Consider the following 115,343-nt stretch of genomic DNA (forward strand, 5'->3'; position numbering starts at 1 on the left):
CGCAGGTTTTCGGTGGTCAGTAAGCCCTTACCCGCTGGGGTAAAACTGCGAATGCGCGTTAAATGGAACTGATTGTCCGGCGCTTTACGCACGTCGAACCATTGCGTTAACTGACCGTCCGGCGACTGCACCAGCAGCGATTTCCCCCCAGCCAACAGCGAGAGGGTCAATGGCCCATCGACAGCATGTTTATCCTCCCGCAACGACACCACCTCGCGCAGTGTCAGCTCGGTGCCAAGCGAATAGAGGTACAACTGATTGCCCGATAGCAGATAGAGCAACCGCCCATCTGGGGTCAAAAGCAACTGCTCGACCGATGGCGCATCCGTCAATTCGGTGATTTGCTGCCCCTGCGCACTGAACTCCCCGGCCAGCAAGCGGCCATCTTCGGTCACAGCGGCCAGTGAAAATTGCTCTGGTTGCGGTTCAGCCAGCACTAAGTGGTGTAAGCGCTGGCCTTTCAAATCCATCAGGCGCGGTTGATCACCGAGCGGAAATTGCCAGCGGGGCGGTGTCGCCGAAAAATCAGGCTGTACCAGAAGAAGCCGACCCTTGCTCAGGCCCAATCCATATAGAGGCTGCTCCCCCACCGCGCGGCTGATGGATACGGGCGGTGACGACAATATCTGCTCACTGATTAGGCTGCCTGCGGGAGACTCCCCCTGCGCATTGAGTCGAATAAAGTCGCCTTTGCCCTGATTATCAATGCGATAGGCCACCTGCCCTTGAGTATCAAGGCCGAGTGCGATGGTTGGCGCACTGCGATTGACGGCAAACTGATGAGGCAAACTCATCGTGGCGGGCTTAAATAGGGGGAATACGGCGTACAGTAAATAGACGAAAATCAGCATCAGTGTCAGTAATACCAGCAAGCCGCTGCCTGTCACCACCATACGCACCAGACGATCAATGACAGCTCGGCGCTTATCTCTCCCTGATGGTGTTACTACGCCCACTTGCTGCTGCATCTTTGATTGCCCCATGCCCTTACGCCATTTCCGTCTATTGTTAGTTATCAATCCAATCGGCACTATTTAGCAACCATAGCGCTAGATGACCGAGCATCTTATGTCACTTTTGTGGCATTTGCATGACAATGCTATAGACCCGCCATCTTAAAATCTATTGGATAGAGTGACTAGCGAATAAAGTTAACTCATGATATCTGTTGGACTTTATTATCATTCTTTCGCAATAATGTTAACGGACACTAAATACTCCCACAATCATCTTACTGGAGTTGCAATGGGTCAGGAAAAGCTCTACATCGAGAAAGAACTCAGCTGGTTAGCCTTTAATGAGCGGGTATTGCAAGAAGCAGCGGATAAGAGCAATCCACTCATTGAGCGGATGCGATTCCTCGGCATTTACTCCAACAATTTGGATGAGTTCTATAAAGTCCGTTTCGCCGATCTAAAACGGCGCATTTTAATTAGCGAAGAGCAAGGCTCTGCCGTGACCTCGCGCCATTTGCTGAAAAAAATTCAGAGCAAAGTGGTGAAGGCCGACCAAGAATTTGATGGGCTGTATAATGATCTTTTGCTGGAGATGGCGCGTAATCAGATCTTCCTGATTAATGAGCGGCAAATATCCGAGAATCAGCAAATGTGGCTAAAGCTCTATTTTAAGCAGCATCTACGCCAGCACATCACACCGATTCTGATTAATCATGACACCAATTTGGTGCAGTTTTTAAAAGACGATTATACCTATTTGGCAGTGGAAATTATCCGTGGTCAGGATATTGCTTATGCCCTGCTGGAAATTCCTTCAGATAAAGTACCGCGCTTTGTTAATTTGCCGCCAGAGGCTCCTCGCCGCCGCAAGCCAATGATATTACTTGATAATATATTGCGTTATTGCCTCGATGAGATATTTAAAGGCTTCTTTGATTACGACGCGCTAAATGCTTATTCAATGAAGATGACCCGCGATGCTGAATATGATCTGGTCACGGAGATGGAATCCAGCTTGCTGGAACTGATGTCATCGAGCCTAAAACAACGACTGACGGCAGAACCGGTACGCTTTGTTTATCAACGTGATATGCCCGATGAGATGGTGGAGTTACTGCGCGGCAAGCTGGGCATCTCTAACGATGATTCGGTAATCGCCGGTGGCCGCTATCATAATTTCAAAGACTTTATTAGCTTCCCCAATGTCGGCAAAAGCAATCTGGTGAACAAACTCATGCCGCGCCTGCGCCATGTTTGGTTTGATAAATTCCGCAATGGCTTTGATGCCATTCGTGAACAAGATGTGCTGCTCTATTATCCGTATCACACCTTTGAGCACGTTTTGGAATTACTGCGTCAGGCCTCTTTCGATCCCAGCGTATTGGCCATTAAAATCAATATTTATCGCGTCGCCAAGGATTCACGCATAATCGAATCCATGATCCATGCCGCCCATAATGGGAAGAAAGTGACGGTGGTGGTGGAATTACAGGCGCGTTTCGATGAAGAAGCCAATATTCATTGGGCTAAAAGTCTGACCGCCGCTGGGGTGCACGTTATTTTCTCCGCGCCGGGCTTAAAGATCCATGCCAAGTTATTCCTTATTTCCCGCCTCGAAGGCGATGAAATCGTGCGCTATGCTCATATCGGCACCGGTAACTTTAACGAAAAAACGGCGCGTCTTTATACCGACTACTCATTACTGACGGCAGATGCGCGTATCACCAATGAAGTGCGCCGCGTATTTAACTTTATTGAGAATCCCTATCGCCCGGTGAAATTCGATAATTTGATGGTGTCACCACAAAACTCGCGCATCATGCTCTACCAATTGATTGATCAAGAAATTATTCATGCTCAGGCGGGCGAAAGCGCCGGCATTTCCCTGAAAATAAATAATTTAGTGGATAAAGGGCTGGTAGATAGGTTATATAGCGCCTCCAGTGCAGGGGTGAAAGTCCGGCTATTAGTTCGCGGGATGTGTTCGTTGATCCCGAATATACCGGGGATCAGCGATAATATTCAGGTCACCAGTATTGTTGATCGCTTCTTAGAGCATGATCGGGTGTACGTCTTCGAGAATAAAGGCGACAAACTGGTGTATCTCTCCTCCGCTGACTGGATGACCCGTAATATTGATTACCGCATTGAAGTGGCTGTCTCGTTGCTTGATCCGAAATTAAAGCAGCGGGTGTTGGATATTTTAGAGCTGCTATTCAACGACACGGTAAAAGCCCGTTATATTGATAAAGAACTGAGTAATCGTTATGTACCGCGTGGTAACAGGCGCAAAGTACGTGCACAGATTGCCATCTATGATTATTTAAAAGCGCTGGAACAACCAGAGCAGTAGGGTTAAAACTATGCCGCTAACCAATAACTCGACTAGCACCAAACCGCAGGAAATTGCGGCTATCGACTTGGGATCGAACAGTTTCCATATGGTAATTGCCCGCGTGGTCAATGGCGCGTTGCAGGTTTTAGGCCGCCTAAAGCAGCGTGTGCATCTGGCTGATGGTCTCGATAGCAATAATATGCTCAGCGAAGAGGCCATTGAGCGGGGCTTGGCTTGTTTGGCGCTGTTTGCTGAGCGCTTGCAGGGCTTCTCTCCGGATAACGTCTGTATCGTCGGCACCCACTCACTGCGACAAGCGGCGAATGCGGAAACCTTCCTCAAGCGGGCGGCTGAAGTGATTCCTTACCCCATCGAGATCATCTCCGGTCAGGAAGAGGCGCGTCTGATTTTCATGGGCGTCGAGCACACGCAGCCGGAGAAAGGCCGCAAGTTGGTGATTGATATTGGTGGCGGTTCCACCGAGTTGGTGATTGGCGAAGATTTTGAACCGCTGCTGGTCGAGAGCCGCCGAATGGGCTGTGTCAGTTTTGCCCAACAGTTCTTCCCCCACGGTGAAATCAGCAAAACCAACTTCAAGCGCGCCCGTTTGGCGGCAGCCCAGAAGCTGGAAAATCTGGCGTGGCAGTACCGAATTCAGGGCTGGCAGTATGCGCTGGGCGCATCCGGCACCATTAAAGCCACCTACGAAGTGCTGGTGGAGATGGGCGAGAAAGATGGCTTAATCACCCCTGAGCGCCTCGAAATGCTGGTCGAGCAGGTGCTGCAATTCAAACACTTCTCGGCCCTGAGCTTACCGGGGTTATCAGAAGATCGCCAATCGGTGTTTGTTCCGGGGCTGGCTATCCTGTGTGGGGTTTTCGATGCCTTAGCAGTCAAAGAGTTACGTCTATCCGATGGCGCGCTACGTGAAGGTGTGCTGTATGAGATGGAGGGCCGTTTCCGCCATCAGGATATCCGTCAGCGCACCGCCAAAAGTTTGGCTGAACACTATAATATTGATCGCGAGCAGGCCCGTCGGGTGCTGGAAACCACCGAGCAACTCTATACCCAGTGGCTAGCGCAGAATACCAAGCTGGTGCAACCGCAACTTGAAGCGTTGCTGAAATGGGCCGCGATGCTGCACGAAGTGGGCCTCAGCATTAATCACAGCGGAATGCACCGCCATTCGGCCTATATTCTGCAAAACACCAACTTGCCGGGCTTCAATCAGGAGCAGCAGTTGCTGTTGGCAACCTTGGTCCGTATGCACCGTAAAGCCATTAAGCTGGATGAGCTGCCGCGCTTAAATTTATTCAAGAAAAAGTATTATTTGCCGTTAATTCAATTATTGCGTCTGAGCACCTTGCTGAATAATCAGCGTCAATCGACCACCACACCAGAGAGCTTGCGTCTGATCACTGATGATAGCCACTGGACATTGCGTTTCCCTGCGGGTTATCTGGCACAAAATAATCTGGTGCAACTGGATTTTGAGCGCGAGCAGGCTTACTGGGATGATGTGGTCGGCTGGAAGTTGATCATCGAGGAAGAAGCGCCAGAAGAGGCTGAACCTACCGAGCCGAAGGTCTAATCAGCGCGGCAAACAAGTGAGTCCCGATGAGCTGACTCAAGTCAGTGATTCGGGTAAACGAGTGCAGCTAACACCGCGGCAGCGCCCAGCAGACAGGGCTTGCCCAAAGTCATTGGCGTTGCAGCAAGGCAGCAAACAAGTGCATCCCGATGAGCTGACTCAAGTCAGTGATTCGGGTAAACGAGTGCAGCTAACACCGCGGCAGCGCCAAGGACGAAGGGGAAAAGGGGAAACATGAAGAGACGGCCATCAACACAACTAACAAAAATAATCCTACTGGTGAGCTTCCTCATCCTATTTGGCCGCTTATTGTATGCCGCCATTGCTTCTGTTTCGCATCATCAAGAACGGCGTGAAGCGCAGCGGGTCGAGCAGTCTATTGAGGGCGAATCCCCTGGCCCTCATGAGACTGATCTTACCCCTTAGAGACCAGCGAACACCCCTGAAATTTCAAGTACAAAGGTTAATACTATGCCTGTACCGATAATGCCTGCATCACTCTCTGCCGTTGTCAAAAACAAAACTAAAAACAATGCGAAAAAACTGGCTGAGATACGCAACCGGATACTCTCCCTATTACTGAATAATAAAGCCTTGGTTGACGGTATTCTTGGCCGTCAGGAGGATCGGGAAAAGCTCAGCGATGAGCAGTTGTCAGCACAAACGCTAGAAATCAAAAATCTGCTCGATGACCTACACGCGGCGGACCTTGCCGACCTGCTCGAAGCCCTGCCCAATGACGAACGTTTGGCCTTGTGGCGCTTAGTCAAAAATGAGAAGCGCGGCCAAACCTTGGTTGAGGTCTCTGAGACGGTGTGGGACACCCTGATCAAAGAGATGAGCGACAAAGATCTGCTCAAGGCGATGCGCACTTTGCATGTCGATGAGCAAGCTTATCTGGCCGAATATCTACCACGAAATCTGATGGGCCGTCTGCTCACCTCACTGGACCCCGACCAGCGCGCCCGCGTGCGGGAAGTGATCCAGTATGGCCGTGACACTGTCGGTCAGATGATGGATTTCGAGCTGGTCACCGTGCGCGCAGACGTGACACTGGCGACAGTACAGCGCTATTTGCGCTATCGGAAAAACATTCCCGACGCGACAGATAAAATCTTCGTCATTGACCGCAAGAATACCTTACTCGGCGAATTGCCACTGACCGCGATCCTGCTCAACGCACCGGACACCAAGGTTTTTCAGGTCATGGAGAGCAACCCGACCACCTTCCAACCCGAGCAAAAAGCGGAAGATGCGGCTGGCGCATTTGAACGTTATGACTTAATCAGTGCGGCGGTGATTGATGCCAAAGGCAAACTGATGGGCCGCCTGACCATCGAAGAGATCGTCGATGTGGTCAATGAAGAGAGCGACACCACCTTAAGACGGATGGGGGGCTTAAGCCCGGAAGAGGATGTCTTCTCTCCCGTTGGCCGTGCGGTCCGTACCCGCTGGTCATGGCTAGCGATCAACCTTTGTACCGCGTTTGTGGCCTCACGGGTGATCGGCCTATTCGAAGATACTATTTCGCAACTGGTGGCACTGGCGGCATTAATGCCCATCGTGGCCGGCATTGGCGGTAACACCGGCAATCAAACCATCACCATGATTGTCCGCGCCTTAGCGTTGCATCATATTCAGCAGGGCAATGTGACCTTCCTGATGTTCAGGGAGTTGGGGGTGGCCCTGATCAATGGATTGGTCTGGGGCGGTATCATGGGGGTGGTCACTTATCTGCTCTATGGCGACCCAGCAATGGGTGGCGTCATGACATTGGCCATGATGCTGAATTTGTTAATGGCGGCATTAATGGGGGTCATTATCCCGATGACCATGGCCCGATTAGGCCGTGATCCCGCCATCGGCTCCAGTGTGATGATCACAGCCATCACCGATACTGGCGGCTTTTTCATCTTTCTGGGACTCGCCACCCTATTCTTAGTGTAGTCATTATGATAAAAAACAATTAATTGTCGTTCGACAAAACGCGTCGCAGTCAGCCGTGCTCATCTATACTAAACTTTTGAATATGACCGCATTTTAAATGCGGCCTATTTTTATGTGATGGGGCTTTCCCATCATAAACAGCATAATGGCGAGTAAAATAAGGCGTTCTATGGATCTCAGCGCGGCCGAAAAACCGGCACCTGACAATAAAACCATTCTGCACATCACTATCGTCAGCGTAGTGGTGTTTTTGCTTGCACTCTTTTGTATCCAACTCTCTGAGCAATCAGAAAATCTGGCCCCGCTGTGGTTCCCAACCGCCGTGTTAATGGTGGCCCTGTTCCACCACCCTTCGCGCTACTGGTCGTGGCAATTATTGTCGGCGGGAATCTGTATCGTTGCCGCTAACTTTATTTTATATGGCGTCAGTTGGTTCCCGCTGCCGCTCACCGCGATCAATCTGGCGGAGTCCACCGTCGGGGCATGGTTGCTGCGCAGATTCCTGCAACCCAAAGACCCGCTGAATAATCTGTTTAGTTGGCTCAAGTTCTCGATTTGCACCGTGATTGTCGTGCCGCTGCTGAGCGGGCTGGCAGCAGCTTGGTACTTGTCACCACAAAACGGCAGCTTTACGCAAGTGCTCACCGTGTGGTTTATGTCCGAAGCCATCGGCATGTTAGCGCTTGGGCCTGTGGGGCTGCTCTATCGCCGGGGCTACTTCAATATCGCGACCAAGAGTAAAGCGCTGTTTGACATGATGGGGATGATGATCTTATCGCTGGCTGCTTGCTATATCGGCCTGATTTATCTGCCCTTCCCTTTCACTTTTGTCATTATGGCGTTGATCTGGACCGCCATCCGCTTGCCCCGTTTTGAGACATTTACCGTCTGTTTTCTCGCCACCTTACTGATCGCGATGATGATCAATTTTAATCTATTTACCCTTCAGGGCGATACCACACTGTCGGTTCAGGCGTTCTCCTTTATTCCGTTATTGATGGTGTTAATCCCCCCCCATGCGATGGCGATGGTGATGCACTCTTTCCGCATGGAGAAAGAGCATATTATTGAGAGTGAAAACCGCTTTCGTAATGCTATGGAGTACTCCGCCATCGGCATGGCGCTGGTTTCACCGGAAGGCAAATGGATGCAGGTGAATCAGGCATTGTGCAAGCTGCTGGATTACTCTCAGGAGACCTTACTGACCCTGACTTTCCAGCAAATTACTCATCCAGAAGATCTCTCGGCTGACCTGAAATTACTTGATGACCTGTACCATGACCGCATCCCCAGCTACTCGATGGAGAAGCGCTATATCCGCAGCGATGGCGAGGTGGTGTGGGCGCTGCTGGTGGTTAGTGTGGTGCGAGATCACCAACAACAACCGCTCTACTACATCTCGCAGGTCGAGGACATCAATGATCTGAAAAAGACCGAGATCATTAACCGCCGCCTAATGGAGCGCATTACACTCGCCAACGAAGCGGGCGGTATTGGCATCTGGGAGTTGGACCTGAGAAAACAGCTCATCAGTTGGGATAAGCGGATGTACGAACTTTTCCATGTCCCGCTGCACACCCCAGTTGATGATAATGTTTGGCGGCAATACATTCACCCGGAAGATTTAAACCGGGTCAATCGCGAATACAGCGCGGCCCTCAATCAGCGCCAGCCCTATCGTCTGGAGTTCCGGTTACTGTTGCCGAACGGTGAGATTGTCCATCTGCGCAATCAGGCCAATATGGTCTGTGATAAGAGCGGCAATATTCTGCGGGTGATTGGCACCACGCTGGACATGACCGAGATCAGAAACCTGACGGAAGCCCTGCACGAAGAGAAAGAGCGGCTGCATATCACACTGGACTCCATCGGCGAAGCGGTGGTCTGCACCGATCAGGAGATGAAAATTACCTTTATGAACCCGGTCGCCGAGAAAATGACCGGTTGGGCCAACACCATCGCGCTGGGTCAGCCCGTCAACCATATCATCAAGCTGACCCATGGCGTCGATGGTCCAGAAATTGAGAACCCAATAGAGCATTGTCTCAACCATCGACCTTACTCTTCGCTGAATGAGTCGATAGTATTACATCATCGCGACGGGCAATATTACGACATTCAGGAGTCGGTTGCGCCGCTGAAAACCCTCGAAGGCGGCGTAGTCGGGGCGGTGATGGTGTTCCAGGATGTCGGCGAGTCTCGCGCCATGATGCGCAAACTCAGCCACAGCGCACTGCACGATAATCTGACTAGCCTGCCCAACCGCGCCAATTTTGAAAATAAATTGAAAGCGGCGATTCAGGTTAGTGTCGAGCTTAACCAGCAACATGCGCTGGCCTTCCTCGATTTAGACTATTTTAAAGCCGTCAACGACACAGCAGGGCATCCGGCGGGGGATGCCCTGCTGAAAGAGCTGAGCCAGTTAATGCGCCAGCACTTACGCAACAGCGATTGTGTCGCACGCCTCGGCGGGGATGAGTTTGGTTTGCTGATGCTCAATTGCACCCTGCCCCACGCCAAAGCCATCACCCAAAGTCTGGTCTCGATGATCAATGGCTACCATTTCTACTGGGAAGATAAGCTCTATCGTATTGGTGCCAGCGCGGGTGTGACCCAAATCAGCAGCAGCAACAATCAGCGCAGTGAAATCATGGCGCAGGCCGATATCGCCTGTTATACCGCCAAGCACAGTGGACGCGGTCAGGTGTTCCTCTATCAGCCACGGCAAAAACAGCTATTGGCTCGCCAGCACGAATTGCTGAGCAAAGAGGATGTTGAAAATATCCTCAGTGAGAGCCAACTGACACTACAACTGACCCCGACTGCGCCACCCAAAACGCCGCTGTCCGTCTGTTTTTATCAGGTCAGTTTTGTAGTCACTCGGCCACAAAATATGAATGTCAGCCAAGCCGCATTTCAGGAAGCCGCGCTGCTGTATGGCCTACTGCCGCAAATGGATGGCTGGGTGTGCGAACAATTGTTAGTGGCGCACGCCGAGGCCATTAACCGCAAAGGGCTGGCACTGGCTATCCCGTTATCAGAGATAGCGCTGCTCAAAGAGGATTTCCGCCAATCACTGCTATCACTGGTGCAACAGACCCCGCTGCCCCCGCAAAGTCTCTACTGGATGGTCGATGAATCTACCCTGCTGCAATATCCGTTTGCCATTGGTAATTTCCTCGCCAAGCTGCAAGAGCAGGGGTGCCAGCTCATCGTCAAAGAATTTGGTCATAATCTAAACGATTTTGAGCTATTGGCTGAGCACACCATCAACTACCTGAAATTCAACAGCGATTTAATTGCCCATATCCATATTAATCAAATGGATGAGGTGCTGGTGTCGATCATCAATGGCACGGCGCAGCGGGCCAATATCGCCACACTGGCAGGCCCGGCGGAGTTACCTCCAACCCTCAGCAAGCTGATTGCGATTGGTGTCGATTTAGCCGACGGCGAAACCATTGGCCGCACCCAGCCGCTGTCTGAGGTACTTCACAGCGGCTATTTCGCGGCGAAGTGATTTTCGTGGCAAGTCATTTTCGCGGCGAAATTATTTTCGAGACTACGTCATCCGCCCCCTCTTGCTTCAATCCCCCCCCTCGACAGCGCCTTAGCAGATATTTTTATCCCTTAGGCGCAGTTCTCTGCTGCACGATAAAAAAATCCCTGATTTGGCGATTGCTCCGCTGCCTACTCTGGGGTAAAGTCGGCCCCTTTTATTTGGCCTGGGGGCAATGATGTTCATTGGATTTGACTACGGCACAGCAAACTGCTCAGTTGCCGTGATGCGGGGCGATGATCCCGAATTGCTGACGCTGGAAAATAGTGACGTCTATCTGCCATCCATGCTGTGTGCACCCACACGGGAAGCGGTCAGTGAGTGCCTGCACCGCCATTGGCAAGTGCCGACAGGCAGTGACGAAAACCAGCAACTCTTACGCCGGGCCATGACGTTTAACCGCGAAGAAGATATTCCGGTCACTGCTGATAGCCTGATGTTCGGCCTCTCCGCGCTGGCGCAATATATTGAAGATCCAGAAGAAGTTTACTTTGTAAAATCACCCAAATCCTTCTTGGGGGCCAATGGCCTGAAGCCGCAGCAACTGGCGCTGTTTGAGGATTTGGTCTGCGCCATGATGTTCCATATTAAGCGGCAGGCAGAGTCCGTCTTGGCCGCAGAAATCAACCAAACGGTGATTGGTCGCCCGGTCAACTTTCAGGGTTCCGGTGGCGAAGAGGCCAATCGTCAGGCCGAAGGCATTTTATTGCGCGCTGCACAACGTGCCGGTTTTCGCGATATCGCCTTCCAGTTTGAGCCAGTCGCGGCGGGGCTGGACTTTGAAGCCACACTGACCGAAGAGAAAACCGTGCTGGTGGTGGATATTGGCGGCGGAACCACGGACTGCTCAGTGCTGTTGATGGGGCCGAAATGGCAGGGCGTGGCGGACCGCCAGCAAAGTCTACTGGGCCACAGTGGTTGCCGCGTCGGCGGTAACGATCTGGATATCATGCTCGCGTTTAAGCAACTGATGCCGCTGTTTGGTATGGGGGGCGAAACTGAAAAAGGCATTGCCATGCCGTCGCTGCCCTACTGGAATGCGGTTGCCACCAATGATGTTCCGGCGCAGAGCGACTTCTACAGCATCGCCAATGGCCGCTTCTTACGAGATCTGATCCGCGACGCGGCGAATCCGCAGCAAGTGGAGCGCCTGCTGAAAGTGTATCAACAGCGCCTCAGCTACCGCATCGTGCGGGCCGCCGAAGAGAGCAAAATTGCCCTGTCCGAGCAGGAGCAGGTCGCCGCCGCACTGAGTTTTGTCCAGCCGGAATTGGGCCAGACCATCAGCCAACAGCAGTTAGCCGAGGCCATCTCCCAGCCGCTGCAACGGATTCAGGAGCAAGTCAGCCTCGCGCTCTCCACCAGCCAGATCACCCCAGATGTGATCTATCTGACCGGTGGCAGCGCCCGCTCTCCGTTACTGCGTGCCGCCTTGCAGCAGCAACTGCCGGGTATCCCGTTAGTGGGTGGCAATGACTTTGGCTCAGTCACCGCCGGGTTAGCACGCTGGGCGCAGACACTGTATCGGTAAGCAGAGACTGTATCGGTAAGAAGAAACGCTATCGATAAAAATAGGTTACGCGGGGGGAACCTCCGCGTGATAATTAAAACGGGCATCATGCCCGTTTTTCTTGCCCATTATCTTCACTCGGCAACTTAAATTCTCTTTTGCGCATCAAAAAAAACAATGCAATAAAAACAAAACCACAAGCAGAGAGCGCTCGATTTTTAATCTCTATTTAATTCCTATTCCCCCCTATTCCACACCATTCCAATAACAATAAGGCCAACCCCCGCCCCTGATTATCGACTTTAAGGCCGCTTTCTTATTGATTAAGAGATCACGCCACCTTAGTCAATATCTAGCGCGCCTTATTCGGCATTAATTCCGAAATTGTCATGTTACATTATCAATTCAGGTCACTATATTAGCTCCCAAGATGAAACGGCAACAAACTCCTTTCATTTCACTCTCGGCTTATATAAGCCACACAACTTAACGATAAATAACCACGAATATTTCGGGTTGGAGCTTTATTATGAATATCAATATGAAAAAGAAACTGATTGTGACCTCTTTACTGACAGCTTCTGTATTTGCATCAGCTGCCAATGCAGCGAATGGTTCAATTAATGTTATAGGTAAGATTGTAGCAAGCCCATGCGAGATAGATACAACAAAAACAACTGCCACGGTAGATCTTGGAAACATTAATTTGAACAAAAAAGATACTATCCCAGCCGAAAAAGACATTACTATCAGTCTTAAAAACTGCCCTTTCACGAGCAAAACTGCCACAGTAAAATTTAACGGTACAGCAGATGGTGAGAATTTCAAATTGGAGGGTGGCGCTAAAGGTTATGCATTACAACTGATTGATACTGATGGCACTACACCAATCAAATTTGATAAAAATGCCCTAGCCCTAAATATGACTGGCCAACCGGCTCATGACCTAAAGTATAAGGTTAAATTCCTCAAAACCGGTACTAAAGTTACTGATTTCGAAGCTGCATCCAAGTCAACGGGTGAAGTAACTGCAACGGTAAATTACGAAGTAACTTTTAACTAACATCTCCACACCATAATTAAGTTAGCCGCCCCCCCGGCGGCACCTTTATTAACGGTGTATTAGTTTTGTCTTTACCGCCCCGATATTTTATTTTCCGGGGCAGTTATTTTTATTCTTTATTTCTGCCGCTAAGGCAATACATTAATCTAATCAGAGAGAATGACCATGCCGTGGTTAAAATCGTTACTCTTTATCGCCTGCTTAACCGGCGTGATACATTCAGCTCAGGCCGGGGTATTAGTCGGCGGCACGCGCGTTATTTATGATGGGGCGAAAAAAGAAGCCACCCTGTCGGTGACTAATCAGGATAAAAGCACTCCTTATTTAATTCAAAGCTGGGTCGATAATATCGAGGCCACCAATAATAACAAAGCGCCCTTTATCATCACCCCGCCCCTATTCCGCTTAGATGCCGGGCAAGAGAGTAACCTGCGCATTCTGTTGGCTGGCGGGAGTTTGCCGCAAGACCGCGAATCCGCCTATTGGCTGAATGTCAAAACTATTCCTTCGAGCAAAAAAAGCGACGGCAACCAGCTATTTATCTCGATTAAAAACCGCATCAAATTGTTTTACCGCCCAGCAGGTCTGGTGGGCCAAGCAGCCGATGCCTATAAAGCGCTGAGCTTCTCTCGTCAGGGTCAGCAACTGAAAATCAGCAACCCCACCCCCTACTACGTCTCTTTCCATACCCTGAAAGTGGGTGCCAGTGAGATCAAAGGCCCGCTGATGATTGCCCCCAAAGGCACGCTGACCGCAGACCTACCCGCCAACGCCTCTGGCACGGTGAGCTGGCAGGCGATTACTGATTTTGGCGGCACCTCTGACTCCGCCACTGCCACCTTATAACGGGTAACCACCATGACGCAGCTTCATTTGGCTTTACCGCCCGCCACACGGGCTTTAAGGCTGGCGATTCAGTTAGCGCTGGGGTTAACCGCCCTCTCTTCGCCCACTTGGGCCGAGGATTACTTCAATCCCGGCTCGCTAGAGATTAAAGATGCTAGCTATGCCGCAATTGATTTAACTATTTTTTCCCAATCGGGCGCGCAATTGCCCGGCAGCTACCGGGTGGATATCTATCTTAACGGCCAGCAGATTGAGACGCGGGACGTCAATTTTATTCAGGATAATGGCCAGTTACTGGCCGAAATCACCCCGCAGCAGTTGGCTGACTTGGGGGTGAAAGTAGCCGCCTTCCCCGCGCTGCAACAGCAGCCCGCGGATCTGCCAGTAACCCAACTCGGCCAATTTATCCCCGCCGCCAGCAGCCAGTTTGATTTTAACAAACAGCGACTGGATCTGAGTATTCCACAGGCGGCGCTAAATAGTCAGGCCCGTGGCTATATTGACCCCAAACAGTGGGATCAAGGCATTCCCGCGCTGATGCTCAACTACAATCTGAGTGGAGCCAATAGTAAGCAAAATAGCCAGTCGAGCAGCAGCCACTTCCTCAACCTGCGCAGCGGGTTGAACTGGGGGCCGTGGCGCTTACGCAACAACTCCACCTATAGCCAGAGCAGCAATGGCCAGCGCCAATGGAACATGCTGACCAATACGTTGCAGCGGGATATTCACGCCATCAAGGGTCAGCTCACACTGGGAGACAGCTATACCCCCGGTGATATCCTGACCGGCGTGCCTTTCCGTGGGGTGCAGTTGGCCTCTGATGACAGTATGTTGCCCGACAGCCTGCGCGGCTTTGCGCCCGTGGTGCGCGGCATTGCGGAGAGTAATGCTCAGGTCACCATTCGCCAGAACAGTAATGTGATTTACCAAACCTATGTGCCGCCGGGGGCGTTCGTCATTGACGACCTCTTCCCCACCTCCTCCAGTGGCGATCTGGAGGTGACCATCAAAGAGGCCGATGGTCGCGAGCGCAGCTTTAAGCAGGCGTTTTCTGCCGCGCCTATTATGCAGCGCGAGGGCAGCTTGAAATATGCCTTGAGCGCCGGTCAATATCGGGGCTATGGCAACGGCAGCCCAACGCCGCACTTTGCCCAAACTTCGCTAGCCTACGGGATGCCCTACGGCTTTACCCTGTATAACGGCTTATTGATTTCCGCCGATTATCAAGCGGGCGCACTGGGGGTCGGCATCGGCTTAGGCAGCTTGGGGTCAGTGTCGGCGGATGTGACACAGGCCAAGACCCGCTTTGCGGACGATAGCAGCCGTCAGGGGCAATCTTACCGCCTGCAATATGCCAAAAGCATCACCGCCACCGGCACTAACTTCTCGCTCGGCAGCCACCGCTACTCCACCGAGGGCTTTTACGACTTCAGCGAAGCCAATCAGTTAACGGGCGTGGGCAGCATTAACTCGCTGGGGCGCAACAATAACAAGCGCAGCCGCACCCAAGTGCATATCAGCCAGTCGCTGAGTGATTTTGGCAGCCTTTACCTGTCGGCCTATCAGCAGGATTACTGGCAGCGCAAGGGCTACGAGCGCAGTGCCACTCTGGGCTACAACGTCAATATTCACGGCATCAATTATGGCCTGAACTACAGCTACAGCCAGACCCCCGGCCAGTTGCAAAATGATCAGCGGGTCAGCTTGAGTCTGAATATCCCGCTGAGCCAATGGCTGCCCAATAGCTGGGCCAGCTACAGTGTGAACAGCAATAAAGGCGGGGCAACCAGCCAGCAACTGGGCCTCAGTGGCAGTGCGCTGGAAGAGAATAATCTGAGCTACAACCTGCAACAGAGCCGCACCACGCGCGGCGGCGGCAACAGCGGCAGCCTGAACAGCAGCTATAGCGGGGCTTACGGCCAGTTGAGTGCCGGTTACAGCTATGGCTCTCACAGCCGCCAGTTAAACTATGGCCTGAGCGGCGGTGTGCTGGCTCACCCTTATGGCGTCACTTTGTCCCAATCCCAGAGCGACACCCTAGTGTTGGTGCGCGCCCCCGGAGCCAGCGGTGTTGGCGTCGGCAGTGGTCGCGGGGTGAAAACCGACTGGCGCGGCTATGCGGTGGTGCCTTATGCCACCAGCTATCGTCAGAACACGGTGGCGCTGGATACCCAGAGCATGGGGGAGAGTATTGATATGGATATCACCAGCCAAAATGTGGTGCCGACCCGCGGCGCAGTAGTGCTGGCGAACTTCAAACCGCGTCTCGGTAGTCGCGTGCTGATCAACCTCAGTTATCAGGGCCAGCCAGTGCCTTTCGGCGCGATGGCCAGCTTACAAGATGATGAGGCCGAGAGCGCCAATAGCAGCATCGTCGGTGATGGCGGTCAGGTCTATCTCAGCGGCGTGCCGGATAAAGGTCAGTTGCAGGTGCAGTGGGGTAATCAAGTCAAGCAGCAGTGTCAGGTGAAATTTACCCTACCTGCGGCAGAGCCTGATGCCCATTCGACGGTGCGGATGCTGGATGCAGTGTGCCGGTAAATCAATTTTGGGTCGCGGGTTAATAGATTATTGGCCCGTTGCTAAATTAAATAATTATGTAGGTCATTATGTTTCATGTTAAATCGATAAAAGCCAAAGGGTTCACTCGCCTTAGCCAATTAATATTAATCTGTGGTGGTTTGGTGTTATTGGCTCCGGCTACTGCCATTGCTCAACTTGACTGTAAATTAACTTCAACCTCACCTACTTTTTCTAATTTCAAGGTTGACCGTAACACGCCATCATCTGCATCACTCCATACAGAAACCCATGAGGTGTCTTTTTTTGTTCTGGTGATAATTATTACGGTGGGAATTATTTCTCTTTTAAGATAAATAGCCCTAACGCCACAGAACATACATATACTTTCCCAACAAATCTAAAAGGAATCGGAGTAAAATACACTTTTGACGTCATAAAAAATTGCAGTCCAGGTTACTTTAACGGTATTTACAGAGGTATGCAGTGTAAAAATAGTAATACGGGAACAGACAATATATATAATTTTAAGTATCATGTGAGTTTTATTAAAACAGCTGATAATCATGAGGTTGGTGAAATTAATAATTACCCTAAGATTACATTTGTGTATAGCACTACTAACGGCGCGGATCCAGAACGTTCCATAGATAATGTTATAACTCCAAATAATAACATTCAGGTTTCCAGATATGGCTGCACTCTCGACACCCCAAATCTTAATTTTAATTTAGGGAAGCAGCAGCAAAAAGATTTTACGGGTATAGGGCCAATAGGCAGCGGGCCAACACAACAAATTGCCTTAACCTGCGATCCCAATACCAAATATTCTCTTAAAGTTGATGGTGATGCTGAACCTAACCATCCTGGGGTGCTTAAATTAACCCCAGAATCAGGTGCCGCCACTGGGGTGGGGGTGCAATTACTGACTGGTGTTAATAAAGATCCGGTGGAGTTTGGCAAAGCCAAAGAGATGGGCCACACCGCTGCCAGTGGCACTGATATAAAGGAAAATATTGATATCACTGCCCGCTATTATCAGACGGCCCCCACGATCACTCCCGGTAGTGCTAATGCCAGTGCGACATATACGATGACTTATCAATAGCAGCAGGGGGGATTACGAATTGAGTTGGGAGTGAGTGAGGTTCACTCCCCTATTGATTGATCGGGGCTGTTATTTCTGCCCCGAGACCGCCAATACCCGTGCGGGCAGCAACCTTGCCGCAACCACGGCCGGATATCCCACGGGGAGGGACATTGAATACTCAAGAATATTAAAACAAATCGGAGTGACTCCCCACACGATACAGTTTAATTTCGCTATCGTTACGTTGATAAATTAATAATAAATCTGGCATACCATGACATTCAAGATAGCCAATATAGTTGCCTATCAATGGATGTTCTTTATATTTTTTGGGTAGCGCTTTGCCTGTTTGTAACAGTGAAATAGTGGTTAAAATAGCTTTTTGCGCTTTTTTATTATTGGTATATCGCTTTGCATCTTTCTTAAAACGGCTCTGATAGACAATCGTCAGCATTATTACCAACCAAGATCACGTTTCAGCGCATCAACCGTGTCAACACGGTAGACTTCCACCCCATTTTCTAAATCACGAATAGCCTGCAAGGTTTCCTGATTGGGTTGAAGTAAATCTATGGGGAGTTCTGCGTTAACCGCAAGGCGATTGATCACCATTCGGATCACCGTGGATAAATCAAGGCCAAGTGCTTTGGCATTAGCCATTGCAGCAGCTTTAGATGCGGGTGAAACTCTAGCGCGAACAACAGTGTCAGTCATAGTTACCTCCATTAAGTTATCCTAATTGTAGCTACAATGTAGCTATAGATCAACTCTCCCTGAGGTAGTTTCACGGTTCGGATCAGGTTTCGGTTGATATTCGGTTCAAGTGTTCGGTTCAGGTGTTTGGTTCAAGCGGTCGGTTCGGTTGACATAAGATCGGTGCTTACTTAGCCTCCGATGCCCCAACCGCCAATGGGGTTACAAGCGCGTAACCCCCTTGGAACCCCTGCGCTAGCGCACGTATCGCTTGCCCACTTCGTGGGTTCCCTCCCTCATCGTTTCGGCTGACGGACGGCTTTATTCGCATCCCTGCTCATGACGCCTAAAACGGGCGTCCTACCCGTTTTCCTTGCCTTCTCTCTTCACTCGGCAGCTCAAATGTGCTTTTAACGTCAAAATCTAAAAACAAGGTTTGAATTGGCTTTTGATGTTTAGCGCAATTAGGAATATTGCCGACAAAGGTTGCAGGCCGAATGAGCCGCATGGACGCGGCGAAAGGGGCTGTCGAGCTGGGAGCGAGTCAGCTCCGGTTCGATCAGCCGGCAAGCTGCCGGAGGGAATGGCGTAGCCACAATATTTCGCGCAAAGCGCGGGATTCCACAAGGGGGCCGCTGCCCCCTTTGGCGGTTGGGGCATCGGAGTCAAAGTGAGCACCAATCTCATATCAACCGAAACCCGCTCCGATCTATCTCGAAGGCCAAGTGAGCGGCGATCTCATGTCAACCGAACCGGATCACCGAACCGAAGATTTTGAATCGTCAACACTCCCTGACACTCTTTTCATATTTCCTCCATTTTTATCCGTTAAATCCCCGCTAAACTAGTAACATATCCATACCCTTCATATTTCAAGTTGCAGGTGTGTTGGCGACACTCAAAAACCCGAATCACTGACTTGAGTCAGCTCAGCGGGATTTTCTCGCTTGCCGTCTTCCTGCATCTCGAAATCTATTGGGTATAAATTTTAATTGATTGCACCTGTGTGCAGATAACCAGAACACCAAAAGGAATTCTCCGCCATCATGAAAGCTCAATCTAAACGCACCTCCCGGTTATTGATATTATTGGGAATAGCGGTGGCGATTATTGTTGCTCTATTTGTCTGGCGTCACTTCAGTGCCACCCCTGAAAGTAGCGCCGCAGGGGCGCAACCCACCGCCACCAGCGGGAGTAGCTCTGCCCGCTCCGGCGGTCGTCGAAATGCGACCATGCCCCCGGTGCAAGCCGCCACGGCCACCGAGCAAGCGGTGCCGCGCTATCTCACCGGGTTAGGCACGGTGGTGGCTGCCAATACCGTGACCGTGACCAGCCGTGTCGACGGTGAGTTAATGGCGATTCACTTCACCGAAGGCCAGCAAGTCAAGGCGGGTGAGCTACTCGCAGAGATCGATCCGCGCCCTTACCAAGTGCAACTGACCCAAGCACAGGGCCAATTAGCCAAAGATAAGGCCACACTCGACAATGCCCGCCGTGATCTCGCCCGCTATCAGAAACTGGTCAAAACTGGGGTAATTTCGCAGCAAGAGCTGGATACCCAAGCTTCATTAGTGCGCCAGAGTGAAGGCAGTGTGAAAGCCGATCAAGGCGCTATCGACAGCGCTGAACTGCAACTGACCTACAGCCGCATTACCGCGCCCATCTCCGGAAAAGTGGGGCTGAAACAGGTGGATGTCGGCAATTACATCACCAGCGGCACCGCCACGCCGATTGTGGTGATCACCCAAACACATCCGGTGGATGTGCTCTTTACCCTGCCGGAAAGTGATATTCCCGCCATCATGCAAGCGCAGAAAACGGCGGCCAAAAACAGCACCACAGTGCCGGTTGAGGCGTGGGATCGCACCAATAAGCAGCTATTGGCGCAGGGCTATCTGCTGAGCATTGATAACCAGATTGATACCACCACTGGGACCATCAAGCTGAAAGCGCGCTTCGCCAACGAAGATGACGTGCTGTTCCCCAACCAGTTTGTCAATGCTCGCATCAAGGTCGATCTGCTGCAAAATGCGGTGGTGGTCCCGACCGCTGCCGTGCAGATGGGCAATGAAGGTAGCTTTGTCTGGACACTCAATGACGAGAATAAGGTCAGCAAGCATCTGGTCACCACCGGGATTCAGGACAGCAAACAGGTGGTGATCAGCACGGGCCTGAATGCGGGTCAGCGCGTGGTGACTGATGGCATTGACCGCCTGACGGAGGGCTTGCAGGTGGAGGTGGTGACACCGCGATCCGCCGTCACCGAGAAAGCCGATGCCGAAGCCGCGCCTGCCGCAGAACAAAAAGGCACGCGCACTGGCAGAAAATCGGCCTCTGATGGGCAGGCGAGTAAAACCACTACGGCGGAGAGATCCTGATGCAAGTGATGCCTCCAACACCCGGTGGTGGCCCCTCACGGCTGTTTATTCTGCGCCCCGTCGCCACCACACTCTTTATGGTGGCTATTTTGTTGGCGGGGATTATCGGCTACCGCGCCCTGCCCGTCTCGGCTCTGCCGGAGGTGGACTACCCGACTATTCAGGTAGTGACACTCTACCCCGGTGCTAGCCCGGATGTGGTGACCTCCTCTATTACCGCCCCACTGGAGCGCCAGTTCGGCCAGATGTCCGGCCTGAAACAGATGGCGTCGCAAAGCTCCGGGGGCGCGTCGGTGATCACCCTGCAATTCCAGCTCACCTTGCCGCTGGATGTGGCGGAGCAAGAGGTGCAGGCGGCGATTAACTCCGCCACCAATTTGCTGCCCAGTGATCTGCCCTATCCGCCGATTTACAGCAAAGTGAATCCGGCGGATCCGCCGATTCTGACACTGGCGGTCACCTCCACCGCCATCCCGATGACCCAAGTGGAAGATATGGTGGAGACGCGCATTGCGCAGAAAATCTCCCAAGTCACGGGTGTCGGTCTGGTCACCATTTCGGGCGGCCAGCGCCCCGCCGTGCGCGTCAAGCTGAATGCCCCTGCTGTTGCCGCCTTGGGGCTGGACAGCGAAACCATTCGCACCGCCATCAGCAATGCGAATGTCAACTCCGCCAAAGGGAGTCTGGATGGGCCAACCCGCTCAGTCACTTTGTCGGCTAATGACCAGATGAAATCCGCCGAGGATTACCGTGATCTGATTGTGGCTTACCAAAATGGCGCACCGATCCGCTTGCAGGATGTCGCCACCATTGAGCAGGGCGCAGAGAATAATAAGCTGGCGGCGTGGGCCAATACCCAGCAGGCGATTGTGCTGAATATCCAGCGCCAGCCGGGGGTTAACGTGATCGCCACTGCCGACAGTATCCGCGAGATGCTGCCGGAGCTGATCAAAAGCTTGCCCAAGTCGGTGGATGTCAAAATCCTGACCGACCGCACCACCACCATTCGCGCCTCCGTCAGTGACGTGCAGTTTGAGCTGCTGCTGTCGATTGCCTTGGTGGTGATGGTGATCTACCTATTCCTGCGCAATGCTGCCGCCACCGTGATCCCCAGTATCGCGGTGCCACTGTCACTGATCGGCACCTTTGCGGCGATGTATTTCCTCGGTTTTTCCATCAATAACCTGACCTTGATGGCCCTGACCATCGCCACCGGTTTTGTGGTCGATGACGCCATTGTGGTGATTGAAAATATCTCCCGCTATATCGAGAAAGGCGAGAAACCGCTGGATGCGGCGCTAAAAGGGGCGGGTGAGATTGGCTTTACCATTATCTCACTGACATTCTCATTGATTGCGGTGTTGATCCCGCTGCTGTTTATGGGCGATATCGTCGGCCGCCTGTTCCGCGAGTTTGCCGTCACACTGGCGGTGGCAATCCTGATCTCCGCGGTGGTCTCCCTGACACTCACCCCGATGATGTGTGCGCGGATGCTCAGTTATGAGTCACTACGTAAGCAGAACCGCCTCTCGCGCGCCAGTGAGAAGTTCTTCGACTGGGTGATCGCCCACTATGCCGTGGCGCTGAAAAAAGTGCTTCAGCATCAGTGGATCACCTTGGGTGTGGCGGTGAGCACACTGGTACTGACGGTGCTGCTTTACCTGCTGATGCCCAAAGGCTTCTTCCCGTTGCAGGATAACGGGCTGATTCAGGGCACACTGGAAGCGCCGCAATCTGTTTCGTTCAGCAATATGGCCGAGCGCCAGCAGCAAGTGGCCGCCATCATCCTCAAAGATCCGGCGGTCGAGAGCCTCACTTCCTTTGTCGGCGTCGATGGCACCAATGCCACCCTCAACAATGGCCGATTGCAGATTAACCTTAAGCCGCTGGATGAACGCGCCGATCGCATCCCGCAGGTGATTACCCGCTTGCAGCAGAGTGTCGCCAGCATTCCGGGCGTTAAACTCTATTTGCAGCCGGTACAAGATTTAACCATCGACACCCAATTGAGCCGCACACAGTATCAATTCACCCTGCAAGCGACCTCGCTGGAGGAGCTGAGCACTTGGGTGCCGAAGCTGATTAGCGAGTTGCAGCAGCAAGCGCCCTTCCAGGATGTGACCAGCGACTGGCAGGATCAGGGCTTAGTCGCCTTTGTGAATGTCGACCGCGACAGCGCCAGCCGTCTGGGGATCACCATGGCGGCCATCGACAGTGCGCTGTATAACGCCTTTGGTCAGCGGCTGATCTCCACCATTTATACCCAAGCCAATCAGTATCGGGTGGTGCTGGAGCATGATGTGCAAGCCGCGCCGGGGCTGGCGGCCTTCAATGATATCCGCCTGACGGGTAGCGACGGCAAAGGGGTGCCGCTGAGCAGTATTGCCACCATTGAAGAGCGCTTCGGGCCACTGTCGATCAACCACTTGAATCAGTTCCCGTCCGCCACCATCTCATTCAATCTGGCGCAGGGCTACTCCCTCGGCGAGGCAGTAGAAGCGGTGACGCAAGCGGAGCAGGCGATTCAACTGCCCGCCGATATCACTACCCGTTTCCAAGGTTCGACACTGGCGTTTCAGGCCGCCCTCGGCAGCACATTGTGGCTGATTATCGCCGCCATTGTGGCGATGTATATTGTGCTCGGTGTGTTGTATGAGAGCTTTATTCATCCGGTGACTATTTTGTCCACCTTGCCGACCGCCGGGGTCGGGGCGCTGCTGGCGCTGATGTTGACCGGGCATGAGCTGGATGTGATCGCCATCATCGGGATTATCCTGCTGATCGGCATCGTGAAGAAGAATGCGATCATGATGATTGACTTCGCACTGGCCGCCGAGCGGGATCAGGGCATGAGCCCTTATGACGCTATCTATCAGGCCTGCTTGCTGCGTTTCCGCCCGATTCTCATGACCACACTGGCCGCGCTATTCGGTGCCTTGCCCTTGATGCTCAGCACCGGAGCTGGAGCCGAACTGCGCCAGCCGCTGGGGGTCTGCATGGTCGGCGGGTTGATCGTCAGCCAAATATTGACCCTGTTTACCACGCCAGTGATCTATCTGCTGTTCGATAAACTGGCGCGGAATACGCATCACCACGAGGATATAGATTCACCTGAATTAGCGAATGGACGGGAACAACCGTGAAATTCTTTGCTCTGTTCATCCAGCGCCCGGTGGCGACCACCCTGCTGACACTGGCGATCACCCTCAGCGGCATTATCGGCTTTAGTTTATTGCCGGTCTCCCCGCTGCCACAGGTCGATTACCCAGTGATTGCGGTCAGTGCCTCCATGCCCGGTGCCGATCCGGAAACCATGGCCTCTTCTATCGCCACGCCACTGGAGCGCGCCTTGGGGCGCATTGCGGGGGTCAATGAGATGACCTCGACCAGTTCATTGGGCAGCACGCGGATCATTCTGCAATTTGATCTCAACCGCGATATCAATGGCGCGGCCCGTGATGTGCAGGCGGCGCTGAATGCCGCGCAGAGCCTGCTACCGACCGGAATGCCGAACCGCCCGACCTACCGCAAGATGAATCCGTCGGATGCGCCGATCATGATTATGACGCTGACCTCGGACACCTTCACTCAGGGCCAGCTCTATGATTTCGCCTCCACCAAACTGGCGCAGAAAATCGCCCAAACCGAGGGCGTCAGTGATGTGAGTGTCGGCGGTAGCTCCTTGCCTGCGGTGCGGGTGGAGCTAAACCCCAGCGCCCTATTTAATCAGGGCGTGTCACTTGATGCGGTGCGGCAAGCCATCAGTGCCGCCAACGTCCGCCGCCCACAAGGCTCCGTCGATAGCCCTGAGCAGCACTGGCAAGTACAGGCCAATGATGAGATCAAAACCGCCGAGGGTTATCGCCCGCTGATTGTTCACTACAACAATGGGTCGCCGGTGCGCTTGCAGGATGTCGCCAATGTGGTCGACTCAGTTCAGGATGTGCGCAACGCCGGGATGTCCGACGGCAAATCGGCGGTGCTACTGGTGATCAGCCGCGAGCCGGGGGCCAATATTATCGCCACGGTAGACCGCATTCGGGCGGAGCTCCCCGCCCTGCGGGCCTCAATCCCGGCCTCGATTGAATTAAACATTGCCCAAGATCGCTCCCCGACTATCCGCGCCTCACTGGAAGAGGTGGAGCGCTCACTGCTCATCGCCGTGGCGCTGGTGATTCTGGTGGTGTTCCTGTTCCTGCGCTCCGGCCGCGCCACCCTGATCCCTGCCGTGGCGGTGCCCGTCTCACTGATCGGCACCTTTACCGCCATGTATCTGTGCGGTTTTAGCCTCAATAATCTGTCACTGATGGCGCTGACCATCGCCACTGGTTTTGTAGTCGATGATGCCATTGTGGTGCTGGAGAATATCTCCCGCCATCTGGAGGCGGGGGTGAAACCGATGGTGGCCGCCCTGCGCGGGGTGCGCGAAGTCGGGTTTACCGTGCTGTCGATGAGTATCTCGCTGGTGGCGGTGTTTATCCCGCTACTGCTAATGGAGGGGCTGCCGGGCCGATTGTTCCGCGAGTTCGCCATTACGCTGTCGGTCTCCATCGGCATATCACTGGTCATCTCCCTGACCCTGACGCCGATGATGTGTGCGCACTTACTGCGCGCGCGGCCAGCGGGTCAGCCGCAACCTATTCGCGGCTTTGGTAAAGTGCTGCTCGCCATTCAGCAAGGTTATGGTCGCTCACTCAATTGGGTGTTGGGCCATACACGCTGGGTGATGGTTGTGCTGCTCTCCACTATCGCGCTGAATGTTTGGCTCTATATCAGTATCCCGAAAACCTTCTTCCCTGAGCAGGATACTGGCCGCATGATGGGCTTTATCCAAGCCGACCAGAGCATCTCTTTTCAGGCGATGCAGCAAAAACTGAAAGATTTTATGAAGATCATCAATGATGATCCGGCGGTCGATAATGTGACCGGATTTACGGGCGGCTCGCGCACCAACAGTGGCTCGATGTTTATTTCGCTCAAGCCGCTGAGTGAGCGCAGCGAAAGCGCCCAGCAAATTATCACCCGCCTGCGAGCCAAGTTAGCCAAAGAACCGGGTGCCAGCCTGTTTCTCTCTCCGGTACAAGATATCCGCGTCGGCGGCCGTCAGGCCAATGCCAGCTACCAATTTACTCTGCTGGCCGACGATCTGACCGCGCTGCGCGAGTGGGAGCCGAAGGTGCGAGCGGCACTGGCGAAGCTACCGGAGCTGGCGGATGTTAACTCCGACCAGCAAGACAAAGGTTCCGAAATTGCGCTCACTTATGATCGCGAAACCATGGCTCGGCTGGGGATTGATGTCGCCGATGCCAATGCCCTGCTGAACAACGCCTTTGGTCAGCGGCAGATCTCCACCATTTATCAGCCGTTGAACCAATACAAGGTGGTGATGGAAGTCGCGCCGCAATACACGCAGGATGTGAGTTCGCTGGACAAAATGTTCGTCATTAATAGCAACGGCCAATCTATCCCGCTCTCCTATTTCGCCAAGTGGCGACCCGCTAATGCGCCGCTGGCGGTCAACCATCAGGGGTTATCTGCCGCGTCCACCATCTCGTTTAACTTACCCGATGGCGGCAGTTTATCTGAAGCGACCGCCGCCGTTGAGCGGGCGATGACCGAGCTGGGCGTGCCTTCTACCGTGCGCGGGTCATTTAGCGGGACAGCACAGGTGTTCCAAGAGACGCTGAGATCTCAGCTTTGGCTGATTATGGCGGCCATCGCCACGGTCTATATCGTGCTCGGGATTCTGTATGAGAGCTATGTGCATCCGCTGACCATTCTCTCCACACTGCCCTCTGCGGGCGTGGGCGCGCTGTTGGCACTGGAACTGTTCGATGCGCCCTTTAGTCTTATCGCCCTGATTGGCATTATGCTGTTGATTGGTATCGTGAAAAAGAACGCCATCATGATGGTGGACTTTGCCCTTGAAGCGCAGCGCAATGGCAATCTCAGCGCCCGTGATGCCATTTTCCAAGCCAGTTTACTGCGTTTCAGACCGATTTTGATGACCACACTGGCGGCCTTGTTCGGCGCACTGCCACTGGTGCTGGGCAGTGGCGATGGGGCGGAGTTGCGCCAGCCGCTGGGGATTACCATTGTCGGCGGGTTGGTGGTGAGCCAGTTGCTCACCCTCTACACCACGCCAGTGGTTTACCTCTACTTTGACCGCCTGCGCAGCCGCTTTAACAAACAGCCGCTGATGAAACTGGAGTAGCAGCTATGGCCTACCCCATCGATTTCAAGCGGCGTGCCCTGACCCCGCAACATTAGTAGACCGACAGAGACAGGTGAAAAAATGAGGATCGGCATTACCGGAAAACTGTTTATGGCCATATTTGCCACCTGCATGTTAGTGCTGATCACCATGCATTGGGGGGTGAGGGCCAGCTTCGAGCGCGGTTTTATCGATTATATCAAGCAGAGTAATGAGCAGCGGATCACTATGTTGGGTGATGCACTGGAGGAGCAATACCAGCACTACGGTAACTGGGATTTCTTGCGCAATAATGATCAGCTAATTTATCAGATCATGAAATCGTTCGAGCAGAGTGGTGATAACAGCCGGGGTATGCCCCCCCATGGCTGGCGTGCCCAGTTTTGGGTGGTTGACAGCCAAAACAATCTGTTGGCCGGACGCACTGATCGGGTGCCCAAAGAGGCTAGCCGTCAGGCGATAACCGTCAATAATCAGGTGGTGGGATGGGTGATGTCAACGCCGCCGGAGAAACTGACCCGCAATGCCGATATCAACTTTGATCTGCAACAGCGCCGCACCAGTTGGATGATTGTGGGCCTATCGACCCTACTGGCCGCGGCCGTGACTTGGGTTTTATCGCGCGGCATGTTGGCCCCGGTGAAACGATTGGTCGAGGGGACTCATCGGCTGGCTGCCGGGGATTTCAGTACCCGCGTCACCGTCAGCAGCCGTGATGAATTGGGCCGTCTGGCGCAGGATTTTAACCAGCTCGCCAGTTCGCTGGAGAAAAATGAGCAGATGCGGCGCGACTTCATGGCCGATGTCTCCCATGAGCTACGCACCCCACTGGCAGTATTGCGTGGTGAACTGGAAGCCCTGCAAGATGGCGTGCGCCAGCCGACACCGGAGTCGTTGATGTCACTACAAGCTGAGGTCGGCATACTCACCAAACTGGTCAATGACCTGCATCAGTTGTCACTTTCGGATCACGGCGCACTGGCCTACCGCAAAACTCAGTTGGATGCCGTGCGGCTGTTACAAATCGCTATTGCCAGCTTTCATGGCCGCTTCCAGAGCAAAAATATTACCGTCACAGCCCGCCTGCCGGAACAGGCAGTGATCTTTGGTGACCCTGACCGCTTGAATCAACTGTTCCACAATTTGCTGGAGAACAGTTTGCGTTACACTAATGAGGGCGGGCGGTTAGAGATCAATGCACAACTTGATGACGAGACCTTGACACTGCACTGGCAGGACAGCAAACCGGGTCTGAGTGACGAACAATTGCAGCGTATTTTTGAGCGTTTTTATCGCACCGAAAGCTCGCGTAACCGTGCCAGTGGCGGCTCGGGGTTGGGCTTAGCCATTTGCCACAATATTGTCGAGGCCCACGGGGGCAAAATCAGCGCGACACATTCACCTTTAGGGGGGTTGCGGATTACGGTACTCTTTCCCCTATTCCACTCCATAGGGTAATTGATGGTCATGCACGAGCCACTTCAGTCTGCCAGCCAGTCTGGCACCGTATTGATTGTTGAAGATGAACCTAAACTCGGCCAGTTACTGGTCGATTATCTACAAGCTGCGGGTTACCGCACCCAATGGATCACCAACGGCGTGGAGGTTGTGGCCGCTGTGCGCCAAGCCCCTCCGGCGATTATTTTGTTGGATCTCATGTTGCCGGGCAGTGATGGCATCACCATTTGCCGCGAAATCCGCCGCTTCTCCGATGTTCCCATCATGATGGTCACGGCCAAAACCGAGGAGATTGACCGCTTACTGGGGCTGGAGATCGGGGCCGATGACTACATCTGCAAACCCTACAGCCCACGGGAAGTAGTGGCGCGAGTCAAAACCATTCTGCGCCGCTGCCATCAACAGCGCGAACAGCCGAGCGAAAGTGCGCCGCTGCTGATTGATGAGTCCCGCTTTCAAGCCAGCTATCAGGGGCACTTACTGGAGTTGACCCCTGCCGAGTTTCGTCTGCTAAAGATATTGGCGACCCAGCCGGGCCATGTGTTTAGCCGTGAACAACTGCTCAATAATCTCTATGACGACTATCGTGTGGTGACTGATCGCACTATCGACAGCCATATTAAAAATCTGCGGCGCAAGCTGGAGTCACTCGATGGCGAGAAGCCTTTTATCCGCGCAGTGTATGGGATGGGGTATCGCTGGGAAGCAGAGATCTGTCGTTTACTGTGATTTCAGGGTGATCAAAGACGCATTATGTTGGTAATGCAGGGAGCATTGGCCTCACTTTCGGTCAAGGTTGACTACACTGATTACAGTCACAACCAACAGGAGAAACACTATGGCCACGGGTCACTATGAGATTAAAAAGGCAAAGAATGGGCAGTACCATTTCAATCTGAAAGCCAGCAATGGTGAAATTATTCTCTCCAGTGAGATGTATGCCAGTAAAGCCTCCGCAGAGAACGGCATCGCATCAGTACAAAGTAACTCCCCACTGGAGAGCCAGTACGAGGTTAAGCATAACGCCAAAAACGAGCCTTATTTCGTTTTAAAAGCGAAAAATCATCAAGTTATTGGGGTCAGTGAAGCCTACAGTTCTGAAACTGCCGCCAAAAATGGTATTACCTCCGTGATGAAAAATGGCCCCACCCCCACAATTAAAGATTTGACGCAGTAATTTTTATGACTTGATAGCACTTTTTTTACCTGTGTTTCCTACCCAATCTGTTACTTAACAGTTTGACCTCATAAAAATGCGCGGGAGAGTTACCGCGCATTTCATTTTAGACGTTCATCCTCCTGCAAGGTTGTTTCCCCCTCTTTTTCCAGCATTTTTCTCAAAACTTGCTGATTACGCGGCAACAGTCCTATTTTCAAACCGAAAGGCCGAAAAACACGGCCAAGAACAGATAACGTCTGGCTCCCTTTGTCTGTCTCAATATCAGATAAAGTGCGTCGGCTAATCTTAACCAAAGATGAAAACTCGTCCTGAGTCATATTCAACATCTCTTTCCTCAACTGGCGCAATAACTCACCCGTTGAAATTTGCTCACTGAAAAACTGGCTCAGCAGTTTCAGTAACAGAGCTTCGCGTTCCAAAGGAGAAAGTTTTACTTTCATAGCTGCGCCCATCGTTTTAATTTTTCATCCAGATAATCAAAAGCCATTCCTGGCATATTAAGAATGCTATCCGGGACACCTCGCGTTTTCAGTCGTGGCTTCAGACCTATCAATTTTTGAGCTGTTTGCTGAAATGCTAAAAAAACATGCGTTGGGTCAGCAAGATCAGATAGTTCGGCAATAATAGCCTGCCAATTGAAGTTCCCCCCCTCTTCATACGGTGATCCCCATTGGGTGACTCTGACAATACCTTCTGGATCGGCTTTCATTGGTGCAAAATCATAAATCGGTGAAAGCCAGATACCTTCAGGCCGTTTAATTAATGCGGTATTACGCCCATGATTATCAGAATTACCAAAAGCAACATTCAATAAATCCCGCTGAACCATTTCAATAACGAGCGCTTCTACATTTAAAGGTTGGCCTAACTCCCTGACCCGATATTGAGATACTAATTTCCGTGATAACCTCCGGATGACATCGAAATGATTTAAGTGGCTGCCAGAAGCCGCATTCATGACAGAGTAAATAGACTCCAGTCCATATTGAACGCGTTTATTTTCAATAAAATCAATATCAAACCGAGGTAGCCACAATGAAGGATAATGTTCACCCTCTAGCAATTTCATCTTTTCGGTATTGATTGTATTGATTGTATTGATTGTATTGATTGTATTGATTGTATTGATTGTATTGATGCCAATACTGGCTAACTCCTGATAAAAGTAGTACTCGGCGCGCAAAATATCGCAATCAATAGGAGTACGTTTTCCTCTTGGGAATTTAACCAAATAATGAGTATCTGGGTTATCGATGTCATTTTGAAACGTGTCTATCCAAATTTCATCATGGTTCGAACAGCATAACAGCAACTTTGGAGCCTCTCCCCCCGCGCCTGTTGCACCTCCCGCGGCAGCCCCCATCTGTTGGGCATATTCCAGAAATGAAGAATCACGCTCAATGACATCTTGCAATGTAAAACGGATATTCATTAATTGGCTATCAGGATGCAATTCAGGTAAGGCTTCTTTTATTCGCATATTACCTACAGGTGCAATAGTCCCATTTTTAAGCAGAATATAATCTTGCTCACTGGCAGACATTGATTGCAGCCCCAACTGATTGATCCAATAGCGGCGGCTTGCCCCTGCGGGCATGATGTCATCAAGAAAGGCAAACCACTGCTTAGACGAATAAGTGTAAGCTAATTCAATAGGAAAATTTATACTGCAACTGAACTCATCATCACGATACATCCAGTCAACAGAATAATCACCGTCATAGCCTAATACTGCGGAGCCTTGTCTTCCGCGCTCGGGGTCGGCAAAAACAAGCTCAGCAGCATCATGCCAAAATCCGTCATTAAAAATCTGTATCGTTAACTTTGCCACACATCCCCCTTGAGTAGTATTTTGCTCAAATAAAAGAGAAGAACACTATTATGTGCAAAATATTACTCATTAAAAGTGATTAAGTCAAAATTAGAGCAATATTTTGCTCAAAAAGAGCGTCTCTTCTTGCATCAAAAATGCTTAAAATCCCATAAATTGATCTAAATCATTTAAACCTTACAAAAATTGTGCGATGGCTGATTTTCAGGGTGGTGGAGGTTACAATCCCCGGCTTTTAGCCCCCCTATGGGGGGGTTCTGACTTGAACTCAGACTGAGAGCCAATACTATGTCGCCATCTGCACTATCATCATCCATGCCTTTTACACCGGAACTGCTATCCCCAGCCGGTACACTTAAAAATATGCGCTACGCCTTCGCTTACGGTGCGGATGCGGTCTATGCCGGTCAGCCGCGCTACAGCTTGCGGGTGCGCAATAATGAATTCAATCACGAGAATCTGGCATTAGGTATTCAGGAGGCCCACTCACTGGGTAAGCGCTTCTATGTGGTGGTGAATATTGCCCCCCATAACTCCAAACTGAAAACATTTCTGCGTGATTTAAAACCCGTGATTGATATGGGGCCAGATGCGCTGATTATGTCTGATCCCGGCTTGATTATGCTGGTGCGAGAAGCGTTTCCGCAGATGGATATCCATCTCTCAGTGCAAGCAAATGCCGTCAACTGGGCGACAGTTAAATTCTGGCAGCAGATGGGCTTGACCCGCGTGATCCTCTCCCGTGAGTTATCACTGGAAGAGATTGCGGAAATCCGTGCACAAGTCCCTGAAATGGAACTAGAAGTGTTTGTCCATGGCGCACTGTGCATGGCCTATTCTGGCCGCTGCCTGCTCTCCGGTTATATCAATAAGCGCGATCCAAATCAGGGAACCTGCACCAATGCTTGCCGCTGGGAATATCATGTCCAGGAAGGCAAAGAGGACGATATCGGTAACATCGTCCATATTCACCAGCCCATTGCAGTGAAAAATGTCGAGCCAACACTGGGTATCGGCGCACCCACCGACAAAGTGTTTATGCTTGAAGAGGCGCAGCGTCCGGGCGAGTATATGACGGCCTCAGAAGATGAGCACGGCACTTACATTATGAACTCAAAAGACCTGCGGGCGATCCAGCATGTCGAGCGCCTGACCCAATTGGGTGTGCATTCGCTAAAAATTGAGGGCCGGACCAAATCATTTTACTATTGCGCCCGTACCGCTCAGGTCTACCGCCGCGCCATTGATGATGCTGTCGCGGGTAAACCTTTCGATCCGACCCTGTTGACCACACTGGAAGGTCTGGCCCATCGCGGCTATACCGAAGGTTTCTTACGTCGCCACGTGCATGAAGACCAACAAACTTACGACTACGGCTATTCAGTTTCAGAGCGCCAGCAGTTTGTCGGCGAGTTTACCGGTGTGCGCCGTGATGGTTTAGCCGAAGTGGTGGTCAAAAACAAATTTTCGGTCGGTGATAGTGTTGAGTTGATGACGCCCAACGGCAATATCCAGTTCACCCTTGAGAGTATGCAGGATAAAAAAGGCCAGCCTGCGGATATTGCTCCGGGTAATGGGCATATCATGTATTTGCCTATCCCGGCAGACATTAATGTAGAATATGGCTTGCTAATCCGTAATCTGAACGGAACAAATAGCCGTAATCCCCATGAAAAAGCGTAACGCGAAACAATAAAAATGAATGCCATCGCTAAGGTGGCATTTTTAGCAAATATTAGAATTAGATCACATCAATTATAATGCCGCTGGGGTAGCATAGCTCGAGTACAATCAAGAACTAAAAAAGTTTTAAAACAAGACTAGGAACCACCTCCTTGGCTAGCCCAATCTCCCTTGGGCTGGCCTTTTCTTTTTCACCTCCATCAGATTGATTTTAATCGATTTTTAATTTTTTTATTATTAGTGATTCTTGTTAAGCTATTAAGTAATAATAAAAAATCCCCGTAAAATGAATAACTCCATCTCAAATAATAACTATTTCAGTTAATTTGGGATGATAATAATCCCTATCTTTATTCAACCTAACATTCATTGAACCTTTCAATTATTCTGATATTTCCATAAGAGATAAAAAGGGTCAATAGGCAGCAAGTGAATGAATTCCACTAAATTTGCTTAGCCAAATCGCCGAGGCTAAAGGTGAGGCACTTCAGGTAAGAAGAGAATAGGTAAATTAAGCAAATATGAGTTACTGTTACCGTTATTACAGAAATGATCTGGAGCAAGTTATGACCCCAACGCCGTGTGCCCTTCTGGTTTTAAACGGTAAAGAGTCCGGTAATCTTGAGGTTCGCGATGCCGTCAAAAATCTACGAGAGGAAGGAGTCACACTTCATGTTCGGGTCACTTGGGAACAAGGTGATGCGAAACGTTATGTCGAAGAAGCCGCCATTCTGGGGGTGGATGCCGTCATTGCTGGCGGCGGCGATGGCACGATTAATGAGGTGACAACCGCATTGATGGTCATACCCGCCGAAAGTCGCCCCGATTTGGGTATCTTGCCGCTCGGCACCGCCAACGATTTTGCCACCAGTTGCAACATTCCGCTGCAAATAGAAAACGCACTGCAATTGGCCGTTAAAGGCCGCGCCGTGACCATAGATGTCGCACAAGTGAATGACGAGCACTATTTTATCAATATGGCGACGGGGGGTTTTGGGACTCGGATCACCACAGAGACGCCCCAAAAACTCAAAGCTGTCTTGGGTGGCGCTTCCTACTTTATTCATGGCCTGATGCGCATGGATGCCATTAAAGCCGATAGCTGTGAAATCCATGGGCCTGAGTTCGACTGGGCAGGTGATGCATTGGTGATAGGAATAGGTAATGGTCGGCAAGCCGGTGGCGGGCAACCACTATGCCCCGATGCACTGATTAATGATGGCCTGCTGCAATTGCGTTTATTGACGGCCGAAGAGTTGCTTCCTGCCCTACTGACCAGTGTATTCAGCGGCGAGAAAAATAAAAATGTGGTGGAGGCCACCCTTCCTTGGCTGGAAATTACTGCGCCGCACGAAATCATCTTTAATCTGGATGGTGAACCCTTGTCAGGCAAATATTTCCGCATTGAAATTATTCCCAATGCCATCCAGTGCCGCTTACCCCCAAATTGCGCACTGCTCGGTTAAATCTCAACTCATGGGTTAACTGCGGTTAGCTCATGATTGACTTCTATTTTCACCTCTCTCTACTCCCCCCTAATCCTAATCCTAATCCTAATCCTAATACTGGCAAGGCTTCAGTCATCGTTAGTCTATTTTCAACCCAAAAACTTTCATTTCAATCCAATTTTCTTTTATTTATAACATTCAATTTGAAAGATTTATCTTTCAAATTGTGATCTATATACGATAAATAGATCTAAAAAGTGTTTATGGTAGTTCGCATGGCGATAGACAAGATACTGAGGTTGACTCTACTACCCCAGCATTTTGAAACCATTTTATTATGTGGTATTTAAAATTTCTTTTCATAACAAAACCTTAAAAAAAAGGTTTATAAAAACAGCCATAACTGCGATTACAGGAGAAAAAGAATGATTGAACTTATAACCCATGGAGCCGAGTGGTTTATCGGACTCTTCCAAAAAGGGGGAGAAGTTTTTGTTGGCATGGTCACCGGGATCTTACCTTTATTAATCAGTTTATTAGTCATCATGAATGCCCTGATCAAGTTTGTGGGTCAGGATAGAATCGAAAGATTGGCACAACGTTGCGCGGGTAACCCTGTTTCCCGTTATCTGCTACTGCCATTGATCGGGACTTTTGTATTTTGTAACCCGATGACACTGAGTCTCGGGCGCTTTATGCCAGAAAAATACAAGCCAAGTTATTACGCGGCAGCCTCCTACAGCTGTCACTCAATGAATGGTTTGTTCCCACACATTAACCCCGGCGAGTTGTTCGTCTTCCTCGGCATCGCCAGTGGTTTAACCACTCTGGGCCTGCCACTGGGTCCACTGGCGGTCAGCTACTTCCTGGTTGGGTTGTTCACCAACTTCTTCCGTGGCTGGGTGACTGATCTGACGACCTCCATTTTTGAACGCAAAATGGGTATCCGTCTGGACCGTAACGTACAACTTTAATATGTAAATCATATACATAATGTGTGGAGCAGATCATGAGTGAATTTATCCGGATTGAAAAAGGCGAAGGCGGCTGGGGTGGGCCATTAGTGCTGCCAATCGTCCCCGGTAAAAAAATTGTTTATATCACTGCGGGCACTCGCCCGGCGATTATTGACCGTATTAGCGAACTGACTGGCTGGGAAGCAGTAGATGGCTTTAAAGAGGGTGAGCCGCCAGCGGAAGAGATCGCGGTCGCCATTATTGACTGCGGCGGCACCCTGCGCTGTGGCCTCTATCCCAAACGCCGGATTCCAACGGTCAACATCCATTCAACCGGTCAATCCGGACCGATGGCGCAATACATTCTGGAAGATATTTATGTCTCCGGTGTTCGCGAAAAGAATATCCAGAAAATCAGCGGAACCGAGCAAGCAACCGCCACTGTCGTGCCAACAGAACCACAAGCCGCTGTAGCAGCGAAAGCAGCCGAAAACAGCGCGGCCAAGGGGCGTGATTACGACACCAGCAAGAAAATCACCGAACAGAGTGATGGTTTGTTGGCAAAAGTGGGCATGGGGATGGGGTCCGTCGTGGCGGTCTTCTTCCAGTCAGGCCGCGACACCATTGATACCGTCCTGAAAACTATCCTGCCCTTTATGGCCTTCGTTTCGGCATTAATCGGCATCATCATGGCCTCCGGTTTGGGCGATTTTATTGCTCATGGCTTAACACCACTGGCGAGCAGCCCGATAGGGTTAGTGCTTCTGGCGCTGATCTGCTCCTTCCCGCTGTTGTCACCTTTCTTAGGCCCTGGGGCGGTGATTGCACAAGTTATCGGCGTATTAGTGGGGGTACAAATTGGTTTGGGGAATATCCCACCACAATTAGCCCTGCCAGCACTATTCGCGATAAATGCTCAGGCGGCGTGTGACTTTATCCCTGTGGGTCTCTCTCTGGCTGAAGCGAAGCAAGATACCGTGCGGGTTGGCGTCCCATCCGTGCTGGTTGGCCGCTTCCTGACGGGTGCACCGACAGTATTGATTGCCTGGGCAGTATCGGCCTTTATCTATCAGTAAGAGTTATCGATTAGCTAAAACGTAAAGATTTCTGTAATACATTCAACGGTTAAGGATGTACGTATGAATACTATTTATCAGACAACCATTACCAATATCGGCGACAGCGCCCGCGAGGCGCTGCTTGATGACATGCTCATCACCTTCCGCGAAGGCGCTCCCAAAGATATTGAAGAGTTCTGTTTTATCCACCAGCACAGCACCACTGATGGGGAGTTACAGGCGGGCAACATTATGGAACTGGCGCAACTGCGCTATGTGATCACGGCGGTGGGCGAAGTGGCCACCCAAAACCTGCGGGAGCTGGGCCACGTCACTATCCGATTCAATGGTGATAAGCAGCCCGAGTTCCCCGGTTCCATCCATGTGAATGGCCCGACACCCAGTGATATTCCGGTCGGCAGCGCATTGAAATTTAGTCGTTAATTTATTTATCAATTTATATCCGACGTACTTGGAGTTGCAGCGCTTTTAGTTGCAACTTCAAGTGTGAAGGATATTAGCCAAAGTCATTGGAGTTGCAGCAAGGCAACCAACGAACGAATCCCAATGAGCTGACATCAGTCAGTGATTTGGGTAAGTGAGTGCAGCTAACACCGCTGCAACTTCAAGTACGAAGGATAATGGAGGTGTATATGTCACAACAACAAGTCGCAGTAGTCATTGGTGGTGGACAAACTCTGGGCGCATTCTTGTGCCACGGTCTTGCCGAAGCGGGTTATAAAGTGGCGGTTGCTGATTTAAATTCAGATAACGCACAATTGGTCGCGGATCAGATTAATGCAGAGTATGGCGCAGATATCGCCCGTGGTTTTCAGGTTGATGCCACCAATGAAAGCAGCGTAGAGATGCTGGCAAAAGCAGTCGATCAGCGCTTTCATCAAACAGATTTATTGGTTTACAGTGCCGGTATCGCCAAAGCCGCGCCGATTACAGATTTCCCGTTAGATGATTTTGACCGCTCATTGCAGGTGAATTTGGTGGGCTATTTCTTGTGCGCCCGTGAGTTCTCTCGGTTAATGATTCGTGATGGTAATGGCGGACGCATTATCCAAATCAATTCCAAATCGGGTAAAGTGGGCAGCAAACATAACTCTGGTTACAGTGCAGCGAAGTTTGGCGGTGTCGGCCTGACACAATCACTGGCATTGGATTTGGCGGATTATGGAATTACCGTGCATTCACTGATGTTAGGTAACTTACTTAAATCGCCGATGTTCCAATCACTTTTACCGCAGTACGCCGCTAAGTTAGGCATTAAGCCAGAAGAAGTTGAGAAGTACTATACCGATAAAGTCCCCCTAAAACGGGGTTGTGATTATCAAGATGTGCTGAACACCCTGCTGTTCTACGCCAGTGATAAAGCCGCCTATTGCACCGGCCAATCCATCAATATCACTGGCGGGCAGGTGATGTTTTAAGGCTGTAAACACCCGAATCACTGACTCGCACCAGTGATTCGGGTAATCATGACAGCAAACGAAAGCATCCCGATGAGCTTACATGAGTAAGTGATTCGGGTAAGTGAGTGCAGCTAACGCCGTTTCAGCCCCAAGGGAGAAGAGTCTTACTCAAAGCCATTGGGGTTGCAGCAAGGCAGCAAACGAAAGCATCCCGATGAGCTTACATGAGTAAGTGATTCGGGTGAATGAGTGCAGCTAACGCCGCTGCAGCGCCAAGGGAGAAGAGTAAATGGCCCTCATCAGCATCATTATCATTGCCTGGCTACTGCAAATCGTACTGGGTTGGTGGCAAATTAATCAGTTTAACCGTGCCTTTGACCGCCTGTGTCAACACAGCCAATCGGTGGGGGTGGGCCGCTCTGGTGGACGTTTTAAGCCCAGAGTGGTGATGGCTTTAGCTTTTGATGAGAATATGCGGGTCCGTGACAGCATGATCATGCGTGGAATCAGTGTTTTTGCCCGCCCACGCCCATTAACTCACCTTCATGGGCTGCATCAGCAGGATTTAATCCCAAATGTGATCTTTCCTACGGATACCGCATGTCAAACTGCACTATCATTAGCGATTAAACCGAAATCATGATATTTTCATAATGAAAGTTATTCTTTTTCATGTGAAAGTTGTGCCTGAAAAAGAGGCAATGGAAATACTTGAGCAGGAATCGTTATGAAACCAAAGCAGCGGCAGGTTGCCATACTGGAATATCTCCAGCAACACGGCAAGACGGCAGTCGATGAACTCGCCGACCACTTTTCGACCACCGGCACCACTATTCGTAAGGACTTAACCAGCCTCGAAAAAGAGGGAGCCGTTATCCGCACCTACGGCGGCGTGGTGCTAAATCGCGACGATGTCGAACAACCGATTGACCGCAAAACCCATATTAATACCGACAAAAAAAAGCAGATTGCCCAAGCGGCCAGTAAACTGATCAAAGATGGTGACAGTCTGGTTTTTGATGCGGGGAGTACGGTGCTGCAAATGGTGCCGCACCTGACAAAATTCAACAATATCACGGTGATGACCAACAGCCTGCATATCGTCAATGAGCTGGTTGAGTTGAATAACGATCAAACTATCCTGATGCCGGGGGGCACTTACCGTAAAGGCTCAGCCTCTTTTCATGGCAGTCTGGCGGAATCAGCATTTGATAACTTCAGCTTCGATAAGCTGTTTATCGGCGCAGATGGTGTTGATCTGAAAGCCGGTGTCACCACGTTTAACGAAGTTTATCATGTCAGCACCGCGATGTGCCGTGCCGCCAGCCGCATCATTCTGCTGGTTGACTCGTCCAAATTTGGCCGTAAAAGTCCCAATGTCGTTTGCCCATTAAGCGCCGTCGATACCCTGATTACGGATAAAGGGATTAGCCCAGAATATTTGCAGGCACTGCAAGAAATGGGCATTAACATCATTCTGGTTGATAAAAATGAGTAATCCACTGCTGACCTATGCCCGTGAAACACTGGAAATTGAGCTGACAGAGGCCCATAAGTTGCTGTCACGATTAGATGATAATTTTATTCGAGCCTGCGAACTGCTGCTGGCTTGCACCGGTAAAGCCGTGGTGTCCGGCATCGGCAAATCCGGCCATATCGGCAAAAAGATTGCCGCCTCACTGGCCAGTACTGGCACCCCGGCGTTTTTCGTTCATCCCGCCGAAGCACTGCACGGCGATTTGGGCATGATTGGCCCGCAAGATGTACTGATTTTCATCTCCTACTCTGGCCGAGCCAAAGAGCTGGATCTGATTCTGCCCTTGCTGGCGGACAGTCATATTCCGGTGATTGCCATCACTGGCGGCAAAGAGTCCCCCTTAGCGCTCAATGCGGCCTGTGTGCTGGATATTAGTGTTGAGCAGGAAGCTTGCCCGATGGGACTCGCCCCGACATCCAGCGCGGTGAATACCCTGATGATGGGGGATGCACTGGCAATGGCATTAATGCGCCATCGCGGCTTCAATGCCGAAGATTTTGCCCGCTCACATCCGGGCGGCAGCTTGGGTGCACGCTTGCTCAACCGCGTCCATCATTTGATGCGAACCGGTGATCGCCTGCCAGTGGTGAATGAGTCCGACAGTGTGATGGAGGCAATGTTAGAGCTTAGCCGTACCGGATTGGGCTTGGTGGCCGTGTGCGATCCCGATCAGCGAGTGGTGGGCGTGTTCACTGATGGCGATTTGCGCCGCTGGTTGGTCAAAGGCGGTACGCTGCAACAACCGCTGGCAGGCGCAATAACGCGGCCGGGTTACCGACTACCTGAACAGTGGCGTGCTGGCGAAGCGCTGGAAGCACTGCACCAGCATCATATCAGTGCGGCACCCGTGGTGAATTTGGACGGGAAACTGGTCGGCGCGATTAATCTGCATGACCTGCATCAGGCCGGTATTGCTTAATGATGGTGGAGGAGCAAGGTGATCACCATCCTGCTCCGCATTCATTATTCGTCGCCAAAGATTAACGCCAATTAGGATCTTGCTGTAACTGCTTTTTCAGCATGGCCTGAATAGGCTCATCAGGGCGGCCCAGCCACTGATAGGTGGCAAACTGGCTCGGGTTATCCTGCGCTTGCGGCTTGTCTTCCACCGTGACTCTCATCCCCCAAGCCTGCCAAACTTGCTTCTTATTCTGGCTAAACGCCACCCACATAAAATTATTGCTGCAATCATGGGGCTTACAAATTCGGCCCACTTTATACTGCTGCCCTTCCCACGTGATCACCTCATACGGCGCTGACGTCCCCACCCCTTTGCGCGCCCATGCGGGTAAGTTTTTCTGGCTCTTGGTCATTTTCTGCCAGCTATTTTTATAAACCGGCTGTTGCAGCAAATCCGCCATGGTCGGCAGGAGTTTCGCGGGCGCGGCCTGAGAAGGGGTCGGTACTGAATTAGGGGGTGATGGTGTACTGGTTGATTGCGCGAAGGCCCAGGAGCTGGCACTGAGTATCGCCGCTGCAACAAGACAATGGAGGGTTTGATGACCTTTCATTATCGAAATCCTTATGATCTGATTAATCTATTCGCCGGGGTATTAACCGCGATCCCAGTGCAACTGATTTGCAGGCGTCGTGTTGGTTTGCCTGTCTATGACCATCAACGGTAGAAAAAGTTGATCCATAGCACGAATTTTCATCCTAATTCCAGTTATACCACAATCGGTATGACAGCTTGAGTTAAGCTATGAACCAGATGATGATTGAGAAGGCCACGCCATGTTAACCTATGAGTTACCCGAAGCACCCGAGAAGCTGTATTACTCTGCCGGGGATGCCCATCCACTGGACAAACTTGAGACCGATAAAATCATCCAGATGGTGATCGACTTGGATGTCGCCAACTCAGACAGCGAACACTATGTCACCGGCTGGATGGGACTAAATAGTGTGGTAGTGGTGCGCAACTATCAAAATAAGCGCGGCACAGCTAACGGTTTTGTGGTGAATAAAGGCGATCGCTATCGGCTAAGTATTCAGTCGATTGAATTCCGCATCCCGAAAGCAGTTTTGTGGATGAGCTTTCGCCGCAAGCCGCGCACCATGGAGCTAATTACCTACGAAACGCTGGGTGAACAACCGAGTGGCATGCAGCAATACCGCAATATCCTTGATGAAGATCTGCTACAGCAGTTAGATGCCGATTGGCGCGAACTGAATGATTATCTGGGTGCTGCCTGTTGGCAACTGGAGAACGGCACCCCATTGTGGCAGCAAGCTCAACAGCAGATAACATCAGACGCGATCCGTCAGTTAGCTGATGCAGCCATCTTCCGCACTAAATCTTTGCAAGCCGATGGCGATTACGCTGGTTTCTGGGCTGGCGAGTACTTTTTCGCGGTCAGACAGCCCACAGCGAGCCATCCCCTGCCCGCAATCCAAATCTCTTGGCGCGAAGACGAGAAAGAGATTGGCAGCTATCAATTTGATCTGATCAATGATGAAGCCGGCGAGCCAACACTCTCACTGTGCATCCGCCCCCGTAAAGGTGCGGACAGTTATCTGCTTAACCGTTTTGATGCTCATCATCTGCAACGTGCCATCGCGATGTTTGCCATGATCCAGCGCCATTTGTTGGCGTAACCCCTGTGGCTTCAAGCACGAAGGGCATCCCCAAAGGCATTGGAACCACAGGTAGGCGGCCAGCGAAAGCATCCCGATAAGCTGACACCAGTCAGTGATTCGGGTAATTGAGCGCAGCTAACACCCCTGTGGTTTCAAGGACGAAGGGGATTACCACCATTGGTGGAAATGATGCACCGGCCCCACCCCCAGCCCCACTTCGAGGCTATCGGCCTGCTCCAATGCCCTTTGCAGATAGCCTTTGGCCGCTTCTACGGTATCACCCCAATTCGCGTGCCGTGGGCGCAATGCGGCCAGTGCCGCAGATAAGGTGCAACCAGTGCCGTGGGTATGGCGAGTGTTGACTCTGCGGGTCACAAAACGCTGCTCTCCTTGTGCTGTCAACAGCCAGTCGGGGCTATTTTCGCCAGTCAAGTGGCCCCCTTTCATCAGTACCCCCTGACAGCCTAGCGCCAGCAGCGCCCGCCCCTGCTCACACATCTCCTGTTCATCGCGGGCGAGTGGGCAATTGAGTAACGCCGCCGCTTCCGGCAAATTCGGCGTAATCAGATCAACCTGGGGTAACAGTTGTTGGCGCAGCGCAGCCACCGCCTCCGGTGCCAGTAGCGGATCGCCACTCTTCGCCACCATTACGGTATCCAGCACCACAAAGGCGATCGGATAACGGCGTAGTTGCGCGGCGACGACGGCAATAATGTCAGCATTCGCCAACATGCCTATTTTGGCGCTATCAATGTGTACATCACTCAGCACAGAATCCAGTTGAGCGGCGACAAAAGCGGGTTCGATGGGATAGACCGACTGCACGCCAGTGGTGTTTTGCGCCACCAGCGCAGTGATCACTGTGGTGCCGTAGGCTTGCAGAGCAGAAAAGGTTTTCAGGTCAGCTTGAATACCCGCGCCGCCACTGGGGTCAGTTCCGGCAATCGTGAGTGCATTAATGCGCTTCATGAATATGTCTCCATACTCATATCCGTAAGCGATAGTGCCAATAGCGAGGGTTTCACCGTGGCAACAGCAGAAAAAGCGGCAGGTTGAACGAACATATTCCTCCTAACCGGCGGTCAAGAAGGCGGAACCCTGCGGTGCCGAGACTTCCCTACGCTGGCATAATCCAGATCAGGTAATACGGGTAAAATCTCAGCCAAACCACTTTTAGTGGCGGGCACCCCGAGTCAGAATTGTTATTATCATTGGCAAGTGATAGAAGATCAATGATGCATTCGCAAAACCAATAAGTAAGACAACAATAGCCTCCTGTGCTGGAGAGATAACCGGAGAATGAGTATCGAGATTCGTCTGTATCAAGAGAGTGACCGCCCCTTTCTGCGCACTCTGTATCTGGCATCACGGCGAGCGGCCTTTAGCTGGCTGGATGGGGAGCATTTTCGTTTGGAAGATTTTGATCGTTCCACTATGGGAGAGACCGTTTTGGTCGCCATGGATGGTGATCGACATTTGGGTTTCGCCTCAATTTTTATGGAGGAGAGTTTCCTGCATAACCTGTTTGTTGATCCTACCGCGCAGCATCACGGGGCGGGCAAGGCATTATTACAAGCAGCACAAGCGCTATTTACCACACATGGTTCACTAAAATGTCTGGAAAAAAACCAGCGAGCGCTGACATTTTATCAAAAACAGGGTTGGGTAGTGATTGCGACGGGTAAGAGCAGTGACGGCGATTACGTTTTGATGCATTGGCATAATGAAAAAGTTAAATAAAGCACAGATAAAAAATAAAAAAGGGAGCCTAGCTCGCTCCCTCTGTTGGCTGAAAAAAGAGTGATGCCTTACTCCCCGCGTAGCGTTTTGACCTCATCCACTTTGATATTCAGTGTCGGTTGCCCAAACTGCTGAAGCAGATAATTGCTCAAACTCACCACCTGCTCATCAGTTAATGTCTCGGCAAAACCGGGCATAAATATCTCGCCATCGTTGGTTTTGCGCGACACCCCATGGAGGATCACATTGATCAGGTTATTGGGGGTATTGGCTCCGACCACTGAGTTCTTCATCAGCGAAGGATAGTAGCCGTCTTTCACGCCATCTCCCGTAAAGCTGTGGCACGTCGCGCAGTTCCCCAGATACAAACGCGCCCCGTCAGTCGTGTTATCCGCCTTGAATGGCACACCGCGCAAGGTATTGACGCTGGTTGCCGATTGGCCCCAATCCGAGCGGCTTTGGGTTTCGTCGTCAGGATTGAGCGGTTTCAATGTGCGCAGATACACCGCCATCGCATTGAGATCACCCTCCGTCAAGTGGCGAGTACTGTTTTCAATCACTTCCGCCATTGGGCCAGCCGCCTGCCCCTTGCCGTCGACATGCCCGGTGCGCAGATATTGCACAATTTGCGCCTGACTCCAGCCGCCAATCCCGGCGTGAGGGTCTGAGGTAATATTGAATGCCGTCCAGCCGTCAATTTCAGTGCCGCTATAAGCTTTGCTCTCTTTCATTCCCATAGTGATGTTGCGCGGCGTATGGCATTCACCACAGTGACCCAATGCCTCAACAAAGTAAGCGCCCTGATTCCATTGCGCATCTTTGCTGCTATCAGGCTGGAAGCGCTGCCCTTCAAAGTTCACCAGATTCCAGAACCACAATCCCCAGCGCTGATTGAAGGGGAAAGGCATCTCATTTTCGCGGTTTGGCTGATGGACCGCCGGCAGACTGAACAGATAGGCTTTGATCGCTTTAACGTCATCATTGGTTAGCAAGGTATAGGAGGTGTAAGGGAATGCGGGATAGAGATTCTCCCCGTTTTTGCCTTTCCCCTCATGCAACGCGCGCAGAAACTCCTCATCACTCCAACTGCCAATCCCCGTCTCTTTGTCGGCGGTGATATTGGGCGAATATAAGGTGCCCATGGGCGTTTTAAAAGCCAGTCCACCGGCAAAAGGTTTACCATTTTTAGTGGTATGGCACGCCACGCAGTCGGCGGCTTTGGTCAGGTACTCACCGCGTGCAATCAGGCTCTCGTCCGCACTGGCGTAGCCGCTGATGGCGAATCCCAAGGCGATAAGCAGGGGTTTTACTGAGTGACCCAGGGTTATTTTTTTCATGTCACACCTCGGTCTTCAATGTTTCAGCGATACGCAGGGAGAGTGCCGCGATCGTCAGCGTACAGTTCACTGAGCCGACGGTTGGCATCACACTGCTGCTGGCGATAAACAGGTTTTTATGGTCATGGGTGCGGCAATCGCTATCGACCACCGAATCTTTCGGGTCGTCGCCCATGATAGTGGTACCGGTGATATGGTTATTGTTGGCAAAATTATTATTGAATTTAATTTCAGTGCCGCCCATCAACCGCGCCGCTTCGGCGTAAATCTGTTGGGTGTGTACCGCACTTTTGCGGACGTAATCGTCCATTGCATAGTAGAACTCAGGTTTTGGAATGCCGATCGCATCTTTCTCTGTCGAACTGGGAATAATGCGGTTTTCTACGTGCGGCAGAATCTCGTGGAAGCTGTCGAACTGCACAAAACGCGCGGCTCGATCACGGATTTTGGCTTCAAGCTGTGGTCCAAGTTGCAAATCGCCCTGCTTAAGCAGCTCAATCGTCACTTGGTCAGTGCGCGATAAGTTAGATAAATGAATCTTTTTCGCCGCAAAATCAGCGCGGAAAGCCCCATCACGGAAGCCGACCATCGAGGTCATCTCCTGCGGCCCACGCCCCGGCCAAAGAGGTTCACTGGCCATAAAGGTGACCCCTGTCCCCGGATGATCCATCAGGTTGCGGCCCACCATATCTGAACTGTTACCCACGCCGTGCGGGTTCTTCTCACTGGTGGACATCAGCATCAGTTTCGGTATCTCAATTCCATTGGCGGCCAGCACAAAGAACTTACCCTCAGCCCGGTGCTGATTGCCCTGCGCATCCTTAAACAGTGCGGCGGTGATCTGCTGCTGGTCGTTCACTTCTAGCTTATAGACCACCGCTTGTGGGCGCACGATAGCCCCGGCAAGCTCCGCTTTCTCCACATGGGTGATGCCATTGTACATGGCCCCAATAGGGCAAATGGGCATACAGTTATTGTTGCCACAACAGGTCGGGCGGCCATCATAAGGGCGACTGTTACGCGCTACCGGCTCGGTCACCACATTAAAATGGGCATCGGTAAAGCCGCTCCCCGTAAAGCGGTTGCTGTTCAGCACCGTTTTGATGCGCTGCTCATTCCACGACAGCGGTAAAGGGGCCATCGGGTAAGGCTCACTGCGCGGCGATCCCAACTCTTCATCACTCGGCCCCCAAACACCCAACTCCTGCTCGGCACGTAAATACCATTTTTCCAGTGCGGCATACTCGATCGGCCAGTCGCGGCCAACGCCATACAGGGTTTTTAGCTTGAAATCATTCGGCAGGAAACGCCATGCCGATGCCGCCCAGTGCCAGGTAGTCCCACCAACGGCGCGGATATACTGCACATCATACGGATGTTCGCCCTTTTGAATCAGATAGTTATTATTTGGGTTAGATTCCGGATGAGGCGCATAAGAGGTGGAGGGATAAGGTGCCATATTGTCTGATTTATCCGGCTGGTTGCGGAAATTCTCCACAATTTCCCAGCGCGATAAACGCGGCCCCGCTTCCAAAACCAATACTGATTTACCCGCCATCGCCAGTTGATGTGCTACCAATCCGCCTGCAACGCCCGAGCCAATGACGACGATATCCGCCTTGAGTGTGTCAGCCATAAATGTATTCTCCAAAATTATAGGGCGACATCAGGCTTCGCAGCCCAGTATCCAGGTTTATTCGGGCAATAAGAGCGAATAACCAACACATCGGATACCGCATCGAACATCAACGCATTTTCAAAGCTGATCACCGCCGCGTCGGCTCCCTCGCCAATCACGCCGATATACCAGCCTTGCAAAATCTGCCGGGCAATTTGCTGCTGCAAAGGTGGCCATTGTGCAGGCTCACCGGCGGGCAAAGGTTGCAACAGCGCTAATTTCTGGTCGAAACCGCCGATTTTTCCGAGCAAAATCTGATAGATGCGTTGACCAATCTGCCCATTGAGCTGGCGTTTACCCGTCAAGGCACGAGAGACCAACATGAATCTTTCCAGATTCTGTGGCGAGGTTTGGGTCGATGCTGCGAAAGCATCCAGAGAGAGGGGACTCATCAGGCTGCTGACCAGCCCGACACCGATGTAACCCAGCAGGCGACGGCGTGAGACGCCGCGTACCTGAGGTATCGGAGAGCGATTTACCGACATGTTTTTCTCCACAAAAAAGCATGCGCGCAGTATTCATCTGTTGCATTGATCGACATGTTGTTAATAGGCATGGCGCTAACAGATGCGGGTTACCGCGAGCTAAACTACCGAGCGGTTCACGCCGCAGCAGTGGCAATCTTGACTAATTATGAATGGACTTCTCGCCTTGCTGGCGATGTGAATTAGGGAATGCAGATGTTAAATATTTAGTTGAGATGTAAAGATTCGTCAAGATTATACATCTCTCAATGTGGGGGTAAAGCCAAACGTGACTCAGATCACATTTTGTAACTATAGCGGTGAGTAATGCACCAAGCTGCACAATTCATCAGCGGGATTGACGAGATAAGCCGCACAGAGGCGGCTTAATAAGGTTGATGGACTACAAAGGCCGATAAATCTCTCTGTAGTGAGCTAATCTTTCGCGGAAGAAATCGAGTTCCTCTGGCGAAAGTTTCGCTTCAATTTTATCAATCCTAATTTTCTTTTTTTGGTTTTCCATAAAAGCAATCGTGGATGCCACGAAGTCCAGACTGGTATGGCAATAGGCGGAAACCATCTTCTCAAGTGCTGACATTTTACACCTCCACACAACCCAGCACACGGTTAAAATTAACACAAATAATTATATTAAAACCGTGAAACAGATCAATATTAGAGAGTGAGTCTCACTAAGATAAACCCCCTCCTCGACGTTATCGTTTATTTAAAATGTCGACTGAAGCAGACTATTTTGTCGTGAGTCGATGTTTTTAAATTCATTTTCCGCTATCTTCTTGGGCTGCGTCCCATACCCACAACGGATAACGAGAACAGCGTGAAATTAAGAAAAACAACCCTGATTATGATAGCGCTAGCACTGGCCGTATTTGCTTACACCTATTTTACCGGAGCTTAAGGCACCTAAACTCATGCTAAAAGTTATTGCCCAAGATTTTATAAAACTCGAACATATTGATGATGTTATGCCGCTCTACAGAGAGTTAGTCGCCTGCACAAAATTGGAGCCACTCGGTATATCCTACGATCTATTTATTGACCATAAAGATCCCGGCCACTTTATTTTTATCGAAGAGTGGCCGGATCAAGCGGCTCTGGATATCCATTGCGCAACGGCACATTTCAGACGATTAGTACCGCAGATCAATCAATACCAGAGGAGAGAGTGCATAGTGACTCTGATGCACTCTTTTGATTAATATTTAACAACAGCTCATCACTCCACGAGCTGTTCTTCTTCGTGATATTGATTTTGCCACATGGCTGAGTATCGGCCATTCTTCAGCAATAGTGCCTCATGACGCCCACGCTCGACGATCTCCCCCGCTTCCAACACAATAATTTCATCCGCATCAATGATGGTTGATAAGCGGTGGGCAATCACCAACGTGGTGTGATCGCGGCTAACCTCGCGCAAATGGGCCTGTATTTCACGTTCAGTGTGGGTATCCAAGGCACTGGTCGCTTCATCGAAAACCAATATGGCTGGATTTTTTAGAATAGTACGGGCGATCGCGACCCGCTGTTTTTCGCCGCCGGATAATTTAAGCCCGCGTTCGCCCACTCGCGTATCATAACCATCGGGTAAGCTACTGATAAAATTGTGAATATGGGCAAGTTTTGCCGCGCGCTCTATCTCTTCAAAACTGGCTGAAGTTCTGCCATAAGCAATGTTATAGCGCAGCGTGTCATTAAAAAGCACAGTATCTTGGGGCACGATACCAATGGCCTTGCGCAGGCTCGCCTGAGTGACATTGCGGATATCTTGACCATCAATCAGCACGGCACCCTCAGTCACATCGTAGAAACGGAACAGCAAACGAGAGAGTGTGGACTTGCCCGCCCCAGAAGCCCCGACAACGGCCACCGTTTTACCTGAAGGAATGGTAAAACTCACATTACTCAAAATAGGTCTGCGTGGATCATAACCAAAACTGACAGCCTCAAAGCGCACTTCACCTTGAGTCAACTGTAATCTCGCGGCATCTGGCTTATCCGTAATCTCTTGCTCAACCATCAACAAATTGAGCATATTCTCCATATCAATCAGCGCCTGTCTAATTTCAGAATAAATAAAACCAAAGAAATTAAGCGGCTGATATAGCTGTAATAGATAGGCATTGACCAAGACAAAATCACCAATAGTCATTCGACCTTGCGTAATACCTTTCGCGGCCATCGCCATCATAACCACTAATCCGATTGAGATAATGGCCGTCTGCCCGAGACTTAATGCCGTAAAGCTGAATTGATTTTTAATCGCCGCATGTTCATACAGTTGCCGCGAAGTATTAAAACGTTGAGCTTCAAACTCTTCATTACCGAAATATTTTACGGTCTCATAATTGAGCAAGCTGTCGATAGATTTAGTATTGGCATCCGCATTGGCCTGATTTAATTCGCGGCGAAAACGAGTACGCCAACTCACCGCCATCACAGTAAACAGAATATAACAGGTGACCGTGACCAAGATGGCGACCGCGAACCAACCATCTAACAGATGCCACATGATCAAAGAGACCAGCGTTATTTCAAATAAGATGGGGAAGATGGAGAACAGCAGGCGTGAAAGTACCGTCGCAACAGCTTGTGTTCCGCGCTCGATCGACAACGATAAGCCACCGGTTTGTCGGTCAAGATGAAAGCGCAAACTGAGCTCATGTAACTGTTTGAATACCCGTAATCCCAGTAGCCGAGTCGCATTCTGGCTAATGTGTATAAACATGACGTTGCGCAGTTCTTCAAATAATGAGGCGCTAATTCTCGCGACACCGTAAGCAATAATAAAACCGATGGGAATAGCCAATATCTTCGCGCTTTCACTGCTTAATGTGTCGATCATTGCCTTGTAGGCGAGTGGCACCAGTGTTGTACTGATCTTAGAAACCACCATAAATATAACGGCGGCAATTAAGTAGTAGCGCAGTTTAGGGTTATTCTTCGGCCACAGATAAGGCAGCAGGAATTTGAGTAATCGGGAACGATCCATATTTATGTCTTTGTCATCTCAGGTGAAATAGCTGTCACTGTTTTTTATATTCTGCCACGTATCAAGGTAATGGCCTAATTGGGCAATACTATTTTTGATTCACAGAAACCACGCTCTGCGAGATCTAAATTATAGGTTCAGGGGGGTAGGAACACGCGATATCACAGGGATGAGGCTGTCGGTAAATTAGCAAGTTATCTTTAAATCGAAGGAATTCTTGCCATGTGGCTTCCGAATCACGTCACGACATAGATTTCTGGAAGCCACTATTAATAAAGTTATTATTCGTCGAAGAACCAATAGCCCTGATTAATCAGTTCGGTTAATTCAGCAACAAAAGCGGGGTTCTGTAGTGCCTCACCCAGCTCTTTTTTACTAATACAGGTGTAACGGCATAGCGCATCAGCCGCTTTCGGGTCAACCGTTTCCAGTCGTTCGCTGTTGACGAAGAAGCTGTCACCCACTTGCAGAACCCGCAACCCACTCAGGCGCGACAAGACTTCACCGCCCATCAGGGCATCAACAATCTCATCCTGCTCGAAAGGCGGCTCGGCAGGTGCAATATCCAGCTCATGCCGTGGCGTGGTAGCAAAGCGGCCGAACCACTGTTTGAAATCTTCTGGCTGATTAATCATGTCGACCATCATGCTGCGCAGGCGGTCAAGCTCATACTCTTCAACCTTGCCCGGATGCTCGCGACAGGTTAAATCAGGATCACTGTAGTGCTCGCCGCCGAGGTCATTTTCCAGTGCATAGTCAGCGAAGCTGCTGATTAAGTCCCTGCCGTTTGGCCCACGAAAGCCGACAGAGTAGTTAAATGCCGTTTCGTGGGTGAAGCCATCGTGCGGGAAGCCCGGAGGAATGTATAAAATGTCGCCCGGTTCGAGATCTTCATCAATGATCGGCGTGAATGGCTCAACGTGCAGCAGTGCCGGATGCGGGCAAAATTGTTTCAGCGGCAATTTATCGCCCACACGCCAACGGCGACGGCCCATTCCCTGAATGATAAAGACATCATACTGATCAATATGTGGCCCGACGCCGCCCCCCGGAACGGAAAAGGAGATCATCAAGTCATCTAAGCGCCAGTCCGGCAGCACGCGAAATGGGCGCACCAGCTCGGCGGAGGGGGCGTGCCAGTGGTTAACTGCCTGAGCCAGCAGCGACCAACCGGTTTCACCCAGATGATCAAAATGCTCAAATGGCCCATTACTCGCCTGCCACTGACCGTGGGTATGACTGACCAGACGGCTATCTACTTCTGCTTCCATCGCCAAGCCCGCCAGTTCGTCCGGCGTAATAGGATCGACGAAGTTTGGAAAAGCATTTTTTAATACAACAGGTTGTTTTTGCCAATATTTTTCTAAAAATTCGGGCCAGTTAAGATTCAGTTGATAAGCCATGCTTCATACCAGTGAGGAAAAACGGGCCTGATTATAGAGTGGCTCCCCCCAGCCCGCTTTGTCATGGGTCAAAACAGTGCGTCAGTTAAGTAAAAATATCTCAGCAGGCCAACTAACGCCCCCTTAGCTCAGCTTGATCGGTTTCCACATCATAGGCCCCCTCAACACACAGATCGATAGGATGCGGGTCCCAATGAATCAGCCCCCTAATCTCAAACTGCACAATGCCATTTCTGGCATTGTGCTGCTGACTCACGACCAGAGATTCAGTCATCACCCGGGGTTCAAAACGAATGATAGCTTCACGAATAACTCGCTCAATGGTATTCCAATTATGGGGGGTCGAATGCCTCCCCACCAATGGCGCAATACCAAAGTTTAATACTGATGTGGCGACCCATTTATGGCGCTGCTCATTAAGCCTATCGTCAATATTGGCATTATTTAATATCTCACCAATATTACGCTGCACCAGTTTTCGCATCATACGTGAGTCATAAAAGAACTTATCATGAGGCTCTAACAGCTTTTTAGGCTCATCATCAAGTAAACGCTCTAATAATGCAGGCAAAAACTGTCGTTTCTTTTCCATTAATTAACCTGTTCGTCAAACCTAAATTCTTCAACGTCAAATAACGCGTACTCATTTTGGTCGGTAATAAACATTTTCCGACCAGAGCCAATATAAAGCGAATCTACCGGTTGGCTCCATTCTGTTTTAAGGCCGAGCTGAGTATCATTATCGGCGTCGGCTGCCAGTGGATAACGGGCTGGTACGTAGCCGTACCAAATTTTATCGCTAATTGTCAGCTGTGCCGGTGCCCAGATCAGGTCGGTGATATTTTTCGGTTTGGAAACCGTCAATAACTGCACATCAGCAAACGGAACCCAGCGATAGCCTCCCGAGCTGATAAATTCACACACTGGCCCGATTCGCCCATCACTGTCAGCAATCCAGGAGAATCGCGCCGCAGAACTACTCTCCCCAGCACTTACCGGTGCTTGGGACAGTGCCTGCTCACGTAAATCTTCACTTTTCTGATAATCCCCCTCGTGCAACAGTTGGTTAGCTTGTTGCATCAATGTCACCCACTCAGGCAATGTGTTACCCAAGGTTCCGGGGGCGCGTTTCCCGGCTAATACGGCTTCCCGCAGCATCTCACCCAATACCAGATTTTTATAAAGCTCAGCCCGCTTGGCCATATCAGGTGCAACCTTGACCAAGGTTTCAAGCTGAAACAGCGCTTTTTGCCATAAACCTCCCAGACAATAGAGCTTAAATAATAACTCTCGTGCATCGATATCGGTGGGTTTGGTTTTCAATGTTGAGATGGTTTCTGCTTGTATTTCGCTTAACGAACTGCTTTTCAATAATTCATTTAAATTAGTGGTATTCATTATTCTATTATCTCCCTACTTGAAATTATAAATGACTGTCTAGCCCTAACTTATAGAGCTCCTGAAATACCAATTCAGGAACTCTATTTTTCTCTTTTGTGATAATATGGTCCGGTGCCAGCACTTTTAACAAATCAACTTTCTCTTCGTTACAGGCGGTTTCCAGATAGTCGATAACACTTAATTCTTTGGTGACTTTTTCGATCAGTCCGCCGGAATCTAAAATACATTCAGTCAGCGTTTTATCCTTGACGCACTCTCTGATATTCTCCAAAAAACCGTCATTGGCAGACAATTTTGTCGCCTGCTGCTTATTTTTTTCTGAGAACTCCCGGCCTTGTTCACCCCACATAAGAAACCGCTTGTACTCCAGTTCCAAGCCTTTCAGAACATCCTGCCCCTGATGTTGGTAAGCTTGCACCTCATTTACGTCATCGAAATAGGAGATGTAGTAACCACCATGGGACAGAATATCTTCAATTTCTGGAAGATCAGTCGCATCGTAGACCGTCGGTTGTTCGAGCATCAGTAGATTGTCAGTAAAACTTTTACCCGCCGCTTGTCCTGATGCTTTTTTGGCCGTTATGACAAAATGACCACACTTGATCTCTGCTCCAAATGACAAAGGGTGGTGCTCACCTGGGCTTAACTCTTTGCCATTGATCATGCAAATAAAATCATCGCAATGATTAATCATCATTGGCCCAAGCTTATGCCAGTAAAACCACACTTCGTTCTGTCGGTCTCCCACAGAGTGGGGAGAGAACTCCCCTTTTTCCATGCTGAAACAGATAGCATTTCTCTCTGTCACAGAGTCATTCAGTTGAAACTGTTGCGACATGCGTGGCCAAGTTAAGACTAATAACATCGCTATTATCCGCCGATAAGGACGTTAGGTGATCCACAAACAATGGAGGCACCATCTCCGGCTATATCGCCCAGGCGAGCGGCCGGAAGCCCATTAATAAATACGGTTCCGGAGCCTTTGACGATAATGGTCATGCCGACCAATATAGAGGTGGCCGTGCTTCCAGTCGCAAAAGCGGCGGGAATGCCATTAATAATCACATTAGGTGAACCGCTACATATCACCCCCAGACTGGTGGCATCCCCTATTCTTGCTGCACATACCATATTTCATCTCACTTAACGGTATAACCGTTTAAAAGCTGACTGCCTTAGCCTATCGGCGAGTCATGACGACTCATGTCCACGCCGAAGAGGCTAAGTCCCTTTTCTCTTTCAGAATCAAGGTGGCGGAGTCTGTTCATCCGTCGGCGTTTCGGTCGGCGTCTCGGTCGGCGTCTCGGTTGGCGTCTCCGTCGGCGTCTCGGTCGGCGTCTCGGTCGGCGTCTCCGTCGGCGTCTCGGTTGGCGTTTCGGTTGGCGTCTCCGTCGGCGTCTCGGTCGGCGTTTCCGTTGGCGTCTCCGTCGGCGTCTCGGTCGGCGTTTCCGTTGGCGTTTCCGTTGGCGTTTCCGTTGGCGTTTCCGTTGGCGTCTCGGTTGGCGTCTCCGTTGGCGTCTCGGTTGGCGTCTCCGTTGGCGTTTCCGTTGGCGTCTCGGTCGGCGTTTCCGTTGGCGTTTCCGTTGGCGTCTCGGTTGGCGTCTCCGTCGGCGTTTCGGTTGGCGTCTCCGTCGGCGTCTCGGTCGGCGTCTCGGTCGGCGTCTCGGTTGGCGTCTCGGTCGGCGTCTCCGTTGGCGTTTCCGTTGGCGTCTCCGTTGGCGTTTCCGTTGGCGTCTCGGTCGGCGTTTCCGTTGGCGTCTCGGTCGGCGTCTCGGTCGGCGTTTCCGTTGGCGTCTCGGTCGGCGTCTCGGTTGGCGTTTCCGTTGGCGTCTCGGTTGGCGTCTCGGTCGGCGTCTCGGTCGGCGTCTCGGTCGGCGTCTCGGTCGGCGTCTCGGTCGGCGTCTCGGTCGGCGTCTCGGTCGGCGTCTCGGTCGGCGTCTCGGTCGGCGTCTCGGTCGGCGTCTCGGTCGGCGTTTCCGTTGGCGTCTCGGTCGGCGTCTCCGTTGGCGTCTCGGTCGGCGTCTCCGTTGGCGTTTCCGTTGGCGTTTCGGTCGGTGTCTCCGTTGGCGTCTCGGTCGGTGTCTCGGTTGGCGTCTCGGTCGGTGTCTCGGTCGGCGTCTCGGTCGGTGTCTCGGTCGGTGTCTCCGTTGGCGTCTCGGTCGGCGTCTCCGTTGGCGTCTCGGTCGGCGTCTCCGTCGGTGTCTCCGTTGGCGTCTCGGTCGGTGTCTCCGTTGGCGTCTCGGTCGGTGTCTCGGTCGGTGTCTGAGTCGGCGTTACGGTCGGCGTTACGGTCGGAGTCTCCGTTGGTGTCTCCGTTGGTGTCTCCGTCGGCGTCTCCGTCGGCGTCTCCGTTGGTGTCTCCGTCGGCGTCTCCGTTGGTGTCTCCGTCGGCGTCTCCGTTGGTGTCTCCGTCGGCGTCTCCGTTGGTGTCTCCGTCGGCGTCTCTGTCGGCGTCTCCGTTGGCGGTTGGGTCGGCGTCTCGGTCGGCGGTTGGGTCGGCGGTAGCGTCGGTGGTTCCCACGTCGGTAAAGGAGGTAATGGCAATGGAAGCCCAATGATGCCAAACATCAACGATAGTCCGGCAAGGCTTGAAAGCGCAGCTAAACCACCACCCGCACCACCACCGCCGCCACCACCGCCGCCGCCGCCACAGCCACCTTCAGTGTTGAGGAGAATCTGCCCTCCCTGAATAACGACTTTACTTGAACCTATGATCTTGATAACGCTAGCACTGAGTACCAACTCCCCACCCGCACCAATCGCAATCGCACCACCCGCAACCAGTGAGGCGGCGCCCCCCGCAGCAACCTGATGAGCGCCACCGACGGAAAGGGCATTGTAGCCCCCGACATTCGTCAAGTTGGCCCCACCCACGTTGGTCGCATTAAGACCCCCCACGTTGGTCCCATTAGCACCACCCACGGTGGTCATATTTGCAGCACCCACCGTGGTCGTATTGGCTAAACCCACTGTGGTTGAATTGGCCAAAGCCACACTTAATGAGTGGGTTGCTCCCACCACCACGTCACGCGCAGCCCCCACTTGCAATGAGGAGGTTGAAGCGATGTTTTTAACGGCAGCACCGAGAATTGTTGATGACGAGTTCGCGCCCACAATAATACTGCGGTTAGCACCGATAGTGAGGTCGGCATTGGCCCCGACAATTTGCGTCTCATCATTTTTCGTCAGACGCGCCATATTGCGCTCAGCCTGCTCCCAGTACTGCTCTTGGCCGGGTTTATCCTCAAAACGCACGCCGTTATAGTTGGTTAGCCCGCCACCAATGGTGCGGCTGACCAAGCCACTTTGGGTGGCATTAGCCGGTAAATCCCAAGGTGGACGAGTGACGTTGTTGTAGAGACTACCGCTGACCAGCGGGCGATCTGGATCGCCGTTGATACAGTCAACCAGCACTTCCTGACCAATACGCGGAATATAAATCCCACCAAAACTGTTCCCGGCCCACGCCTGACTAACTCGCAGCCAGCACGAATCTGACTCGGTATTTTTGCCATAGCGGTCCCAGACAAAACGCACTTTTACCCGACCATATTCATCGGTCCAAACCTCTTCACCCGGCGGCCCCACTACGATGGCGTTCTGTGGCCCGCTAGTTTTTGGCTTGGGTGTGAGCTGCGGGTGTCGATAGATTTTGGTGGTGGGCTGAACCAGGAAGGTAGTCTCATAGCGAAACTCATCCCCGTGGGATAGCTGTGCCACTTCGGATACGGACAAACGGCTGGAGATCACCATGTATTCGCGGTTAGCTTTATTAACCGGGAAGCCTTGCAGTTCAAAGTTAGCGCCACACACGATGCCGCGAACCTCACCGGAACCCTCGGCTCGAGAACCCAGTGCACCGCGCTCCTCAATACGTACCCGCGAGAGGTGTTCCCCAATGTCCGGCTGCTCATAATCCCCAGGCCAGTGATAGATCTCCAGCTCGTTAAAACTGGTTTTACGTGGCTTGCTGTCCATGGTCAAAATGTCAGCGCGGGACTTAGTAAAATCGTAGTCGTTGTAGACCCAGCGCCCGGTGGTCAGGGTTTCTTGAGTCTGGAATTGGGTGATGTACTCTTCCCCAGCCTTTGGCTCATCGGAGAGATACTCGATAATATGGTAGGCTTCACTGAAATAGCGCTTGTGAGCGCCGACATGATCCACCAGTATTAATTTTTGTTTATGATCATCATGTTCGAAAAACCAGTAAATACCCCACTCCTCCATTAAACGCTGAAGGAAGTTAAAGTCGGTTTCACCGTATTGCACTTGGAAGTCGAGTAACGGATAAGTCGTCGCCAGCCGTTTTTCAAACGGGAAGTTATAGTCGGCGAGCACTTCATCAATAATATCTACGACATTTTTTTTCTGAAAAATTTTAAAGTCAGAGGTTAAATTCGTCAGATAGAACCACGGTCTCAGAACAATTTCGAACATCGCCTGATTAGCGTCTCGGCCAATAAATCTCGCTTTCTCCACCAGCCCCGAAATTTCACGTGTGCCTTTGCCGACACCTTTCACATAATCAAGGCCATTACCATCCAGTTCCATTTCAATCGTCATCTCTTTACCAATTAAGGCTTTGAGATCGACATTGGAGGCAGTCTGCCAAGGAATGGATGGATTAGCCGGCGTTTTTGCCGTGATGGTATAGGAATACAAAGTCGAAAAGGCTTCCTCTCCTTCCAACTTTGACAGTACCAGCGCAGGCTCACCCAATAAATAGGGCATAGCCGGGCTGCTCAACTTTATTGTCCTTGACATACTAATACCTAATATCTGGTTAATATCGCAAAGTGCTCATTACACTTTTAATTGTCTGTTCATAATAACGAGTGGGGTTATTCCATTAATTTTCCATCCCTGCACTGCCTCCAAAACCATAAACAACTGTCTCTCCGGACGACGCAGCCAGTCAGGCTATGGCATCCATTCCAACATCACCCTGACACCAAGCTCGTTATGCAGAAATTGCCTATTGGGCACATAATTAATGCTTAGGTCAGCGTTAAATTACTGTGAAGTCACCATGTTCTAAGCATGTCATCGCTAGCGGCACTCGGGCATTGGAAACCTTTAAGTAGATCGCCAATACTCTCGTTGCCATAAGTTAAACCGGACACTTCCAGCTCAACGCGATCATCACCGATGGCATAGGTCAGAAGTTGTATACCGCTAGCGTCTTGTCTGACTTCATCAGCCTTATCAGCCCACTTCAGCAATGCCCAAGGGCCACGCAGAAGAATGTCTGGCATCGCCAATGCTTGCTGGTGCTGAGCGGTTAAACTCACCAAAGTCCCTTGGCGGACACCCGGCCATTTAAAGAAAGAGGGCGTCACTGGGCCATGAGAATAGCGCGCAATATTCCCATCAAAATTCATGACTAATTGCGTTATTGAAGGGGCTAAATAACGCACGGATACCGAGAAGTCCAAGGCCACTTTTCGGCCTTCATTGGCATTAAACAGTGCATTTCTGATAACCGCAGCTTGTTCAAAGAACGCCAGACCTTCGCTACTTGCGCTGCCCTTATAGCGCCAAGGGGTCGCCGTGGTATCGACTTTGCTTTCCAGATTCTGCTTAAAGTAACTATCGACTGTGCCACCCGCACCGAAGAAGCGCTCAAAATCATTCAAACTGACCACTTTTTCGCTGTCAGCAAAGGGATAGCGCCCTTGTAGCGTGTTGCGACAAATCTCACCGACGCCCATATCAATGGCTTTCGAGGTGTGAGTAATCACTTTATTTTCAAATTTCTTTGATGAGCCGGTTAATAGCGGCCTAATAATATTGCTGAACGGATCTGGCCACGTTTGTGACTCTATCGCGATGCGCTCCCCACCATTTGAGATCGGCGGAATATCGCCATATTCAAAGGCGCTGTTAAACACCACCAGACGGGTATATTGGTCATTTAACGCGCCGATAACCCGACTCATCTGGGTGCCCTGAATCACGGAAAGGTTGCTGTTGCTCCCCTCATCATTCGCCTCACCAATGACAAAGGTTCGCAAGGTGTCAAAGCGCCTATCAACAAACTCCTGCACCAACTTGTTCTCACGAAATGCGATCTTTTCCTGCACTTTTTTAGCTTGGCTAATGATATTGCCCTGATTTCTTATCGTGATATCGTCAAGCAAGGGTTTCTCTTTTTCCTTCTCTATCAGGGTCGTCTCTTTCACTGCTTGTTTGGCTAAATTGAGTAAAGGTGAGTTTTCTGACACCAACGTTCTCAACAGCGCAATATCCAGAGACAGCCCTTCTGCATACTCTCCACTGTCAGCTTCGACAGGAATCAGGCGCACACTGGAGAGGAAGCGTTGCCAGTAATTTGTATACTCTTTCAAATAGACGGTTAGAACATCCTGCTGAAGCGCCAGTGGATCAAATGAGGAAGAGAGCGGCTGGGCCATCACCCAGCGGTCCTCTTGCTGAAGTTGCATCAGCAGTGGCGTAAGCTTTTTTCTAACCACCTGATGGTAACCGGCGTGGGTATACAACCCCGGAACCCCTTCATGCAGTAGCTCGTCGTCTGATAGGGTAAAAACCTGTGTTGCGTTTTCACCCACCATTCTGCGTAATGTGAGATTAGCCGGGGCTTCCGGCTGCAAACGAGATTGAACGCGGCTCCAGAGTCTGGCGGTGACCGTTTTCTCCGCCAGCATTGCCCGGGCCTGTTTGATCAGTTCGTTATCTGCCGGTTGCCCGTACTGTCGCCACTCTTTCTGAGTAAACAGCATGTTCAAATGAGAGGAAAAAATACCTTTTTCTTCATAGGGTTCGATTTTCCCGCTTTTTTGCCAAGCTTGCGTCACATGGTCAATCACATAATTCCGATCGAAATGATCATCCCCGGTGAGCATCAAATAGAGCTTCAACGCGCTATAGACCGCATCGTAATCCGCAGCATTCATCGCATTATTTAATGCCACTTCCGCCTCACGCTCGATCATCGGGAACAGATATTTTTGCAGGAAGAACTGATACAGGCTGTTCGCCCCATGAGAGACGGTCCCGCCAGTGTATAGACCATAACGCCACTCAAGATCGGGGTTATTGGTATCCAGCGTGCCATAGTCGGGTAACTGTTCAGTGGCGTTCAGTAATGCAGGTAACAGCTGCTCATTGGTGGTTTTAACATAGCGGCTAACCTGCCCTTCTAACTGCTGAAGCTTGGTGCCGACCGCCTGCAAATAGCCCTCGTTATGCTGGAAACTGATTAAAAACGCCCAGACGAGCCAGACCGCCAACCCCATACAGGTAATGTGTCCTACCAGATTTTGGAGACGGTGTTTGGATTGCACCTTGAGGTTATAGCTCACCAAATCGCCATCTTTGGTGATCACGTCACGGAACAGTTGCTTAAGAAAATACTGTTTCCCATACGCCGCTTCACTGATCAGCTGGCCTTCATCATCACTTCGCTGAGAAAGAGAGGCCGGAGAGGTCGGTTTCTGATGGTCGATAACATTGCGCCACTTTTGAATTAGCGTGTTGTTATTTAACAGGCCAATATTTGCTGGTTGGCAACTGCTGACAAAATAGATCCCTCGCAATGTGGTATGGAATTTTGTTTCATCAAAACGTGAGGCGAAGAAAACATTCTGTAAGATTTCAGTGACCCGCTGGGACAACATTCTGAAATCCTGCGGCAGCGCATACATGCCTTTGCGATCCGCCACTGAATACTCTTCCTGCTGACGGACAGGCATATTGCTACTGATACGACTCTCAAGTAGCGCCAGTTCACGACTAATCAGCTCCTCAAGCCCGATATCCGCCTGCCCCTTCTCCTCGTTATAAGGTAAAGTCACACCCCAGATTTGATCGCGATCTTCGGCGGTTAAATTGCGGAAATACTCATCAAAACCAGATAATTGGTCCAGTTTGGTGATTACCACATACACTGGAAAACGGATACCCAGCTCACCACGCACATCATCTAAACGTGCGCGCAGTGTGGCTGACAGGTTCAGCAACTCAACTTTACTTTTACCCAGAATATCAGTGACCGAAATCGCAACAATGACCCCATTCACCGCGTCAACAGGGCGATACTTTTTAAGCGCCTTTAAAATGCCATTCCATTCAAGCTGATTCTCTTTACCATCATCAATGTATTTACCGGCGGTATCTAAAAACAGAGCATCGTTGGCGAATAAACATTCACAATGCTGAGTCGGCAAATTATCTTTGCCAATCCGATTCAACTGTTCAGGTAAAGGAAAGTCTTGTCCTGATGAGAGCAGTAGAGCCGTTTTTCCGGCACTTTTGGTGCCCACCACCATGAACCAAGGCAGTTCGGTACGCCAACGGCCAGAGACAAAAAAACGTTTCCAGAGTGGAATACCACTGTGAATGCGGCGCACATAATTGATGCCATTGCGAATCATCGCATTGATTTCGGAAAAGTCAGGCCCGAGTTCAGGCTTGCCTTTCTTCGGGTTAATAAAGTTATCCAGCAACGCAGGATTTAGCGCTAAAGCCCGCATAAAACGCCACACCCCATAAAGCAGAGTGATAAAGACGATCACGGCGATAATTGCGCCACGGCGCAGCGGATCTTCTAGTGGGTGGCTCTCCCCGATTAAGATAAAGGGAGTGATAACCCATATAGCGGCACAGGCGGCCACCGCCAAGATGACAAACCGAGGCACGTTGAACCAAAAACCCAATAACAGGGCGAGAGTTAGCAGTAAGAAAATAACTCTGGGTTCATAACCTTCGAGAGGTCGCGCCTCGCCATATCCGAGGAAAGGCCCCAAAAACCATATTGCGACAGCCAGCAAGGTAAAGCAGCCCACCAGCAATACGCGTTTCATGACCCAGCCATAAAGCAATCGATTCAAATAAGACATTCTATATCTCAATAATTAACAAAGATTTCTACACGGCGATTTTGCGAACGTCCTGCTGCATCGTCATTGCGACTCACGGGTTGTGTGTCACCTTTACCCTCGAACCGAATTTTGCCGGTCGGAATGCCTGCTTTTTCCATAAAGCGTGCAACGTTGGCGGCACGTTTCTCAGAAAGCACCTGATTATTCGGGTAGCCGGGCTTATTAATCGGCATCGAGTCGGTGTGTCCAACAATCAGAACCGCCCCTTTCACGCGATGAACTTCCTGAGCGACGCGCTCAATAACATTCACTATTTCTGGTCGCACCTTATCCGAACCGACTTGGAACATGGTGTCGCCTCTGAAGATGACTTTGCTGCGGCTGGTTGTCTCATCGACACTCACGAGTTTCTTCGCGATCTCATCTTTTAACAAAACAGTCAGACGCAACTTCTGCACGGCGACTGGCGGTGTGGCTACCGGGTGTTGCAATATCACCATTCTTTTCAGCAAGTCGCTTTCGGGTACGGAGAGAAAATATTTGCAACCGATAAAGGTGGAGGCAATTAAGAAACCGCCTAGCAGCATCGACACGCGAACCGGAACAAAAATCCCACGCCGTCTTCTCAATTGATGAGTGACCAATCCATGCGGAGAGAGTGCCGTAGGCACCGTGTCTCTGGTGCTTTGCAGCAGGGTTAACAACCCTTGCCGAATTTTGGTCAGTTGCCGGTCGCCATCTTCGATAATGCTGTAACGGCCTTCGAAACCTAACCCTAAAATCCTCAGTAACACTTCTAAACAATCCGCATACTCATGCGGACTCATTGAGAGGCGGCCCACTAACAGGAAAAATTTATTCCCGCCGTCGTTGTCACCTTCGAAATGGTTCAGTAGGTTACTTTGCGACCAGCCAGACATCACGCCCCACGGTAGGGTGTGAGCTGCTTCATCTAACGCGGTACACAAGCAGTAGCGGACGATAGCCATTTTCTTCCATGAGATATCCGCTTCATCGCACACCACGCTAAACAGGGTGATTTCATTTTTCAGGCTCTCTTTGAGTATCTGAACCTGCGAAGCATCCGCTATCTTTTCCGGCATTTCGCTTAAGGCGCGTAATAGCGGCTGTGACGCCTCTAACAGTGGCGTCGGTGAAGCGACCGCTTTCGCCACGCGCTGCTGCACACTTTCGCCTCGAAGCTGAGCGGTGTCATAGGGTTGAAAACCTGACGAGCGGGGAGCTTCACTGCCAAAGACGGTGCTATGCGGTGTTTTATCCGAATAGGTACTCTGCTCATCAAGCAAGAAGTGGCCTAGCGCCTGCGGATTGGTATCCGCATCTCTGCTTGGGTCAAAGGGGGGCATCGTGACTCCCCCGTTCAATTCACTGCTATCACTCATGAATCTCTAATCCCCCACAGCTCCATTTTCAATGCGGGGAAATCACCGGCCACGTGCAATGCAATGGCCCCCGCATTGGAAACCTTGTCCCAGAACGGCCCACTTTTCATCAATTCGAAATAGACATATCCCGCGCTGTACGGGATTTGCCTTGGTGGCACTGGCAACCGCTGTAACTCTAGGCCCGGTAAGTGTGAGCGCACGAGTTCATGCAGTTGTTGAGGCGCACTGATTTTGGTCTGCACGGAGAATTGATGCTGCAAGACATCCATCGGCAATTGCGCATGAACCGCCAAGACCAGATTAGAGAATGAGCGTAATTCATTCGGCAGCACGGCCGCTGACCACACACCATTGCCTTTCGGGTCCAGTGGTATCATCTGCCCAGCACGTACCAGAATCTGATTGAGCAACTCATGTACATCGTCTACCAACGGCCGAATTGTTGGGTAGAGTCTGCCGTGGTCATATCCCGGGGCAGGACGCGGGCGACGTGTTTTGGTACGAATAAATGTGGATAACTCACCGGCAAATTTGGCTAACTCCTGATAAAGCATGATCGGCGGCAACTCAGGAATGTTTCGCAGATGATCAAGAATCGGCTCGTATTTATTAAAAATTTGCAGCAGTAGATAATCGACAATTTCTGAGCTGGCACTGGCTTTACCATCACTGTTGGATAGGCGTTTAGCCAGCATATCCGCACGCATTTTGACCAGCCCATTAAGATGGGTCAGCCACTCTGACAGCAGTGAACTGGCGGCATAACCGGTGACCGGAGGAATGTAATCCTCCAGATGCAGTAACACGCTACCGTCAGGCTGGATAGCTCGGACTTTAGCCAGTGGCAACCCGATCCATGACTCAGTCATTTCACTTTCAGAAACTAATTTGAGGCGCAGTCGCGAAAGTTGCACTGGTTTCGGCCCCTGACGAATAGCATTGGTATCGCTAAGGTCAGTTTCATAGGCGTAAAAGCGCGCCAGAGAACTGGTGTCATATTCATCAAAAATAGTTTCATCACTGTTATCAAGGCGCAGTGGCACCGCCAGATAGATAAGCTTACCCAGATGGTCCGAGGTGATGGTGAGTGGCTCAGGCAGTTCTGCATGACCGGGGATATCAAAAGGCGTTCCGTCAGGTAACACCCCTTTGCCGGATCGCAGCACCAACTTGCCATAGGAGAGTGCTTCGCGATCAATTTCATATTGTGCGAATCCCCAAAAGAACGGGGTGATCGTTGCCGCTCTTTTGTGGGCATAATATTCAAAGTAACGCTCTTGCTGCTGAAAAAGTTGCGGGCGAAGAAAAAGACCCTCACTCCAAACGACTTTGTTAGTTCTCACGGCTTAATCCATTTTCTTTGATTGACATTGACAGACGCTCAACGCGCACCTTAACGACGGGATCGGCTTGCTGTGTCCCTGACCATAATTTTCTATACCAGGATTTCACGCGTTTCTTGGGTAACGGGTTAATAACCACTTTCCACTCCGCCTGTTCAATTTCTCGGTAAGCAGCAACAACGCCGATGGCAGTGACGTCACTCTTTAGCGTCAGTTCTAATTTTTTTGTCTCATTAGGTAGCATGATTCCGTCATACACTTTATCCATCTGCTCCTTGAGTGAGGGCATCTCCTCTTCCGTAATAGTGAAGAAACCACTCGACTTAAATTCATCCGCACTCTTGAGGGTATAAACTGAGAGCCTTAACGGATTGGCCTCAGCTTTATCATTAGGATTGATGTTGTTCGCCGTAATCAGCTCGACGATCAGTTTTTCATCCTCTGCTGATGGCGGTATCGAGCTACATGCCATAACTAATAGAGTGATTAATGCCACAAAAAAGTACTGTGTAATCCAATTAAACCAACGGATGTTTTTTTTCATACTCAGCCTAATTAAATAAAAGCCTTAAGTTTTATCCACAATAAAATAGTCCCTGACAGACACACTCTTTTTCTTATTACATCTGCAACTTATAGTCTGATTACATTTATTGTGGATAAAGCCTATCTTGTAGATAAAATTCGATTAATCAGAAAACTTGCCACCCTATTGAGTGGCAAGTTTAATGTCTAATCTACAGCAGCCTAATTTAGCTTTGCAGGTTAGCTTTAACATCGTAATTAGCAGAAATAACGCCAGATTTATGGCCTTCAGCATTCTGCATTACGTAGTCCTGAGTCATCTTAGTGAATGAGAAACGAACTTCTTCACGTGGACGAGTTTCATCTTCAAGAGAACCGGCCATATCAACACGAGTGATGATGACATCGGTAAATTTGATTGTCAGATATTCAAGCGGATCGCCACCGGCTTTACGCAGCACGAATTGGATATTCTTTATGTGCTTACCGAGCAAACAGTAGCTCAATAAGTTCGGGCTTGCTTTATCGATATAATGCGCGAAGCAGAAATCGGAAACAGAGGCTTTACCTGAACCGCCGCCTGAACCACTGTGCATATTCGAGTGCTGAGAAACATCCCATTTCCAAGCCAATACCTGAATTTCATTTTTATGATTAGCATCCAAAGACTCGCCTTCGATACCATCAATTTTAATAAACATATCTTGCGCCATAATATTCCTCTCTAGCACTTTTATTAATATCATTCAATACAGAAAATTGAATGACGAAAGGCCTCGCGCGATGTATTGCACGAAAACACATACTTTATTTCTGTCACGAACAGAATTAAGTTCCTTTAAATTCCGTTTTCCACAACATGACGCCTAAAAATATTATCTCTCAGCCCCTTGTTGTGTTTAATGCACTGAATTACGCAACATCTTTCAGTGAAGGTAATTTAGCCACCATACGCAGTGATACCGTCAAACCTTCCAATTGGAAGTGAGGACGCAGGAAGAACTTCGCTTGGTAATAACCTGGGTTACCTTCCACTTCTTCAACGATCACTTCAGCAGCCGCCAAAGGACGACGCGCTTTAGTTTCGATAGAGGAGTTAGCCGGATCGCCATCAACATAGTTCATGACCCAGTCGTTCAACCAGCGTTGCATCTCATCACGCTCTTTGAATGAACCGATTTTGTCACGCACGATACATTTCAGATAATGGGCAAAACGTGAACAGGCGAACAGATACGGCAGACGCGCGGACAAGTTGGCGTTAGCGGTTGCATCGGAATCATAATATTCAGCCGGTTTTTGCAGCGACTGTGCACCAATGAATGCCGCGTAGTCCGTGTTTTTCCGGTGAACCAACGGGATAAACCCATTTTTAGCCAGTTCAGCTTCGCGACGGTCAGAAATCGCAATTTCTGTTGGGCACTTCATGTCAATGCCGCCATCATCGGTCGGGAAGGTATGACATGGCAGACCTTCAACCACACCACCACTCTCTACACCACGAATCAGCGTACACCAGCCGTACTCTTTGAATGAACGGTTGATGTTAACGGCCATAGCATAGGCCGCATTTGACCACACATATTTGCTGTGATCGGCACCATCGGTCACTTCTTCAAAGTGGAAAGCATCAACTGGATTCGTCCGAATGCCGTATGGCAGACGTGCCAAGAAGCGCGGCATCGCTAGACCAATATAACGAGAGTCTTCAGACTGACGTAGTGAGTTCCATGCTGCATATTCAAGGTTCTGCGTGAAGATTTTGGTCAAATCACGTGGATTTGACAGCTCCTGCCAAGACTCCATCTGCAACACCGAAGGTGCCGCACCGGTAATAAATGGCACGTGAGCAGAAGCCGCTACCTTACCGATTGAAGCCAGTAGATCAACATCAGGCGCAGTATGGTCGAAGTAGTAGTCCGCCACCAGACAACCATAAGGTTCGCCGCCCAGTTGACCATACTCCTCTTCATACACTTTTTTGAATAATGGGCTTTGATCCCAAGCGACGCCTTTGTAACGCTTCATATTACGGCGTAATTCATTTTTAGAGATATCCAAGAAACGCAATCTCAATTTCTCATCAGTCTCAGTGTTATTCACTAAATAGTGCAGACCACGCCAGGCACTTTCCAGAGATTGAAACTCTTGATGATGCAGAATTAAGTTGATCTGCTCAGACAGCTTGCTATCGATTTCAGCAATAATAGAGGCAATGCTCTTATAAGCATCGTCTGATACAGTAACCGTATTCGCCAGCGCCTGCTCTGCCAGCGTTTTAACGGCACCTTCTACTGCCGCTTTCGTCTGCTCAGACTTCGCCTTGAACTCTTTGGTCAATAACGAGTTAAAATCGCTATATTCAGTCGCGGTAGCCGCCGCAGGTTTATTTTTTGCTTCTAAAGTGGACATGGTTTCTCTCTTCCTAATCAATCTTACTGTGGAGCATCAGCAGCGGATTGCTTTGTTTTCGGTGCGGATGCCAGTGTTGTCAGTAATGATTTATCTTTCAGAAGTTTCATTACTAATTCCTCTGCACCTGCTTTGCCATCCATATAGGTTTGCAAATTAGCTAACTGAGTACGCGCATCTAACAATTGCGACAGGGAATCGACTTTCTTCGCGATTTCATCTGGAGAGAAATCATTCAGGCTCTCAAAAGTCATATCCACCATCAACTGACCGTCACCTGTCAGCGTATTCTTCACAGCAAATGCCACACGGGGTTTCATTGCACGCATACGCTCATCGAAATTATCGATGTCGATATCCAGCAGTTTTCTATCGGCAACTGACGGTAATGGCTCTAACGGCTTACCTGATAGATCAGCCAATACACCCATAACAAATGGCAGTTCAACTTTCTTCTCACTACCGTATATTTCCACATCGTATTCAATCTGTACGCGTGGTGCTCGGTTTCGAGCGATAAATTTTTGGGAATTACTTTTACTAACCATATGTGCCTTTTATTAAAAACGTATTGTAAAATCACCAGGAAATAAGTTTCCTGAACCGCTGTTGGAGCGATTAATGTAAAAACAGTACTGAACCGCCCCCCTACTTATAATTCAATTCAATACCGGCAGTCGTTCTGACCTGTCCAGGGGTTACCGCATTAGTACCTTTCGCATAATAACCCGCTAGAAAATAGTGAGTGACATCCTCACCCGAGCTGGAAATAACATATTCCTGAACACTATTTTCATCGCCAACGAACATTTGTTGCCCTGCAACTTTACTTAATCTTATTTGCGCATTTTTGCTGAAATCATCAGCCACTTCATTTTGTAAGTTTCCGGTTGTCCCATCCGGTTGCGTTCCCCCCGCACCAATAAAACCTAATGACACTGTTCTATTGACCGGACATGACTTCAACGCAATTTGGAATTGCTGTTTACCTGCTTCTTCTCCGTCAGTTTTTAATTGTTGTGTCGACAAGGTCGGTAATAAAACAGACTCTGACGATGAACCATCATTAATACTAACTTCGCAGGTATCTTCCAAATACTCACCCGTAAATGAAACCTGAACTTTACAATCAGCCGCACCCGCACATGCACTGGCTGCCTGAGCAGACTGGCGGAAGATAAAAGCGGCCACCATTAACAGCAAAAGCAAGATAAACTTCAGGAGAACACTCCTTTTCAGCCACGAAGACATATCACCTCCAACTGTTTTATTTGCGTACTTTTTGTCTTCGCCGCACTCTTATCTTCCGCTGGCGGTGGAATACGGCACTGCCCTTTACCACCATCCAGAGTGACATGCAGTGGTTGTGAACCTGAAGCCCAGCCACGAATAAAGGCCATCCCACCCTGCCCGACAATGCCAAGACTCACCCCCTCGGCATCCAGCAGCTCTGTACCAATTGGGATAAACTCTCTATTTTCATCCCTGACGATCAGCATCAGTGGTTCGCCGATAATGGTCTTCATCTTGACTGGGATCATCGCCCCGCTTCTCGGCACTACTGTCTTCTGGTTCTCTAGCACATCAACCGAATCAGGTAAGTTGTCGTAATCAATCGCAACGCTGTTTTCTCGGTACGGTGTCAGCGATGGCATAATGGCGTATCCGTGACTATCAATTTTCGCACCACGACCATTAAACAACTTAGCCCCTTCAGCCCCCTCAGCTTGGATGATGGCAAAAGGCGCATCTCCTAGCCGTGGCCCGACGGTGACCCCGCCCTGATGTGCCACCAGACTGCCGTTTGCCGAAACTGAAAGCTGTTTCGACGCCCGATTGTTGGCTGACGCCGTCATACCGAATTGACCCACTGGTGTCTGGTAATTCAGATTACCTGTCACCGATTTATCCGCAGAATTCCCACTACGGTTGCTATATGCGGTCCCGACACCATAAGTCAGTTCACTCTGATCCCCTCTGCTGCCATTCGCATTCATCTGAACCAGCGAGTTGCCTGCATCATCATGGCTAACCATGGAGTAGAGCGAGCTAAACAGCGGCCGATTTGCCCCACTGCCCCCCAGTGGAATGCTGATGGCGAGCATGTAACTATTCTCATAATCTCTATTGTTGTTGCTGGTGTTACTGTCACTGCTATTACTGCTGCGCATCGCCGTCACGGCATAAGAGAAATAGCGCAATGAGTGATTAAACGTCAGTGCATATTGCTTTGACGTGTCCTGATTTCCCCAGTAGCTATAGAAACTGCTATTCAGGTTAACCGACATGGTGTCCGTGACACGCTGAGAAACACTCAGCGACAGACGATTGCGCGTCCGTAAGTCAATAATCTCACCGCCATTTCTTGCGCCATAGTGATCAAGACTGGCTTCTCTAAAGCTATAAAAACCCGTGGATGAGTATCGATACGCCGCTAATGTCAGGTTGGTATCGGTTTCTCCAACGTACTTGCTGTAATCAATTTTGTAACTGTTCCCGGATGAGCGACGATCATCCGCCAATTCACTTCTCGCATGGGTAACGTCCATCGAGATACCCCCGATTGGCGTATTAAATGCGTTGCCTATCCCAATCGAACTGTAATTCTCTGATAACTGAGTTCCGCCATACAGCGTATAAGAGTTACCCAAACCATAGTGATACGCACCTTGCACGATACTCGGATGCGCATTTATCGTACTGTCATTCAGTTGCCCCGCCGCCACATTGAACTGTGAGACACCTTGGTAAAGCAGCATCGGCGGTGCCGAGAACGGTATCCTTTGAATACGGGTTCTACCGTCAGACTCGGTGATCGTCATTTGCAGATCCCCGCCGTAAGCCATCGTACCGATATCGGCCAGTTCAAAAGCCCCCGGCGTCACCACCGTCTCATACACCGTTTGCCCACGCTGAGTCACGGTGACTCTGGCGTTGGTTTCCGCCATACCGCGAATAATCGGGGAGTAATTTCGGATCCCTTCCGCTAACATACGGTTGTCAGACGCCAGTTGCACACCGCGCAGCCCGTAGCTATCGAATAAGTTCCCGTTAGTATCACTTTCACCCAGCGTTAACTGACTTTTCAACGACGTAATATCTGTTGCCGCATAACCATATAAATTTTGGGTATGCATTCCACCCGTGTTAGTCCAATTACTATTGAGTCGTTTTCTTAAACGCCACTCGCCAATATTCACTCCGGTAATCAAACCAATATTGCCGTTATACGAATTTGAGGCTGCATCATTATTATTTTGGCCATTAAAAACACTGTAAATATTGCTGTTATAATCTAAAAAACCCACTGGCCCGCCGGAGTCCCACAAACTGGGGTCAATATACCCACGGGGATGCTTCACTAAATTAAACTGTGGCACCGTCATTGAAAGTTCAAAATCACCAGAGTTATAGTGAGTACTGCTGTCTTTAATTAAATCCTTTAGCAGGTAGCACTGATCCTTTGCCGCTACCTTGACGTTCTCAGGTATATGAGTCGAACCGTTAAGCTCAATTCTGATGCCCAATGCATCAAGCTGATCCAGCCTGAAACAAGGTTCTGCAGTTGATTCGCCGGTAACTGATTTAAAGCGAATCGTCTGCCTACCCATCGTTTTGCCATTAACGATAACTAAAACATCATAGCTACCCGGAGAAACAGGGTTCTCATTCGTAAATCGCGAAACATCAATGGCTGAACCATGAATAAAATCAGGGTTAAATTCAACTGATGTCACTTCAGTATTATCTCTCTTATTCACAACCGGAGCTGCTGTTGCATTTTTATTGATGATCAGCGCCGAACCGATAATTGTAATCGTGAAACCAAATGAAGCCTGACAGAGTAAATTAACCAATCGTTCGATTTTATTATCTATGTAGCATGTTATATATGGATAGTTCACGATTAAAAGCTCCCTTTTATACCGTCCTTTTGATGACAAGCGTGTCGAATTTCCTGTCCGAAACTATATCCTTGCCAATATTTACTTCTTAACTAGAGTCCCTTTCCCTTGTGTAAACGATATGCTCTCTTCGATTGGAGCACCGTAATCGTTTAGTATTTTATAAACCACCGCTGAAATACCCGATATTTTGTTTTCAGGATAAAAAGTCAGAGTTGAAAAAGGAGCCAACATTTCCGTTTTTAGCTCAACTTTTTTACTACCGGCAGTCGCAATACCACTATCAAAGGAGAAATAATAAGGTGTCGGGTTAGTGACTTTCACGCCCTGACCTTTTTGGCTATCACTCGCCAGCGCCCATTGCAGCTTCTCGCTTTGTTCAGTCCCACTGCTCTTTAAAGCAATTGGGCGATAGAAGATTTTAATTCGGGTACGAAAAGCCAGTTCAAGTTTATTCTTATCACTGCCGCTCTTTTCTACTGTCGGTATTTCTAGCATGTTAAACCAGAATACGGACTCTTTATCCTGCGGGAGCGCCATGCCGTTATAAATCATACGCACACTTTGCCCTTTACCTGCCTCAACACGAAATACAGGAGGCGTCACCACAAAGGGAATCGTCAAGCTATTAATATTGGCATCGCTCTTTCCATCATCGACCCAAATTTGGACTAAAGCGGGATCAGTGCCTCTATTATTCGTCCGTACACTGACCTCTTTTTTAGCTGCGGGAAATATTACCCGTGTGCCACTGATCGTCATAGATGCATAGGCAGGGATACTGCCAGCAATGAGCATCAACCCTAAAATACATTTTTTATAAAACATTACGCTACCAAATAATAATGCTTTGAATTAGCAATGGCCCATCTTTATAACAACATGCTGCCAGTCCCTTTATCAGCCTGAGCAGCAAGCTGTTATCATTTTCCGGAATGCGATCCGACCGAAGTCGGATCGCAACTAATCACCCAAAGGGAGATTTAGTTATAAGCCAGTACGTATTGAACTTTTGCAGTCACAGCACCTGGCGTGGTTGCTTCAGTAGCATAGTAACCACCCGCGTAGGACAGGGTAGCAGTACCCGGATCGGTGCCAGCACCTGGGACAACATCAAACTTAGCGCCCGTATCACCGACACGAATCTGTTTACCATCGGCGATATCGTACAAACGCACTTCAACTTCACCCGCAGGGTCAGTTTTCTCTGAGTTTGTCAGGTTACCAGTCACTGGGTTAGCGCCAGTGCTGTTGATAGCCTCAAAATGCGCAGCAACTTTAAGGATCTCTTTCGGGCAGTCAATAACATTAATAAGGAAACTGGTTGAACCCGCTTCTTGACCCGCCTTATCCAGATTCTGGGTTGAGAGCGTTGGCAGTGTGACAATAACGTCTTTGCTACCCGGTTCAACTTTACAGGTTTCGCTGATCAGTTTGCCGTTGAAGGTCACTGTACCATCAGTCCCGGCAAGAGCAGCGCCTGAAGCTACAGACAGTGCCAGTGCACATACCGCTAGGTTTACTTTACGCATAACTTTCATCCTTTTAGTTTACTTTCCAAAAATATTATTGATTCCATAAAACACGTACATAGTTAACACCTGCCTAAGCAGATATACCCTATTCTTTTTGCCTTTAGTTTTGATAAGAAACAGCAAGTCCTTTTGAGATAAAATTTATAATCAGCATTAATTAAAATGAATATTCGTTGTCACTCACTACGTTAATTCAGCCCAGACAGTAAATTTATTTTCACTTTTATCGACAAAAATAATCTGGTTCGGCATGACATTATGGTCGCGTAAAATAAACTTACCGATTTCTGGTGTAATATTCTGTTCAATATAGCGAATCAGCATACGGGCACCGGTTTCTGCCACTGCACATCGGCTGACAACATCCTCAACTACTTTGTCACTGTATTGTAAAGTGAGCTGATGTTGAGACTGCAAACGTTCGCTGATACGATCCAAGTGCAACCGAACAATATGCTGCAATGCGCTTTGTTGGAGCGGCAAATAAGGAATCACCGTGACACGACCTAAAAATGCGGCTGGGAATACTTTCAACAATTCAGGTTGTAGAGCACTTAATATTCCATCCTGATCCGGCGCGGTATCAGGATCTGCGAGTAAGTTACTTAATAGTTCACTGCCCACATTACTGGTTAATAGTAAAATCGTGTTTTTGAAATCGATACTCCGCCCTTCGCCATCTTCCATCTGCCCTTTATCAAATACTTGGAAGAACAGCTCATGGACATCAGGGTGGGCTTTTTCAATTTCGTCTAACAGCACCACACTATAAGGTTTACGGCGAACGGCTTCCGTTAACACCCCCCCTTCACCGTAACCAACATAGCCCGGAGGCGAACCTTTTAGGGATGAGACCGTGTGCGACTCCTGATATTCACTCATATTAATCGTGATCAGGTTCTGCTCACCACCATACATACTTTCAGCAATGGCCAGCGCAGTCTCCGTTTTCCCCACACCTGAAGGACCGACCAACATAAAGACACCCAGTGGTTTTCTTGGATCCGCCATACCCGCACGCGCAGTCATAATATTTTCACTCAACTGCACTAATGCATGGGGCTGACCAATCACACGCTCCTCAAGGCGTTGCGGCAACTCCAGCACCGCACGAATATCGTCTTTCAGCATTTGTCCGACCTGAATCCCAGTCCAGTCCGCAACGATATTGGCAATCACGTTGGCATTCACTTCTGCCTGCACCAAGGGTTGTGCACTGCGAGCCTGTGAAAGCTGCTCTTCTAGCCGTGCCAATTGTTGCTGCTGCTCTTGGCATTTCTCTTCATCAGGCGTTGGCTGTGAAACCAGTTCATACAGTGCCACTCGTGTCGCTGTGATCTCGGCCACTAGCTCACGCTCGGCCTGCCAACGTTGATCAAGCTGAGTGACAGCCTCTGAGTGCTGAGAAATCGCGGTTTGCAACTGCTCAGTACGTTCATCCTGCCCTTTACCAAAATGGCGTGCTTTTTCCAAGGAGAGTAATTCGGTTTGTGCCGTTTCACTCTGGAACGTCAGCTGTTGCAGCTCTTTTGGTGGCGAAAATTGCTGTACTGCCACACGTGCACAGGCCGTATCAAGCAGACTGATCGCCTTATCTGGCAACTGACGCGCAGGAATGTAGCGATGAGACAAACGTACCGCAGCCTGTAAGGCTTCATCCATTATCCAAACACCGTGGTGCTTCTCTAACGCCGGTGTCAGACCACGCAACATGCAAATGGCGGTTTCTTCATCAGGTTCAGCGACTTGAAGCACTTGGAAACGGCGCGTCAACGCCGGATCTTTTTCGATATGCCGCTTAAACTCACTCCACGTCGTGGCACCGATGGTACGCAACTGCCCACGAGCCAAGGCGGGTTTCAGCAGATTTGCTGCATCGCCAGTGCCCGCGTTCCCTCCAGCCCCCACCAGAGTGTGTACTTCATCGATAAACAGGATGACCGGAGTGGGTGAAGCCATCGCTTCATCCAAAACATTTTTTAGACGCGCTTCAAATTCGCCTTTCATGCTGGCACCCGCCGAGAGGGCAATGACATCCAACATCAACAAACTGACCTGACTCAGTGCTGGCGGCATTTCGCCAGCAGCAATAGCCAATGCCAGCCCTTCGACAACGGCCGTTTTACCTACGCCCGCTTCACCCGTCAGCAATGGATTGTTTTGCCGACGACGCAGCAAGATATCCACCATAGTGCTGATTTCATGATTGCGCCCCAGAACGGGATCTATCTTGCCTTCCCGGGCCAATGCCGTGAGATCTGTCGTGTACTGCGCTAATGTCGCGGTGTTTTTGCTGCCAATCGCATTGCTGGCCTCACCGGGTAGTGCGCCGTCATACATCGGGCTACCATCTGTGGCAGCTTCATAGGTTTCAGGCGATTCCTGCGTAATGAAGTTAAAATCACTGTTCAGGTGCTCCAGAGAAATTTTTTCCATTTCCGGTGCAATACTAAACAGCGCGCGGCGCAGCTCCATGTTCGTCAGCATCGCCAGCAATAAATGCCCGCTACGAATACGGGTATCTAAACACTCCAGACTGGCGTGAATCCATGCCCGTTCGATCGCTAATTCAATATGATACGAAAAATCTGAGATGCTGCTCGCCCCGACGGGCAAATTGGCAAGTGCCTTAGCCAAACCGCGCTCAAAGGCCTCCACATCCACAGCAAAGTATCGAATAATATGTTTAAGGTCGTTATCTTCTTGATGCCAAAGTTGATTGATCCAATGAACTAACTCAACATAGGGATTGCCGCGCAATTTACAAATCGTCGTCGCACTTTCAATACCTTTGAAAAGAGTGGCATCCAGTTTGCCGAAAAGGTTTTTCCTTGTAATAGCCACGTTGTTCATCCTGCTCTTTTAGCTGTATTCACATCGTCTGTATTTATCTCTACATGTGTATATCAGCGTATGTGTTTATATGATTTTCATGGAGTGTCGCAAGGTAATTATCATTACGCAGCAAACTTTCTGGGGCTAAGAGTAATGGGATGAAATAAAAAACGAAAGTGTATTTATACGATTTTGTGCATTTTAAGAATTTAGCTCACATTAATAACGCACTGCATGGAAATATATTTACAGTTCTAAAAGCACTAACGCAATGAAATTCAACAGCAGATTCAAGATATGTCCTAAAAGGTAAGATTGGCTAAAAATTAAAATACAAAACGAATTCAGCTCGATTAGGAATTATGCCCACACCAAAATCCTAAAGTTACACATGTAATTAATAATAAGATTATGATTAATATGAAAAAGCACAATAAGACAACTTACTTTACACTATGAATACTTTAAAGAAAGTTGAGGCAACCATCCTGACATGCAATAATTTCCTCATGCATTAGGATTTAAAAAATTATTATTTACACTCATTTCACACATCGCAAAAACATCAGGGAAAGATAAATAATTATATTTTTACATATAGACACATAATTTTTAAAACTGTTGTTTCGTTATCTCTGAATGCGTTAACTCCCAATAAGCGAACATAAATTAACGCAATTCAACTGATAGGGTGAAATAAGGCTGACATAACAACCGGGGCAGTAAGTGGATCACAAATTCCTTGATTACTATAATAAAGAACTGACCTTCATGCGCGAAATGGCGCAGGAGTTCGCAGATAAGCATCCTAAAATAGCAGGACGCTTGGGCATGCATGGAATTGAAGTTGCCGATCCTTATGTCGAGCGCTTGATTGAGTCTTTCTCTTTTTTATCGGCTAGAACACAAATTAAGTTGGATGCCGAATTCCCTAAATTCACTCAGCGCCTGTTGGATATTGTCTACCCTAATTACAACTCACCCACCCCTTCAATGGGGGTGATTCAGCTTAAGCCAAACCTGAAAGAAGGTGATCTGACACAAGGGTATAACGTCCCTCGTGGTAGCTCATTTTTCACCCATATCGCCCCAGGTGAAACCACGCGCTGTGAGTTTCGTAGTGGGCAGGATGTCGGGCTGTGGCCGCTGGAGATAACCGAAGCGCGCTTAAGCTCCGTTCCGCCTGATATGCCCAATTTGGAAAAGCACCGTATTGCCTATCATCGGTTAAAAGGGGCTTTGCGCATCAAGCTAAAACTGGTCGGTGACCTGAAGTTTTCACAACTCGTGGGGCTTGATAGGTTGCCTATTTATATTGATGGCGACGAGAGAATTGTCTCCCATATTTTCGAGCTTCTGCATGCTAGTCATGTGGCGACCATTATTCGGGCAGGTCACGGTGAGACCGCAGAAGATACCGTGAACAGTAAGAACCCTCTTGCGTTTGAGGGGCTAAGCCCTGATCAAAGCCTGCTGCCGTTGTCATGGAACATTTTCCATGGCCATAACCTGATGCAGGAGTACTTCACCTGCCGCCAGCGGTTCTACTTCTTTACCCTGACACAGCTCTCCAAAAGTCTGGGCAATAATCATACTAACGAAGCCGAGATTATCATCTTACTCGACCGACTACCGCAGGAGCTGGTCAGTCATGTGGCCGCATCTCGTTTCCTGTTAAGTTGTACCCCAGTGATAAATCTGTTCCCGAAACGAATGGATAAGATCGAGATCAATCGAGCGCTAAACGATTTCCACGTGGTGCCAGACCGGAGCCGCCCACTCGATTACGAAGTCTTCTCGATCAGTAAAGTCTTTGGTCAACAGGCCGAAACCAGCCAAGAGGTGGTATTTAACCCCCTCTACCAAACCCGCCACTGTGACAATGGCAATTTTGGCCGCTACTTTTCGATTACCCGCAAGCCCAGAACCGGCCAAAACAATAAGCGCAAATATGACACCCGCACGCCTTATGCCAGCACTGAGGTGTTTGTTTCGTTGGTTGATCAGCAAGAAGCCCCTTATGGCGATAATCTGCGCTATTTATCGATTGAGGCACAGGTAACCAATCGCGACCTGCCACGGCTGATTTCGAGTAACGGTAACTTTGAATTAACGATGTCGGATTCCGCGCCAGTACATGGTGCGCGCTTCGTATTCCAGCCCAGCGCCCCACGCGCACCGTTTGCCATAGACGAATCAGCTTGGCGTTTAATTCGCCAGCTCAGTTTCAACTATCTGCCACTGTCTGATATGTCTCACTCCAATGGGGGTGAGTCGCTGCGCAATATGTTGCGCCTGTTTGTTAACGCTTCCGATCTTGAGTCGAATACCCAAATTGATGCCTTGGTAGGGTGTAAAAGCGAGCCGGTGATCCGGCGGTTGCCCGGTAATGGCCTGCTGGTTTATGGCCGAGGCATCTGCTGCACCTTGACGGTCGACGAAGAGGGTTTCTCCGGTATCAGCCCCTATCTGTTCGGCTTGATCATGGAAAACTATTTGGCACGCCATGCTGCGATCAACGTGTTTACCGAGACTGAACTGCACTCCATGCAAAGAGGCCGGGTCGCTAAATGGAAAGCCCGTCCAGGCAGACGAGGAGTTCTGTAATGCACCCCGATGAGAACATCCATCAGGAAAACCGGGTCAATCTGGAAACCTGGTACCAAGAAGCAGAGCCTTGGAATGCCGGTTTTATCAGCATCATGCGGGCCAATGCGGCTCGCACGCCTGACATGCCAGCCCCAGGGAAAGCGATGCTGCCAGAGCAGGAAGCCTTCCGTATCGGGCAAAGTGCCAATATGGCTTTCTCACCCCGTGAGATAGCGCATGTTGAAATGAAAGACGGGAAGATGGATCTACAGCTTTTTGGTCTGGGTATTTGGGGGCCAGATGGTGCGATGCCACTGCAAATGACTGAACTGGCCTACACCCGCGCTGAGCTGCATGACCACACCATGACCGACTTCGTCGATCTTTTTCATCATCGTGCGCTATCACAATTTTATCGCGCATGGTTTGTCTCTCAGGATACCGCCTCACTGGATAGACAACATGATGAAAAGTTCTCCTTTTATGTCGGCAGTCTGGCAGGGCTAGATCCGCAGGAACTGATGCATAGCGTGTTACCGGTTCATGCACAGCTCGCCTCATCCGCACATTTAATTCGTGAAGCGCGTAACCCTGAAGGTTTGGTGGGTGCGTTGCAGTACTACTTTGAAGTGCCCGTTAGCATCGTGGAGTACGCCAAACAGTGGATCTTTTTGGATAAAAATGACCAAACCCCTTTAGGCGATGGTGCCTCAGCGATGATGCTGGGTGACGGTGCCATTTTGGGCGACACCGTTTTAGACAGACAGCACAAATTTGAGTTGATCCTCGGCCCACTCAGCCTGCAACAGTACTTGCGCTTCAGCCCATCCGGGCAGGATCTGCCGGTATTACGTGAATGGGTGCGTAACTTTGTCGGGTTTGAATATGCCTGGGAAGTGCAGCTGCTGTTAAGCGCCGATGAGGTGCCTATCGCAACCTTGGAGGGAGGAAGCCAGTTGGGCTACACCAGTTGGTTGGCCAGAGAGGACGTATCAGTCGATGTGCGTGGGATGAGTTTTGAACCTGAAATGCATCGCTATTAGTCCATACCGTCACGCCCGGATGTCCGGGGGTAAAAACCAGACCTCGACGTCCACCCATGGCGTTAAAAGGAAAAAACATGAGTGTACAGAGTATTGCGGAAAGCACTGGCTACTATCACCGCCTAATGCAACCTATTCCGGGTGACCACCCTTGCGGCATAAGTCTGGAATATGATTCAGCATTTCTTTTGTTGCAGACAAAATTACAGCCCAAGCTCACCGCTGAATATGGCACTTTTGTCGAAGTCGCAGAGCCGACTAACTGGATAGAAACCGAGCGAAAATGCCTTGAACTGCTGGGTAAAGCCCGGGATGTGCGGCTAATTATTATTTTGATGCGCTGTCGGATGTGCCAAATCGGCGTCAGTGCGGTGCAAGAGGGTCTTGAGGCTTTACTCTGGTGCCTAAGTGCCTGGCCTGATGGTCTGCACCCTCAACTCTTCGATGAAGGGGAGTTTGAACCCTTTATGCGCGCCAATGCCTTCGCCGAATTAGACGACAGCGAGGGCTTTATTGCTGATCTTCGCAACCTCATGTTACCAAAAGCGGCAGGTATGCAGATTTCGCTCAAAGAGTTTGAAAAAGCGCATTCGTTCCCCCGCGAAGAGGGGGCATTGGAAGAAGCCACACTGGAAGGGATTAAGCAGGAGTGGCTGGTCCGTTCTGATAGCGTCATCATCTCATTGCAGCAAGCCTATACATTACTGTTGGAATTAGCCTCGCGGCTCGGCGACTCCCTCGGCGATGTCGCGCCTGACTTTGTCAAATTGACCTCGCTGTTATGCCATTTTGGTCAGGCCGATATTGCACCGATTGTGGCCCATGAGGCACATGAATATAGTCCTACGTCGGAATATAGTCCTACGTCGAAACATAGCCCTGCGTCAGAATACAGTGCTGCGCCGATAGAAAACGAGCCACATCCTAGCGCCGTTGAGCTGCCGCCGATGGAAGTTGCGGCAGAGGCAATACCGGTCGCAGTCGCACCCATCGGAACAGTACAGACCGGAGTCGTTCAGACCAACGTCGCACCAACAGAAGTGATGCGAGTAGAAGCCCCTACCCTCGCTAATCAGCCACCAATGCAACTTTCAGCTATGCCAGTAGAAGCACCAGCGCTGCCCAAAGGGATACAAAACCGCGCGGACGCCCTATCCCGACTTATTGAGGTACGTCAGTGGTTTACCACAACTGAACCCAGCAGCCCAGTGATTGCTCTCTTGTCCTTTTCAGAACAGACGATTGGCAAAAGCTTCGGCGAACTACTTCAGATTATTCCTCAGGAACTGATTTCTAAACTCGATGTATTACAGGAGTAGTTGGTCATGACAAGGAAGCTTTTTATCGTGTTAGCCGGTGCCGCACTCTCAGGGCAAGCCCATGCCATCTGTGAAATTGATACTTCAGAGGGATCTCTGCCCTCAACCATGACAGCGCCTTCATTAACGATCACTATTGATGCCGATGCCCCAGCAGATACCAGCAAATTTATTGCCGAGGCAATCACCGCAGTACAGGGAGTAAAGGTAACCTATCACCATTGTGAGATAGGTAATCTTTACGGTAAAAATGTCACGGCCATGTTGGGGGCCGATCTGGGTAAAGGGCTGTTTGCCACCAATATCGACGGTATTGCCATCAAACCCATGTGGAATAATGGTGACGCCTTCGGCACTTATAACTCACAGGGAGTTATGCAATTTGGTACCGAGACGGGCCGTTGGAGTTACGACCCCAAGACCTATTTCCGAATAGAGTTATATAAGACCAAAGAGACCCTCTCGTTAACCAATCCGGCGGGCGAGCAAGTGCTACCCAGTGGCACCCTAGCCTATAACTGGGTAAACACAAATAGCCTGACAAACTACGCGCAGAAACTGGATATTGGTCGAATCACCATTATCAGCACCCCATCCTGTACTTTTGCAGGCAAAAAAGTGGTTGATTTCGGTCTCGTCACCTCAGGCAAATTAAATCAGGGCATAGAACGGAACCTTGATTTCGATATCACCTGTAAAACTGATTATGGCAAATATTCAGCCACCGCCTCTATTACGACACAAACGCCAACCGCCGATGGGAATTATATTAAAGTCAAAGATAACAACGGTCAGGATGATCGGATGCGTATAAAGATCAGCGACAGTACCGGGAAATTACTGAAACTGAATGGCAGTAGCAGCGAGCAAAAAGTCAATATCGCCAGTGCCATACCGGCTGAATTCAACTGGAAGGCGACTCTTGAGCCTACCTCTGTCAGTGCAAAACCGGCTAACGGCATATTCAGTGCAGCTGCCGAAATTATTTTGCAGATTAATTAACCCATTACAGAAACACTATTTATTTTATACGGATTATATATGCAGTCTGCACCTTCTATTTTTGTGAGTATTGCAAGTTATCGGGACCCAGAATTAATCCCGACGTTGCATGACATGATAAAGACAGCCAAACACCCTGAAAATCTCAATATTGCGATTTTCTGGCAAGATGATAAAGAGATCAAAACTTTCTTAAATCAGGGTATGCGACTGATCAAAAAGAAAAAACATCTTGGCTATCCATTACATCAGTTGAAATATAAGCATGCACGCATCTCGATTTTAAGTGTGCATTATTATGAGAGTAAGGGTGCCTGTTGGGCCAGACATATGGCCGAAAGTCTATTTAAAAATGAAACCTATTTCTTACAAATAGACTCTCACTGCCGGTTTATTCAAAACTGGGATCATGAAATGATCACTATGTTGAATAGCCTACGAGATAAGAGTCCTAAACCGATATTATCCAGTTATCCACCGGCCTATGAGCCTGGCGAGGACGAAAAAAGAAAAGATTATGTCAGCCGCTTAATCTTTAATGCCTTTTCGCCAGAAGGTATGGTGCAAATGACCTCAATGCCGGTTAAGGAAGACGCGCCAGTGCGTTGTGGATATTTAGCCGCTGGGTTTGTCTTCAGTGATGGTAGCTTTGTCCACGACGTCCCCAATGACCCAAACATTTTCTTTATGGGTGAAGAAATTGCCATGGCCACCCGCGCATTCACCCACGGCTACGATACTTATGCCCCAAACAAAATTTTGCTTTGGCATTTCTATACTAGAAAAAATCACAGCAAGGTTTGGACCGATCACAATAATGAGGCCAAGAAGTCAGGTGCTGTGGAATTAGCTTGGTGGGAGCGAGACAAAATAGCCAAAAGCCGGGTTCGTACTCTGCTAGGTACTGGACCTGATGCAGTTGAACTAGGCCGATATACGCTGGGTACACAGCGCTCTTTACAAGAGTTCGAATACCGCCTTGGGGTCAATTTTAATAAACGAGCCGCGCATCCTGATGTTGCTGGTGCAAAGAAAGTGAGCTATTTCGCTGACCTCCCCACCTCCCATGATCAGTGGTTAGAGTCCCTGATTATCGTGAATAAAAAAACGCTCAAAATAGAAAAACACGAAGTAGATTTCACCCGAGAAGATGTGGAGTGGTGGCACATTGGCGTTTATAACCCACAAAACGCGCAGGTCATGGTGGAAAAAGTTGATATCAGCAACATGAAGAAAATTATTACCAAAACCGATGACTCAACCTTTGAGTTAAAACTGGCTTTTAATAGCGAAACTGATTCAAACCCACGCACAATCAGAATATGTCCTTATATTCGCTTGCAGGGTTGGGGGGATGTAGTGGAGAAACCGTGGTGAAAAGCGAAGATATTTTTAAACAGATTTTAAGCATCGACACCTTATTATCATTCAATGGCATCATTCCATCGCTATCCGGCTTTCAGTTGAAGTTGATAGAGTTGATTGAGTCGCTATGTCTCACGCTGAAATCAGAACAACATCCCCCGATCGAAGTTGATCGTTTATGTCATCAACTTTGCCACTATCTCGATAAACGTACTGAAAACACGATTAAAGAGAAAGGATTAAGTTGGGATGGCTACTTATTATTAGATTATTTCTACGGTTACAACACGCCTTCACCCACCGATGGCGTCAGCTTAGAAGCATTATTAAACAGCGATGATAAGACTATCTATCAATATGCGCTCAAGATACTGGTCCTCTCACGTAATTTGCCGATACGTGATGTGAAATCACAACAATTACTCGTGCGTTACAGCCATAAATTATCACCGCCTAACCAGTTAATATCTGACGATGATGATAGTTACGTTGAACCTAATCACGAGGAAACGGTTAACTGTGTCGGACCACCTACAGTAGAAACAATGCCTGTGCAACGCCGTGTCTGGCTCTCTTTGGGCTTGCCGCTCTTTGCTCTGGCATTATCGCTCTACGCCCTCTGGTTCTGGTGTTTCCGTTATTTAGGTGATCTGTCATAAATGTTTAAGCTTAAATTCAATAAATCGCTATTGCTGTTATGGCTGGCAGCTTGTGGCGCTTTAATCGCAAGCATGACTTTTCAAGAAAATGCGTTATGGAATAACGTTATTTTCATTATTTTTCTAACACTATTGGTGATAACGGTTTGGAGACACTACGCGCTTAAACCGGCCCCCTCTCATCTGGAACAATCTAATCTAGAGCAACAGCCGCCTCAACCGGTAGTTGCACAGTTTGCAGATCAGGGAAATACCGTCATTTTGATTCTCGGCCCCTATGCGGATAAGTGGTTTAGTCATCCTACTTCGGCCGATAATACGCGTTTTTCCAACCATGCTATCTGGATCTTAATTCCTGATCCGGAGACATTACAAAAACGCCTCAAACATATTGCGGCCCATCACCCGTCAGCGCAGGTATTCACTTTCTTCCCGTTCTTGCCGGATGTGTATGAAGATACCTCGGTGATAATTTCGCAACTCCGTAAATGGCAGAACAGCTTTTCTACTCTATCACTGCAAACTCCCCTCCCCTGCGTGTTTGCTATTTATGTACAGTTGAGTGAGGAGCGCCTCAGCCATAATTCTGATAACGCTTATTGGACAGGGAATATTAACCTCGCCAAGAAGAAAGAGGTCGATCTTATCTCTGCTTTTCAAGCATTGGGCCAGAAGCTGGAGTTGCAAGATACCCACATCACAACATTCACTTCTCATCGCCATGCAATGGCTCACAATTTGTTTATATGGTTAAACGAATCCGGTGTGACAAATGCCTTGCAAATACTCTTCGCCCATACATCATTACAGTTAACTGAAGTAATTTTATCCGACAATGGCAAAGGGTTTATCAAACATGGTGCCTGGTCAGTATGGTTGGAAAAAACATTGGGTATTTTACCCGGTTTAGCCTCAGCCTTATTACTACCCCCTATCCCGGAAGTGATTAATTGGCAAAAAACGCCCGTGATATCTCCGGCGAAGCCAATCGTCATTACACCGCCCTCCCCTGCAAAATGGCTATGGAGTTTAGGTTTCGCCACCCTGCTATTAGCAGTCCACATGGTACACACTTTGTCACAACAGAGAGTTATCCATGAGCAGTTTAACCAGCAGATGGCTTCTTTGAATAATGTTAACGACCCATCTATTCAAGACATTGCAATTAATATTGCAAAGTTAACCGATAAGGGAAAAACATTATCTGCCTGTGTTAATACATTTGATATCACACACTGGGGGCTCTCTCAATGTGAGCCATTATTGAACCGAATAAACCGCCAGATTAAAATTTATAGAGATATTCCTGTTTTCAGCTCGACGCAAATGGCTCCGCTGTTTGACTCAAACAGCATAAAACTGAAGCCTAACACGCAAACCAGCGAGATGCTGAACTCCCTACTATTACTGGTTGAAAATAATCAAGGCCGTAAAGTTTTGATTGTCGGCCATTCCGATAATACCGGTAATGCTTCACTCAACATGGCACTTTCCGAGCGACGCGCGCAGGTCGTTCGCGACTGGTTAATCCAACAAAGTTCTCTCTCTATTGACGATTTTATTATCCGGGGAATGGGTGCATTAGAACCGGTCGCATCTAATGACACGAAAATAGGACAAAGCCAAAACAGGCGTGTTGAAGTGCTGTTATTACCAAAACAAAACAAAAATGTGGGAGTTTAAAATTCTATGAGCGCTATATCTTCGACCTACTCGATTTATGAGGGGACCTTCCTGACAATGGCCCCGATTATGGATAACTCAGTGAATATATTAATGTTCAGAGATCCTGACCACCACGAATATAACATTATTATTAACCGATCATGGCTAGCTGAAGAGCAGACCCCTGAAGAGTACTGTGAAAAAGAGATAGAGTCATTACGTAATACACTGCCGGGTTTTCAGGTTGAAGGTAAATTGCTCAAACATGAACTTGGTCCGGCAAAACTCCCCGTAGTACAAGTGGCAAACAATTTTTTGCAAAACGGAGAAAGGACCCGTCAGGTCCAGTCTATTGTGCTATTGCCACATGACGCTATATCAAATCCGGATAATCGTGCGATGCTTATTTTTACTTTAGCCACAAGCGCCGGGGAATTTACTGAATATCAACGTAAACATTACGTGCAAATCATCAACAGCTTCAATCCCAAAGTAGTATCAGTCCGTTAATATCAGGCAAAAATCACTTCACGCTACATTAGCCAATGTAGCGTGAAGTGAAAGTTCTGCCATAGTCTATTTTAGGAAGGCGATTTTTTATAAAAATGATTACTTTGCAATCTATTTTTAACGGAAAATACGTTAATGAATCAGATGCAAATAAAAACAGCCTCTTTATTGCTATAATTTTGCATATGTAATGCATAGTTATAAAACTCTAACCGATTTAGCACGCCCAGTTTTCTGATAGCATTTCGCCGATGGGTTAATATCGTTTTTTCAGAGCGCTCAAGTATATTTGAGATATCAGTAATACTGTGCCCTTGACCTGTCAACTCAAAAACCCTGCTTTCTGTGATAGAGAGTTGAATATAATTCTTCAACCCTAAACGTCTGAAGGTATCACTGTTCATCATATTAAAATGGCTCAAACGTGCAATGTTTATAATTTTCTTTATTTTAGATACAATATCATAAAGGTCTAATTGCGTACTGTTAAACGGGATATTTACCGTCATCATGGGTTTATTATTGCTGCCGGAATTTTTAATTATAAGGCTATTTTCCTGATATATATTAACTATCACCATGAAATCTTTAAATATCACATTAGCTTTGTGAGCTGCATTCATTTCATAAGGATAGACAAATAAATAATCATCATCGCCATCTTTATTGAATACTTTTTTTACCAGAGAAATCAAACCTAATTCATAAAAAGCATTTTGGGTTGTAATCGCTATACTTAACATATTTACACTCCTTGTTTTTACCCACTATTTTCAGTCAGTTTTGGCTGAGTGAATCTTAAATAGAAATGAGCACTACAAATATTAATTTGCATTATTTTATTATTCCAATTGTCACTACTTCACTGAAAAATAGTCCAGAATTGTGATAAGCAAAAAATTAAAAGTCGCTAAATATAACTAATTTCACTTAAACTTCGACTGTTTAGAACTGAAGAGACATGGCATTAACATTATTTACACTAGAGTATATCTTGTCAGGCAATTAAAAAGATAATCGTTTTAACAGATCAAAAATATCATATTAGTTGGTTATATCAATCAATTATAAACTCATAAAGCAACACAAAAGATCACCTAAATTCGAACAACATAAACACACAAAAAATAATATAAAACCAAAATTAAATAGCGCTAAAAATAAAAAACACAGCCATGAGAAACCATTAAAGCAGGGGTTAACTACATTCTAAATAATAATAAAAAACAAAAAAAGAGAGAAAATAGATTACCTTTAAGTACAATAAATACTGTTATAGATATATTTGACAACCATTCACCAATAAACAAACCACATCAATAAAACAAAATAGACAGAGTAAATTAAATATAAAAACGCCTATGATTGCATAAGATATCACTACAAACATGATGACATTAAAATACAAAGTGGCACATGAAACCTGGAGCATTATATTAATAAATTCATTCACAGAATAATCATTAATAGCATAATACACCGTTAATTAATATTATTTATTCCGTCCAATTCAGCACATAGATTCAATCCCCCATAGATGGATTTAGGCTAGCATCTTCCCCACGTTGAAGCGGTTTATATCTCACAGAGTATCAAGGCGGTAGCATGTCTACGGCGGCTTATGGAATCATTATTGACCACTATAGTGCTGTAAGTCGTGATACTTATCAAACAAGGCTAGGATGGTGCTCAGGCAGATAAAAGGTCTTTGCCAGAAATTGCCGATACCATTTGGAGAAACGTGAATAATATCGAAATGAGCAACTTGGTCATAATTAAGCTAATCGCCAATTGATGGGATATTGAACTGAAAAATGTTATTTGATATTGAGATCGTAATTTAAGGAACAAAAAAGAAAACCCCCAGCAAGTGCCGAGGGTTCAAAGGATGAGCTATTATGCTAAATCATATTTAGAAGGCGAGAGGTTATTCCCACTCAATGGTCGCTGGCGGTTTACCACTGATATCGTAAACCACGCGCGAAATACCATTCACTTCATTGATAATGCGGTTTGAGACGCGGCCAAGGAAGTCATACGGCAGATGCGCCCAGTGTGCCGTCATGAAATCGATGGTTTCAACAGCACGCAGTGAAACAACCCAATCATATTTACGGCCATCGCCCATCACACCAACGGAACGAACAGGCAGGAACACAGTAAAGGCTTGACTCACTTTATTGTACAAATCCGCTTTGTGCAGCTCTTCGATAAAGATGGCATCGGCGCGGCGCAGTAAATCACAATACTCTTTTTTCACTTCGCCAAGCACACGAACACCTAAACCAGGGCCAGGGAATGGATGCCGGTACAGCATGTCGTACGGCAGGCCCAACTCTAGACCAATTTTACGCACTTCATCTTTAAACAGCTCTTTCAGCGGCTCCACCAGTCCCAGTTTCATCTCTTTCGGCAAGCCGCCCACATTGTGGTGAGACTTAATCACATGCGCTTTACCGGTCGCAGATGCTGCGGATTCAATCACGTCTGGGTAGATAGTGCCCTGTGCCAACCATTTTACTTGCTCTTGTTTGCAGGCTTCTTCGTCGAACAGCTCAACAAAAACACGGCCAATGATTTTACGTTTTGCTTCTGGTTCATCCACACCGGCCAGTGCAGAGAGGAAACGATCTTCGGCAGCAACATGGACAATATTCAGGCCGAATTTATCGCCGAACATCTCCAGCACCTGATCTGCTTCGTTCAAACGCAGCAGGCCATTATCGACAAACACGCAGGTCAGGCGTTTGCCAATAGCACGATGCAATAGCATTGCGGTCACGGATGAGTCAACGCCGCCGGACAGGCCAAGGATCACGTGATCGTCACCAATTTGCTCACGCAAGCGGACAATAGCATCTTCAATAATGGTGGCTGGCGTCCACAGCGCTTCACAGGCACAGATATCCAGAACAAAGCGCTCCAGCAGGCGTTGGCCTTGCTTGGTGTGGGTCACTTCTGGGTGGAACTGCACGCCATAAAAACGTTTTTCTTCGTTCGCCATAATGGCAAACGGGCAGGTGTCCGTGCTGGCAACCGTCACAAAATCAGTGGGGATCGCGGTGACTTTATCGCCATGGCTCATCCACACATCCAGCACAGCTTCACCGGCTGGATTGATAGCATCTTTGATATCGCGGATAAGTGCACTATCAGTTTTAATCTCAACCTGCGCGTAACCAAATTCGCGCTGATTTGAACCTTCAACTTTGCCGCCCAACTGCATTGCCATGGTCTGCATGCCGTAGCATACACCCAGCACGGGCACACCTGCGGTGAACACATAATCAGGCGCACGCGGGCTGTCGTGTTCGGTGGTGCTTTCTGGGCCACCGGAAAGAATGATACCGCTTGGATTAAACTCACGAATCTGGGCTTCGGTCACGTCCCACGCCCATAACTCACAATAGACACCAATCTCACGAACACGGCGTGCTACCAGTTGGGTGTATTGCGAGCCGAAATCAAGAATAAGGATGCGATGCTTATGGATATTTTTTGTCATGTGCGGCAAATTCCAAAAATCCCCTTCTTACTTGATGTGACAGCGGTGTTAGCGGTTCCCCCCCGAATTACTGACTGATGTAAGCTCATCGGGGTTCATCCGTTTGCTGCCTTGCTGTCACGCCAATTAATCGGGTATTGATATTAAAATAAAAAACCGTCACCCGCCTTATCGCACGGGTGACTCTAGAGATAATCAGTAGTTAACCCATGCGATAATTCGGGGATTCTTTCGTGATGGTCACATCATGCACATGGCTCTCTTGAATACCAGCACCACTGATCCGAACAAACTCAGCTTTGGTACGCAATTCATTGATGGTGCCACAGCCGGTCAGCCCCATACATGAACGCAGACCCCCCATTTGTTGATGCACGATCTCTTTCAGCAGACCTTTGTATGCCACGCGCCCTTCAATGCCTTCCGGCACTAATTTATCGGCCGCATTGTCGGTCTGGAAGTAGCGGTCTGAGGAGCCTTTGGACATCGCGCCCAGTGAACCCATGCCGCGATAAGATTTGAATGAGCGGCCTTGATACAGTTCGATTTCACCCGGAGACTCTTCAGTTCCCGCCAACATGGAACCCACCATGACACAAGAGGCACCCGCCGCGATGGCTTTGGCAATATCACCGGAGAAACGAATACCACCATCGGCAATAACTGGAATACCGGTGCCTTCCAGCGCTTCGACGGCATCCGCAATGGCAGTAATCTGTGGTACACCGACGCCAGTAACAATACGTGTAGTACAAATTGAACCTGGGCCGATACCCACTTTAACCGCACTCACACCTGCATCCGCCAGTGCTTTTGCGCCCGAGCCAGTCGCGACGTTACCGCCCACGATTTGTAAGTTAGGATATTTAGCACGGGTTTCGCGGATACGTTGTAGAACACCTTCGGAGTGACCGTGGGAGGAGTCGATCAGCAGAACATCAACGCCAGCGGCAACCAGCGCGTCGATGCGCTCTTCGTTACCGGCACCCGCGCCGACAGCAGCACCGACACGCAGGCGGCCGTGTTCATCTTTACAGGCGTTTGGCTTGCGTTCTGCTTTTTGGAAGTCTTTCACGGTGATCATGCCGCGCAGGTGGAAGCTGTCATCAACAACTAACACTTTTTCGACCCGTTTTTCATGCATTTTTTGCAGTACAACTTCGCGAGCTTCACCTTCCTTGACGGTAACCAAACGATCTTTCGGTGTCATCACCGCCGTCACGGGTTGTTCCAAGTCGGTAACGAAACGAACATCACGGCCAGTGATGATCCCAACCAGCTCATAATCTTCGGTCACTACCGGATAACCGGCAAAACCATTACGGGCAGTCAGCTCTTTAACTTGGCGAAGAGTGGTGGTTGGTGTGACAGTCTGTGGCTCAGTGACAACGCCACTTTCATGCTTTTTCACCCGGCTAACTTCTTCAGCCTGACGCTCAATGGACATATTTTTGTGGATGAAACCTAAACCGCCCTCTTGTGCCAGCGCAATGGCCAGACGAGCTTCGGTAACAGTATCCATTGCTGCGGAGAGCATCGGGATATTTAGGCGGATAGTTGCGGTCAGTTGAGTGCCAAGTTCCGCCGTATTGGGCAGCACTGTGGAGTGGGCTGGAACCAGAAGAACGTCGTCAAATGTTAGTGCTTCTTTCTTGATACGTAGCATGGGCAATATCTCACCAAGGTGAATGTGAAAAGATAAAATATTGCCGTGGCATTCTACAGAGCGTAACCGATTGCCTCCAGTACTTTCTCATAATATTTCTTGCCAACCAATGTGAGGCAGGTAATATCGATCGATTAAGTGCTTGTTTTAAAATTTGATCCGGGTCACATGCCACTATCTTCTGCATCATCAATTTTTACGGTCAGCCGCCTTAATCAGACGGTACGACAGCTGCTGGAAATGGAAATGGGCCAGATTTGGCTCACTGCCGAGATATCCAACTTCTCCCAGCCGTCGTCCGGTCACTGGTATTTCACCCTGAAAGACGATCGGGCGCAGGTGCGTTGCGCGATGTTCCGCAACACCAATCGCCGCACCACTTTCCGCCCGCAAAATGGTCAACAAGTGTTGGTTAGGGCATCGATTACGCTGTACGAACCCCGTGGTGACTATCAATTAATCGCGGAGAGCATGCAGCCTGCCGGTGATGGATTACTGCAACAACAGTTCGAGCAGCTCAAACAGCAATTAGCCGCAGAAGGGCTTTTTGACCAGAGTGGTAAGCAATCACTACCCAGCCCAGCCAAGCAGGTCGGGGTGATTACCTCCTCCAGCGGAGCTGCGCTACACGACGTTTTACAGGTTTTACAGCGCCGTGACCCCTCGCTACCCGTGATTATTTACCCGACAGCGGTGCAAGGTGTCGATGCGCCATTGCAGATAGTCCGCGCCATCCAGCTCGCTAATTTACGCGCCGAATGCGATGTATTGATTGTTGGGCGCGGTGGCGGTTCGCTGGAAGACTTGTGGAGTTTCAATGATGAGCGGGTTGCGCGCGCCATCTTTAACAGCCGCATTCCGATTGTCAGTGCTGTTGGCCATGAAACCGATATCACTATTGCTGATTTTGTCGCTGATTTACGTGCCCCGACCCCTTCCGCTGCCGCAGAGTTAGTCAGCCGCAACCAGATTGAGTTGGTTAGGCAAATACAGGGGCAGCAGCAACGGATGGAAATGGCGATGGATTACTATCTGGCGCAGCGTGGGCAGCAATTCACCCGCCTCGAACACCGCCTACAGCAACAACACCCCCATTTGCGTTTGGCACGCCAGCAAACACTACTGTTGAAGCTGCAACGCCGCTTGGAAGAGAGCGCACAGACCCAGATTCGCTTATTAGGCAGGCGTACCGAACGGCTCCAGCAGCGCTTGGTTCAAGCCCAGCCGCAAGGGCAGATTCACCGTTATCATCAGCGGGTACAGCAGCAAGAGTACCGTTTGCGTCAAGCATTGGAGCGCCAACTCAATAGTTACCGTCAACGCTTTGGCATCGCCTGCTCCCAGCTCGAAGCTGTTAGCCCATTGGCAACGCTGGCCCGCGGCTATAGCGTCACGCAGACCCCGGCGGGCGTATTACTCAAGACCACCAAGCAAGTGCAAGCGGGCGATAAATTGACCACTCGGCTGCAAGATGGTTGGGTGGAGAGTGAAATAACCCAAATCAATGTGGCGAAGAAGCCTCGCCAGCGTAAAGCGGCAAAAGAGTAGCGGAACAGCTGTAGCCTATCGTTGCGCTATCAAACTGCTGGCAGGTAACTAAAACGAACACGGCTTTTCGAAATCAGTCCATGGCCCTGCTGGCAAAAATAATCGACTGCGCCACAAGCTTTAAGCACTTGTAGCGACTTGCCGCAATCGGGGCAATTTGCCTGCTGCTGATAGTTGCCATGGCAGTTGGCGCAATGATAGTGACCACTGACTTCAGTCATCACTTGCTGGCAAACCGGACATAACGCATCCATCACATCTCTCCTGTATTTCAGTTAAAAACTCACATCACGCCCAATGAACGTAAGAAATAGATCCCAAGCGCTGTGGTGAAGAATGACCCAACCGTGGTGAGTGCAATAATATTCGCCGCCAAGGTGGCATTGCCCCCCATCGCACGAGTCATCACATAGCTGCCTGCGGCAGTTGGGGTGGCGGAAAAGAGGAAGATAATCCCCAGTGTCGCGCCACGAAAGCCCATCAGCAAGCCACCGAGGGTCATTAATATTGGCACCACGAATAGTTTAGCTACCGAGGATAACGCCGCCACATTAGACGAACGAAACATCGCATGCCAATCGAGACTGGCTCCGGTACACAATAATGCCAGCGGAAGTGCTAGCGCAGAGATATAGCTACCAGTTTGTACAATCACCGTAGGAATAGGTAATTGGGTCTGAGCATAGGCTAAACCGCACAGTAAACCAATAATCAGGGGGTTAGTCACAATACTGCGTAACAAAGAGATCTTGCTGATTCTTCCGCCCTGTCCGGCTTGCAAGCTTCGCGTTAGCGTGATCACTGATAGCATATTAAATAATATCACTGTCACCGTCAGATACATCGACCCTAGCGCAACCCCTTCGGCACCATAGGCGGTCATGGCGAAAGCCAGGCCAACAATCGCCGTATTGGCCCTAAATCCGCCCTGCACAAAAACACCGCGCTCTTTCGGGTCTTTGACCAGCCACTTGGCTGAGAACTCGAGTAACAAGAAGGTGAGTAAAGTCCCGACGGCACCATAGATCACTAGTGGCAGGTTATCCATCAGACTTACGTTATTGGTGGCGACACTGAAAAACAGCAAGCAAGGGAGCGCGAGATTAAAAACCAGACGGGTCGCCCCATCGCAAAAGCGGTCATCCAACAAACCACCGCGCCGTAGCAGCACACCGAGCAACATCATCAGCAAGTTAGGGACGGTAACACCGAATGCGAAACTCCAAGTTTCCCATGACATGGCGGTTTCACTCCTTTTGTCTACCGTTAAGCGGCACAAGCCGAGGGTTGCCAAAATGGCATCTTAAATACGGTGCGCTAAAAAAGCAAAAAGCGCGGAATATCCGCGCTTTGCTGTAGTTACTTGCTTTTTTTCAGGTGTGAAACCAAGCGCTTACGTTTACGCATCTGATTCGGCGTCAAGGTATTGCGTTTACCCGCAAACGGGTTCTCACCCTCTTTAAACTGAATGCGAATTGGTGTACCCATTACTTTCAGTGAACGTCGGAAGTAATTCATCAGATAGCGTTTGTAAGAGTCTGACAAATCCGTCACCTGATTGCCGTGGATAACCACAATCGGCGGGTTATAACCCCCGGCATGGGCATACTTCAGCTTCACACGACGACCGCGAACTAACGGAGGTTGATGGTCTTCCTCCGCCATTTGCATAATACGGGTCAGTAATGAAGTCCCCACTCGCTTGGTAGAGCAATCATAAGCTTCCTGTATGGATTCAAACAGGTTACCCACGCCACTGCCGTGCAAAGCAGAAATAAAGTGAATACGGGCAAAGTCAACAAAGCCAAGACGCAGGTCCAGCATATCTTTAACCTGCGCACGGGCCTCTTCTGTCATGCCATCCCATTTATTGACGGCAATAACGAGTGAGCGCCCACTATTCAGAATAAAGCCTAGCAGCGACAGATCCTGATCCGAAATACCATCACGAGCATCAATCACCAACAGCACAACGTTGGAATCTTCGATGGCCTGCAATGTTTTAATTACTGAGAATTTTTCAACCGTTTCAGTGACTTTGCCACGCTTACGGACACCAGCGGTGTCTATGAGCACATATTCACGTTCATCACGGGTCATCGGGATATAAATACTGTCACGGGTGGTGCCCGGCAGGTCATATACCACCACACGATCTTCACCGAGGATGCGGTTGGTTAGTGTGGACTTACCTACGTTAGGACGCCCGACAATAGCCAACTTGATTGGTAGAGAACGCGGATCGAAATCATCTTCTACGTCATCTTCCGGGATTTCGTCACCATCAGCTTCCTGTGCAGCCCAATAGGCAGCATTGGCCTCTTCATCGGTCAGCTCAACTTCAGGCTCTTCGGCATCAATATAAGGTGCCATTACATCTTCAATCAGTTGGGTAACGCCACGACCATGGGAAGCCGCAATAGCATGTACTTCACCCAAGCCTAATGAATAGAAGTCGGCAGTAGCTGTGTCTGGATCAATACCATCAGTTTTGTTGGCAACCAAAAAGGTGGCTTTCTCACGGCTACGCAGATGTTGCGCAATGCCCTGATCAGCAGGCATCAGCCCAGCGCGTGCATCAACCATAAACAGGACAATATCGGCCTCTTCAATCGCCAATAACGATTGACCAGCCATCTTGGTTTCTACACCATCTTCTGTGCCATCAATACCTCCGGTATCGATAACAATAAACTCATGACCCTCAACCTCGGCACGACCATATTTACGGTCACGCGTTAGTCCGGGAAAGTCCGCAACTAACGCATCACGGGTGTGCGTTAAACGGTTAAATAGAGTGGATTTACCCACATTCGGGCGCCCGACCAGCGCGATGACAGGTATCATTGTTGAAGCCTCATTACTTAATTTTCAAAGCGTTACAGCGCTGCATCAAACCGCAACAGCACAGTTTTTAGAAGACAAACGGCCCCTGAACATCAGGAGCCGCTTTAAATCCTTCGTCCTTGACGTTGCAGCGATGTGATTTGCTGTAACGTCAAAAACTTTGGGTATTGGCCTGTTAAACAGGCACTGAATCAGAATTAACGGGTGAACGCGTAAACCGTGCCGCCTCTTGCCTGAACCAACAGCTTATCGCTGGCAACGACTGGCGCACTGAGGAAGCCAGAGCTATCCACGCTCTGTTGAGCAACAAACCGGCCATCATCAGTATTCACCCAATGCAGATAACCTTCGGCATCACCGACAACCAGATAGCCATTATACATCACTGGCGCAGTCAAGTTACGATGTAATAAATCGCTTTGACTCCAAAGGGTTATGCCGCCATCAGTCTTAAGTGCAACAATGCGGTCATTCTGATCAACCAAATAAATGCGTCCGCCGTCGACAATAATGTCGTTCACTGAACCCATTTCACGCTTCCACAGAATCTGGCCAGAGCGCAGATCCAGTGCTGTCAGGTTGCCGTTGTATGCCAGTGCATAAACCACACCATCAACCACAACTGGCGTCGTATCGACGTCATTCAGGCGGTCAATTTCAGTGGTACCGGTAACTTGAGAAATACGCTGCTGCCAGATCAACTGGCCCTGTTCCATCATCACCGCACTGACGCGACCATTGTCACCACCGACAAGCGCAGCACCGAATGCCACGGCTGGCGCAGATTCGCCGCGCAAAGACAACGCAGGTGTATCCAGATTCAGTGTCCACTTAATCGCGCCGTCAGACTCATTCAGTGCTTGCAACATGCCATTTGAGGTATGAATCAGCACCACGCCATCGCTAACCACTGGGCGGGACAAAGCTTCGCCCGCAACCGCTGTCTGCCATGCAATCTGACCATCGTCAGTATTAAGAGCATATACAATCGCCTTCTCACTACCGACATACACATGTGAACCTGAAGCTGTTACGCCACCAGATAACATTGCAGAGCGGTTGCTGGAAAGGAAGTTGGTTTTTTCAGACAGATCAGTTTGCCAAATTTGCTTGCCAGTATCTGCATCCATGGCTTTCACCAGACCTTTGCGGTCTGCTGCAAAGACAGTGTTCCCTTGCCAAGCGGGGCGTAAATGGGAGTAATAATCACCGACACCACCACCAACAGAGGTGCTCCACACTTTAGTTGGCGTGAATTGGTTCTCAACTTTTGGCAGTGGCGACATGGTAACCACATCTTCTTCACTGTTAAACAGTGAACAACCGCTCAATAGGGCAACAGAGACAAGTCCTACTAAGAGTGTTTTACGCAATTGCATGGGAGTACCCCTTAGCTGGACAAATTATTCAATTTCATGCGCAACAAAGCTTGCAGCGCCTGAGAAGCATTGGATTCGACACCTTTACTGTAAGCAGCCCGTGCACCTGAGATGTCACCTTTGCTTAATAACGCATCGCCTCGGACATCTTGAGCCATCGCAGTCCAGCCCTCACCTTGCACCGCATCCAGTGTTTTCAGTGCTTCATCTGGTTTTTTCAATTGCAGTTGCAGACGAGCAAGCCGCAAATTAATCAGCGACAGTAGGTTTTCATCTTTTGTCTGGCCCAGCGCCTGAGTGAGCTGCTGTGCGGCTTTATCAAACTCGTTTTGCTCAACGAAATGATGTGCCAGCTCTAGCCCAGCCAGTACGCCATAGTTATTTTTATTGCCCTGAACAAATTTTTCAGCAAGCGTAACACCATCAGCACTGTTCGCTGACAAAGCATCACTGGCTTGCTGATAGGCAGAGGAGGCTTCCGTCATGGCAGTATTTTGATGACTCTGCCAGTAACGCCAACCCACTAATGCACCAATCCCGAGCACCACACCCACGGCCAGCGCTTTGCCATTCTCACTAAAGAAACGGCGCACTGCATCAACCTGGTCATTATCAGTGGTATAGACTTCCACGGTGTCTCTCTCCTTAACCCAACATCAAAGCCAGACGCGCGGCAACATCCGCTTGCGCCAGCGTTTCTTGTTCACCATTCCGCAAATCTTTTACGACCACTTTCTGTGCAGCCACTTCGCTTTCGCCAAGCATTAATGCTACACGAGCGCCCCACTTATCAGCGCGGGTAAATTGTTTTTTGACATTACCGCCGCCGTAATTGGTCATTAACTTCAGCGTTGGCATGGCATCACGCAGGCTTTCAGCCAGTAGCATGGCCGCACTTTGCGTATTCTGACCTGACGAGATGACATAGACGTCAACTGTCGCCGGAACTTGGAAATCAGCATTGACGGCCTGCACCAACAGGACTAAACGTTCCAGACCCATCGCGAAACCAACAGCCGGTGTTGCACGACCACCTAATTGCTCAACCAAACCGTCGTAACGCCCACCGGCACAGACTGTGCCCTGTGCGCCCAAGCTGTTAGTCACCCACTCAAATACCGTGCGGTTGTAATAATCCAAACCACGCACTAAACGCTCATTAACGGTATATGGGATGCTGGCCTTGTCTAAAAGTTCACACAGACCTGCAAAATGTTGTTTTGACTCTTCATCCAGATAATCAGACAGCTTAGGCGCATCATTAAGCAACTGTTGAACTTCAGGATTCTTGGAGTCCAGCACTCGCAACGGGTTGCTGTACATGCGGCGCTTACAATCTTCATCCAGCACTTCAACGTGCTGCTCTAGGAAGGTCACCAGTGCTTCACGATAATCAGCGCGGGCATCCAATGACCCAATGGAGTTCAGCTCAAGCTGTACATGCTCCGAGATCCCCAAAGCACGCCACCAACGGGCAGTTAGCAGAATCAATTCGGCATCAATGTCCGGCCCTTGTAGACCGAAAACTTCAGCGCCCAATTGATGGAACTGACGGTAACGGCCTTTTTGTGGGCGCTCGTAGCGGAACATCGGGCCGATGTACCACAGACGCTGCTCCTGATTGTACAGCAGACCATGTTCAATACCGGCACGCACGCACCCTGCGGTCCCTTCCGGGCGCAGTGTCAGACTTTCGCCATTGCGATCATCGAAGGTATACATCTCTTTTTCAACTACGTCGGTGACTTCACCAATCGCACGTTTGAATAACGGGGTCTGCTCTACAATCGGCATACGAATTTCGCTGTAGCCGTAGCCTGCAAGCACCTGTTTCAAGATGCTTTCAATACGCTGCCATATCGCCGTGTCGGCCGGCAGATAGTCGTTCATACCACGAATGGCTTGAATGTTCTTTGCCACGTCTGTTCTCTGTAGTTTTATCCCAATCTAACGGGAAGCAGCAACATAGTTGGTTGCAACGCCAGTGAGTTTGGGCATAGTGCAAAAAATAAAGTCGATTATAGAGGCTTGCCACCTACTTATTCAATGGCGACAATTTGTACCTCTATAAGCGCAATAGGCAATATAAAGTGGGGCTTGCCCACTTTTACACGCTGACTGATGACACATTACCAGCAACGCTTATTTATCATCCAGCAGATTGATAGTAATTCGGTTATTAGCATCAAGCATTGATGCTTTGGCCCGAATCTTCGCTTCCAACTGATCAATCATGTTTTTGTTATCAAAGCGCTCTCTTTGGCGCACACCATCTTCGTAGAAGCCACTTTGGTTACGTGCACCCGTCACACCAATGGTTGACACCAATGCCTCACCTGGCCCATTGACTACACAACCAATGATAGAAACATCCATCGGTGTAATCAGATCTTCGAGCCGTTCTTCCAACGCATTCACTGTACCGATTACATCAAACTCCTGACGGGAGCAGGTTGGGCAGGCGATAAAGTTAATCCCACGCGCACGAATCCGCAGAGATTTCAGAATATCAAAGCCTACTTTAACTTCCTCAACCGGGTCCGCCGCCAGCGAAATACGCAGTGTGTCGCCAATACCTTCTGACAGCAGCAAACCCAGCCCAATGGCCGATTTTACTGAACCACTGCGCGCACCACCGGCCTCAGTGATCCCCAGATGCAAAGGATTATTAATTTGCTTAGCTAACAGACGATAGGAGTTTACAGCCAGAAAAACATCGGAGGCTTTAACACTGACTTTAAACTGGTCAAAATTGAGGCGATCGAGAATATCGACATGACGCATCGCGGATTCAAGCAGGGCTTCCGGCGTAGGTTCACCGTATTTCTCCTGAATATCTTTCTCCAGCGAACCGCCATTGATACCAATACGAATGGGGATATTGTGATCACGTGCACTGGCAACCACTTCCCGAATACGAGATTCGTTGCCAATATTACCGGGGTTAATTCGTAAGCAATCAACACCATATTCAGCGACTTTAAGAGCAATTCGGTAGTCAAAATGAATATCAGCAACCAGCGGCACATTAGACTGCTGTTTGATCAGCTTAAACGCCTCAGCCGCATCCATAGTCGGCACTGAGACACGCACGATATCCACGCCAACACGTTCCAATGCCCTAATTTGGGCAACGGTTGCATCTACATCCGTGGTTTTGGTATTGGTCATTGACTGCACGGCAATCGGTGCGCCATCACCAATAGGCACTTTACCGACGTAAATCCGGGTAGACTTACGGCGGATAATGGGGGATTCGTTATGCATTACACACTCTCCTTTACAGTCGTGTAGGTTATACAACAAAGCAGTCTTTCAAAACTAGGGTGGTTGTTCTGAATCACCTTATCGTTTCTCAAGACCACAATATTACTCTACACCGACAGTCAGGCGGGCTACGCGATTAGCCTTAATAAACTTAGTTAGATCTACTGGGTTACCCTGATAAGTGATGGTCAGTGCACCCGGTGCACCAATGGTCAGCTTATAGGGTGACTTACCTGATAGATTGAGGGTCGCCCCCCCTTTCTGGATACCGCTAAACAGCGTTTTGCCACTCGCGTCAACAACCTGTAACCAGCAATCAGCGGTGAAGTTCATGACCAATGAACCCGCAGATGTTGCAGCACCATTCACCCCAGCGTCCGCTGTAGGCAAAGGTGATTGTGCGGTAGAAACATCAGGCAATGGAGCCTGACTTGGAGAAACGACCACTGACTCCGCTGGAGCCGTTCCCTGGGTTGTTGTCTCGACACGGCTATTCGCCGTATCTGCTGGTGCTGCACTGTTGGTGACAGGGGCAGTACCACTTGCTGCTGGTGTAGAGGCAGTCTGGCTGTTGACAACAGGTGACTGAGCATCCGGGGATGCCGCAGGATCACTATTATCATCAGTCAGCGGCACTGGTTGCCCACCATTTTGCGACAGTTGAGCAGAGGATTGATCCGCCATAGTGACGATTTCTGCTTGCTGCGCTTGATGATTTTGCCACCACCATGCTCCAGTCAGTCCCAGCACAACCAACACAATAAGCCAGGTGAACGTCATCAACCAGCCATCACGTTTTTTATGCTTTTTACCCAATGAGAAACTTTGCATTGGGGCGACTTTCGCCGCTCTGATTGGAGCTTGTTTTTCTAGCATGGGTAACAGTTCATCTTCGGGAAGGTGAACCAGTTTGGCGTAAGAACGAATGTAACCACGGTGGAATGTCGAGGCGAGATTAGCTTGTGCTTTATCCTCCTCAATATCGCGGATTGTGGATACCTTCAGACACAGACGTTCTGCAACCGTCTGCTGAGTTAGCCCTAGTGCTTCACGGGCTTGACGCAGGCGCACACCTGTCGTCTCTGGAACAGTTTGATCTTGGGAGGCTTCAGTATTCATTAGCTAGAAAATGCTGGTACTGTTTGGATTGTGGAAAACTTCGCGCAAGCTGCTTGCCATAGCGTTGAACACTATCTTGACGGCCTGCTAGCGCGGCGAAACGAATTTGTAGCCATAAACTTTCAGCACTGGCTGGTAGCGTATGTTGGTAAACATCCAGTAATAATTGCGCTTGAGCGCGATTCCCTTCTCCAAAATGCCTTTGAGCTTCTGCGAGCAGCGGCTCACCCTTATCCGGATCATACTTCAATGCCCGGCTCAGTAATGCGCGAGCCTGATCATTTTGATTAGCCCGTAAAAAGCAATACCCGGCGTTTTCCAGACTATCGGCAACTTGACCGTAATCAGGTAACAGTGCTGCTGCGCTAAACTGTTGTTGGGCCGATACATACTGCCCTAAACTACACAGAAACGCACCGTAATTATTCAGTACAGTGCCATTTCCAGGTGCCAGTTTCATCGCATGCTGATAACGCTGCTCTGCGGCACTGTTTTCACCAATACGTTGTTCGTAAAATGCCATGCCCAATTGAGCGCGATAATCCTGCGGATCTGCCTCTACAGCCTTCTCAAGATTCTGCCGCGCGGCATTAAGATCACCTTGCGCCAAATACTCTAAACCCAGTTGTAAACGCGTCTGCCCCGCCGCTGGCTGATCGTTTTTTTCTGGCGATGAACCAGAACAGCCCGTCAGTACCGTTGCTAGCAGGCAAACTCTCCACAGTCTTGTCAGCTTCATGCTCTCTCAATTGTCCTTATGTGTGAAGATGAGTGTCGAAATCAGGCACTCATGTTATTCCCATTACTGACATTTGAATAACTTTTTCAGTATGGCGCACGCTACGAATTATAAGTTAAATAACAATTAGTTATCTGGATTTCGTTAATCTTATGAATCAGACTGTCTTAATGGCGATAGGTTCACCCGCCATTTTCTTTTTCAACGTGCGCTTGGTGCGGTCGATAACTTCACCAGCCAATTGGCCACATGCCGCATCAATATCATCGCCACGAGTTTTACGCACAATGGTGGTAAACCCGTAATCCATCAATACCTTAGAAAAACGATCCACCCGGCTATTTGAGCTGCGGCCATAAGGTGCGCCAGGGAACGGGTTCCATGGAATCAGGTTAATCTTGCATGGCGTGTCTTTTAAACACTCCGCCAGTTGATGGGCTTGCTCGGTACTGTCATTGATGTGATCCAGCATAACGTATTCAACCGTAACCCGCCCACCATTGGCTTTGGATTTATCCAAATAGCGACGAACCGCCGCCAAGAAGGTTTCAATATTGTATTTACGGTTGATTGGCACGATTTCATCGCGGATATCATCGGTCGGCGCATGTAACGAAATGGCCAATGCAACGTCAATCATATCACCCAGTTTATCCAGTGCCGGAACCACCCCCGAGGTGGATAGTGTCACGCGGCGTTTGGACAAACCAAAACCAAAATCGTCCATCATGATATCCATGGCGGGCACGACGTTATTCAAGTTCAGCAAGGGTTCGCCCATTCCCATCATGACTACGTTGGTGATGGGCCGAGTGCCAGTTGATTTTAATGAGCCAATAATCTTCGCTGCACGCCATACTTGCCCAATAATTTCGGATACACGTAAGTTGCGGTTAAAGCCCTGTTGCGCCGTTGAGCAGAATTTACACTCTAATGCGCAACCTACCTGAGATGACACACAGAGCGTGGCACGGTCAGCTTCCGGGATATACACGGTTTCGACCTGCTGATCACCCACCTTAATGGCCCATTTAATGGTGCCATCGGTAGAGCGCTGCTCTTCCGCCACTTCAGGTGCGCGGATTTCGGCCACTCGCTGTAATTTAGCGCGCAGCACTTTATTGATATCGGTCATTTGCTCGAAATCGTCGTAGCAATAGTGATACATCCACTTCATGACCTGATCTGCCCGGAAAGGTTTCTCGCCCATTTTGGCAAAGAATTCGCGCATTTGTTGGCGATTTAAATCGAGCAGATTAATTTTGCCTGTGACAGGGTTTGCGGTTTCAACCGCATTGTCAGGCTGAGGAGCAGCATCAATCGCGGTTGATGCAGTTAATAATTGTTCGGACATGAGTTGTCGTGGCCTCGTTGTTACACTTTACGGCGCTGCGCTTTACACCAGGTATGGCTTCAGAAACGGCGATGAATAAGATAAATCAATAATAGAACGCCCCAGCAGAGATGTCTCCGCCGGGGCGCTGCATTGTACGAATTTTAAAGCATGGATTCCACGATTGGAAAGGTGTTCGACCCACTTTATTGTTTCTGTTGGTTAAATATCAACCATTCCCAAACGGAATCAATCCATTAGCTGCGAGGAAAAATTTCATCCGCAGCGAAGAAATAAGCGATTTCACGCTGTGCTGATTCAACTGCATCAGAACCGTGTACGGCGTTAGCCGTAAAGCTGTCGGCGAAATCAGCACGCAAAGTCCCGGCCAGAGCATTATCTGGGTTAGTCGCGCCCATGATATCACGGTGGCGCTGAACCGCATTTTCGCCTTCCAAAACCTGAACCATGATAGGACCAGAGGTCATAAATTCAACCAAACCATCGAAGAATGGACGGCCTTTATGCTCAGCGTAAAAACCTTCTGCTTGTTCTTTAGTCAAATGCAGCATTTTTGCAGCAATAATTTTGAAACCAGCACTTTCAAAACGCGCATAGATAGCACCAATGTTATTATTGGCAACAGCATTGGGTTTGATAATGGAGAAGGTACGTTCTAAAGCCATGATAACCTCTATTGGATTTCTAATATTGACCAGACTCGGAACTCGCCCCCACAAACGCCCCCCGATAAGTCGGTAAGCTTGGCTGGCAGGCGGTTCCTTGACGGCAAGATAATGCCGCCCCTGTACAGTGGCCGCAGATTATATGTGTGCGATTAGCGCTTGCATATGGGATTACAACAATTTGTTAAAAAAAATTTATCTTAATTGCTCAAATTTATGCACAAATCACATTTATCTGACTTTACTCATAACTCATCAATAAATCTGAATCCGACCTTGTGCTTTACAATCGCGGAGGGTTGACTAATAACATCGGCAACCAAAGCTCGTTTACCTTTTTTGGCCGCATAATCAGCCAGCGCCCTGACAGCAGCAGTCCCCGCGCCACGGACAACCCCTTCACCTCGCGGATGCAGCACATAAGCGGGATTGGTCAATGATGCCGCAATACCTACATCTTCCTCATTTATATCAACGGCCAATGTAATACTGACAATTTGCCCAGATAGCCGGACAATCAGATAAATATAGTCGTCGCGAGTGGTTCTTAACCAACTCTGCGCCACATCACCAACAATACGTGCCGCCGAAATAACCGAATCCATATTGAGCTGAGTCTGGGCAATAGCTTGGGGGTCCTCCTCTGTACTGCTTACCGGTGTCGGCAAATAGGGCTGATTATATGACTGCCGCCAGTTTTCAATGATGGGGATAACATTTCGCCGGGCAGCCAGTGTTTCTGCTGGTCTGCCGGTAATAATTTCAATATCAAAATGCAATTCTGGATGTTCAACCCACTGCCCCGCTTGCCGTACTCTAGGAATAGTTTCTACCATATTGAAGTTTTCCAATGCCAATTCATAGCGGCCAAGGAGCAGCTCTTGTGACTGTTGCGGGGAGACAACAGCAGATTGATCATGAGTATGATGCTGATAAGTGGCATAACTCAATTGGGAGAAATCGAACGCGCTTTTTAAGCGGAGCAGCTCATCATCTTTACTGTCAGCAATATGCGCCATGACATTGTGGACTAACCGCGATTCAATATTAGTATCTGATACCGCATAACCGGTATCCCCATTTTGAATAATACGTTCAATGACCAGACCAAAATTTTCTGCATTCCATCGGGCAATACTGTCGCCAAACAGCAGAGTAAAGTCAGTCAGAATATCGAGTGTCCAATCAATACATGTGGGAGTGAGGTCACGACGAATACGTAAATGAGGGAGTAATTGCTCCTTCATTGAGACTCGGCAGGCCAGTGCAGTGGCAGGGACCGTGAGTGATTTTTTATCTAAGCCCGTTCTGACATAGGTCAATATTCCGTCAAGTTCAGATGAAGCAGTAGTAACACCACCGTCAAAAGAGGGGGCTTTATCAGTATCAACTTTAGGTAACGGTTTTGACGAACCGGAAACTTGCAATATTTTATCGTCTAGGCTGCCAAAAAAATCAGCAACATCGTCCACAAATCGTTCAACCTGGTTACATCGACCCTGCACGACGTAGTTATAAATACTGAGGAGCGGCATTGCCCAACAAGATGCCAAGCCGGTAATCGCACGCTCAGATCTGTGTTGCGCTTTCTCTACCGTCATAACCGCTTTATCGATAACAACTGATTTACTCTTATCCGTATTGATGTTGGTAATAGAGAAATGGATATTGGCATCAGAGGGATCGAATAAGTACCCAATAAGGGGAGAGAGGTGAATAATCTTCGTCCCCTCAGACTCTATAAATTGTGATTCAAAGTAGCTGCCATTAAAGCGCGATGAAATGGATACTCTGTCACTCTCTTTATTCATATGGTAGTAAGCAATGTCATTTAAGTCATTATGAATATAATATATTACGCGGTCCTTAACTTTAATAACCCGATCGCTTCCCATCCATATTAAATAATCATCATTATCGGTTAATTTAAAACTAATTAACACTTGTTTTGAGCCGATTCTTTCATCATGCCAATAATCACCGAAAATATGTTTAATAGGGATAATCATCCTCTCTTTGATGGCGCAGTATTGATCACAAATAAAATTTTCTTGCTGCGAAGCAGTCATACTGGTTATAGCATAATCCATGTCCAAATCTTCTAACTCTGCTAATAAATAATTTTCTGCCAAGGTGATTTTATCGCCATTATAATTATCATCTTTAAAGAGTGTTACCTGCATATTTTTCGGCACTTTGATAGAGCTGACTCTATCATTTAGTGAGCGATCAATATGACTCTCCAGTCCCTTATAGAGATCCATTTTTTCACCACCAGAGAGACACATACTACCGCCAAAATATTGGTCATATTCATAAAAACAGGCAGCATGCTTTATGCTGAAAGAGCTGATAGCATCATTTAACCCTTTAGCTCCTTTGGATGAAAGAAAATCGATACTCTCTTTGAGTGTGAGTGAGCGACCAGCAAAATCACCATCCTCATAGACGGTAACGATCATACCTTTAGAGACAGATATAGATGATATTCGGTCGTTCCACTTGAGAGGGAGAATATTCACTAGGCTCCCCTCAGTCGCACAAATAGAGGCTCCGTTATAATAACTATCTTTATAGAAACAAACTTTAGGCTGATCGGCTAACACATCAAAACCTAACATTGAAAGCATTAAAAAAAACAGTGGGAAGTGCTTAGTTTTTATCATTATAAACTCCTCTTGTGATTAAGATTAAGATTAATATATAAAATAACCACATTAGATTTATCACTACAGATATAATTTTAATTTATAATTGATGATGTAAAATTCAGAATGAATAATATCGATGTGCGGAAAACCACTCACTGGTCATTTAATCACTTTAGAGAAAATAACGAAATTCTATTTTTTAGCACAAGATAACTCGCTTATAATTAAATACGAGAAACAATACTACTCCAGTCGAAACAGCAAATTACTGACTAAACCACTTTCGTCCAATACATTAAGTTGATAGCGGCCAGGCGCCGATAATGTGTGTACCCATGACTGGTTATTATCAGTCACGGCCACCTGTTCGCCATTCAGGAACCACCAGTGTTGTCCACGGCCACCTTGGGCTGCAAGGCGCAGATCCAGACTATTATGACCAGGTAAGCGCTTGACGACTGCCCCATCACGAATACCTAAAATCAGTAACGGGGCTGCATCCATATCACCTTGTGGCGGGCATGTTTGGCTGGCAGTGGGCAATCTTTGGCTACGCCGCTCTGCCATTGGCAGCCAAGGTTCGAGTGGCAGTGGCCATAATGTTAATTGCCGCGCCATCGCCTGCGAGCAATCTGCCGCCACCCGTTGGCCCTGTGGATTGAGCCACACACTGAGCTGGCTACCTTGCCTATTTTCCTGCCCCGGAGCCGCTAAGGTGGGCGGTATTGTGCCGTCAAGCACCCAGCTTTGGCGACGCTGGCGGCAATTGCTGTCCCCAACCGCTAGCGGCTGCCCGCCCGGCCAGCAAATCTCTGCTCGACTGACAGACGCGGGCCTTGGGTCGCGCGGTAATACACGGCCCCCCTGCTGCCATCCCGTCATCAGCACGTTGTTGACCTGATTGAGTATCGGTATCGCAGTAGCATAACCAAACTGCCCGGCGACAGGTGTGCCATCGGGTCGCCCAACCCACACGCCGATGGTATAACGTGCATTGATACCTATTGCCCAAGCATCACGGTATCCATAGCTCGTGCCGGTTTTCCATGCCAGCGGCACGGCTGCCGGTAAAATATCATCCGGCAGTGGCCTGCTCTCTCCGGCTAATATACGCCGAGTTATCCATGCCGCACCGGGTGAGAATAGCCGCCGCTCCTGAATCTGCTGTTGGGGTTCAAAACGCAATGTTGCAGCCATGCCCCCACGGGCAAAGGCGCTGTAGGCGGCCACGAGTTGGTCCAGCCGTGAGCCAGCCCCCCCGAGGATCACCGCCAGACTGGGTTCACTGTGGGGCGGAAAACGTAAATTGAGGCCGCTATTGCGCAAATTGGCGGTAAAACGTTTCGGGCCATAGGCTTCCAACAGTTGCACCGCCGGTAAATTCAGTGATCGCACCAGCGCTTCGCTGGCACTGACTGGCCCATGAAATCCGGTATCAAAATTGCCGGGGCGATAATCACCGAAGCGGCGCGGCACATCTTGCAACAGCGACTCGGCATGGATCAAGCCATCATCCAGCGCCATGGCATACAGGAAAGGTTTGAGTGTTGATCCCGGCGAGCGCCAAGCACTGACCATATCCACATGGCCGAAGCGGCTGCTATCCTGAAAATCTACCGAACCGAGGTAAGCCCGCACATTCATGGTGGTGTGATCGACCACCAGCAGCCCCAGCGAAGTTTTCTCCGGCAGTTGATGACGCCAACCCGCCGCCATCTCTTCCAATTGCCGCTGTAGTGCCGCATCTAATGTGGTCTGAATCACCTCCCGCTGATTGCCACTGGTTAATCGGCGGGCCAGCAATGGCGCGAGTTGCGGCACCTGACGCGGTGCCAACCAGATATCCTCTTGTTGGATATCTGCTACCTGTGCCGCTGTCCAGACCTGATAATCCGCTAGCCGGGTTAAGACTTTATCGCGCGCCGCTTTGGCCCGCAGCGGGTAGCGATCCGGTCGCAATCGGCTCGGAGCCTGTGGCAATGCCGCCAACAGTGCCGCTTCTGCGGGCGTTAGCTGTGACGGCGGTTTCCCCAGATAGGTCCAACTGGCAGCACCAATCCCTTGCAGGGTACCGCCAAAAGGGGCGCGATTAAGGTAGATTTCGAGAATTTGATCTTTGGAGAAATGCCACTCCAGTTGCAAGGTGCGCCAGACTTGCCGTAACTTTCCGGTCAAAGTGCGGGGATGGGGGTCAATCAGGCGGGCCACTTGCATAGACAGTGTGCTGCCGCCAGAGAGAATCTTACCGGCACGCAGATCCTGCCAAGCCGCACGGGCCAGCGCCAAGGGATTGACACCGGGGTGGGCATAAAACCAGCGATCCTCGAAAGTGAGCAGCGCTTGCAGGTAATAGGGTGAAACCTGTTGCAGGGTAACCGGATAGCGCCACACCCCGTCGGTATCGGCAAAGCGCCATAATGGCGTGCCATCTTCCGCCACCACCACGCGGGCAACCTGAGCTTGCGTCAGTGGTAGCGGCCAGCGCTTATCCGCCAGCCACAGGGCCGCAGGAAGCAGTATCGCGATGATCGCCAGCACCAGAAAGAGGCGGCGATAGCGGAGGAGGAATATTTTTCGCATTAATAGCCATCAGCTCCCCTTCGCTGACGGCCAGCGAAGGGGAGTGAGTCTTTACTTAACGATTTCAAGTTGCATCGGGGTAACCCCTAATGCCCGCCAATCCGGCACATACATCGACTCCACTTGTGGCGCGGGCACCTGATAGACGCCCGGTGTGACGGCGCGCGCCAGATAGAGCAGTGTGGTGTGGCGATAGCCATCGACACTGACTGCCGCCACATAGCGATCGTCGCGGAACTCCTGATGCTTGATATCTGACTGCTGCATATCCTGCAATAGCTCAGTCACACTGTTAGCGCTTTCGCCCAGACTGGCGCTACTGTCACCCAGATTTTGGTTTTCTAGCTCCAAACCGGCGGGCAGCAGGTCCACCACCAGTGCATCGGGCACCCGCTGATCAGCCCAGACATCCAGATGCACCAGCACCAATTCACCACTTTTCAGTTGTGATAGCTGCAACGGCTGACCATCAAGCCCGATATAGCTGCGGCTGATATGCAGATTACGGCTAAATGGCGCGGGGGTTTGCTGCGGATAACCTACTACATCGACGCGACTATAAACCGGGGTATCACCTCGGTTTTGCAGTTGCATCCCCGCGGCCAGTTGTTGTGCTGACCAATTTTGGTTCAGCGCCGTGCTCTGCGTCAAAGTGGTGCTATCCGCGAGTGACGCCGCCTGTGGCGCAATCGCCAGTTGCCACGGCGTCTCAGCGCCACTCATCAAGGTGCGCCCCGCCAAGAACAGTGCGTTGCTCTCTTGCGTTGAGAGATAACTGCGGCCCACCAGCGCATTAGAGAGGGCCAACAGGCGGGTATCCCGCGCCTCTGGCAGCAAGTTATTGTCGGTCAATAGCGCCAGAATCAGCGCATCATCGCGCACTGAACTGCCGTAATCTTCCAGCCAGTAATCTTTGTCACTGCGGGTGGTATTCAGCCCCTGATTGATGGCCTCTTTGGCTCGCGGCATATCGCCCATCAACTTCAGCGCGACCCCCAGTTGCACCAGCGGCAAACCGGAGCGGGCGTCACTGCTGCGGGTATAGAGTTGGCGCAAGGCTCCCAATGACGCCTGTTGCTGTTGTGCCAGCACCAAGCCGGCATACGCCTGCACCGCAAAACGGGTGTGCTTGGTCTGCTCGCTGTAGCGAATCTCAATCTGATTGGGATCTTGCAAGTAGCGCTGCAAGCGGGTATTGGCGGCAGTTAATGCCGCCACCGGCACACTGTAGCCCTGCTGGCTGGCACGATACAGGAAGTCAGTGGCGTAAGCGGTCAGCCAGAACTCTTCCGGGCTATCATTGCTCCACAGACCAAAGCCGCCATTATGGCGCTGCATACTGAGCAGATGCTCAATCCCCACATCAATGCTTTGACGCCGTTTTTCATCGCTATCTGCCTTAATACCCAGCGCGGTCAACTGCGCATGGTTGCTGTAAAGCGACGGGTACAACCCACTTACTGTCTGCTCGAGGCAGCCATAGGGATAGGCGTATAACTCGCTGATATAACGCGCCAAATTCAGCGGTGGGCGGCTGGTGACCAGCAGTTGCCCTTGCACGGTTTCTGGTACTAACCCTGCAGTGGCCTCCGCAGGCAGGCTCCAGCTATCACCGCTGCGCAGCACATTAGCAAAATGGCGCGTCTGGGCAGGATAAGCCGGGCGCACGCCAATCTTCCAATGGTGCTGATAATCTGGCAGTTTTTCATCCGGTAGCACCATGCCCGTAATCGTCAGGCCGATATCACCCTGCCCGAAACCGTTCAGCGCGCGAACCGGAATCAGCACGGTTTTGCGCTCACCCGCTGCCAGCGTAACCGATTGAGTTGGCTCGCCTTTGAGTGCCAGTAACTCACTGGCGGCCCATTGCAGTGATACTGTTTGTGGCTGGCCGGATAAATTACTTAAGTCCAGTGCCAGCTCGGTGCTGTCGCCCCCCGCCAAGAAGCGCGGGGTCGCCAGTTGTGCAATCAGTGGAGCCGCGACTACCACTTTAGACTCGGCTTTACCGAAATCTTCGTCACTCCAAGCTTGCGCCATCACTCGCAATTCGCCATTAAAATCAGGAATCGCCAGCTCGACGGTCCCCTCCCCCTGCGCATTCAAGGTCACTGGCTGGGCTTGCTGCGCCACAATGGTCACTTCAGTAATCGGTTTTTTACCGCCACGGGAGAGCGCATCTTCGTCATCACCATCCCCGCCAAATCGTAAGCTGGCTAACCGCCCCTGCCCTTCAATGAGTTGCCCATAAACATCATAGCGATCCGCACTGTAGCGTTTACGACCAAAGAAGGCGTCGTAAGGGTCCGGCGTGGCGTAATCGGTGATATTTAAAATCCCGCTGTCGACGGCGGAGAGCAGCACCTGCACTTTTTCAGGTAGCGGCGCACCAGTGCGGCTGGCTTTCACTTTGACAGTTAAGGTTTGATTCGGGCGAATTCGGGCAGGCGTATCCAGTTGCAGCGCCAGTTTGCGGGTTTCATCCACCAGTGGCAGATGCAGCAGGCCAATCGCCCGTTTTGGCGTCGCCTGTTGCGCTTTGTCGCCCGGCCGGATCACGGTCGCGCTGAGATAGAGATCATGACGATTCCAGCCGGAGTTAATCGGCACCTCAACTTCCGTGCCGCCCGCAGGAATGGTCATTTCCTGCCACCACAGTGGGCCGTCGCTGGACTCCACCAGCAAGTAGCCATTACCCGCGGCGGGCGCTTCAATATGCAATTTCACTTTCTCGCCGGGGCGATAGGCAGGTTTATCCAGTGTCAGTTTGACTTGATCTGGGCGCACTGCGCCACTGCCTGCGGTGTTATCCTGCCAACTGTAACCGGCCCAGAAGCGCGAGCTGCTGACCAATGTGTTATCCGGGTTGCTCACCTCAATGCGGTAAGCGCCCCACTCCACTGGGAAGCTGACTTTTGCACTGCCATTGGCGGCAATATTGACGGTTTGCTCCGCCAACTGGAGATCTTTTTTATCAAACAGCGACTGCCAACCATCACTTTCTGACCACTGCCAGTAGTAGTCGCGGCGCTCGCGGATCAGTTTGACTTTTAGCCCCTCCACCGCCTGTTTTTCACCCTCGGCATTGGCATAGACAATTTCAAAATCAGCTTGGGTATCCTGATCGACCATCGCCTGCGACTTATAGCTGTCGCTGCGGTAATCATAAACTTGCTGCTTATTGAACAGCGGACGAATCCCCGCCAGCGCGTCGGCAGGCCACACCGCCTGTTCTGCACGGCGCGTGACCGGACGCCCACCCGACTCCAGCAAGCTGGCCTGTAAAATCACTTTCAGCGGCGATTGGGCACTCTGCCAGCTATTCTCTACTGCCACATCAGTTTCGCCGTCACTGTCAAGGGTGGTATCAAACTCATCCAAGGTGCGGGAGAGGTTCTCTTCGATAATGGAACCAAATTCAAAACCGGGCAGCGAGGCGACCGCTTCCCGCAGAGGGCGCAGGAACAGTTGGCCTTGTAGGCGGTTGCCCGATGCAGGCGCGCCATAAAGGTAGCGGCCCGTGACCGCAAAGCTCGCTTCGCTGTCAGTGGCGATCGGCTCTTTACTGGCGGCAATCTCCAGCGCCATGCGCTCTGGCAGGAAATCCTCCACTTTAAATTTGTAGAGGCGCGGCTGGTTATCACCCAAATCTAGGCGCAGTGACCACTCCCCCGTTGGGCCAGCTTCAGGAATCGCGTATTGGTATTGATACAACCCCTCTTGCGGCTGCCAGACAAAGCTGCGTACCACTTGACTATCCGGCTTAAGAATATCCACCTTGACCGGTTGAGTGGTCAGCGGTTTACCGTCCGCATCGCGCAGTAAGCCATTGACAATTAAGGTTTCACCGGGGCGATAGAGGTCGCGCGGGCCAAAGACAAAGAACTGCTTCTGGAAGCCTTCTGGCCCAGCAATATCAAACTCCGCCAGATCCAGCGCGGGCGCATTGAGGTCAATCAGGCTGGTCTGCCCATCCTGTGACGCCAATAGCAGCTTGGCATTGGCATTTTTCTCTAGCTGCGCATGGCCCTGAGCATCGGTTTCGGCCTGTGCCAGCACTTGACCTTTATCATTCAGCAGTTGCACTGAGACGCCTTTCAAGGCGGCACCGCCCGCCAGCGCCTGAGTAAAGAGGTCGATGCGATTATGGTAGCTGTGCAGCGAAACCCCGATATCACTCAGGGTAAATAGGGTAGCGGCATTGGTATAGCTGTAGTGACCCGCTTGTTGCATCACCGCCAGATAGACACCGGACTCTTGCAGCGGCTTGATATCAGCCAGTGGCAGCAGCAGTTTTTCGCGGGTATTGGCAGCGGGATTGAGATCAAAACGACCGGTATAGACTAAATCGGCCATTTTCAGCAGATCGTCCGACTCCCAGTTAGAGAGTGCACTGCGGTACTGCCAAGTGGCGAGGAAGTTAGCCAAGCTGTCTTGCTTAATGCGGAAGAAGTTGACGTCGACATTATCGACATTCAGTGCCATCACTGGCAGGCCCTGCGCCAGTTTACCCGGCAGTAAAGAGCCTTTGCTGGCAAAGCCGACACTGGGTTTGATGTCACGGGTGGTAATTTTCTGCTGTTGCTGGGCACCCAACTGCGCGCCCCCGACCCCTTTCAGGGTGCTATCGACGGTAAGCAGTAGTTTGCGCTCAGGTTTGAGGTGGCGTAGACGCAGCTCCATCAGGTTGTCTGATAGCTCCCAACCGCCGTCGATTTTGCCACTGACGGTATCCACCAGATGCACTTGCGCGGCGAAATCCTGATTGGGGTCTAGCGGTTGCGAGAAGGTCAGCACCATGGCGCTGGCCCCATCGAGTTGCAGCTCAGAGGCATCCAACAAGCTGATTGGCTGACCCAGATGGCGTTTTGCCAGCTCGGCCAAAGCCGCCGCATCTTTGGGTTTGTTCACCGAGGCGTCAGCCACTGGTGCGGTGGCCTGTGTGGTGACAGGGGCTGGCGCGGCACTCTCGCCTGTTTTATTGCTGTCATCACAGCCCGCTAATAGCAGTGCGGCACTCAACAACATGCCACTGACCCCTATTGCCGCCTGACGCCCTTTTATGACTGAGATTATCCGTTGCAAACCACTGTGATTCATATATTGCTCCCTGGCTGATAACAAGATTATAGCATTCACCTGAAAGGGAATATAGAGAGCTAAACATGAGACTTTTCTCGCGAAAAACGGGCGTCATTTGGCATCAATCAATTTGTATTTTTACAGAAGAAAATACAAAAAACGCGTTTAATATTTTTTTAATAAAAAATTAAATTAACTTTTTTGAGAATGTGAGAATGAATTTAAAAAAATTAAAATACAATAAAAACAATCAATTAAATGAAAATTCCAATCAATTCATACCCAGTAATAAATCAAATTAATATGAATTAATCGGATTAATGTTTTAATAACTAGAATATCACCACTCAGGTCATTATATTCCTCCCAACATTTTGATGTGCCTTATTTCCTATATCATTTATTTATTCAAGTTCACCTGCAATTAGGAAGTTATAAAATTATGAATCGCCGCAATACATTAAATACACGTTTATTACCGTTATCTATTCTGATCTCATCGCTGGTTTCTGGCGGGGCCATTGCAGCAGCACCCATTCTTACAGAAGACTCTCTACCTAAGCCAAAAGTAGAAGTTAAAACGGGCGATTTCCAGCGCGTGACTGATGGTGGCTCCTTCCTACTTGGCGGCGATAATAAAATAGTGCAGCCGATAGTTGGAAAAAATAGCGCCAAAAATCCAATAGATACCTTAGCTACAGCAATTCAGATATCAAATCTGATTACCAAAGCAGCGGCAGTGTGAAAAGTAACTCGCTGGGTGCTTATGCTCAATATCTGACCAACAACGGCTATTACCTGAACGGCGTGTTCAAAGCCAACCAGTTTAAACAAAATCTGAGTGTCACCTCGCAAGGCAACAGCGCCAGCGGCAGTGCTAACGTCTCAGGTCTGGGTGTGGCGGTAAAAGCGGGTAAACATATCAATTTCGATGCACTGTATGTTTCTCCTTATGCTGCACTGAGCACCTTTGCTTCCGGTAAGAGCCAGTACCAGTTGTCTAACGGCATGGAAGCAAAGAACCAAGGTTCACGCAATACCACCGGGACTCTGGGTGTGAACACCGGTTACCGCTTTGTGTTGAACAATGGCGCAGAGATC

At 49.6% G+C, this 115,343-nt stretch carries 84 protein-coding genes, 2 pseudogenes and 1 riboswitch (2 of these 87 cut by a window edge); of the genes and pseudogenes, 39 read left to right on the forward strand and 47 right to left on the reverse strand.

Annotated features, from left to right (window positions below; genetic code table 11):
* Positions 1–983, reverse strand: the start of a protein-coding gene (locus tag HRD69_RS19510; RefSeq protein ID WP_032815257.1) for an ABC transporter permease subunit. The gene continues 1,219 nt to the left of window position 1, outside the view; 983 of the gene's 2,202 nt are visible here — the first part of the coding sequence; it begins with the start codon at positions 981–983; its stop codon lies off the left edge, out of view.
* A gap of 262 nt (positions 984–1,245) precedes the next feature.
* On the opposite strand from HRD69_RS19510, the gene ppk1 reads away from it, so the two are divergent.
* The 10 genes from ppk1 to HRD69_RS19560 all read left to right on the forward strand — a co-directional run bounded on the left by ppk1 (position 1,246) and on the right by HRD69_RS19560 (position 17,435).
* Complete coding sequence (gene ppk1 / locus HRD69_RS19515; RefSeq protein ID WP_004876816.1) at positions 1,246–3,309, forward strand: polyphosphate kinase 1; 2,064 nt, start codon at positions 1,246–1,248, stop codon at positions 3,307–3,309.
* Between the two features lie 10 nt (positions 3,310–3,319).
* Positions 3,320–4,882 carry an exopolyphosphatase gene (gene ppx, locus HRD69_RS19520; protein ID WP_004876815.1) on the forward strand — a complete coding sequence of 521 codons (1,563 nt, stop codon included), beginning with the start codon at positions 3,320–3,322 and terminating at the stop codon, positions 4,880–4,882.
* Positions 4,883–5,116: 234 nt separating this feature from the next.
* A complete protein-coding gene (locus HRD69_RS19525; RefSeq protein ID WP_032815572.1) occupies positions 5,117–5,308 on the forward strand; it encodes a YfgG family protein in 192 nt (63 codons plus the stop codon).
* A gap of 45 nt (positions 5,309–5,353) precedes the next feature.
* Complete coding sequence (mgtE, locus tag HRD69_RS19530) at positions 5,354–6,829, forward strand: magnesium transporter (protein WP_050413234.1); 1,476 nt, start codon at positions 5,354–5,356, stop codon at positions 6,827–6,829.
* Between the two features lie 169 nt (positions 6,830–6,998).
* The gene (locus HRD69_RS19535) at positions 6,999–10,349 is read left to right on the forward strand and encodes a diguanylate cyclase (protein ID WP_004877934.1); all 3,351 of its coding nucleotides are present in this window, start codon (positions 6,999–7,001) and stop codon (positions 10,347–10,349) included.
* A gap of 217 nt (positions 10,350–10,566) precedes the next feature.
* Positions 10,567–11,919: a molecular chaperone gene (yegD, locus tag HRD69_RS19540; RefSeq protein ID WP_032815571.1), complete on the forward strand. Its 1,353-nt coding sequence runs from the start codon at positions 10,567–10,569 to the stop codon at positions 11,917–11,919.
* A gap of 508 nt (positions 11,920–12,427) precedes the next feature.
* Positions 12,428–12,961 (forward strand): fimbrial protein, encoded by a 534-nt coding sequence (locus HRD69_RS19545; RefSeq protein WP_004877931.1) that lies wholly within the window; start codon positions 12,428–12,430, stop codon positions 12,959–12,961.
* Between the two features lie 165 nt (positions 12,962–13,126).
* The gene (locus HRD69_RS19550) at positions 13,127–13,807 is read left to right on the forward strand and encodes a fimbrial biogenesis chaperone (RefSeq protein WP_032815574.1); all 681 of its coding nucleotides are present in this window, start codon (positions 13,127–13,129) and stop codon (positions 13,805–13,807) included.
* 12 nt (positions 13,808–13,819) lie between these two features.
* Positions 13,820–16,348, forward strand: coding sequence for a fimbria/pilus outer membrane usher protein (locus tag HRD69_RS19555; protein ID WP_004877927.1), 2,529 nt, complete (start codon positions 13,820–13,822; stop codon positions 16,346–16,348).
* 460 nt (positions 16,349–16,808) lie between these two features.
* Positions 16,809–17,435, forward strand: coding sequence for a fimbrial protein (locus HRD69_RS19560; RefSeq protein ID WP_145569816.1), 627 nt, complete (start codon positions 16,809–16,811; stop codon positions 17,433–17,435).
* A 169-nt stretch (positions 17,436–17,604) separates the two neighbouring features.
* Here the strand turns inward: HRD69_RS19560 and HRD69_RS19565 are convergent, their stop codons facing one another.
* Together HRD69_RS19565 and HRD69_RS19570 are read right to left on the reverse strand one after the other, a co-directional pair.
* Positions 17,605–17,871, reverse strand: a complete 267-nt coding sequence (locus HRD69_RS19565) for a type II toxin-antitoxin system RelE/ParE family toxin (RefSeq protein ID WP_004877923.1) — start codon at positions 17,869–17,871, stop codon at positions 17,605–17,607.
* A 2-nt stretch (positions 17,872–17,873) separates the two neighbouring features.
* On the reverse strand, positions 17,874–18,077 hold the full coding sequence (locus HRD69_RS19570) for a type II toxin-antitoxin system RelB/DinJ family antitoxin (RefSeq protein ID WP_004877921.1): 204 nt from the start codon (positions 18,075–18,077) through the stop codon (positions 17,874–17,876).
* Between the two features lie 1,079 nt (positions 18,078–19,156).
* On the opposite strand from HRD69_RS19570, the gene HRD69_RS19575 reads away from it, so the two are divergent.
* The 6 genes from HRD69_RS19575 to HRD69_RS19600 all read left to right on the forward strand — a co-directional run bounded on the left by HRD69_RS19575 (position 19,157) and on the right by HRD69_RS19600 (position 29,337).
* Entirely contained in the window at positions 19,157–20,488 is a 1,332-nt protein-coding gene (locus HRD69_RS19575; RefSeq protein WP_032815406.1) for an MdtA/MuxA family multidrug efflux RND transporter periplasmic adaptor subunit, read from the forward strand.
* A complete protein-coding gene (locus HRD69_RS19580) occupies positions 20,488–23,631 on the forward strand; it encodes an MdtB/MuxB family multidrug efflux RND transporter permease subunit (protein WP_004877334.1) in 3,144 nt (1,047 codons plus the stop codon). The genes HRD69_RS19575 and HRD69_RS19580 overlap by 1 nt, the downstream gene beginning before the upstream one ends.
* Positions 23,628–26,702, forward strand: coding sequence for a multidrug efflux RND transporter permease subunit MdtC (gene mdtC, locus HRD69_RS19585; protein WP_032815405.1), 3,075 nt, complete (start codon positions 23,628–23,630; stop codon positions 26,700–26,702). Before HRD69_RS19580 ends, mdtC begins: the two co-directional genes overlap by 4 nt.
* 81 nt (positions 26,703–26,783) lie before the next feature.
* Positions 26,784–28,160: an envelope stress sensor histidine kinase BaeS gene (baeS, locus tag HRD69_RS19590; RefSeq protein WP_004877329.1), complete on the forward strand. Its 1,377-nt coding sequence runs from the start codon at positions 26,784–26,786 to the stop codon at positions 28,158–28,160.
* 9 nt (positions 28,161–28,169) lie between these two features.
* Positions 28,170–28,889 carry an envelope stress response regulator BaeR gene (gene baeR / locus HRD69_RS19595; RefSeq protein WP_032815408.1) on the forward strand — a complete coding sequence of 240 codons (720 nt, stop codon included), beginning with the start codon at positions 28,170–28,172 and terminating at the stop codon, positions 28,887–28,889.
* Positions 28,890–28,998: 109 nt separating this feature from the next.
* Entirely contained in the window at positions 28,999–29,337 is a 339-nt protein-coding gene (locus HRD69_RS19600; RefSeq protein ID WP_004877324.1) for a YegP family protein, read from the forward strand.
* A 101-nt stretch (positions 29,338–29,438) separates the two neighbouring features.
* On the opposite strand, the gene HRD69_RS19605 is transcribed toward HRD69_RS19600, so the two are convergent.
* Together HRD69_RS19605 and HRD69_RS19610 are read right to left on the reverse strand one after the other, a co-directional pair.
* Entirely contained in the window at positions 29,439–29,780 is a 342-nt protein-coding gene (locus HRD69_RS19605) for a helix-turn-helix transcriptional regulator (RefSeq protein WP_032815407.1), read from the reverse strand.
* The gene (locus tag HRD69_RS19610) at positions 29,777–31,171 is read right to left on the reverse strand and encodes a type II toxin-antitoxin system HipA family toxin (protein ID WP_004877320.1); all 1,395 of its coding nucleotides are present in this window, start codon (positions 31,169–31,171) and stop codon (positions 29,777–29,779) included. The genes HRD69_RS19605 and HRD69_RS19610 overlap by 4 nt, the downstream gene beginning before the upstream one ends.
* A gap of 363 nt (positions 31,172–31,534) precedes the next feature.
* Here HRD69_RS19610 and trhP point away from each other — a divergent pair, with 363 nt between their 5' ends.
* The 9 genes from trhP to gutQ all read left to right on the forward strand — a co-directional run bounded on the left by trhP (position 31,535) and on the right by gutQ (position 40,193).
* Entirely contained in the window at positions 31,535–32,854 is a 1,320-nt protein-coding gene (trhP, locus tag HRD69_RS19615; protein ID WP_425330492.1) for a prephenate-dependent tRNA uridine(34) hydroxylase TrhP, read from the forward strand.
* A 566-nt stretch (positions 32,855–33,420) separates the two neighbouring features.
* Positions 33,421–34,320, forward strand: a complete 900-nt coding sequence (gene yegS / locus HRD69_RS19620; protein WP_032815403.1) for a lipid kinase YegS — start codon at positions 33,421–33,423, stop codon at positions 34,318–34,320.
* A 407-nt stretch (positions 34,321–34,727) separates the two neighbouring features.
* Complete coding sequence (gene srlA / locus HRD69_RS19625; RefSeq protein ID WP_004877312.1) at positions 34,728–35,276, forward strand: PTS glucitol/sorbitol transporter subunit IIC; 549 nt, start codon at positions 34,728–34,730, stop codon at positions 35,274–35,276.
* A gap of 35 nt (positions 35,277–35,311) precedes the next feature.
* The gene (gene srlE / locus HRD69_RS19630) at positions 35,312–36,334 is read left to right on the forward strand and encodes a PTS glucitol/sorbitol transporter subunit IIB (RefSeq protein ID WP_032815402.1); all 1,023 of its coding nucleotides are present in this window, start codon (positions 35,312–35,314) and stop codon (positions 36,332–36,334) included.
* Between the two features lie 63 nt (positions 36,335–36,397).
* Positions 36,398–36,760: a PTS glucitol/sorbitol transporter subunit IIA gene (gene srlB / locus HRD69_RS19635; protein ID WP_004877306.1), complete on the forward strand. Its 363-nt coding sequence runs from the start codon at positions 36,398–36,400 to the stop codon at positions 36,758–36,760.
* Positions 36,761–36,969: 209 nt separating this feature from the next.
* The gene (srlD, locus tag HRD69_RS19640) at positions 36,970–37,755 is read left to right on the forward strand and encodes a sorbitol-6-phosphate dehydrogenase (protein WP_032815400.1); all 786 of its coding nucleotides are present in this window, start codon (positions 36,970–36,972) and stop codon (positions 37,753–37,755) included.
* A gap of 271 nt (positions 37,756–38,026) precedes the next feature.
* A complete protein-coding gene (gutM, locus tag HRD69_RS19645) occupies positions 38,027–38,380 on the forward strand; it encodes a transcriptional regulator GutM (protein WP_004877302.1) in 354 nt (117 codons plus the stop codon).
* Positions 38,381–38,464: 84 nt separating this feature from the next.
* A complete protein-coding gene (gene srlR / locus HRD69_RS19650; RefSeq protein ID WP_004877300.1) occupies positions 38,465–39,235 on the forward strand; it encodes a glucitol operon DNA-binding transcriptional repressor SrlR in 771 nt (256 codons plus the stop codon).
* Complete coding sequence (gene gutQ / locus HRD69_RS19655) at positions 39,228–40,193, forward strand: arabinose-5-phosphate isomerase GutQ (RefSeq protein WP_032815399.1); 966 nt, start codon at positions 39,228–39,230, stop codon at positions 40,191–40,193. The genes srlR and gutQ overlap by 8 nt, the downstream gene beginning before the upstream one ends.
* A gap of 61 nt (positions 40,194–40,254) precedes the next feature.
* Here the strand turns inward: gutQ and HRD69_RS19660 are convergent, their stop codons facing one another.
* Positions 40,255–40,785, reverse strand: a complete 531-nt coding sequence (locus tag HRD69_RS19660) for an inhibitor of vertebrate lysozyme family protein (protein WP_032815398.1) — start codon at positions 40,783–40,785, stop codon at positions 40,255–40,257.
* A 223-nt stretch (positions 40,786–41,008) separates the two neighbouring features.
* On the opposite strand from HRD69_RS19660, the gene HRD69_RS19665 reads away from it, so the two are divergent.
* Positions 41,009–41,872, forward strand: a complete 864-nt coding sequence (locus HRD69_RS19665) for a hypothetical protein (RefSeq protein WP_004877293.1) — start codon at positions 41,009–41,011, stop codon at positions 41,870–41,872.
* Between the two features lie 150 nt (positions 41,873–42,022).
* Here the strand turns inward: HRD69_RS19665 and thiD are convergent, their stop codons facing one another.
* Positions 42,023–42,823, reverse strand: coding sequence for a bifunctional hydroxymethylpyrimidine kinase/phosphomethylpyrimidine kinase (gene thiD / locus HRD69_RS19670; RefSeq protein ID WP_004877948.1), 801 nt, complete (start codon positions 42,821–42,823; stop codon positions 42,023–42,025).
* Between the two features lie 128 nt (positions 42,824–42,951).
* A riboswitch (TPP riboswitch) is annotated at positions 42,952–43,055 on the reverse strand.
* Positions 43,056–43,153: 98 nt separating this feature from the next.
* Between thiD and HRD69_RS19675 the strand changes: the two genes are divergently transcribed.
* Positions 43,154–43,594, forward strand: coding sequence for a GNAT family N-acetyltransferase (locus tag HRD69_RS19675; RefSeq protein ID WP_004877951.1), 441 nt, complete (start codon positions 43,154–43,156; stop codon positions 43,592–43,594).
* A 68-nt stretch (positions 43,595–43,662) separates the two neighbouring features.
* Here the strand turns inward: HRD69_RS19675 and HRD69_RS19680 are convergent, their stop codons facing one another.
* The 4 genes from HRD69_RS19680 to HRD69_RS19695 all read right to left on the reverse strand — a co-directional run bounded on the left by HRD69_RS19680 (position 43,663) and on the right by HRD69_RS19695 (position 47,671).
* Positions 43,663–44,931 (reverse strand): cytochrome c, encoded by a 1,269-nt coding sequence (locus tag HRD69_RS19680; RefSeq protein ID WP_004877953.1) that lies wholly within the window; start codon positions 44,929–44,931, stop codon positions 43,663–43,665.
* A gap of 1 nt (position 44,932) precedes the next feature.
* Complete coding sequence (locus tag HRD69_RS19685) at positions 44,933–46,567, reverse strand: GMC family oxidoreductase (RefSeq protein WP_004877956.1); 1,635 nt, start codon at positions 46,565–46,567, stop codon at positions 44,933–44,935.
* Positions 46,568–46,584: 17 nt separating this feature from the next.
* Entirely contained in the window at positions 46,585–47,094 is a 510-nt protein-coding gene (locus tag HRD69_RS19690) for a sugar dehydrogenase complex small subunit (protein ID WP_032815580.1), read from the reverse strand.
* 382 nt (positions 47,095–47,476) lie between these two features.
* On the reverse strand, positions 47,477–47,671 hold the full coding sequence (locus HRD69_RS19695; protein ID WP_004877961.1) for a glycogen synthase: 195 nt from the start codon (positions 47,669–47,671) through the stop codon (positions 47,477–47,479).
* A 334-nt stretch (positions 47,672–48,005) separates the two neighbouring features.
* On the opposite strand from HRD69_RS19695, the gene HRD69_RS19700 reads away from it, so the two are divergent.
* Positions 48,006–48,293 (forward strand): putative quinol monooxygenase, encoded by a 288-nt coding sequence (locus tag HRD69_RS19700; protein ID WP_004877963.1) that lies wholly within the window; start codon positions 48,006–48,008, stop codon positions 48,291–48,293.
* Between the two features lie 17 nt (positions 48,294–48,310).
* On the opposite strand, the gene HRD69_RS19705 is transcribed toward HRD69_RS19700, so the two are convergent.
* The 19 genes and pseudogenes from HRD69_RS19705 to tssH form a co-directional block, all read right to left on the reverse strand.
* Positions 48,311–50,083 (reverse strand): ABCB family ABC transporter ATP-binding protein/permease, encoded by a 1,773-nt coding sequence (locus HRD69_RS19705; RefSeq protein WP_004877965.1) that lies wholly within the window; start codon positions 50,081–50,083, stop codon positions 48,311–48,313.
* Between the two features lie 281 nt (positions 50,084–50,364).
* A complete protein-coding gene (locus HRD69_RS19710) occupies positions 50,365–51,486 on the reverse strand; it encodes a ribosomal protein uL16 3-hydroxylase (RefSeq protein ID WP_004877966.1) in 1,122 nt (373 codons plus the stop codon).
* Positions 51,487–51,598: 112 nt separating this feature from the next.
* Positions 51,599–52,078, reverse strand: a complete 480-nt coding sequence (locus HRD69_RS19715; protein WP_032815582.1) for a type VI secretion system baseplate subunit TssE — start codon at positions 52,076–52,078, stop codon at positions 51,599–51,601.
* Positions 52,078–52,884 carry a type VI secretion system accessory protein TagJ gene (locus HRD69_RS19720; protein ID WP_004877968.1) on the reverse strand — a complete coding sequence of 269 codons (807 nt, stop codon included), beginning with the start codon at positions 52,882–52,884 and terminating at the stop codon, positions 52,078–52,080. Before HRD69_RS19720 ends, HRD69_RS19715 begins: the two co-directional genes overlap by 1 nt.
* Positions 52,885–52,909: 25 nt before the next feature.
* Positions 52,910–53,752 (reverse strand): TagK domain-containing protein, encoded by an 843-nt coding sequence (locus tag HRD69_RS19725; protein WP_004877970.1) that lies wholly within the window; start codon positions 53,750–53,752, stop codon positions 52,910–52,912.
* 5 nt (positions 53,753–53,757) lie between these two features.
* Positions 53,758–54,018 carry a PAAR domain-containing protein gene (locus HRD69_RS19730; RefSeq protein ID WP_004877971.1) on the reverse strand — a complete coding sequence of 87 codons (261 nt, stop codon included), beginning with the start codon at positions 54,016–54,018 and terminating at the stop codon, positions 53,758–53,760.
* 894 nt (positions 54,019–54,912) lie between these two features.
* Positions 54,913–57,618: pseudogene (locus HRD69_RS19735) on the reverse strand (type VI secretion system Vgr family protein); the annotation flags it as partial.
* Positions 57,619–57,911: 293 nt separating this feature from the next.
* The gene (tssM, locus tag HRD69_RS19740; RefSeq protein WP_032814877.1) at positions 57,912–61,745 is read right to left on the reverse strand and encodes a type VI secretion system membrane subunit TssM; all 3,834 of its coding nucleotides are present in this window, start codon (positions 61,743–61,745) and stop codon (positions 57,912–57,914) included.
* Positions 61,746–61,753: 8 nt separating this feature from the next.
* Entirely contained in the window at positions 61,754–63,130 is a 1,377-nt protein-coding gene (gene tssL / locus HRD69_RS19745) for a type VI secretion system protein TssL, long form (RefSeq protein ID WP_032814876.1), read from the reverse strand.
* Positions 63,127–64,476 carry a type VI secretion system baseplate subunit TssK gene (gene tssK / locus HRD69_RS19750; protein ID WP_032814874.1) on the reverse strand — a complete coding sequence of 450 codons (1,350 nt, stop codon included), beginning with the start codon at positions 64,474–64,476 and terminating at the stop codon, positions 63,127–63,129. The genes tssL and tssK overlap by 4 nt, the downstream gene beginning before the upstream one ends.
* Positions 64,466–65,020 (reverse strand): type VI secretion system lipoprotein TssJ, encoded by a 555-nt coding sequence (gene tssJ / locus HRD69_RS19755; RefSeq protein ID WP_004875830.1) that lies wholly within the window; start codon positions 65,018–65,020, stop codon positions 64,466–64,468. The genes tssK and tssJ overlap by 11 nt, the downstream gene beginning before the upstream one ends.
* 208 nt (positions 65,021–65,228) lie before the next feature.
* On the reverse strand, positions 65,229–65,714 hold the full coding sequence (locus tag HRD69_RS19760) for an Hcp family type VI secretion system effector (protein ID WP_032814872.1): 486 nt from the start codon (positions 65,712–65,714) through the stop codon (positions 65,229–65,231).
* Positions 65,715–65,913: 199 nt separating this feature from the next.
* The gene (gene tssC / locus HRD69_RS19765) at positions 65,914–67,413 is read right to left on the reverse strand and encodes a type VI secretion system contractile sheath large subunit (protein WP_004875828.1); all 1,500 of its coding nucleotides are present in this window, start codon (positions 67,411–67,413) and stop codon (positions 65,914–65,916) included.
* A 23-nt stretch (positions 67,414–67,436) separates the two neighbouring features.
* On the reverse strand, positions 67,437–67,961 hold the full coding sequence (gene tssB / locus HRD69_RS19770; RefSeq protein WP_032814871.1) for a type VI secretion system contractile sheath small subunit: 525 nt from the start codon (positions 67,959–67,961) through the stop codon (positions 67,437–67,439).
* A gap of 100 nt (positions 67,962–68,061) precedes the next feature.
* Positions 68,062–68,664: a fimbrial protein gene (locus tag HRD69_RS19775; RefSeq protein ID WP_032814869.1), complete on the reverse strand. Its 603-nt coding sequence runs from the start codon at positions 68,662–68,664 to the stop codon at positions 68,062–68,064.
* On the reverse strand, positions 68,649–71,318 hold the full coding sequence (locus tag HRD69_RS19780) for a fimbria/pilus outer membrane usher protein (RefSeq protein WP_080545047.1): 2,670 nt from the start codon (positions 71,316–71,318) through the stop codon (positions 68,649–68,651). Before HRD69_RS19780 ends, HRD69_RS19775 begins: the two co-directional genes overlap by 16 nt.
* Positions 71,319–71,399: 81 nt before the next feature.
* A complete protein-coding gene (locus HRD69_RS19785; RefSeq protein ID WP_004875824.1) occupies positions 71,400–72,146 on the reverse strand; it encodes a fimbrial biogenesis chaperone in 747 nt (248 codons plus the stop codon).
* Positions 72,147–72,301: 155 nt separating this feature from the next.
* Positions 72,302–72,859, reverse strand: coding sequence for a fimbrial protein (locus HRD69_RS19790; RefSeq protein ID WP_004875823.1), 558 nt, complete (start codon positions 72,857–72,859; stop codon positions 72,302–72,304).
* Positions 72,860–73,036: 177 nt separating this feature from the next.
* Positions 73,037–75,697 (reverse strand): type VI secretion system ATPase TssH, encoded by a 2,661-nt coding sequence (gene tssH / locus HRD69_RS19795; RefSeq protein WP_032814881.1) that lies wholly within the window; start codon positions 75,695–75,697, stop codon positions 73,037–73,039.
* A gap of 717 nt (positions 75,698–76,414) precedes the next feature.
* Between tssH and tssF the strand changes: the two genes are divergently transcribed.
* From tssF to HRD69_RS19835, 8 genes are all read left to right on the forward strand, one after another.
* On the forward strand, positions 76,415–78,295 hold the full coding sequence (gene tssF / locus HRD69_RS19800) for a type VI secretion system baseplate subunit TssF (RefSeq protein ID WP_004875821.1): 1,881 nt from the start codon (positions 76,415–76,417) through the stop codon (positions 78,293–78,295).
* Entirely contained in the window at positions 78,295–79,320 is a 1,026-nt protein-coding gene (gene tssG, locus HRD69_RS19805) for a type VI secretion system baseplate subunit TssG (RefSeq protein ID WP_032814867.1), read from the forward strand. Before tssF ends, tssG begins: the two co-directional genes overlap by 1 nt.
* Positions 79,321–79,397: 77 nt before the next feature.
* A complete protein-coding gene (locus HRD69_RS19810) occupies positions 79,398–80,639 on the forward strand; it encodes a type VI secretion system protein TssA (protein ID WP_032814866.1) in 1,242 nt (413 codons plus the stop codon).
* Between the two features lie 6 nt (positions 80,640–80,645).
* Positions 80,646–81,641, forward strand: a complete 996-nt coding sequence (locus tag HRD69_RS19815; protein ID WP_032814865.1) for a fimbrial protein — start codon at positions 80,646–80,648, stop codon at positions 81,639–81,641.
* A 39-nt stretch (positions 81,642–81,680) separates the two neighbouring features.
* Positions 81,681–83,018, forward strand: a complete 1,338-nt coding sequence (locus HRD69_RS19820) for a GlcNAc-transferase family protein (protein ID WP_004875818.1) — start codon at positions 81,681–81,683, stop codon at positions 83,016–83,018.
* Entirely contained in the window at positions 83,015–83,665 is a 651-nt protein-coding gene (locus HRD69_RS19825) for a hypothetical protein (protein ID WP_032814879.1), read from the forward strand. Before HRD69_RS19820 ends, HRD69_RS19825 begins: the two co-directional genes overlap by 4 nt.
* On the forward strand, positions 83,666–85,348 hold the full coding sequence (locus HRD69_RS19830; protein ID WP_050538264.1) for an OmpA family protein: 1,683 nt from the start codon (positions 83,666–83,668) through the stop codon (positions 85,346–85,348).
* Positions 85,349–85,354: 6 nt separating this feature from the next.
* Positions 85,355–85,840: a DcrB-related protein gene (locus HRD69_RS19835; RefSeq protein WP_032814863.1), complete on the forward strand. Its 486-nt coding sequence runs from the start codon at positions 85,355–85,357 to the stop codon at positions 85,838–85,840.
* A 140-nt stretch (positions 85,841–85,980) separates the two neighbouring features.
* On the opposite strand, the gene HRD69_RS19840 is transcribed toward HRD69_RS19835, so the two are convergent.
* From HRD69_RS19840 to guaB, 3 genes are all read right to left on the reverse strand, one after another.
* On the reverse strand, positions 85,981–86,583 hold the full coding sequence (locus HRD69_RS19840) for a helix-turn-helix transcriptional regulator (protein WP_004875813.1): 603 nt from the start codon (positions 86,581–86,583) through the stop codon (positions 85,981–85,983).
* A 1,184-nt stretch (positions 86,584–87,767) separates the two neighbouring features.
* Positions 87,768–89,345, reverse strand: a complete 1,578-nt coding sequence (guaA, locus tag HRD69_RS19845) for a glutamine-hydrolyzing GMP synthase (protein WP_004875812.1) — start codon at positions 89,343–89,345, stop codon at positions 87,768–87,770.
* Between the two features lie 202 nt (positions 89,346–89,547).
* On the reverse strand, positions 89,548–91,011 hold the full coding sequence (gene guaB, locus HRD69_RS19850) for an IMP dehydrogenase (RefSeq protein WP_004875811.1): 1,464 nt from the start codon (positions 91,009–91,011) through the stop codon (positions 89,548–89,550).
* Between the two features lie 168 nt (positions 91,012–91,179).
* Here guaB and xseA point away from each other — a divergent pair, with 168 nt between their 5' ends.
* Positions 91,180–92,559 (forward strand): exodeoxyribonuclease VII large subunit, encoded by a 1,380-nt coding sequence (gene xseA, locus HRD69_RS19855; protein ID WP_004875810.1) that lies wholly within the window; start codon positions 91,180–91,182, stop codon positions 92,557–92,559.
* Positions 92,560–92,588: 29 nt separating this feature from the next.
* Here the strand turns inward: xseA and HRD69_RS19860 are convergent, their stop codons facing one another.
* From HRD69_RS19860 to HRD69_RS19925, 14 genes are all read right to left on the reverse strand, one after another.
* The gene (locus HRD69_RS19860; RefSeq protein WP_004875809.1) at positions 92,589–92,813 is read right to left on the reverse strand and encodes a zinc ribbon domain-containing protein; all 225 of its coding nucleotides are present in this window, start codon (positions 92,811–92,813) and stop codon (positions 92,589–92,591) included.
* A gap of 29 nt (positions 92,814–92,842) precedes the next feature.
* Entirely contained in the window at positions 92,843–93,799 is a 957-nt protein-coding gene (locus tag HRD69_RS19865) for an AEC family transporter (RefSeq protein ID WP_032814862.1), read from the reverse strand.
* A gap of 119 nt (positions 93,800–93,918) precedes the next feature.
* Positions 93,919–95,406: a ribosome biogenesis GTPase Der gene (gene der / locus HRD69_RS19870; RefSeq protein ID WP_004875807.1), complete on the reverse strand. Its 1,488-nt coding sequence runs from the start codon at positions 95,404–95,406 to the stop codon at positions 93,919–93,921.
* Between the two features lie 197 nt (positions 95,407–95,603).
* Positions 95,604–96,785, reverse strand: a complete 1,182-nt coding sequence (gene bamB / locus HRD69_RS19875) for an outer membrane protein assembly factor BamB (RefSeq protein ID WP_004875806.1) — start codon at positions 96,783–96,785, stop codon at positions 95,604–95,606.
* An 11-nt stretch (positions 96,786–96,796) separates the two neighbouring features.
* Entirely contained in the window at positions 96,797–97,417 is a 621-nt protein-coding gene (locus HRD69_RS19880; RefSeq protein ID WP_004875805.1) for a YfgM family protein, read from the reverse strand.
* A 13-nt stretch (positions 97,418–97,430) separates the two neighbouring features.
* Positions 97,431–98,705: a histidine--tRNA ligase gene (gene hisS / locus HRD69_RS19885; RefSeq protein WP_004875804.1), complete on the reverse strand. Its 1,275-nt coding sequence runs from the start codon at positions 98,703–98,705 to the stop codon at positions 97,431–97,433.
* A 222-nt stretch (positions 98,706–98,927) separates the two neighbouring features.
* Complete coding sequence (gene ispG, locus HRD69_RS19890) at positions 98,928–100,052, reverse strand: flavodoxin-dependent (E)-4-hydroxy-3-methylbut-2-enyl-diphosphate synthase (RefSeq protein WP_004875803.1); 1,125 nt, start codon at positions 100,050–100,052, stop codon at positions 98,928–98,930.
* Between the two features lie 102 nt (positions 100,053–100,154).
* A complete protein-coding gene (gene rodZ, locus HRD69_RS19895) occupies positions 100,155–101,171 on the reverse strand; it encodes a cytoskeleton protein RodZ (protein ID WP_032814861.1) in 1,017 nt (338 codons plus the stop codon).
* Positions 101,161–101,910 (reverse strand): type IV pilus biogenesis/stability protein PilW, encoded by a 750-nt coding sequence (gene pilW / locus HRD69_RS19900; protein ID WP_004875801.1) that lies wholly within the window; start codon positions 101,908–101,910, stop codon positions 101,161–101,163. Before pilW ends, rodZ begins: the two co-directional genes overlap by 11 nt.
* Positions 101,911–102,067: 157 nt before the next feature.
* The gene (rlmN, locus tag HRD69_RS19905) at positions 102,068–103,264 is read right to left on the reverse strand and encodes a dual-specificity RNA methyltransferase RlmN (protein WP_004875800.1); all 1,197 of its coding nucleotides are present in this window, start codon (positions 103,262–103,264) and stop codon (positions 102,068–102,070) included.
* Positions 103,265–103,500: 236 nt separating this feature from the next.
* Positions 103,501–103,929, reverse strand: a complete 429-nt coding sequence (gene ndk, locus HRD69_RS19910) for a nucleoside-diphosphate kinase (RefSeq protein ID WP_004875799.1) — start codon at positions 103,927–103,929, stop codon at positions 103,501–103,503.
* A 245-nt stretch (positions 103,930–104,174) separates the two neighbouring features.
* The gene (locus HRD69_RS19915; protein WP_004875798.1) at positions 104,175–106,595 is read right to left on the reverse strand and encodes a peptidase inhibitor family I36 protein; all 2,421 of its coding nucleotides are present in this window, start codon (positions 106,593–106,595) and stop codon (positions 104,175–104,177) included.
* 228 nt (positions 106,596–106,823) lie between these two features.
* On the reverse strand, positions 106,824–109,160 hold the full coding sequence (pbpC, locus tag HRD69_RS19920) for a peptidoglycan glycosyltransferase PbpC (RefSeq protein ID WP_004875797.1): 2,337 nt from the start codon (positions 109,158–109,160) through the stop codon (positions 106,824–106,826).
* A gap of 51 nt (positions 109,161–109,211) precedes the next feature.
* The gene (locus tag HRD69_RS19925) at positions 109,212–114,260 is read right to left on the reverse strand and encodes an alpha-2-macroglobulin family protein (protein ID WP_004875796.1); all 5,049 of its coding nucleotides are present in this window, start codon (positions 114,258–114,260) and stop codon (positions 109,212–109,214) included.
* A 424-nt stretch (positions 114,261–114,684) separates the two neighbouring features.
* Here HRD69_RS19925 and HRD69_RS19930 point away from each other — a divergent pair, with 424 nt between their 5' ends.
* Complete coding sequence (locus tag HRD69_RS19930; RefSeq protein ID WP_032814859.1) at positions 114,685–114,987, forward strand: hypothetical protein; 303 nt, start codon at positions 114,685–114,687, stop codon at positions 114,985–114,987.
* A pseudogene (locus HRD69_RS19935) lies at positions 114,930–115,343 on the forward strand (autotransporter outer membrane beta-barrel domain-containing protein) (its annotated part continues 231 nt past the right edge of the window); the annotation flags it as partial. The gene HRD69_RS19930 and the pseudogene HRD69_RS19935, both read left to right, overlap by 58 nt.

Origin of the sequence: Yersinia mollaretii ATCC 43969, assembly GCF_013282725.1 — a bacterium.
In the GTDB taxonomy this organism is placed as follows: Bacteria; Pseudomonadota; Gammaproteobacteria; order Enterobacterales; family Enterobacteriaceae; genus Yersinia; species Yersinia mollaretii.

Excerpts from the sequence above, each read along its gene's own strand:
- ppk1 (WP_004876816.1), top strand. The coding sequence starts at position 1,246 with ATGGGTCAGGAAAAGCTCTACATCGAGAAAGAACTCAGCTGGTTAGCC.
- ppx (WP_004876815.1), top strand. The coding sequence starts at position 3,320 with ATGCCGCTAACCAATAACTCGACTAGCACCAAACCGCAGGAAATTGCG.
- HRD69_RS19525 (WP_032815572.1), top strand. The coding sequence starts at position 5,117 with ATGAAGAGACGGCCATCAACACAACTAACAAAAATAATCCTACTGGTG.
- mgtE (WP_050413234.1), top strand. The coding sequence starts at position 5,354 with ATGCCTGTACCGATAATGCCTGCATCACTCTCTGCCGTTGTCAAAAAC.
- HRD69_RS19535 (WP_004877934.1), top strand. The coding sequence starts at position 6,999 with ATGGATCTCAGCGCGGCCGAAAAACCGGCACCTGACAATAAAACCATT.
- yegD (WP_032815571.1), top strand. The coding sequence starts at position 10,567 with ATGTTCATTGGATTTGACTACGGCACAGCAAACTGCTCAGTTGCCGTG.
- HRD69_RS19545 (WP_004877931.1), top strand. The coding sequence starts at position 12,428 with ATGAATATCAATATGAAAAAGAAACTGATTGTGACCTCTTTACTGACA.
- HRD69_RS19550 (WP_032815574.1), top strand. The coding sequence starts at position 13,127 with ATGCCGTGGTTAAAATCGTTACTCTTTATCGCCTGCTTAACCGGCGTG.
- HRD69_RS19555 (WP_004877927.1), top strand. The coding sequence starts at position 13,820 with ATGACGCAGCTTCATTTGGCTTTACCGCCCGCCACACGGGCTTTAAGG.
- HRD69_RS19560 (WP_145569816.1), top strand. The coding sequence starts at position 16,809 with ATGCAGTGTAAAAATAGTAATACGGGAACAGACAATATATATAATTTT.
- HRD69_RS19565 (WP_004877923.1), bottom strand. The coding sequence starts at position 17,871 with ATGCTGACGATTGTCTATCAGAGCCGTTTTAAGAAAGATGCAAAGCGA.
- HRD69_RS19570 (WP_004877921.1), bottom strand. The coding sequence starts at position 18,077 with ATGGCTAATGCCAAAGCACTTGGCCTTGATTTATCCACGGTGATCCGA.
- HRD69_RS19575 (WP_032815406.1), top strand. The coding sequence starts at position 19,157 with ATGAAAGCTCAATCTAAACGCACCTCCCGGTTATTGATATTATTGGGA.
- HRD69_RS19580 (WP_004877334.1), top strand. The coding sequence starts at position 20,488 with ATGCAAGTGATGCCTCCAACACCCGGTGGTGGCCCCTCACGGCTGTTT.
- baeS (WP_004877329.1), top strand. The coding sequence starts at position 26,784 with ATGAGGATCGGCATTACCGGAAAACTGTTTATGGCCATATTTGCCACC.
- baeR (WP_032815408.1), top strand. The coding sequence starts at position 28,170 with ATGCACGAGCCACTTCAGTCTGCCAGCCAGTCTGGCACCGTATTGATT.
- HRD69_RS19600 (WP_004877324.1), top strand. The coding sequence starts at position 28,999 with ATGGCCACGGGTCACTATGAGATTAAAAAGGCAAAGAATGGGCAGTAC.
- HRD69_RS19605 (WP_032815407.1), bottom strand. The coding sequence starts at position 29,780 with ATGAAAGTAAAACTTTCTCCTTTGGAACGCGAAGCTCTGTTACTGAAA.
- trhP (WP_425330492.1), top strand. The coding sequence starts at position 31,535 with ATGCGCTACGCCTTCGCTTACGGTGCGGATGCGGTCTATGCCGGTCAG.
- yegS (WP_032815403.1), top strand. The coding sequence starts at position 33,421 with ATGACCCCAACGCCGTGTGCCCTTCTGGTTTTAAACGGTAAAGAGTCC.
- srlA (WP_004877312.1), top strand. The coding sequence starts at position 34,728 with ATGATTGAACTTATAACCCATGGAGCCGAGTGGTTTATCGGACTCTTC.
- srlE (WP_032815402.1), top strand. The coding sequence starts at position 35,312 with ATGAGTGAATTTATCCGGATTGAAAAAGGCGAAGGCGGCTGGGGTGGG.
- srlB (WP_004877306.1), top strand. The coding sequence starts at position 36,398 with ATGAATACTATTTATCAGACAACCATTACCAATATCGGCGACAGCGCC.
- srlD (WP_032815400.1), top strand. The coding sequence starts at position 36,970 with ATGTCACAACAACAAGTCGCAGTAGTCATTGGTGGTGGACAAACTCTG.
- gutM (WP_004877302.1), top strand. The coding sequence starts at position 38,027 with ATGGCCCTCATCAGCATCATTATCATTGCCTGGCTACTGCAAATCGTA.
- srlR (WP_004877300.1), top strand. The coding sequence starts at position 38,465 with ATGAAACCAAAGCAGCGGCAGGTTGCCATACTGGAATATCTCCAGCAA.
- gutQ (WP_032815399.1), top strand. The coding sequence starts at position 39,228 with ATGAGTAATCCACTGCTGACCTATGCCCGTGAAACACTGGAAATTGAG.
- HRD69_RS19660 (WP_032815398.1), bottom strand. The coding sequence starts at position 40,785 with ATGAAAGGTCATCAAACCCTCCATTGTCTTGTTGCAGCGGCGATACTC.
- HRD69_RS19665 (WP_004877293.1), top strand. The coding sequence starts at position 41,009 with ATGTTAACCTATGAGTTACCCGAAGCACCCGAGAAGCTGTATTACTCT.
- thiD (WP_004877948.1), bottom strand. The coding sequence starts at position 42,823 with ATGAAGCGCATTAATGCACTCACGATTGCCGGAACTGACCCCAGTGGC.
- HRD69_RS19675 (WP_004877951.1), top strand. The coding sequence starts at position 43,154 with ATGAGTATCGAGATTCGTCTGTATCAAGAGAGTGACCGCCCCTTTCTG.
- HRD69_RS19680 (WP_004877953.1), bottom strand. The coding sequence starts at position 44,931 with ATGAAAAAAATAACCCTGGGTCACTCAGTAAAACCCCTGCTTATCGCC.
- HRD69_RS19685 (WP_004877956.1), bottom strand. The coding sequence starts at position 46,567 with ATGGCTGACACACTCAAGGCGGATATCGTCGTCATTGGCTCGGGCGTT.
- HRD69_RS19690 (WP_032815580.1), bottom strand. The coding sequence starts at position 47,094 with ATGTCGGTAAATCGCTCTCCGATACCTCAGGTACGCGGCGTCTCACGC.
- HRD69_RS19695 (WP_004877961.1), bottom strand. The coding sequence starts at position 47,671 with ATGTCAGCACTTGAGAAGATGGTTTCCGCCTATTGCCATACCAGTCTG.
- HRD69_RS19700 (WP_004877963.1), top strand. The coding sequence starts at position 48,006 with ATGCTAAAAGTTATTGCCCAAGATTTTATAAAACTCGAACATATTGAT.
- HRD69_RS19705 (WP_004877965.1), bottom strand. The coding sequence starts at position 50,083 with ATGGATCGTTCCCGATTACTCAAATTCCTGCTGCCTTATCTGTGGCCG.
- HRD69_RS19710 (WP_004877966.1), bottom strand. The coding sequence starts at position 51,486 with ATGGCTTATCAACTGAATCTTAACTGGCCCGAATTTTTAGAAAAATAT.
- HRD69_RS19715 (WP_032815582.1), bottom strand. The coding sequence starts at position 52,078 with ATGGAAAAGAAACGACAGTTTTTGCCTGCATTATTAGAGCGTTTACTT.
- HRD69_RS19720 (WP_004877968.1), bottom strand. The coding sequence starts at position 52,884 with ATGAATACCACTAATTTAAATGAATTATTGAAAAGCAGTTCGTTAAGC.
- HRD69_RS19725 (WP_004877970.1), bottom strand. The coding sequence starts at position 53,752 with ATGTTATTAGTCTTAACTTGGCCACGCATGTCGCAACAGTTTCAACTG.
- HRD69_RS19730 (WP_004877971.1), bottom strand. The coding sequence starts at position 54,018 with ATGGTATGTGCAGCAAGAATAGGGGATGCCACCAGTCTGGGGGTGATA.
- tssM (WP_032814877.1), bottom strand. The coding sequence starts at position 61,745 with ATGTCTTATTTGAATCGATTGCTTTATGGCTGGGTCATGAAACGCGTA.
- tssL (WP_032814876.1), bottom strand. The coding sequence starts at position 63,130 with ATGAGTGATAGCAGTGAATTGAACGGGGGAGTCACGATGCCCCCCTTT.
- tssJ (WP_004875830.1), bottom strand. The coding sequence starts at position 65,020 with ATGAAAAAAAACATCCGTTGGTTTAATTGGATTACACAGTACTTTTTT.
- HRD69_RS19760 (WP_032814872.1), bottom strand. The coding sequence starts at position 65,714 with ATGGCGCAAGATATGTTTATTAAAATTGATGGTATCGAAGGCGAGTCT.
- tssC (WP_004875828.1), bottom strand. The coding sequence starts at position 67,413 with ATGTCCACTTTAGAAGCAAAAAATAAACCTGCGGCGGCTACCGCGACT.
- tssB (WP_032814871.1), bottom strand. The coding sequence starts at position 67,961 with ATGGTTAGTAAAAGTAATTCCCAAAAATTTATCGCTCGAAACCGAGCA.
- HRD69_RS19775 (WP_032814869.1), bottom strand. The coding sequence starts at position 68,664 with ATGTCTTCGTGGCTGAAAAGGAGTGTTCTCCTGAAGTTTATCTTGCTT.
- HRD69_RS19785 (WP_004875824.1), bottom strand. The coding sequence starts at position 72,146 with ATGTTTTATAAAAAATGTATTTTAGGGTTGATGCTCATTGCTGGCAGT.
- HRD69_RS19790 (WP_004875823.1), bottom strand. The coding sequence starts at position 72,859 with ATGAAAGTTATGCGTAAAGTAAACCTAGCGGTATGTGCACTGGCACTG.
- tssG (WP_032814867.1), top strand. The coding sequence starts at position 78,295 with ATGCACCCCGATGAGAACATCCATCAGGAAAACCGGGTCAATCTGGAA.
- HRD69_RS19810 (WP_032814866.1), top strand. The coding sequence starts at position 79,398 with ATGAGTGTACAGAGTATTGCGGAAAGCACTGGCTACTATCACCGCCTA.
- HRD69_RS19815 (WP_032814865.1), top strand. The coding sequence starts at position 80,646 with ATGACAAGGAAGCTTTTTATCGTGTTAGCCGGTGCCGCACTCTCAGGG.
- HRD69_RS19820 (WP_004875818.1), top strand. The coding sequence starts at position 81,681 with ATGCAGTCTGCACCTTCTATTTTTGTGAGTATTGCAAGTTATCGGGAC.
- HRD69_RS19830 (WP_050538264.1), top strand. The coding sequence starts at position 83,666 with ATGTTTAAGCTTAAATTCAATAAATCGCTATTGCTGTTATGGCTGGCA.
- HRD69_RS19835 (WP_032814863.1), top strand. The coding sequence starts at position 85,355 with ATGAGCGCTATATCTTCGACCTACTCGATTTATGAGGGGACCTTCCTG.
- HRD69_RS19840 (WP_004875813.1), bottom strand. The coding sequence starts at position 86,583 with ATGTTAAGTATAGCGATTACAACCCAAAATGCTTTTTATGAATTAGGT.
- guaA (WP_004875812.1), bottom strand. The coding sequence starts at position 89,345 with ATGACAAAAAATATCCATAAGCATCGCATCCTTATTCTTGATTTCGGC.
- guaB (WP_004875811.1), bottom strand. The coding sequence starts at position 91,011 with ATGCTACGTATCAAGAAAGAAGCACTAACATTTGACGACGTTCTTCTG.
- xseA (WP_004875810.1), top strand. The coding sequence starts at position 91,180 with ATGCCACTATCTTCTGCATCATCAATTTTTACGGTCAGCCGCCTTAAT.
- HRD69_RS19860 (WP_004875809.1), bottom strand. The coding sequence starts at position 92,813 with ATGGATGCGTTATGTCCGGTTTGCCAGCAAGTGATGACTGAAGTCAGT.
- HRD69_RS19865 (WP_032814862.1), bottom strand. The coding sequence starts at position 93,799 with ATGTCATGGGAAACTTGGAGTTTCGCATTCGGTGTTACCGTCCCTAAC.
- der (WP_004875807.1), bottom strand. The coding sequence starts at position 95,406 with ATGATACCTGTCATCGCGCTGGTCGGGCGCCCGAATGTGGGTAAATCC.
- bamB (WP_004875806.1), bottom strand. The coding sequence starts at position 96,785 with ATGCAATTGCGTAAAACACTCTTAGTAGGACTTGTCTCTGTTGCCCTA.
- ispG (WP_004875803.1), bottom strand. The coding sequence starts at position 100,052 with ATGCATAACGAATCCCCCATTATCCGCCGTAAGTCTACCCGGATTTAC.
- rodZ (WP_032814861.1), bottom strand. The coding sequence starts at position 101,171 with ATGAATACTGAAGCCTCCCAAGATCAAACTGTTCCAGAGACGACAGGT.
- pilW (WP_004875801.1), bottom strand. The coding sequence starts at position 101,910 with ATGAAGCTGACAAGACTGTGGAGAGTTTGCCTGCTAGCAACGGTACTG.
- rlmN (WP_004875800.1), bottom strand. The coding sequence starts at position 103,264 with ATGTCCGAACAATTATTAACTGCATCAACCGCGATTGATGCTGCTCCT.
- ndk (WP_004875799.1), bottom strand. The coding sequence starts at position 103,929 with ATGGCTTTAGAACGTACCTTCTCCATTATCAAACCCAATGCTGTTGCC.
- HRD69_RS19915 (WP_004875798.1), bottom strand. The coding sequence starts at position 106,595 with ATGATAAAAACTAAGCACTTCCCACTGTTTTTTTTAATGCTTTCAATG.
- pbpC (WP_004875797.1), bottom strand. The coding sequence starts at position 109,160 with ATGCGAAAAATATTCCTCCTCCGCTATCGCCGCCTCTTTCTGGTGCTG.
- HRD69_RS19925 (WP_004875796.1), bottom strand. The coding sequence starts at position 114,260 with ATGAATCACAGTGGTTTGCAACGGATAATCTCAGTCATAAAAGGGCGT.
- HRD69_RS19930 (WP_032814859.1), top strand. The coding sequence starts at position 114,685 with ATGAATCGCCGCAATACATTAAATACACGTTTATTACCGTTATCTATT.